The organism is Aeromonas sp. s6, from assembly GCF_040907815.1.
Taxonomy (GTDB): Bacteria; Pseudomonadota; Gammaproteobacteria; order Enterobacterales; family Aeromonadaceae; genus Aeromonas; species Aeromonas caviae.
Map to the genome: position 1 here is coordinate 1 of NZ_JBFOCN010000033.1, position 94,587 is coordinate 94,587.

Genomic DNA, 94,587 nt, shown 5'->3' on the forward strand with positions numbered 1-94,587 from the left:
TGGATTTGACCCCATAGGTCCAGACACTTTTTCCCGCTTAGGGTTGTGATACCCGACTGCGCAGAAATTCCCGTGGTGAACGGTATCCCAAGGCGCTGTGCGGGTGGTGCTCGTTATAATGCTCAAACGCGATAGCCAAATTGCCTACCGCTGTTCGGCTATCCGGTTTTGGCATCATCTCGATATAGTCTCGCTTCATCGTCTTCACGAAGCTTTCCGCTATACCGTTACTCTGTGGGCTTCTCACTGCTGTCGTTCTGGGCTCCAACCCGATTTCTCGTGCAAACGCGCGGGTCTCATGGGCTCGATACGCCGAGCCATTATCAGTCAGCCACTCCACCGGTGATGCCGGCAACGAATCCCCAAAGCGACGTTCGACAGACCTCAGCATGACATCTTGCACAGTGTCACTATCGTAACCCCCAGTACTGGCCGCCCAGTCCAACGCTTCCCTATCGCAGCAATCCATGGCGAACGTGACACGTAGTTTTTCACCGTTATCGCAGCGAAACTCGAAGCCATCTGAGCACCACCGTCGATTGCTCTCCTTGACGGCAACACGCCCCTTATGTGCCTGCTGGGCCAATGGTGCAGCTGGTTTTCTTTCCAGCAGCAAGCCATGCTCGCGCATGACGCGATATACCCGCTTAGCGTTTACCACAGGTTGTTCTGTTGCCTCAGACTGACGCCGTAACAGCGCCCAGACCCGGCGATAGCCATAGGAGGGAAGCTCTGCCATCGCCTCCATGATACGGCCAAGTAAGGCTGCATCATCACGCTGGCGATGATGACGACCATCTTGCCAACCCGGTTTTCGATGAACACGAACGGATAGCTGCGCACGCGATACATTAAGAGCCTGGCTCACAGCACTTAATCGTCGTCCCCCGGCAACAAGGGCGCATGCGCAATCCATTTTTTTGCTCGACCATACTCCACGGCTTCTTTGAGGATCTCGTTCTCCATGGTCTTCTTCCCGAGCAGACGCTGAAGCTCTCGGATCTGCTTGATGGCAGCAGCCAACTCGGAAGCAGGAACAACATCCTCACCGGCGGTGATCGCCGTGAGAGACCCTTCTTGGAATTGCTTACGCCATTTGAAAAGCTGGTTTGCGTTGACGTCGTGCAAGCGAGCAACATGAGAGACGGTCATCCCGGGCTCAAAGGTCTGCTGCACGATGGCGATCTTTTCTTGTGGAGTCCGGCGTCGACGGCGCTCGGCCCCTGTTAACACTTCGACCATCTTCTCGTTGTGACTAGTACTGAACATAGCTCCAAGACTACCTCTTAAGTTAAGAGGGGCGAAGTGTCTGGATCTTCAAGGGGCCAATCTAATCCCTGTTTTACTATGTCCCGCCAACTCAGCCACAATATGCTCAGCAACGTCCGCCTGCTGTAACTCATCGATGTAGCTATGCCGCAGCCCGTAAAGCGTGGGACGGCCCTGACCTACGATGCCAGCATCATTGAAGTGGCGTTGGAAGCGACAGGTGATGTTATGCGCCCAGTCGTCGTCTTTGCCTGATGGTTTGTCGTCGAACAAAAATACCTGCCCCTGACCGCGACGACTCTCCACATAGTCCAGGAATTGATGTCCGATCAACGCACTATGTAGCGGCACGGTACGGTACGCATTGGCACTCTTGAGCTGTTGATCCACCTCTCCCGCATCGACCATCAGACACCAAATCCCCTCAACCTGTTTGATGTTCTGAGTTTTGAGCTGGCAAGCCTCGGAGGGTCGCAGCCCGGCATACAGGCACAGCAGGGGCACCCACCAGTCTTGAACTCTCAATTTTTTGCCTTTCTGGGATTGTTTGCTGCGCAGGCTGGCAAACAGCTGAGCCAGTTGAGGGCGATGCCAGCGCACTCGCTCCTCATCCGCCCGTTTGTGCGGCTTCTTGCCTGCCGTCAACCCATCAAAAGGGTTACGGCTGCAATAGTCCAGCGCCACGCACCAACGGAAGAACTGTTTCAGGGCGGCGAGGTAATCTCCTTTGGTTTTGAAACTGAGGTTGGTCTTGCGCAGCAAGCTGTTGCGGTACTCCTGTGCCAGCGCGGGCGTCACCTCATCGACTTTAACCCCTTTGGCCCAGGTGACGAAGGCGTTGATCCGAAGTTGGAGCTGGCCCACCGACCTATGCTGGATCCCCTCACTGGTTTTAGTCTCGATGAATCTCGCCAATGCGTGGGTGAGCATGATCCCACTGCTGGGGCAAGCTGGGGCATCAACAGAAGGTTCACGAGGTGTGGAAGGTGTTTGAGGAGGGATGAACCCCGCTGCTTTGAACGCGTCTAGATCGGCGCGGATCCAGCGATAGAAACTGCGGGGGGCAGTATCGGCAGGAGTAGCCGCGATAAGTGCGCGAGTACGAGCTGCCACTGCCAGGTTGCGGTCTACGGCGAGCTGACGATCTTTGGTGCAAAGGGAAGTACGGATAGCGAAGGGCAAGCCACGGTCACGTAATGACTTAGGCAGCGGGAGACGAGTGTAGTAGGTGCCGGAGGCATTTTTACTCAGATACATGATTGTTCCACCCAGTTGATCCAGGAAAAAAATCACGTAAGTCTAGAAATGAAAAAACCCGTTGAAATTCAACTGGTTATATTTGGCGGTGAGGGAGGGATTCGAACCCTCGATACGTTGCCGTATACACACTTTCCAGGCGTGCTCCTTCAGCCACTCGGACACCTCACCAAATTTTCACTTCTTTGAAGTGGCTTTCGTAACACGCGATGCGTGCTTCTTGCCAACTTCATCGTGGGCAGCCCTCGGGCACCCCACCAAAGTTCTGTCTGTGATTTAACGTGTTCAGCCAACACGGGTTCGTTGCGCTGCTGCGCTGGAACGGGGCGTAATGTAAGGGATAGGAGCGGGCCGGTCAATCCAATTTTTTATCTTTTGCCACTGATTGCTCAATTAGCGAACCAAGTGACCAAAAAGTTGCCGTTTCCTATCCCTTTCCATCAATTTTCAACCGCTTCGTGCAAATGTTCTCCTCGAATGGCCTCTTCCAGCGAACCGTAGAACTCCAACTCCCCCGCCACCGGGCGCACCTTGCCCCGGGCCAGGGTCTTGAGGGGCTGGAACTGCAACTCGGCCACCTTGAGCCGGACACCCGACTTGGCCATCCGTCTGGCAAACTGCTGGAAGGCGGAGAGTCCCCCCGCATCCAGGATGGAGACCGCCTCCATCTGCAGGATCAGCACCTTGTGATCCCGTACCTGGGCCAGCAACTCGTCGAAGACCCGCTCCGCCGCCGCAAAGAACAGGGGCCCGTTGATCTTGTAGATCAGGGTCTGGGCCGGCACCTCGCTCGCATAGCGCTTGTGCTCCGCCAGGTTGTGCAGCCGGGTCATCTTCGCAATTTCCCGCATGAACAGCAGCGAAGCCAGGATCACCCCGAAGGTGATGGCGATGACCATGTCGAAGATAACCGTGAGAGACAGGCAGACCAGCAGCACCAGCACGTCGGACCTGGGGGCACGGCGCACCAGATCCACCACCTTGTGGGCCTCGCTCATGTTCCAGGCCACCAGCAGCAGCAGGGCCGCCATGGCGGAGAGCGGCAGCCAGGAGAGCCAGGGGGCCAGCACCAGGATGGCGGCCAGTACCACCAGGGCATGGACGATGCCGGAGATGGGCGAGGTGGCCCCGGCCCGCACGTTGGCGGCGGAACGGGCGATGGCGGCCGTCGCCGTGATGCCGCCGAAGAAGGGGGCCAGAATGTTGCCAAGCCCCTGCCCCACCAGCTCGCCGTTGGAGCTGTGCTTGCGACCCGTCATGCCATCCAGCACCACGGCGCAGAGCAAGGATTCGATGGCACCCAGCATGGCCATGGAGAAGGCGGCGGGCAGCAGCCGCTCGATGGCGGCCAGGTTCCACTCCACCGGCGCCCCGTCCGGTCCCGGCAGGGCCCAGGGCATCACCAGGGTCGGCGCTATGGGGGGGATCCCCATCCCCTGGGTGCCATCGGCCAGGGTGTAGCTGAACTTGCTGCCTATGGTGGCCACGTCCACCCCGAACTGATGCAGGCCAAAACCCAGGCCCACCCCCACCAGCACGGCGGGCAGGTGGCCCGGCACCGGCAGCCGCAATCTGGGCCAGAGCAGCAGCACCACCAGGGTGGCCACCCCGACGAGCGTGTCACCCCACTGCCAGCTGGGCAGGGCATGGGCCAGCGCCTGCACCTTGCCCAGGTAGGTCTCAGGCATCTCGGGCACCTGCAGGCCGAAGAAGTCCTTGATCTGCAGGGTGGCGATCACAATGGCGATACCGCCGGTGAAGCCCAGGGTGACCGAAGGCGGAATGTACTCGATGAGGCGCCCGAGCCGCGCCATCCCCATGGCCACCAGGAAGCAGCCCGAGATCAGGGTGGCCATCAAGAGTCCCCCCACCCCGAATTGCTGGGCCACCGGATAGAGGATCACCACGAAGGCGGCGGTAGGGCCCGAGATGGAGAAACGGGAGCCCCCGGTCACGGCGATCACGATGCCGGCGATGATGGCGGTGTAGAGGCCGTGCTGGGGCGGCACGCCGCTGGCGATGGCCAGCGCCATGGCCAGCGGGATGGCGATGATGCCGACCGTGATGCCGGCGATGAGGTCGCGGCCGAAGCGCGCCACGCCATAGGGTTCGTCGATGCAGGATTGGCGCAATGCGATAGCCAGCTTCACGCCTTGTAAGGAAGCTTGATTGTGCATGTCTAGGGTAATACCAGAAGAAGGAGACAAAGGCCGGGGTGAACCGGCACCCGATCATCATCAAGGGCCGGCAGAGCTGTCGACGCGGCGATGGTATCCTGAGCAACCATACCCGAGCCGGCCCGATAATTCGATGGGCGGGATCAAGAAATGGACATGAGCGCGCAATATTGTCGCCTATCCCCTGTATTTGCGCGCCGTTTCCCGCCAACTGCGGCCGCCCTCCGTGCTGTTTCTCCCAAGAAAAACCCTGACCTGCACCTCTGGATGAAGGAGAGGACGCACAGGCGTGCATGTTCCCGCAAGGGCATCTCAAGCTGCTGATTGTGCTGAAAATAGTCCACAGCGACCAAGTTTTGGACAAACAGGCCAAAAAGCCATTTTTTACGCAAGCCATCGGGTTGACACCCGTCCCTCAGGCCATTAATATCCGCCCCGTCTCGACGAGACAGGCAATTCCTCCTTAGTTCAGTCGGTAGAACGGCGGACTGTTAATCCGTATGTCACTGGTTCAAGTCCAGTAGGAGGAGCCAATTCCCTCGTAGTTCAGTCGGTAGAACGGCGGACTGTTAATCCGTATGTCACAGGTTCAAGTCCTGTCGAGGGAGCCATCTTCCAAAGCCCAGCCTTATGGCTGGGCTTTTTCATTTCCCCTGCCCCACCTCGGGGCAAGAGCGGTCGCCTCCCGATGCGCTCGTCCCTTGCCGTCGGGTCCTGCCGCCACAAGATGGCGCAGGCATACCCTCCATGGGGTACCACTCTGGTGCACCCTCGGCCATCCACTGATGACAGAAGAGTCATCCATATGATTTTTCTATAAAAAATTAATGATACAGGCCTCGGCAGCGACTCGATTGGCTGGCACACCCCTTGCAACTCCTGAGATCAGGGACGTCACAAGGAGTTGCCTATGCTGCCCATCAAGCCCCCCGGACCCGGTTGTTACGACGAGATGCTGCTCGCCAACAACCAGTTTCGCGATCATTACCACGCCTACCTGTCGTGGCTGCACCAGACCGACGAGAAGAGCATAGAGCGCAAGCGTGAGGAGGCCGATCTGCTGTTTCGCCGGGTCGGCATCACCTTCAACGTCTACGGGGATGGGGACGGCGCCGAGCGCCTCATCCCGTTCGACAGCATTCCCCGCATCATTCCCGCCCGGGAGTGGCAACATCTGGACAAGGGGATCCGCCAGCGCGTCACCGCCCTCAATGCCTTTCTGCACGACATCTATCACGATCAGCGCATCCTGAAGGCGGGGGTGATCCCGGCCGCCCAGATCCTCACCAATGCCCAGTACCAGCCCTGCATGCAGGGGGTCGACCTGCACCGGGACACCTATGTCCACATCACCGGGGTCGACATCATCCGCAACCACGACGGTGAGTACTATGTGCTGGAGGACAACCTGCGCACCCCCTCCGGGGTCTCCTACATGCTGGAGAACCGCAAGATGATGATGCGCCTCTTCCCGGAGCTGTTTCACAACCAGCCCATCGCCCCGGTGGAGCGCTACCCGGCCCTGTTGCTGCAGACCCTGCGCGAGAGCAGCCCGGTGGACAACCCCTGCGTGGTGGTGATGACCCCGGGGCGCTTCAACAGCGCCTACTTCGAGCACAGCTTCCTCGCCCAGCAGATGGGGGTGGAGCTGGTGGAGAGCGCGGATCTGGTGGTCAAGGATGGTCAGGTGCTGATGCGCACCACCACGGGGCTGAAAAGGGTGGATGTCATCTATCGCCGCATCGACGACGACTTCCTCGATCCCCTCGCCTTCAACCCGGACTCCCTCATCGGCGTGCCCGGGCTGCTCTCGGTCTACCGCGCCGGCGGCGTGGTGCTGGCCAATGCCATCGGCACCGGGGTGGCGGATGACAAGTCCATCTACCCCTATGTGCCGGAGATGATCCGCTTCTATCTGGGGGAAGATCCCATTCTCAACAACGTGCCCACCTGGCAGTGCCGCGAGCCGGCTGCCCTCTCCCACGTGCTGGCCAATCTGGAGGAGCTGGTGGTCAAGGAGGTCCATGGCGCCGGCGGCTACGGCATGCTTATAGGCCCCTGCGCCAGTCGCGAGGAGCTGGCCCGTTTTCGCGAGCTGCTCAAGGCGCGGCCGGACAACTACATCGCCCAGCCGACCCTCTCCCTCTCCACCTGCCCGACCTTCGTCGACGCCGGCATAGCCCCTCGCCACATCGACCTGCGCCCCTTCGTTCTCACGGGGCAGGAGCTGCGCCTAGTACCGGGCGGCCTGACCCGGGTCGCCCTCACCGAAGGCTCCCTGGTGGTCAACTCCTCCCAGGGTGGTGGCACCAAGGACACCTGGGTCATGGAGGGCAGCCCATGCTGAGCCGCACCGCAAGCGAACTTTACTGGATGTCCCGCCACCTAGAGCGGGCGGAGAACACGGCGCGCATGCTGGACGTCACCCAGACCATGTCGCTGATGCCCTCCATCGACGCCGATCACAGCGAGCTGGTGGCGCCCCTCACCATCAGCGGCACTCACGAGCCCTTCCTGGCCCGCTACGGCCAGGTGAACATGGAGAACCTGCTGCAATTTTTCTGCTTCGACGAGGAGAACCCGAGCAGCATCTTCAGCTGTCTGCGCATGGCCAGGGATAACGCCCACGCGGTGCGGGGCAAGATCCCCGGTGAGGTGTGGGAGAGCATCAACGCCGCCTGGATAGAGATCCGCCGACGCCGCCAGGCGGGGCTGTCCAGCGGCCAGGCCCAGGAGTTCTTCGACTGGATCAAGGAACGCTCCCACCAGTTTCGCGGCGCCACCTATGGCACCATCATGCGCGGTGACGTGCTCTGGTTCCTGCGCCTTGGTACCTTCATCGAGCGGGCCGACAACACGGCGCGCATCCTGACCGTGAAGTATCAGGTGATCCGGGAGGACGAGGACAGCGTGCGCGAGTTCTACCGCTGGAATGCCCTGTTGCGGTCAGTGGGCGCTTACGAGGCCCACCAGACCCTCTACAAGACACTCTCCCATGCCTCCATCGCCGAGCTGCTGATCCTGCGCAATGAAGTGCCGCGCTCCCTGCGGGCCTGCCTCGACGAGATGGAGCTGATCCTGGCCCAGATCGAGGGCAACGCCGGTCAGACGCCCCGGCGCCTGACCACCATACTCAACGCCCATCTGACCTATGGCGCCATCGACGATGTCTTTGCCCTCGGCATGCAGGAGTACCTGAGTGATTTCCTCAGCGACATCGGCGCCATCGGCCAGAGCATCCACGCCGCCTACCTGGAGGTATTATGAGACTCATCATCGATCACCAGACCCGCTACCACTATGCCGACGTGGTGCGCCGCAGTACCCAGTACCTGCGCCTGACCCCCCACAGCACGGCCCGCCAGCAGATCCTCTCCTGGGAGTTGGAGCTGCCGGGGGAGGCCACCTGCACCACGGACGGTTACGGCAATATACTGCACGTGCTGAGCCTGGAGTCCCCCCACGAGGGGATCCTGATCCGCGCCCACGGGGAGGTGGAGATCTGCGACGACGCCCCGGAAGATGAGGAGTCCTCCCTTATCTCTCCCCTGAGCTACCTGAGGCCCACCCCCCTCACCCGCCCGACCCCGGCCCTGCAGGATCTCGCGAAGGCCTGCCTGCCAGAGGAGCCGACCCTGGCCGACTTGCAGAGCCTGATGGCACGCATCCTGGTGCTGATGCCATATCAGCCCGGCAGCACGGATGCCACCTTCAGCGCCGACGAGGCACTTGCTTCGGGCAGCGGCGTCTGTCAGGACCACACCCATGTCTTCCTGACCTGCTGCCGCCACGCCGGCCTGCCGGCCCGGTACGTGAGCGGTTACCTCTACAGCCAGGACAACAGCCACGTGGCGATGCACGCCTGGGCCGAGGTGTGGATCGAGGAGCGCTGGCACACGTTCGACGTCACCAACCTCACCAGTTCCACCAGCGAGCACCTCAAGCTCGCGGTCGGCATGGATTATCTGGATGCCTGTCCGGTGCGCGGCGTGCGCTATGGCGGCGGGTGCGAACAGTTGCAGAGCCAGGCGCAGGTGACCCGCCTGGATGGACAGCAGCAATGAAGACCGGGAGAGTCCTGGCGGGAGTGCGGTCATGACCTATTGCGTCGCCATGTGCCTGCAAGACGGCATGGTGTTTGCGTCCGATTCGCGCACCAATGCGGGGGTGGATCACATCGCCACCTTCCGCAAATTGCACCTCTTCACCCGGGAGGACAGGGTGATAGTGCTGCAAAGCGCCGGCAATCTGGCCACCACCCAGAGCGTCATCAGCCTGCTGACGGAGGGGCAGGAACTGCTTGCCCTCCCCAGCCTCTACGAGGCTGCCGCCCTCATCGGCCAGACCATACGCACCGTCATCAACCGGGATGGGGGTCAGCAGCAGGGCCATATCAACTTCGGCTGCAACATCCTGCTGGGGGGGCAGATCCGGGGGGAGCGCCACCGCCTGTTCCACATCTATCCGGAGGGCAACTTCATCGAGGCGAGCGCCGACACCCCCTACTTCCAGATTGGTGAGAGCAAGTACGGCAAACCCATCATCGATCGCATCATTCACCATGAGACGCCGCTTCAGACCGCCCTGCAGTGCGCCCTCATCTCCATCGACTCGACCCTGCGCAGCAATCTGTCGGTGGGCTTGCCTCTGGATGCCCTGGTCTATCACGAGGGCAGCTTCTCGGCGACGCACCAGCACCGCATCACCGAACAGAACCCCCATTTCGTGGCGCTGCGAAAGGCCTGGGGCGAGGGGTTGCAGCAGTTGTTCCAGGGCCTTCCCACCTTCCCCCTCTAGGCCGGGCGGGAGGCGCCAAGGCGCTTTCCCGCTCCTTTCTTTCCGGATATTCTGGCTGCCTTCCTTTTCGATGGAGTTTCCCATGCGCCGCTTCAACGTCATGCTCAACGGCAGCCGGTTGATGATGTTCCCCTTCTATGTCTGCATCCTTATCTGTGTCGCCCTCCTGATGGTGAAGTTCGCCATGCAGCTCTATGTGCTGTGCCGCGACATCATCGACATCCACTATCTGGATCTCATCACGGGGGTACTCACCCTGGTGGACTTCGTGCTGGTGGCCCAGATGCTGATCCTGGTGGCCATCTGCGGCTACGTGCAGTTCATCAAGACCCCGGAGCAGCGAGCGGCCCTCGGCGACAACTGGCTCAGCAAGATCAACTTCGCGTCCCTCAAGCTCATCGTCATCAACTCCCTGGTGACCATCGCCGGCATCGAGGTGCTCAAAGCCTTCCTCGACGACGGCACCGGCAACGAGATCGAGATGAAGTGGTCGGTCATCGTATTCCTCGCCTTCTCCACCGCGGCACTTATCTATGCGGTGACCGAGCGGCTGGCGGAGCACAAATAGGGCCCCATTTCATTCAGGATCTATTCATCAAGGGTCGAATTGATAACTCTTTTCATTACCCTTCCCCCATTGTAAACTTGCCCGCCCCGGGTTGAAGCGCCCGGGTGCTGGAGCACCCATGACGAGTCTTTCCCTCTCACCGCGACAATGCTGGCAATGGCTGGCCTACCACCATCAGGCGGCCGAGGGCGCCCTCTACCTGATGTTCTTCTCCGGCCTGCTGCTGTGGGAACCCCTGACCCCGGTCTGGTCCCTGGCACGCTGGAACCTGTTCTTGCACGTCACCCTCTCGCTCACCCTGTTCCCCTTGCTGTTTGGCGCCTTCTGGCTCTCCCATCGCAACCTGCTGCGCAAGAGCCGCAAGCCTTTCCTGCGCACCACGGGGCGCATCATCGAAGCCTTGCTGCTGGTGTGCCTCGCCAGCGGGTTGCTGTTGGTGCTGCACGGCACCCCGGGCGATGGCATGGGCAACCTTGCCAGCTGGGCCCACTGGCTGAGCGCGCTCGCGTTGACTCCTCTGGTGCTGCGCCACGCCTGGCGCTGGACCATCTTGACATGGCGCACCTGATCTTATGTTGAAGTTGTTGTTATCCCTGATGTTCGCCGCCCTGTTGCTGGGGACCGCCTCGGCCCAGGAGATGGGCGCCGCCATGATTGCCTATGACGAGGGGAGCGCCCCGCGCCTCGTCACCGCCAACCAGAGTGCCGGCTCCGTCACCCTGCTTGAGCGTGATAGCGGCAAGCGGCTCAAGGAGGTGCAGCTGGGAGGCGATCTGCGCCAGCTGGCCCGCGCAGACGACGGCACCCTGCTGGTCACCGATTACAGCGGCGATCGCCTGCTGCTCTTGGAGGATGATCTCACCCTGGACAAGGCGATCCCCACCGGCCATAGACCCTATGGCGTTATCTTCGATCCCAAGCGTCAGTGGTTCTGGGTCACGCTGTTCGAGGGAGGGCGCCTTCAGGCTTATGACAGGGCGGGCAACCTCCAGCTGGATGCAAAAACCGCCGAGACTCCCCGCGGGCTGGCATTGACCAACGACGATCGCCTGCTGCTCACCCACGCCATGACAGGCCAGCTCGCCATCTATGATCTCGCCAAACTTGAGAAGGGCGCTACCCTCCCCAAGCCCAAGCTCATCACCCTGGCGGAAACCCACAGCGATACCCCGAGCGACTCCCAGGGCTTGCCGCGCCTGCTGGACGGCATCGCCCTCTCCCCCGATGGCAGCGAAGCCTGGCTGCCCCATGTGCTCTGGAGCTTCGACCACCCCTTCCAGTTTCAGAGCACCGTCTTCCCGGCGGTCTCCATCATCGATCTCGATGAAGAGAAGGAGCGGGTCGATGAAAGAAAACAGCTCTTCTTGCAGATCAACCTGCCCAGTGTCGGCAACCGCAGCCAGATCGTCTCCAACCCGTTCGCGGCGCGCTTCGCCGCCGATGGCAAGCGGGTCTACCTGACCCTGGCGGGTTCCGAAGACTTGCTGGTGTTCGACCTGTCGCGCAGCGGCAAGCAGAACAGCAACCGCCACCGCCGCAAGAAGTTTCAGGGGGGCGCCAAGGCGACCCAGCTCTTGCGTCACCTGCCGGGCCAGAATCCGCGCGATCTGCTGATCGATGGCGACCACATCCTGGTCCACAACGTCATGGGGCAGGATCTCACCCGTCTCAATAGCGGCGGCAGCGGCCCGTTTGCCCGGGTCACCGTCGATGTGCCCCACTTCGCCAAGCTGGTAGAGACCGATCCCCGCCCCAAAGCCCTCAAGCGCGGTGAACGATTGTTCAACCTGGGTAATACTGCCGCCAACAGTCGCTTCCCCATGGCGGGGGACAACTGGATGAGCTGCAACTCCTGCCATCTGGACGGGTTCAACTTCACCAACCGCTATCTGATGGCGGCCCATCGCCAGCAGAGCGGTGACAACGCCATCAACGGCCACGCCAACCTCGCCAACATGGTGGCGGGGGACTTTATCGGCGAATACCTGCGCATGACCCAGCAGACCCAGGGCGGCATGGGTCATGACACCCGCGATGGGGCCGAAGCGGTCGACCCCGCGAGGCCCCAGCCCGAGGTGCAGGCGATGATGGAGGATCTGCACGCCTTCGTGACCAGTGACGGCAACCTCCCCTATCTGGCCAACTGGCTGCGGCTCGATGCCCCGCGCAGGGATCCTGCCAAGGCGCCGACCACCCACCCGAAAGAGTGGCTCAACTCCGCCTCCTGCCAGAACTGCCACCAACAGGCGTTCAAGGACTGGAGCGAGAGCAACCACCGGCTGATGGGCAACTCCCACCCCTACTACAAGGTGGTGCAGGCACTGGCCCGCGAAACCGAGGGCGAAGCCTTCGGCCAGTGGTGCCAGGGCTGTCACATGCCCCAGCAGGTGATGAACGGCCAGACTGATCTGCCCAAGGGCTCCCACATGTTCGAGCAGGGCGGCGCTTCGCTCATTGCGGCCCACCAGAAAGGCGAGCCCGTGGTGGAAGAAGGCACAGGCTGCGTGCTCTGTCATCGCATCACCAAGCTCGAGGATGCCGGCGGCAACAGCGCCTTTACGGTCAATTTGAAAGACCGCGAGAGCTATGTGTTCGAGGATGCCCCGGGAGGCAGCCTCCAGCACTGGCTGGCGGAGCGGCAGATCAACGCCCGTCCCGCCATGCACAAGGCCTCCTACCAGAAGGATTTCTACCGGGACGCGGCCCTGTGCAAATCGTGCCACAACGAGTTCGCCCCGGGCACCGGCGCCAATATCGTCAACACCTGGGACGAGTGGGAAAAATCCAGCTTCGCCAAAGCCGAAGATCCCGCCAAACGGCGCACCTGCATCGACTGCCATATGAACCCCGAGCCGGGCAATGGCGGCGCGCCGGTGGCGGGCCAGTCCACCGAAAACGGCACCGTGAAAGAGCGGCTCTATCGCCACAACTTTACCGGTGCCCAGCACCAGCTGGTGGGGCTGAGGAGTGCAACCCTCGAGCAGGAGAGCCTGGCGCTGCTGCGTTCAAGCGCCACCCTCTCGGCCCGCATTGAAAACCAGAGTGGCCAACCCGCGCTGGTAGTGAGAGTCGCCAATACAGGCGCCGGCCACGCCCTGCCCACCGGGGTCGCCGATTTCCGTGAACTCTGGCTGGAGCTGACCGTTACCGACGCCAGCGGCAAGCGGGTGCTTGAAAGCGGCCAGCCGGTGGATGGCGCCGTCCCTGAAGATGCACGACTGTTCAGAAAAGTGTTCGGCGACGCCGAGGGCAAGCCGGTGGGGCTCAAGTTCTGGCGCTACGCCAAGCTCCTTGAAGACACCCGCATCCCGGCCGATGGCTGGCGCGATGAAGTCTGGCCGCTGCCCGCTGATGCCCAGGGGCCCTTCAAGGCCGATATCAGACTCAATTTCCGCACCTACCCCAAGTGGGTCAATGATGCGGTGCGCGCCGCCGAGCCGAGCTTGCCGGAGCCACCCATAGTGCAACTCAATCGGCTGCAACTCACCCTGCAGCCCCTCCCCCTCACGCCCGATACGGAGCCTCAATCCTGATGTTCGCAAGTTTTCTCATTACCCTGCGCGAGGGGCTGGAAGCCTTCCTGCTGGTCGGCATCAGCCTCTCCTACCTCGCCAAGCTGGGGGCAAGCCGCTACAACAAGTTCATCTATCTGGGGGTGGGGCTGGGTCTTGTCGCCTCCCTTGTCATCGCCTTCCTGTTCCAGGTGGTGGTGAGCCAGTTCGAGAGCGAGCGCTACAACCATTTGCTGATGGCGGGGATCCTGATTTTTGCCACCCTGGTGCTCACCTATATGGCTATCTGGATGCAAAAACAGGCCAAATCCCAGGTGGGGGCCATGACGGCGCGCATCGATGCCGCCATCGACGGTGGCAACCTGTTTGGTCTGGTGCTGCTCGCCTTTCTGGCGGTGATGCGCGAAGGCTTTGAAACCGTGCTGTTCTTCTCGGCCCTGGTTTACTCCGGGCAAGGGGTGGATCTGCACCAGGGGCTGATGGGGGCGCTGGCGGGGCTGCTGGTCTCTGTGGTGCTGGTGTGGGGGCTGCTGCGATCCACCCGCAAGGTGGCGCTGGCCCCCTTCTTCCGCTGGACCGGCCTGCTCATCATCATCATCGCAGCAGGCTTGCTCTCGTCCGCCGTCAACATGTTGCAGGCAGCGGACGTCATCACTTTCTGGACCACGCCTGTCTTCAACATCAGCCACATCCTCGACGATAAGGGGGTATTCGGCACCTTCCTGCGCGCCCTGTTTGGCTACAACGCCTCACCGGCGGGCCTGCAGTTGCTGACCTGGGCAAGCTACCTCATCATCTTTGTCACCCTCTGGCATCGCAGCTATCGCCCCCAAGGGAGCGCCGCCCCGACCAGGGGCTGAGCCCGGGGATCACACTCTGTTCGGGAGCCGCGCACAGGCGCGCTCCCCCAGCTATCACGCCGTTTCGGAACACTCATGAACGACAACAACAAGAAGCACATTGCTGTGCTGGGCGCCGGCCCTGCCGGTCTGATGGCCGCCTGGCGCCTGCGCCAGGCCGGTTTTGCGGTCACCCTGTTCGAGCAGGAGCCGGTCGTCGGCGGCATGTGCGCCACCCAGACCTTCAAGGGGCGCGACGGCGAGTATCGCTTCGACTACGGCGGCCACCGCTTCATCACCAAGAACCCCGAGCTGCTCGCCTTTATCGACGAGCTGATGGGGGACGATCTGCTCCACGCCGAGCGCAAGAGCGTGATCCGCTTTGGCGGGCGTACCTATGACTACCCCTTGAACCTGCCCAACCTGCTCAAGACGGCGCCGCTGGCACTCATGGCCGGTGCGGTGAAGGATCTGCTGCTGTTGCCCTTTGCCAGGAAGCCCACCGATTTTGCCAAGGCGAGCTTTGCCGAGTGGATCCAGAGCCACTTTGGTCGCACCCTCTACCGCCAGTTCTTCGAGGGCTACACCGGCAAGTTGTGGGGCATCAACCCGGACAAGCTCTCCGCCGACTGGGCTGGCCAGCGCATCAGCCTGATCGATCTCAAAGACGTGGCGCGCCGCCTGTTGCCAAGGCGCAACGGCAGCATGTCGGTGCGCACCTATGCCCGCAAATATCGTTATCCAAAGTATGGCTTTGGCCAGATCTTCACCACCCTGGGGGAGCGGCTGGTGACAGAGGGCGTCACACTCAAGACCGGCGCCACCATCACCCGCCTTGAGCAGACCGATGGCCGCATTGAACGGGTGTATTGGAAACAAGATGACGTGGAGCAGAGCGAGCGCTTTGATCAGGTGATCTCCACCCTACCGCTGCCGCTCACCTGCCAGCACCTGGGCTTGCCGTGCGATCTCCACTACCGGTCGCTTCGCTTCGTCAATATGCCCCTCAAACAGGAGAACCTGTCGGACAACACCTGGCAGTACCTCTCCGACCCCCATATTCTGGCCACCCGCTTGCAGGAGCCGCGCCGGCGCAGCCCCTTTATGGCGCCTCAGGGGCAAACATCCGTGATGCTGGAAATCCCCTGCAATCCAGGGGATGCCACCTGGCAGGCACCGCTCTCTGATCTGCGCGGTCGGGTCACCGCCGATCTCGACAGCCTCGGCGTCGATACCCAGACGCTCGGCGATGAGACTTTTGAAGCACGTAGCGAGTACGCCTATCCGCTGATGGATCTCGGCTATCAGGCCCGTCGCAACGAAGCCATCAAGGCGCTGATGCCCATCACCAACCTCATCATGACCGGCCGTCAGGGGACATTCCGCTACATCTTCACCGACACCGCCATGGAGATGGGGATGATGGCCGCCGACATGGTGATCGACGGGGTGGACAGACGCCACGCCATCTTCAATCATCGCAACGAAAACACCGTGATCGAAACCCAGAGCGTGGCCTGAGTGCCGCGCCATGGGCATAACCTCTTGGCATAAGTAAGGAGAACAGGATGACCATACGCCCGGGTTTACTCGCCCTCACCCTGCTGCTGACCCTCTGCGGGCAGGCGCAGGCTTACTCCTACGCCGCCGCCGGCAAGGAGCCGCTGATCGATGCCCGCGAGGCACTGCTGGGCGCAGCCACTGACGGCAAGGAAGCCAGCGCCACCTTGAGCGAGATTGCCGAGGAGCTGACCTATCTGGAACAGCACCACAAGGTCGAGCTGCAAGCACCGCTGGCAGCCGCCATCAAGGCCAAAGACGCCGCAGCCACCGCCGCCCTGCTCAACCGGGCCTACAAGGCGGAGATCGAGCGCCGCCTCGAGGGGGCCAGCCAGAACCTTGGCGACTACCAGACCGCCAAGGTTCTGGTGGTCAAGAGCAAGCGCTTCCTCGATTTGATCCTCCCCTCCCTCGATGAAGGGGATCGCAAAGCCGCCGAACAGGCGCTGGCCAAGGTGCTGGATGCCATCGGCAACCCTGGGGTGTTCGGGGTGGGAGCCAAGCCCGCCGACGCCGCCGCTTTCACCGAGGCCGAAAAAGCGCTGATGGCCGTGCTGGCACCGCTTTGATGGCCACCAGCCCATCATTGCGCCAATTCGTTGTGACAAACGGTGGGTTTCGCTGCACTCTCCCCACCCTACGCACGGCCTGCCGATAGATGCACCCGGACGCCGGTTTGCCCCCTTCTCCCCTTGCGGGAGAAGGGCTGGGGATGAGGGGGAAGGCAACGTATCGGCGTTGGGCTTCCACCAGCTCAATCACCATGTGGCTGCTTGCCCTGCTGCAACTGGCCTGGCTTGGCTGGCTGCTGACCTTCCCGGTAGCACTCGATTCCGACGATGCCCTCAACTTTGCCCACGGGGTGGTGCGCTTCAGCGTGCTGGAGTTCTCCCCCCACTTTCCGGGCTACCCCGCCTTTATCTGGCTGGCGCGACTGATCAATCTCGCGGTGGACGATCCGGCCCGGGCGGTGCAGTGGGCCAGCCTCTTGGGGAGCAGTTTGCTGGCGCCGCTCGCCGCCTCCCTCGCGGTCAGATTGTGGCAGCGGCCAAGCCTGCTGGCGCCGGTCTGGCTGCTGGTGCTGGCCCTGCCGCTCACCCCGACCCTGGCGCTCTCCGGCCTGTCCGACGGGCCTGCGCTCGCCGCCTGGCTGGCCGCGCTGCTGGCCTTGCTGCATCGCAAAGCGGCCCTGGCAGGTCTGCTGCTCGGCCTTATGCTGGCGCTACGCCCCTCCTACTTCGTGCTGGCTCTGCTGCCCCTTTGGCTGGGGATGGCGCAGCAGGGCAACCGCGTCAGGTTTGTGCTCCCCATCGCGCTGGTGGGGCTAGCCTGCCTGCTGTTTGTCTGGCAGGCCGACGGCTGGGCCTATTTTGCCGAGGGGCGGCGCTTTACCGACGGCCACTTCACCCTCTGGGGCAACACGGCGGCGGCCCACGGGGATCGGCTGCTGAGCTGGGCGAATACCTTCAACGATCAGCTCACCCCGCTCTGGCCCCTGTTGATGGGAGCCTTGCTGATACTGCCACTCTGGCAACGGTCAAAAGATCACAATGCGACCCCCTCCGTGCTCTGGACGCTCTACTGGCTCGTTCTGCTGCTCTGGACCCTGGTTGGCCAGAATCCGGACAATCCCCGCCATCTCGCGCCCATCACCCTGCTCGGCCTCGTGCTGCTGGCAGGCTGGCTGCCGCGCCGGGGCGAGCTGCCAGCCATGCTGGGAGCCCTGTTGCTGCTGCTCAGCACCCTCACCCCACCGGTGGCACCAGCCATGACCCGGGCCGCCAGACTGGCCGAACAAACGTGCCCGGGGCTGGTGACCCAGTGGGGAGTGAGGCTGCTTAGGGAAACCACAACCCTGCCCGTCACCGACGGCTGGTACCGGGGGGATGCCGCCCTTGCGCTCACCCAGGGGGCCTGCCGCCTCAGCCGCCGCCCCCTGGGGGCAGAGGCGCTACCAGGCCCTTATGACACCCTCTGGTTTTCCCCCCGCTTTCACGCCGAACCCGGCCTCTGGCTCGCCCTGCCCCGCTGAACCGGGCACTTGCGAGGGCATCGCACGACTCGTCTACACTCACTGCGCATGGGCCTGGCAGGGAGAGGATGAATGAAGGGAGGCAAGGAGTGGGCACTGGTGCCCCTGATCCTGGCGCTGGCCTGCGCCCTGCTGATGCTGCCGCTCTGGTGGCAGGGGGGCAGCCAGGGACACGATCTGTTCCACCACCTGCTATCCGGCCACTACTTTGCCCGCCAGCTCTGGCAGGGGGAGCTCTATCCCCGCTGGCTGATGGCCATGAACGGCGGCTTCGGCAGCCCCACCTTCTTCTTCTATCCCCCGCTCCCCTACTACGTCAGCGCCCTCTTTGCCGGGCCCGGTGCCCACCCCCAGCAGGCCATCTACCCTTTACTTGGCAGCGCCACCCTGGCCCTGCTGCTCTCTGGGGTGTTTGCCTATCTGTGGCTGCGTGCCACCACGCCCCCTGGCCGGGCCCTGGCCGCCAGCCTGCTCTATCTGGCGCTGCCCTATCATGTCGCCATGGATCTCTATGCCCGCTTCGCCCTGGCGGAGTTCTGGGCCTTCGCCTGGGCTCCCCTTATCCTGCTGGGGCAGGATCTCGCCCACCGCGGACGACCTCAGGGGTTGCCCCTGCTGATCCTGGGGCTGGCGCTGCTGGCCTTCTCCCACCTCCCCAGCCTCTTGCTCATGATGGGGCTGGTCACCTTGCGCGCCTTCTGGTTCGCCAGACGCACCCGCACTCTGACGCCCTGCTGGCAAGCCCTCGGCGCCCAGGGCGTGGGGCTTTGCATGGCAGCCGCCCTGCTGCTGCCCGCCCTGGCGGATCAGGGGGCCATCTCCATGGAGCTGATGCGCGGCGGCATGTTCGACTACAGGCGCAACTTTCTCGACCGCCTGCCCAGCGCCTGGGAGGACTGGCGTTTTCGCGGTCACCTGGCGTGGCAGAGCATGCTGACCCTGGTCCTGCTGCTCATCGCCTGGGCCGCCGCCCGGGAGCCGCGCCACCCCGAGCTGCTGTGCTGGGGGGCGATCGGCGTCGTCGCCTTCCTGATGATGCTGCCCCCGAGCCAGCCTCTCTGGAGCCTGCTTCCCCCCTTGCAGCGGGTGCAGTTTCCCTGGCGGCTCAACCTGGTGCTCGCCCTTGCCACGGTCGCTGTGGTGGCGCTCGGCACCCAGCCCCATCGTCTCTGGCAGGGGCTCTGGTGGGGAGTATTTCTGCTGACCCTCCTCTCCACCCTGGCCTATGTGCGTCACGCCCCCCTGACCCAGGCCCCCGAACGAGAGGCCATGGCATTCGAGTTCGACAGCAAGCGCAGTGCCCGGGAATACAGACCAAGGCAGGTACCGGGAGGCATGTTCGCCCCGACCCTGCTCGCCTGGAAGGAGGAGTTCCAGCCGCCTGTCAGCGCCGAACCGCCAGGCGCGAGCTGGAGCCTGACCCGCTGGCAACCCCGCGCCCTGGCGCTGGAGGTCAAGACCCGGGTACCGACCCGGCTGGTCCTGCACCAATACCATTACCCCGGCTGGGAGGCCCGCCTCGACGGACACCTGGCGCTGACGGTGAGCGCCAATCGCCAGGGGTTGATGCAACTCTGGGTTCCGGCGGGCCACCACAGCCTCACCCTGACCCTGGCGGCACGCTGGCCGGAGCGCACCGGCAATGCCCTCTCCCTGCTCGGATGGCTTGCCTGGCTCTGGCTGCTCTGGCGCCACACCAGACAAAAGGGCATCGGGCAGGATGCACCTGATCGCGCCCGCCAAAACTGATAGACTCAACACCTGCCTCTTAACCCGGCCCAGCCCACGACTCGGATACCCTATGCCCCAAGCCAGCTCCCTCTCCCCCCGTTTCCTCTTCATCCTGCTCGGTGCCCTGGCGGGCCTGACTCCCCTCGCGGTGGACATGTATCTGCCCGCCATTCCCGCCATCGCCCGGGATCTGGCTACCAGCATCGACGGCGCCCAGCTCACCATCAGCGCCTTCCTGGGGGGCTTTGCCATCGGCCAGCTCTTTTACGGGCCGCTCGCCGACAGCTTCGGCAGAAAGCCGGTGATCCTGGCGGGCCTGACGATGTTTGCCGTGGCCTCCGTGGGCTGCGCCATGGCGGACTCCCTGCCTGAGCTCCTCGCCTGGCGCATGTTGCAGGCCGCAGGGGGCGCCGCGGGTTCCGTGGTGGTCAACGCCCTGCTGCGCGACCTGTTCGAGAAGGATGCGTTTTCCCGCGCCATGTCCTTCGTCATCCTGGTGATGACCCTCGCCCCCCTGGTGGCCCCCGTGGTGGGGGGGTACATCAGTGCTCACAGTGACTGGCGGGTCATCTTCTGGCTGCTGGTGGCCATCAGCCTGCTCATCTGCCTGGTGATGCAGTGGAAAATTGAGGAAACCCTCAAACCCGAGCACAAGCAACCCCTGCGACTCGGGCAGGTGCTTCGCAACTACTGGGGGGTGCTCTCCCACCGTGGTGCCATGGGCTATGTGCTGTGCGGCGCCCTGTCGAGCTCCGGCATGTTCGCCTTCCTGAGCGCCTCCCCCTATGTCTACATCGAGTATTTCAAGGTGCCGACCGAGCACTACGGCTGGCTCTTTGGCCTCAATATCCTGCTGATGATGGTGGTCACCTTCGCCAACAGCCGGCTGGTGAAAGGGGTGGGTGCCGAGCGCATGCTGCGATACGGCCTGACCGTGCTGCCGCTCGCCGGGGCCCTGCTCATCTACAACGCCTGGAGCCAGACCGGGGGCCTGTGGGGCATCGTCATCCCCGTCGTGCTCTTCGTCGGCCACATCAGCCTGGTGGGGGCCAACGCCATGACCGGCCTGATGGGCCACTTCCCCCAGTCCGCAGGCACCGCCTCGGCGCTGGCGGGCACCCTGCGCTTTGGCCTTGGGGCCCTGGTGGGGGTACTGGTCAACCTCAATCCCCCTGAATCGCCGCTCCCCATGGCCATCGCCATCGCCGGTTGCGGCCTGGGGTCGGCCCTCAGTTACTGGCTGCTGAGCGGCAAGCGCGTCCCCTGATGCCTTGCAATGAAAAAGCCCTGTCCATGGACAGGGCTTTTTGCATCGGGGCGCAGGCCTCAGTCATCGGCCTGCAACCCGCTGCGCGCCAGGATCTCGCTCTCCAGCCCATCCAGGCTTAGCTGGTTCTTCTTGCGCCAGTAGGCCTCAATCCCCTCCCGGCCCTGACGGGCCGACCAGTTGGCAAGATCCTCCCTGTCCCCCTGGTACTCATACAGAGGCACCGACATGCCGCACGACGTCTGGACCCGTTCAATGTCCAGCAGGAAGATCTGGCGAGCCGCGACGCTTGGGGGGAACAGCGCCAGCAACGACGGCCACTGCGGATCAGTGCGGTGCAGCACCCGTGCCTGGCCATAGGCCCGCAGAATAAGCGGCGCCCCCTCGAAGGCGCAGAACATCACCGTCATGCGCGGCTGTTGCAGCACCTGGGCTGCGGACTCGTTGCCGCTGCCGGTCAGGTTGAGCCAGGCCAGGGTGTGGGCATCGAGGACGCGCAGCGAATCCCCGCCCTTGGGGGAGAGATTGACCGATCCCTTCGCGGCCGCCGTACCGACGAAGAAGATCTTCTGCCCCTCGATAAAGGTGACATGGCGCGGCAAAAGCGCCTCGAACAGTTGTCCCATCCTGCCTCTCCCTGGTGCCTGGCACCGGGTTGCCTAAAACAGGGCGCTGTTGAGCCACAGGTGCGCCCCTATGCCGACCATATAACCAAGCAAAATGGCAGGCAACCACTTGAGGTGCCCGACGAAGGTATACATGCCCCTGGCCTGGCCCATCAGGGCCACCCCGGCGGCGGAGCCGACCGAAAGCAGACTGCCCCCCACCCCGGTGGTCAATGTCACCAGCAGCCACTGCCCCGTGCTCATCTGCGGCTCCATGGAGAGCACGGCGAACATCACCGGAATGTTGTCGATCAGGGCGGAGAGCAGGCCGATGGTGACGTTGGCCAGGGTCGGATCGCCACCGTCATAGAGGAAATGGGATGCAAGCGCCAGATACCCCATAAACCCGAGGCCGCCGACGCACATCACCACCCCGTAGAAGAAGAGCAGGGTGTCCCACTCCGCCTTGGCAATCTTGTTGAACACATCGAACGGCACCACCGAGCCCTGACGCAGCAGCCTGGCCTCGTCCCCGGTGCGCTCATACAGCGCCCGTGCCCGGGCCAAGGTAACGGGCTGGGTCTTTCGCAGATAGAAACTGAAAAATTGCAGGTAGCCCAGCCCCATCATCATGCCGAGCACGGGGGGCAGCCCCAGGAAATGATGGCAGGCGACGGCGGTCACTATGGTGAGCACAAAGAGCAGCACGATGACAACGGCGCCGCGCCTTGGCACCACCATCTCGCCCGGCATGGCGGGCACCAGACGGGGCACCATCAGGCTCATCAGGGTGGCCGGCACCAGGAAGTTGAGCAGGGCGGGGATGAAGAGCAGCAAGAACTGCTGGAACGGCACCTTGCCCGCCTGCCACACCATCAGGGTGGTGATGTCGCCAAAGGGGCTGAAGGCGCCGCCCGCATTGGCCGCCACGACGATGTTGATGCAGGCCAGGTTGATGAAGCGGCGCTCCCCGTTGGCCACGTTGAGCACCACTGAACACATCAGCAGCGCCGTGGTGAGGTTGTCCACCACGGGGGAGATGAAAAAGGCGAGAAAACCGGTGAGCCAGAAGAGCGTACGCAGGCTGAAGCCCGCTTGCACCAGGCGTACCCGCAGCACGGCGAACAGCAGTCTGTCCTCCATGGCGTTCACATAGGTCATGGCCACCAGCAAGAAGAGCATCAGCTCGGCATACTCCAGCAGGTTGTGGCGAAAACCAGCCTGAACCAGCTCGCTGTGCCCCTGCCCCGTATAGACCAGGCCGATGGCTATCCAGATGATGCCGGCGGCCACCAGCACCGGCTTGGACTTGCGCAGCTTCAGGTACTCCTCGGCCATCACCAGGGCATAAGCCAGGGCGAAGATGGCGAGGGCGAAGAGCCCGACCCCGCTGTGGGTCAGATCGAGGGGGCCGTTGCCCGCAGCGGCGGGGGCACTGAGCAGGGCCGCCCCGGGCACGAGGCGAAGGAGTCCAGACATGGCGGCATCTCCTGGCAGGCGTCTGGCATTGAGGCTAGCAGCCCAAAGGGAAGCCGCCCTCCTTGTCATCCTGATGAGCGGCCCGCCGCGGGCACTCAGGCAAACATGAGCGAGGCCCGTTGCCAGGCCCCGTCATCAGGAGGTCTTCTTGCCAAAACCCGATTGCTTGAGGGTGTAGCCTGCGCTGTTTTGCCAGGCATCCAGCCCGCTTCGGTTGTTGCCCGCCACCAGGCTCGCGGCCAGGCTCGGGCTGTTGAACAGCTGATCAGCGGTAAAGATGAAGCCCCCTTCGGGGTGGGGAACGAGCACCCCCTTGCCCAGCAGCTCCTGGCGCAGCTCGATCACCGCCTCGCGCAGGGAGGCCGCATCCTCGCCGTTGGCGGTGGAGCCCGCCTGGACCATGAAACCGGGGTTCTGCCGCTTGCCCACCGGATAACCATGGGCCTCTGCCCCCTTGCCGTTGAAGTGGTAGAGCTCGCGCTCCCCCGGCTTGTTGTCGGAGAGGGCCTTTTGCAGGGTCATCAGCTCGTTGTAGATATCGATGGGGACCACGGCAGCCTGCTTGACGCCCTTGCTGTCGACGATAAAACTGACTTGCTTGTGTAACATCCTTGCTCATCCTGTGACCCATGGAAGGCCCTATTCTAACCACCTCAGGCGAGCGGGATCCAGCGAGGATCCCCATCCCTTTTGCAGGCGCGATCACTAACTGGCATAGTGACGGACATTGTGAAAGCCATTGACCATCAAACGGTTATACCATGCTTAGCCTGCGCAACCTCAGTAAACGCTTCGCCAACGGCGGCGAGACGCTCCCCCTGTTTGAGGGGCTGGATCTCGCCCTCACCCCGGGGGAAACCTGCCTGCTGCTGGGGCAAAGCGGCTGTGGCAAGTCCACCCTGCTCAACCTCATCGCCGGTCTCATCGCCCCGGACGAGGGGGAGATCTGGCTGGAAGAGACCCGCCTCGACACCCTGCCGACAGACGAGCGTGCCCGGCTTCGCGGGCGCCATTTCGGCATCGTCTATCAGGATTTCAACCTGCTGCCGACCCTGACCGTGGCCGAGAACCTCGCCCTGCCCCTTCAGATAAACAACCTGCCCCAGGACGATGGGCGCCTCGATGCCCTGCTCACGCGCCTTGGCATGAGCCACAAACGCCACGCCTGGCCGGAGCAGCTCTCCGGCGGCCAGCGCCAGCGGGTGGCGCTGGCCCGTGCCCTCATTCATCAGCCTCGTTGGCTGCTCGCCGACGAACCCACCGGGAGTCTCGACGAGCACAACGCCGAGCAGGTGATGGCCCTGATGATGAGCGCGGTGCGCGATACCGGCGCCGGTCTCTTGCTGGTGAGCCACAACCCGGGCTATGGCGACCTGGCGGATCGGGTGCTGCGCCTTGAAGGGGGACAGCTGGTCGAGCTCAAGGGGCGCCGCCATGGCTGACGTCTGCCGGGGGGCCTGCTGATGTTGCCGCTCAAGGCACTGCTGCGCCTCTATCGCGCTCACCCCTGGCTGCTCTTGATGAGCCTGGCCGGGCTCACCCTCGGGGTCACCCTGGTGGTGGCCATCGAGCTCTTGAACCACAGCGCCCGCACCAACTTCGTCGCCGCCCGCAGCCAGCTCGCCGGGGAGGCCAACTACCGCCTGGCCCCCCAGGGTGACCTGGATGAACAAGTCTACGTGAGGCTGGTGCGAAGCCAGCCGAACCTTGACGCCATGCCAGAGCTTCACGCCTGGCTCAAGGACGAGCAGGGGCGCAGCTTCCAGTTGCTGGGGATGGATCTCTTCAACCCCGGCCCCCTGCGCCGCCTCTTTGGCGATGCGCCAGACAGCCAACCCGATGTCTCGTTGAATCGCGCCGACAGCGTCTGGCTGGCCGCCCCCGAGGCGAGGCGCCTTGACTGGCAACCGGGCCAGTCGCGAACCTTTGTGCTGGGGGATGAGGGGCAACGCCCCCTGACCCTTACCCTGGCCGGCACCTTCGAGCCCGGCGCCGTCCCCATGGAGCGGCTGCTGGTGACCGACATCGGCCTCGCCCAGCCCCTGCTTGGCAAGGCTGGCAGACTGGATCGCATCGTCTTCAAACTCAGTGAGCAAGAGGCCAATACCTTGCAAAGAGCCTTGCAGGCGGCCCTGCAATCCTATGCCCCCCATCAGCCCCTCTGGCTTGAGCCCATCAGCCCAGCGCTCGATGCCAGCCAGCTCGGGGATGCGCTGGCCCTGAACCTTACCGCCCTCTCCCTGCTCGCCATGGCGGTGGGATTGTTCTTGGTGTTCAACGCCCAGCGCTTCGTGCAGAGCGTGCGCCGCCCCCTGCTCGCCCAGCTCATCATCCTCGGGATGCCGCCGCGCCGGGTGCTTGGCTGGCTCATGCTGGAGCTTGTGATCCTCGCCACCCTCGGCACTCTGCTCGGGCTGCTACTGGGGATCCTCTTGGCCCTCTCCCTGATGGGGCAGCTCACCCAGGCGCTGGCCGATCTCTATGGCCCCAACCCCATCGATCTGCTGCGCCTCTCCCCCGCGAGCCTTGGCAAGGCGCTGGTCATTGGCCTGCTGGGCACGCTCGCCGCCAACCTGCCCGGCTGGTGGCAACTGCTGCGCCAATCCCCCCTTGCGCTGCGAGAGGGCAACAGTCGCCCACCGGCTCACCCCTGGCAACGCCGGGGGCTTGCCATCGCCATTCTGCTGCTGTGCGCCCTGTGTCTGTGGCGGCCAGAAACCGGCCTTGGCGGCGCCCTCTTCGTGGCCGGAGGCTGGCTGCTCGCCATGGCCCTCCTGCTGCCCGATGCCCTTCGCTCCTTGCTGGGGCGGCTGCGTGCACGCGGCCCCCTCACCGCCCGGCTCGGGGTGGCCGAAACCCTCTATCACCTGGATCGCACCGCCATCGCGGTGATGGCGCTGCAACTGGCCATCGCCGCAGCCATCGGCATCGGGGTCATGGTGTCGAGCTTTCGCTCGAGCGTGGAGATCTGGCTCGGCCAGCGCCTGGCCGCCGATCTCTACGTCACCGCTCCCAAGGGGGTGGCGGGCAGCAGGGGCGCCCTCGGCGAGCAGACCCTCAACACCATCCTCGCCTCGCCGGACGTGCGCGCCGCCTCCCGCCGTTCGGTGCACCCCGCCCGCTGGCAGGGGCAGCCCATCGAGTGGGCGCAGATGGACTTTATCCCCGAGCTCAAAGCCGCCTATCCCTTGCTCGCCGGGCGCTGGCCCGCCGCTCCCGACGAGGTGCTGGCGAGCGAACCGCTGACGGTACGCCTCGGGGTCAGGGTGGGCCAGCGCCTCGAGGTAACCAGCGAGGGGGGGCCGAGGGCTTTCACCGTCACCGGCGTCTATCAGGATTACGGCAGCGACAAGGGGCAGATACTGCATGCCTTCGAAGGGGGCAAGGTGCAATCCCTTGCCCTCTTCAGCCCGGACCCCGAGCACCTTGGTGACAGGCTCAGGAGCCAGTTTGGCGAGCAGGTGAACCTGTTGCCCGCCCCCGCCATCCACGCCGCCGCCCTCAGGGTGTTCGATCAGACCTTCGTGGTGACCGAACTATTGAAGTTGCTGATCCTGGGGATCGCCTTCGTCGGCATCGGCTCGGCCTTTATGGTGCTGGGGCTGGCCCGGCGCGGCGAGTTGCAGACCCTGCAAAGCCTTGGCCTGAGCCCGCGCCACTGCCGCCGGCTGCTGGTGTGGCAAGGGGCAGGCCTCGGGCTGCTCACCGCATTGTTGGCCCTGCCGGTGGGCTATGGCCTTGCCTGGGTGCTGATTGAGGTGGTCAACCCCCGCGCCTTTGGCTGGCGGCTGGCCTTCGAGGCCGCCCCCCTGCACGCCGTCACGGCGCTCCTGCTCGCCCCCGTCTGTGGCGCGCTCGCCTCCTGGTATGCCGCAAGGAGAGTGGTATGAAAGATTGGTTGGCGCACTGGCTCAGCCATGGCTTGACGTTCCCATTGACCAGATCTCTATCACCGCCCCTGATTCAGCGCAGAGAAGCGCACAGAGCTGCCGCGAACCATCCCCTCTCCCTTCGGGAGAGGGCCAGGGTGAGGGGAATCTTGTCCTCTTGGCTTGCAGCCCTCTTGATCCCGCTTGTTGCCATAAGCGGCCACGCGCAGGCCAGCGATCTGGGGAGCATCCTGGGTGACGGCAACGATCACTTCAAAAAGGCCCTGCCGGGTCAGTCCATCAACCTGCCCGCCGATCACGGTGCCCACCCCGACTACCGCTCCGAATGGTGGTATCTCACCGGCAACCTGAAAGACGAGCAGGGACGCGGCTACGGCATGCAATGGACCCTGTTTCGCCAAGGCATTGAACAGGAGATCACCTCGGAGAACCCCTGGCTCACCCCTCAACTCTGGTTGGCCCAGTTTGCCATCACGGATGTGAGCAAAGGCAGCCACCAGCAGGACGAGCGCACCAGCCGCCAGGGGCCAGGGCTCGCCGGTGCCAGCGGCGGTGAGTATTGGCTGAAAGAGTGGGTGCTTACCTCTCAAGGGGAATCGCTCTTTCCCGCCACCCTCAAGGTGCGGAGCAAGGCGGGGGATCTTGATGTGAAGGTGAGCGCCGCCAAGCCCGCGGTACTGCAAGGTAAAGCGGGTTTCAGCGAGAAGAGCCCGGGCAACGCCTCCTTCTACTACTCCTACCCGCGCCTGACCATCAGCGGCACCCTGATCTTGGATGGGGAGACCCGTAACGTCAGCGGTGAGGGCTGGTTTGATCACGAGTGGAGCAGCTCGGTATTGGCCCAGTGGCAATCGGGCTGGGACTGGTTTTCGCTGCAGTTTGAAGATGGCCGCGAGTTGATGCTGTTTCGCCTGCGCACCAAATCGGGACGCTCTGAGCCGGAGAACCGCTACGGCATCCTGATTGAACGAGACGGCAGCAGCCGGGTGCTGAATCCTGCGCAGATCCGCCTCACCCCCGGCAAGACCTGGCGCGGCCCCAAGGGGCAAGCCTACCCCATCGAGTGGCAGCTGGCAGCCGGCGATATGAGGCTCACCATCCAGGCGCGCCTGCCCGATCAGGCCATGACGGGACGCTTTGACTACTGGGAGGGGGCGGTATCCGTCTCGGGGGATGCAAAAGGCGTCGGTTATCTGGAGATGACGGGCTACTGAGTCTTACCCCGTTCGCCATCGCGGATGAGCAGGTTCGACTCATGGATGTCAGCATCGGTGCGCGTTTGGCGATGCTGTTGGCCGCCTTCTCGCTGTCACAGGCGGACAGGGCGGCGGTGCAGGCGATGGCCAGCATGGCTTAGTGGTGCATTCAATCGCCGCTGAATTTACTGGAGGAAGGGTTCGCCGGTCGACGCAAGATCTGTAACCAGCTGTTACAAGGCATTGATGAGCAAGAGATAACACATGACTTGGTTGGCCGGGCGGTGTGGCAATGAAGAGAAGCCATCTCCCCTCCCCCCGTTTCTCTTGACCTTTCCCTGTAAAAATCTGACCACCATCAAGATTTCATTCAAATCCCACGGAACGGCTGTGTTTTTACTCAACAGGAGCGGTCGGCCTTTGATAGGCTACTACTCATCCGGCCCTTATAGCCCCAGAGGCATCCAGAGAGTGGCAATGTTCAATCCTATTTTATTCAGCTTGAAGGCAGCACAACGGAAGCTGAAATCCGTGCGGTAGGGAAGGTGCGAATAAGTCATATGGCACGAGAGCATTTACTGGTAACCCATTGATATTAAATGACTAAAATTTTCATTTTTTGTTCGTGGGATACTTGTTCGCACTTTCCCTAATAAGTTACCTTAGTAACCCTATTGAAAACGGCAGGATATTTATCCTGCCGTTTTTATTTTTCTATCTCGCCGCCTGATCCACCAGATAGAGGATGCTGTGATAGGGAATGCCAGCGTGCTGGCTGAGCCCCATTTCACAGGTGCGGCTATTGCTGAATCCCTGACGGCAATCCCTGGGCACTTGAGCTGCCAGGCTGGCAAGTGCCGCGGCGTTGAGCTCCGGGGTCATCAACCCCTTGTCACCGGCAAAGCCGCAGCACTGGATATGCTCTGGCACGATCACCTCGCGGGCACAGGCGCGGGCCACCGCCAGCATCTTATCGCCGAGCCCCATGCGCCGGCTGCTGCAGGTGATATGAAGCATCACGGTCTCATCGATGGGGGTCAGCTCAAGGTGGGGCAGCAGATGTTCCAGCACAAAGGCGGAGGGCTCGAACACCCGAAGACCCTTGCCGAACGCCCCCGAGAGCAGTCGCTGCACGCAGGGGCTGGTATCGAGCAGCACGGGCCAGCGCCCCTGTTCGCTTGCCTGCCACAATGCATCGGCCAGCTCACTGCGCTTGGCTTCCGCTACCTCGCTCATCCCCTTGCTGTCATAGGGCATGCCGCAGCAGAGCCCCTCGATACCTTGCGGCACTATGACCCGGCAGCCCGCTTTATTGAGCAAGGATTGCACCACGTCCGGCAGTGACGGGGCCTCCTCCTGCTGGCCGAATACCCGGCTGGCACACGACGGCAGATAGACCACAGCGCGCTCGCTGGATCCGTCATGGCTCCCCTCCCCTTGCAGCCATTGGTAGCGGCTCGGCCCCGGCAGGGTGGGCAACCAGGCGGGGGTGCGCTGGCCGCTGAGCTTGCGCACGCCCCCCACCAATCCTGCCAGCGCCTTGTCTCCCAGCAGCTTGCCGGCAATGGCTTTGAGGCCGAGAGACCCACGGGCCGCGCGGGTAACGCCGGCGAAGTGATCGGCGCTCCAGCGGGCGATGGGCACAAAGCGCTGGTACTTTTCGCTACGCAGCTTCTTGATCAGGCTGCCAGTGTTGATGCCCACCGGGCAGCGATCGGCGCACAGCCCGGTGGCGGCGCAGGTATCGATGCCCTGATAGTCAAATAGCTGGGCCAGCTGGTTGGAGGGCTCATCGGCACGATTGCGGCGGGCCAGTTCGCGGTAAAGCACGATGCGCTGGCGCGGCGACAGCGACAGGGTGCGCGAGGGGCAGACCGCCTCGCAAAAGCCGCACTCGATGCACGGATCCACGATGGCATCGCTCGCCGGCATGGGCTTGAGGTGGGCCAGGTGGGCCTTGGGGTCATCGTTGATGATGACGCCAGGATTGAGCAGGCCGTCCGGGTCCAGCAGCGCCTTGATGCGCCGCATCAGCGCCATCCCCTCCGACCCCCATTCCAGCTCCACATAGGGGGCCATGTTGCGGCCGGTGCCGTGCTCGGCCTTGAGCGACCCGCCAAAGCGCACGGCGACGAGCTCCGCCACCGCATCCATAAAGGCGCCGTAGCGGGCCACCTGGGCCGGATCGTCAAAGCCCTGGGTAAAGACGAAGTGCAGGTTCCCCTCCAGCGCGTGGCCGAAGATGATCGCTTCACCGTATTCGAAGCGATCGAACAGGGCTTGCAGCCCCGCCACCCCTTCGGCCAAGCGCTCGATGGGAAAGGCGACATCTTCAATGATGACGGTGGTGCCTGTGGTACGCACCGCCCCCACCGCCGGGAAGAGCCCCTTGCGAATGGCCCAGAGGTCGGCGCTGTCGATAGTAAAAGGCACAGAGGCGACCTGGACGAACTCGGCGGCCATGGCCGTCACCTGCTCGCAGCGAGCCACCAGCGCCTCTTTCGATTCCCCATGCACCTCCACAAGCAGGGCGCAGGCAGCCAGATCCAGCGTCTTGATAAAGTCCGGCAGACCGGGCTTGCCCGCCACCGAGCGCAGGGAGCGCCCATCCATCAGCTCCACCGCCGCCACCGGCGCACTTTTCAGGCGCGAGGTGGCCAGACAGGCCTGCTCGGCGTCCCGAAACACCAGCAGGGCCGAGGCCTTGTGGGGGTATTCGGGCACGGTGTCGAGCACCACCTCGGCGATAAAGCCGAGGGTCCCCTCCGAGCCAATCATCAGGTGGGTGAGGATATCGACAGGGTCCTCATGGTCGAGCAGGGCGTTGATGGCGTAGCCGGTGGTGTTCTTGAGCCGGTACTTGTGGCGGATCTTGGCGGCAAGTTCGGCATTCGCCAGCACTTCGGCACGCAGGGCGGCAAGCCCCGTGAGCAGCTCCGGGCGCCTGGCCGCCAAGGCGGCGCGGCTCTGGGGATCGCCGCTCTCCAGCACGGTGCCATCGGCCAGCAGCAACGTCATGGCGTGCAAGGTGTGATAGCTGTTGTGGGCGGTGCCACAGCACATGCCGCTCGCGTTGTTGGCGGCGATGCCACCCAGCTTGCAGGCGTTGATGGAGGCGGGATCCGGCCCAATCTTGCGCCCCAGGGGTGCCAGATAGCGGTTGGCATCGGCGCCGATCACCCCGGGTTGCAGGGCGATGCGCGCCCCCTCGTCCAGAATGCGGTGGCCGCGCCAGCTGTCGGTCAGGGTGATGAGCACCGAATCACTCAGGGCCTGGCCCGAGAGGCTGGTGCCGGCGGCGCGAAAGGTGCACGGCAGGCCCAATTCGCGGCACACTCCGAGCACGAAGCGCACCTCCTCGAGGGAGTCGAGGCGCACGATGCGCTCAGGCACCAGGCGGTAGAAGCTCGCGTCCGTGCCGTGGGCCAATCGCAAGTCCGGGTCGCTCACCAGCCGCTCCGGCGGGATGCGCGAGAGCACGGCGGCGTCAAATTCATTCCAGCGCATCAGCAATCCTCCACCAGCACCACCAAGAGGCGGCTCGGGCCGTGGGCGCCGTAGGCCAGGGTCTGCTGGATGTCGGCGGTCTTGGAGGGGCCGGAGACCAGCAACAGATTGGTGGGCATGGCCTGCTGCCAGCGCCCGGCCGCCACCAGCCCCGCCAGGTTGTCGGTTATGGTGGAAGCCGCCAGCAGGGCGATATGGCAGGGGGGCACCAGGGACAAGGTGCGCGGCTCGCCGCCATCGGGCAGCAATACGAGCGTCCCGGTATCGGCGATGGCGCCCGCGCAGTGGGTAATACCCGCCTGACAGACGTCGAACAGATCGTCCTTCCAGCTCGCGAACTTGCCTGCGGGGGTCAGCACAGATCGCCCGGCGCAGGCGGCCGCGACCGCCTCCTGCCAGCGGCCGCCCTGGCCACAGGCCAGACTCGTCACGCCCTCTTCATCCAGCCAGGCGGCCAGATCCCGGGCAAGGGTTGCTTCCTTGACGGTCAGGATCTCGGCGTGGCTGGCGCTGATCCCGGCAACAAAGCGCTCGCGCCGCGCCTGTTCATCCTCTCCGCGCCAGGGCTGCCAGCCATGGGGGGCATGTGCCATGGGGGTGGCGGCGCCGCGCAGGCGGCTTAATATGGCCTCTTTGCTCGACATCTCAGGACTCCTTCTTCTTCTGGCGCAGCAGGGCGTGCAGGCTCTGGGGGGCGGGTTTGGGGGCTTCGCGGCACTGGGTCCAGGGGCCCAGGTGTTTGGGCATCAGCCCCCGCAGGCGACCGGCCACCCCGGTTGCGGCGTGATAGAGGCGCGGGTGGGTGGCGGCAAAGGCAAAGCCCTGCATGGCGAGGGTCTCGAGCCGGCTCCTGGCCGCCCCCTGCCCCGCCAGCGGTTCGTGGCCGGGCTGTGCGTCGTGCTTGGCCTCCCGACGCAGGCGCTGCAACATATCGGGAATGGGGATGCGCACCGGGCACACCTCGCCGCAGGCACCGCACAGGCTCGATGCCGTCACCAGATCGCTCGTGCTCTCCAGCCCCAGCAGATGGGGGGAGATGATTTTGCCGATGGGCCCCGGGTAGATGGTGCCATAGGCGTGGCCGCCGATGCGGGTGTAGACCGGGCAGTGGTTCATGCAGGCGCCGCAGCGGATGCACTGCAAGGTCTTGCGCAGCTCCTCGTCCCGGTAAGCCTGGCTGCGGCCGTTGTCGAGCAGCACCAGGTGCACCTCGTCCGGGCCGTCCAGCTCCCCTGCCCGGCGCGGGCCGCTGATGACGTTGAAGTAGGTGGTGATGGCCTGACCGGTGGCCGAGCGGGTCAGGGCGCTGTAAAGGGGCGGCACGTCGGATAGGCACTCCACCACCTTCTCGATGCCGGTGATGGCCACGTGCACTTTCGGCACCGTGGTGCACATGCGCCCGTTGCCCTCGTTTTCCACCAGACAGAGGCTGCCGGTCTCCGCCACCGCGAAGTTGACGCCGGAGAGCCCCATGCCGGCGCGGCGAAACTCTTCGCGCAGGGCTCGCCGCCCGGTCTGGATCAGGGCGTCCACGTCCGTGGTGGGGGTGAAGCCTTCCAGGTTGCTTGCGAAGGTGTCGCTCACCTCCTGCTTGTTCTTGTGGATGGCGGGCATGATGATGTGGGACGGGGTGTCGCCGTCGAGCTGGACGATAAACTCCCCCATGTCGCTCTCAAGGCAGCGGATGCCGTGGCGCGCCATCTCGTGGTTGAACCCCACCTCCTCGCTCACCATGGACTTGCCTTTGACGATGGAGCTCACCCCGTGCTGCTGGGCGATGCGAAGGATGATGGCGTTGGCCTCGGCCGGCGTCTGGGCCCAGTGCACCCGGATGCCGTTGCGCTCGCAGTTGGCTTCGAGCTGCTCCAGCAGGTCCGGCAGACGCGAGAGACAGCGCTGGCGGATTTGCTCCGCCGCATCGCGCACCGCCGCTTCTTCGGCGGGGTCGGCGAAGGCATCGCGGCGCTTGGCGCGCAGGTAATCCATGGCGCCGCGAAAATTCTGGCGCAGCACCGGGTCGGCCAGGGCCGCCTCGGCCTGGGGATGGAAGCGGCGCGGCGAATACTTGGCGTGGTCAGACATGGGGCTGGGCCTCTTTGGTATGAGCCAAATCGCTAACAGCGGCGCCGTTATGAGCTATTTCGTCACTCTCGGGGCGGCTGTGGGCGAGCAGGAAGCTCGCCAGGTGGGTGGCAGGCAAGATCCTGCCCTGATAGGCCAGGGATCCCTTGATGTTCAAGAGGCACCCCCAGTCGGCGCTCACCAGGGTGTCGGCGCCGGTGGCCAGCAGGTGGCGGGTCTTGTCCTCCACCATGGCCTGGCTGATGTGGGGGTGGCGCACCGAGAAGGTGCCGCCAAAGCCGCAGCACTCGCTCTCGTAGGCCTGTTCATGCAAGGTGACGCCATCGAGCTGCCCCAGCAGGCTGCGGGCCGTGGTGTGTACCTGCATCTCGCGCCGGGCCGAGCAGGAGGTGTGCATGACGATGCTCGCCTCCCCTACCCCGTGCCAGCGCACCCGGCAGACCCGGGCCAGAAACTCGGTGAGCTCGAACACCCGATCGCAAAAATCGGCCACCTCGGGGCTCTCGGGGAAGAGGCGGCGGTAGTGGTGGTGCATCATGCCGCCGCAGGAGCCCGACAGCACCACCACCGGCCAGGGCTCGGGGAAGAGCGCCATCTGGCTTTGCGCCACCTTGCGCGCCTCCTCCTCGTGACCCGAGGTGTAGGCTGGCTGCCCGCAGCAGGTCTGTTTCTCGACAAAGTGCACCCTTATCCCTTCCCGCTCGATCAGGGCGATGGCATCGAGCCCCGCCACCGGGTCGAACAGGTCCACCAGACAGGTGGCGTAGAGATAGACATCGGCCGGCTTGGCCGGGTAGACCCGCATTACCTTCATCACTTGCTCTCCTTACTTGAGCTGCAGCAGTGCGTCCGAGATGTGGAAGCTGTACATGAGCGCCAGCCCGATAAGGCCGGTGACCAGCAGGTAGTAGAGGGTCGGCAGCGCCGTCTTGCGCAGCGTCGCCCCCTCACGGCCGAGCAGCCCCACGGTGGCCGAGGCCGCCACCACGTTGTGAATGGCAATCATGTTGCCCGCAGCGGCGCCGACGGCCTGCAGGGCCAGCATGGCGGCGGTGGAGACCCCCAGGGTCTGGGCCACCTCGAACTGGAACTGGCTGAACATCATGTTCGATACCGTGTTGGAGCCGGCGATAAAGGCCCCCAGCGCGCCGATGGTGGCGCTGAGGGCCGGGAAGAACTCCCCCACCAGCCCGGCGGCAAAGTTGGCGGTGGTCACCGGCATGCTGGCGAGATCCGCCCCGTTGACGCCGGAGTTGATGAAGATACGCACCATGGGCACGGTGAAAATCAGCACGAAGCCGGCGCCGATCAGGGTGCGGCTGGACTCCCCCAGTGCCCGCCCGAAGGGGGCGAGGGAGCGCGATTGCAGCCAGGTGGCGAGCAGGGCGCAGAGCACCAGCAGGCCCCCCGGCAGGTAGAGCGGCTCAATGGAGGCGCTGACCCCCTTCTCCCCCAAGAGGTCTGTGAAGGCGAGGCTCACCGACAGGAGGCTCGCCTTGAACTCCGGGCTCACCCGGCTCGCCACCAGCAGGAGCGCCAGCGCCACATAGGGAAACCAGGCCAGCATGAGCGACATGGGGCGGCCGGCGGTCTCTTTGAGATCGAGCTTGAGGGAGCCCAGCCACTCGGCGGGCCACTCGTTCTCGGGGGCGAAATCCCAGGAGTTCTTGGGCACCAGAAAACCGGCTCGCGCCGCCGTCACCACCAGGGCCAGCCCCACCAGGCCGCCGATGAGGGACGGGAACTCGGGGCCGAGCAGCATGCCGGTGAGGGCATAGGGGACGGTGAAGGCGAGCCCGGCGAAAATCGCAAACGGCAGGATGGAGAGCCCCTCGGTCCAGCTGCGGTTGCGGCCGAAGAAGCGGGTCAGCATCATCACCATCAGCACTGGCATCAGGGTGCCGACGATGGCGTGAATGAGGGCCACGTTGGTGGTCACCTGTTGCAGGTAGATGTCCCAGCTGCTGCCACCGGCGCTCAGGGTCTGGCCGATGGCCTGGTTATCCAGCCCCTTGTTGATACCCACCAGGATGGGGGTGCCCACCGCGCCGAACGACACCGGGGTGGACTGGATCATCATGCCGAGCAGCACGGCGGCGAGCGCCGGAAAGCCGATGGCTACCAGCAGCGGCGCGGCGATGGCGGCCGGGGTGCCAAAACCCGAGGCCCCTTCGATAAAGGCGCCGAAGCACCAGGCGATGATGATGGCCTGGATGCGCCTGTCCGGCGAGATGTTGGTAAAACCACCGCGAATGGCGGTGATGGCGCCGGTGTGTTTGAGGGTGTTGAGCATCAGGATGGCGCCGAACACGATCCAGAGCACGGTCACCGTGATCACCAGCCCCTGCAGGGTGGAGGCGAAGACCCGGGTCGGGCTCATCTGCCAGCCCCAGAGGGCGATGAACACGGTCAACAGGAAGGCGACGGGCATGGCGCGCTTGGCGGGCCAGTTGAGGCCGACCAGCAGCACGGCGGCCACCAGGATCGGCGAGAAGGCCACCAGGGCCAGCAGGGTGTCTGTCATCATTGCGTCCTTGTCCAGAGGGGTGCAGAGGCGCACCTTGTTGTTGTTTTGTTAAGCGGACGTGACCTTACCCTGTTCCTTTTTCGCGATATATGGAAATAATGAACAACATTCGTTCCAAAAGTTGATCAATATGGCCAGTACCGACGACCTCATCCTCTTCGCCCAGGTGGTGGAGGCCGGATCCTTCAGCAAGGTAGCTGAACAAAATTCCCTGACAAATTCAGTGGTTAGCAAGCGGATCGGGCGTCTTGAGGAGGAGCTCGGGGTCCAGCTCCTCTATCGCACCACCCGCCGGCTCACCCTGAGCGAGGCGGGCAAGGCGCTCTATCAAGGTGCCAAAAATGTGAAGGCCGCCGCACTGGACGCCTTCGACGCGGTGGCGGGATTTGGTGAAAAGGTGAGCGGTCATGTGCGGATGTCGGTGCCCACCATCTCCGGCGAGCTCTTGCTCGCCGATGCGGTGGCCGATTTTTGCCAGCAGCACCCGGGGCTCACGGTGGAGATGTCGCTGGACAACCGCTTCGTCAACCTGGTGGAAGAGGGGTTCGATCTGGTCATTCGCACCGGCTATCTGGATGACTCGAGCCTGATTGCCCGCCACATTCTCGACTCCCAGTGGGTCATCTGCGCCGCCCCCGCCTATGTGCGCCGCTTCGGGGCGCCGCGGGTGCCGTCAGACTTGCTCACCCACAACTGCCTGCGCTACGCCTACCAGAGCACAGGGGCCTCGGAGTGGGCCTTCAAGGGGGAAGAGGGCAACTATCTGGTGTCGGTGTCGGGGAGCTTTTCAACCGACAACGCTGGTGCCCTGCGCAAGGCGGCGCTGGGGGGGCGCGGCATTGTCTATGTGCCACGCTGTCTGGTCTATCACGATCTGATGAACGGCGAGCTGGTGGACTTGTTTCCCGACCGGGTGGGCAAGAAGCTCGGCATCTACGCCGTCTACCCCTTCACCCGCCAGCCGCCGCGCAAGATAAGGCTGCTCATCGAACACATCCGCCAGCGCTATCTGGAGATTGGCCACTACTTCATCTGAGGCCCTTGTCGGGCTTCAAAGGGCGGACGACGCCGCCTGACGGGAGAGAAACGCCAGGGACTGGCGGTTGAAGTGATCCGGCTGCTCCACGTTGCAGACGTGGCCGCACTTTTCGATGATTTCGAGGCGGCTGTAAGGGTCGCGGGCCACCTGCTCGCGCACCGGGGCGAGGAACATGTGATCCTCCTCCCCCATCACGTAGAGGGTGGGAATGGGCAGGGCCCGCTCGCGAAAGTAGCGCATCAGGGGGTTCACCTCGGTGGCGAGACGGAACCAGCGCTTGAACTCCTTCTGGCACAGCTTTCTGGCCTCGCGCACGAAGAGGTTGCGGGACTCCTGATGGTGCTGGCGCGGCATGATGATGAAGGCGAACAGGCGGTAGAGCCACATGTAGGGCAGGAAGTGCTGGCCGAGGCGACCAAGCTGCACCAGCACCCGGGAGCGGATGTCGAGACGCAGGATGGCGCCGCCGAGCACCATGCTCTTGACCCGCTCGGGGCGAAGCTCCGCCAGGTGGCGGATGAGGATGGTGCCAAGAGAGATGCCGACAAAATGGGCGTGGGGGATGCGCAGGTGATCCAGCAGGCGCAGGATATCCTCGGTCACGGCCCGAAAGCTGTAGTGCCCCTTTACCACCTGCTGCAGCTGGTTGGACTGGCCGTGACCGCGAAGGTCCAGCAGCAGCACGTTGAAGTGCTCCCGGTAGGCCCGCAACTGCTTGAACCAGATGGAGGAGCTGCCGCCCGCACCGTGCACGAACACCACCCAATCCCGATCGGGACCCAGTTCAAAGGTCTTGTGGTACAACATCTCATGGGCTCCCGGGGTGATGGGGGGTATACTCGGCGCGCATATTAACAGAAGGCTCACCCCGGTGAACATGCTTCCACCATGATCGGACCAGCCTGGAGTCCCCATGACCCTCGTTCAATTGCGTGAATTTTTGCTCAGCCAGCCCGGCGCCACCGAGGACACCCCCTTCGGCCCGGAGATCCTGGTCTACCGCATCGCCGGCAAGATGTTTGCCCTGGTGGACTGGCAGGCGGAGCCCCTCTCCATCAACCTGAAGTGCGAACCCGAGCTCGCCCTGCTGCTGCGGGAGATCCACCCCGAGGTGAAACCGGGCTGGCACATGAACAAGCAGCACTGGAACACGGTGACCCTGAGTGAAGGCCTGTCTGACGATCTCTGGCAGGGCTGGATAGTCCACTCCTATGAGCGGGTGGTGGCGGGTCTGCCCAGGGCGAAGCGGCCCCAGGCCCCCCGCGCGACCATCAGGGAGGGTTGATCCATGCCGTCTCTTTCTTCTCCTCGCATCGTCCCCCTCGAGGAGGCGCACATACCAAGGCTTTTGGATCTGTTCGAGCAGTCGGTACGCCGCCTGGGGCCTGCACACTATAGCCCGGAGCAGGTGGAGCAGTGGGCCAGGGGCGCCCATCACCCGGGGCTTGCCAGCCAGTTGCGCGAGCACCATGGCTGGGTCATCGAGCAAGACGATGTGCCCCTTGGCTTTGCCACCCTGAGCGATGACGGTCATCTCAGCCTGCTCTACGTGAGCGCGGATCATCCGCGCCAGGGGCTCGGCACCCTGCTGCTGGAGCGGGTGCTGGCAGCCGCCAGCCAGATGGGACTTGGCAGCCTCACCACGGAGGCGAGCGCCTTCAGCCTCGCTCTCTTCCTGCGTCACGGCTTCCTGCTGACCGGATTGGAGACGGTGGAGCGCGGCGGTGTCCAATTTATCCGCCATCGGCTCCACTGCCGCTTGCCATGACGGGTTCAGCCACTAAAATACGCACCATTTCCCCAAGACAATGAAGAAAGGGCAGCCATCATGGTGGTAGAGAGCGACGGTTACATTGCGCTGATCGAGTATCTGGTAGAGAGTCTGGGTCTGTTCGAGAGCCAGCAACAAGGCGGCGGCGCCCAGACCATCGAGGATCTGGTGAGCAGCCGGGTGGCCGACAACCTGATGGCCATCTGCGAGCAGAACCCCCAGCTCGACCCCAAGGTGCGCTTCCTGATCATGCAGGAGGCCGATGCCGTGGTCGCCGACCTGGAAGAGGTGCTCTCCGCCGTCTGGTTGTCCGCCCCCAGCGAAGCCCAGCAAGCCTTCCTCATCGAGTTCATCGACCTCATCAAGAACCTGTTCGACAGCACCATCAGCTGACCCCCCCCCTGCCGTGACGGCAAGGGGACGAGATGCAATGAGGCGAGGAGTGAGGCGGGACGCCCAATGAAAAGGGCCGCCTCATCGGGCAGCCCTGCTTGCTAGCATTGTCAATTCATCGCGCTTGTCAGAGTAATGAATTTCGGGGCAAAAAAATGTGTCTGGTCTTGGCAACCATCCGTGGTCGCTACCCTGTTGGTCAGCCAGGGTTCAGTTTAGTTCCCCACCTGACGCATTTTTTTCAATTATTTTTCATCACAATGACACGGGGGCCTGATGGCCCCCGTGGTATGCAATGACGCCTCAGCGATTCAGGCTGGGAGGCAGGCAGACGCCGATGCCCCCCAGGCCGCAATACCCCTCGGGATTCTTCTCCAGATATTGCTGGTGATAATCCTCGGCGTAATAGAAGGGGGCCAGCGGCAGGATGCGGGTGGTGATGGTGCGCCCGTCACCGCTCGCCGTCATGGCCTGCTGGTAGGCGGCCAGGCTCTGCTGGGCAATCGCCTCCTGGGTGTCGTCCCCGACGAAGATGACGGAGCGATACTGGGTGCCGATGTCGCCACCCTGGCGCATCCCCTGGGCCGGATCATGGTGTTCCCAGAACAGCTTCACGAGATCCCCATAGCTGATGACCTTGGGATCGAACACCACCTGCACCGTCTCGGCGTGGCCGGTCAGGCCGCTGCACACCTCCTTGTAGGTGGGATTGGGGGTCAGCCCCCCCTGATACCCGGCGGCGGTGGAATAGACCCCGGGCTGCTGCCAGAACAGACGCTCCACACCCCAGAAACAGCCCATGCCGAACCAGGCAAGCTCCATCCCCTCGGGCCAGGGCCCCTGGGTCGGGTGGCCGTTTACTGCGTGCACCTGGCCAATCTCCAGCGCTTCCCGCCGTCCCGGCAGCGCCTCTGCCGGTGAAATAATCTGCTCCATATGCCCTGTCCTTGTATAAAACCCCGCGCAATGCGGCTGACGAAAAGGAACACCGAAGATATCAGGTTATTAGCCCGGATCAACCAGGGAGCGGCCCCCGGGGCGACCCTCCCGCCCTCGCCTGCGTCTTCCCCTCCCCGCCCGCACTGGTCAAAATGGCGACAAAAAAACACCAAGTCGATATTTAGTCTTGATTTGTGAATTTATTTTCATATATTGGGCAAATTGCTGCTTTTTTATGGAATGAAACACGTGCGTGAACGCGAACCCAGCTTGGTCCATGCCTTTCGGCAATCCACCCCTTATGTCAATGTGCACCGGGGTGCCACCTTCGTCCTGATGATCGGCGGGGAAGCCATTTGTCACCCCAATTTCGCCAACATCGTCAGCGACATCGCCCTGCTGCAGACCTTGGGGATCCGCCTGGTACTGGTGTTTGGTTCGCGTCCGCAAAATGACGAGGCCCTGGCCCGCGCCGGCATCCAGGCCCAGTATCACAAGCGGATCCGGGTCACCGACGATGCCAGTTTCGCCATCATCAAGCAGGTGTGCGGCGGTCTGCAATACGACATCACCGCCCAGCTCTCCATGGGGCTCGCCAACACACCCATGCAGGGGGCCCGCATCAGCGTGGTGAGCGGCAACTTCGTCACCGCCCAGCCGCTGGGTGTGGATGACGGCATCGACTTCTGCCACAGCGGCCGGGTGCGTCGCATCGATGTGGAGGGGATCACCCGCCAGCTGGATCAGCACGGCCTGGTGCTCATCTCCCCCATTGGCTGCTCGGTCACCGGCGAGAGCTTCAACCTGAGCTCGGAAGAGGTAGCCCGCCGGGTGGCGGTGGATCTCAAAGCCGACAAGCTCATCTGCTTCAGCAGCACCCAGGGGGTAATGGACAGGCACGGGGAGGCCATCTCCGAGCTCTTCCCCGAGCAGGCCGAAGAGCTGCTGGTGGCGCTGGAGCAGGCGGGGGAAGAGATGTCAGGCACCGCCCGCTACCTGCGCGCGGCCATCGCCTCCTGCCGGGGTGGCGTACCCCGCTCCCACCTGGTGAGCTATCAGGACGACGGCGCCATGCTGCAGGAGCTGTTCAGCCGCGAGGGGCTGGGTACCCAGATCGTGCGCGAAAGCGCCGAGCGGGCCCGGGCCGCCACCATTGAGGACATCGGCGGCATCCTGGATCTCATCCGTCCGCTGGAAGAGGAAGGGATCCTGGTGCGCCGCTCCCGGGAGCAGCTGGAGATGGAGATAGACAAGTTCACCATCATCGAGCGGGACGGCCTCATCATCGGCTGCGCCGCGCTCTATTGCTTCATGGAAGAAGCCATGGCCGAGATGGCCTGCGTCGCCATCCACCCGGAGTATCGCAACTCCAACCGGGGAGACACCCTGATCGCCAAGGTGGCCGAACGGGCCAGGCGGCTCGGCATCCGTCGCCTGTTCGTGCTCACCACCCGCTCCATCCACTGGTTCCGGGAGCGGGGCTTCGATCCCCTGGAAGTCGAAGATCTGCCGGTGGAGCGCCAGCGCTTCTACAACTGGCAGCGTCGCTCCAAGGTTTTGTCCAAGACCATTTCGTAACTGATTGATCTTGTGCCTGGTTACCGTCAATTTTGTTCTTTTTTACGAACTCGATTGACAGTGCAATCCAGACCAAGGTATTTGTACATGCACGCCACCTGTCACAGGTGGCACCAGAAGAGGAGCGCTGCCCAGGCAGCCCAGGGGAGGACACCAGTGTCCGGTGAACTTGGGTCAGGGGGAGCAGCGCCGAGACGAGGCGAGTGACTGGACACCGCCACGTCGGCTGCGGGGGCTGAATCCCCCGGGTTGTCATCGGTAGTGGTCATCCCACACCGCGCCCCACTTAGGGCGGGTACGGGATGGGCTCTGCAGGTGGAGTGCTTCTGGCCGGGATCCTCGCGTTTTCCTGCCATTTTTTGCCTCCTCCTCTCTATTTGCCCGATGAAACCGGATTTTCACCTTGAGACAGGAGTATGCAATGAACCCGATCAATGTCGCCAAGTTTGGCGGAACCAGCGTCGCCAATGCCGCGGCCATGAACCACTGCGCCGACGTGGTGCTGGCCAATCCGGCGACCCGGGTGGTGGTGCTGAGCGCCAGCGCCGGCGTCACCAACCTGCTGGTGAGCCTGGCTCAGGGTGAACTGGACGAAGCCGGACAGGATGCCCAGCTTGCCAGGCTTGCCGACATCCAGCTGGCCATTCTGGCCGCCCTTGGCAACCCGGGCGACGTGAGCGCCCTCATCCATGCCCAGCTCGGCGACATTCGCACCATGGCCCGTCAGGCCAGTCAGCACACCGACGCCGAACTCGCCGATCGCCTCATCGCCTGCGGCGAGCTGATGTCCACCCGTCTCTTCACCGAACTCCTGCACCAGCGCGGGGTCAAGGCCCAGTGGCAGGATGCGCGCCAACTGCTGCGCACCGACAGCCGCTTTGGCAAGGCCACCGTGGATCTCGCGGCGACCCGCGCCCTCTGCCAGCAGGCGGTGGGCCCGTTGCTGGGTGACAGCCTGGTCATCACCCAGGGCTTCATCGGTGCCGACGGCGATGGTCGCACCACCACCCTCGGCCGTGGCGGCTCCGACTACAGCGCGGCCCTCCTGGCCGAGGCACTGGACGCAGGCAGTATCGAGATCTGGACCGACGTGCCCGGCATCTACACCACGGATCCCCGCCTGGTTACCCGCGCCCGCCCCATCCCCGAAATCAGCTTCGTGGAGGCGGCGGAGATGGCCACCTTCGGCGCCAAGGTGCTGCACCCGGCCACCCTGCAACCCGCGCTGCGCCAGGACATCCCGGTGTTCGTGGGCTCCGCCAAGGACCCCGCCGCCGGTGGCACCTGGATCCGCGCCACCACCCGCAGCAACCCGCTGTTCCGGGCCGTGGCCCTGCGCCGCCAGCAGGTGCTGGTGACCCTGCACAGCCTCAACATGTTCCACGCCTACGGCTTCCTGGCCGAGGTGTTCGGCATCCTGGCCCGTCACCGCATCTCGGTGGATCTCATCACCACCTCCGAGGTGAGCGTCTCCCTGACCCTGGATCACACCGGCAGCCAGAGCAACGGCGAACCCATCCTGAACGACAAGGTGCTGGCGGAGCTCGGCCAGCTGTGCAAGGTGGAAGTGGAGACCGGCTTCGCCCTGGTGGCGCTCATCGGCAACCGCATGAGCGAGGCGGCCGGGGTGGGCAGCCAGGTGTTCGACGCCATCCGCGAGCACAACATCCGGATGATCTGCTACGGCGCCAGCGCCCACAACCTCTGCTTCCTGGTCAAAGAGGACGAGGCGGGCCACATCGTCAACTGCCTGCACCGGGAACTGCTCGACTGAGTCGCCCCAGCGCTGGCACACAACGAGCCTCCTCCGCCCCATCACACCCGGGGCGGCCTTCCCCACTCAGCAAAGAGGGGCGCCGCGGCGCCCCTCTTGTCACTCTTCTTCCACCATCAGCTGGTGACCAGGGTAGCCCGGGTGGGCAGCAGATTGGCCCGGATCTGCTCGCGCAGCCCTCCCAGCCGTTGCAGCAACCCGGCCTGACCGAGCCCCGCTTCGTCAGGGGCCAGATTGTCCACCAGGGCCGGGAAGTGCTCCTGTACCGCCTGCTCCAGCCAGTCGAGGCGGCGCAGGGTGAGCGGGCCGCAGCTCTTGCCGCTGAGGTCGTCCAGGATGTCGAGCCGATGGCTGCGGTACATGTCGCGCCACCAGTTGGCCGCCAGCGCCTCGTCGCTTGCCAGCGCCGCACTCCACTCCCCCACCAGTCCCTGCATCCGCGCCAGCACGGGGGCGCTCGCCCCCTCCCGCGACAGGTATTGCAGCTCTCCCCTGGCCCAGGCGAGGCAGAGCTCGCGCCAGCGGCGAAACAGCGGCAAGGGATCCGCCTCGTCCAGCCAGAGCCCGGAGAGGGTGCGGGTTTCCAGCCGCTCAGGCACGTGGAAGTCGGGATCGGTGAGGCCGTTGGAATTGAACTCGTGCAGGGGATCGAAGGGCCACATGTAGCCAAAATCGAACACCGAGATATGCTGGCCGTCATCCAGCAGGTTGCCCGGGCTCGGATCCCAGTCAAACCAGCCCCAGCGGGCCAGCTCCGCCTCCACCGCCAGCATCTGCGCCAGGTTGCGCTCGCAGAGCGTGCGCACCGGCTCCCCCCGCAGCCAGGGGGAGACCAGCACCCCGGCCCGGGCGGAGCCGAAACTGGTGCAGACCACGTTGGAGAGGATGGTGGGGTGCAGCTCCCGCAGGCTCTCTATCTCCCGACGCCGCTCCAGCTCGGTGAGAAAGGCGGTCTTGCCGTCCACATTGGCCACCAGAGAGTCCTGGCGGCAGCGTTTCAGGCACCAGTGGTGCCCCTCCACCTTGAGATGGAACACCTCGGCGGTGAGCCCGTGACCGTAGACCTTGACGACGTCCGGGTGATCCTCGGTCAGCCGGACGAGCTGGGGCAGCGGCAGGGGGCAGTCCCGCTCCCGCCCGATCCGGATCTCTTCTTTGCTCTCCAGCATCTGGAGCAATCTGGCCTGACGCGCCGCAACTTTGGGATTCATACATGTACCTCCAACCGTTACTGAGAGACTAAACAGCGCCCCCCTCCCAGACCAGCAGCAAAGGCTCATGATGACGCTTTCATCACAGAATGAGTGCCCCTGGCGGATCGGGATCACAAATTGCTTCACTGTGCTCATCACGGAATATTCATCTTGTTGTCATTAAATTGACATCAAGGAACAAGCCACGCACCATCGGGTCAAAATAGAGGCAGTCGTCGCTGCCATGACCGCTCCAAGGATGAGCCCTTATGAATGCCCCCGTCACCGGCCACCGCCCCGCCTCCCAGCCCCTGGCCGGGCTGTTGCTGGGTCTGCTGACCGCCCTGCTGCTGCTGACCCTCGCCCTGCCGCTGCTCAACCCCGTCAGCTGGCTCGGGCGTGCCGCCCCCCTCATTCTGGGCCCGGCGGATCAGCCCATCGCGACCCTCAATCGCTACAGCCTGCTCTACAAAAGTGACAACCGGGGCTTCTATCTGGTGGTGCGCAGCCAGTGGCAACTGCTCAAACCCCTGCAGGAGGGGGACAAGGTACGGGTGGAGCTGCTCAACGACAAAGGGGTACGCATCGATCAGCTGAGCCAGGCGGTGGACAAGCGCCAGAAGTGCCGCAAGGAGCGCTGCACCCTGAGCCTCAACAGCGCCCTGCGCGCCCCCGACGACGCCCTGGACAGCCGCTACCAGCTGCGCATCGGGCTGCTGCTGGCAGACAGGCCGGAGAGCGTCGAATACAGCCAGATCCTCCAGACCCTGCCGGAGCGCGGTTTCAACCTCCTCTACCTGATGACCAGCCTGCTGCTGGTGCTGCTGGTGAGCGCCGCCGTGCTCAAGGCCCTGCTGCCGCGGCTGCGCCGAAGCTACCGCGCCCGGGTGGCAGGCAGCCTGCTGCTCGGCAACCTCACCTTCGTGCTGCTTCACGGCTTCGTGGTGTTCAAGCTGGGGGAATTCCTGTTCTGGTCGGGCTTTCGGCCAGAGCACTACTACCTCGCCTGGGGCAGCATGGTGCTGGGCTGGAGCCTCTGCGCCCTCGCGGGCTTCAGCCTCTATATGGGGCTGCTCTTCACCGCCCTCTCGGGCATCGGGCTACTCGCCAACTTCATGAAGATCGCCATCTACGGGGTGCCGCTGGGGGGGGACGATCTGGGCAACCTGCTGGCCCTGCTGCACATCCTGCTCGATCAGCACCCTGTGGTGCCGGTGCTCGTCGTGCTGGGGCTCCTCTTTCTGGTGTGGCGCTTCGCCCTCTCTCGCTGGATCCTGCGGGGCTTGCTGCGCACCGCCGCCGCCACCGCCGCCTTCTTCGCCCTCTGCGTGTTCGCCACCCAGACCGGCAACAAGCTGCTCGGGGCCAACATCCGCTACGTGGACAGGGCGGTGAACTACCACAGGGACATCATCCGCGCCGGCCCCGGCCTCTACCTGTTCAACCTGGTGGACGAGATGCTGCAAAGCGGCAACGTGTTTCGCTACCCCTTGCAGATCAACGAGCGCACCCCGGAGCTGAGCCTGCCCGCCCAGCCCAGGGCTCCCCGCTTCGATCTGGTGATCGTGCTGCAATACGAGTCACTCTGGCTTGACTGGCAGGGCCGTCTCTGCGCCCCCGCCCCCACCTTGAGCCTGCCCGCCAGCGTGGCCCAATGGCGCAAGACCATCCACTCCCCCACCACGGGGGGCATGACGGTACTGGCGGAGTTCGAGATGAACACCGGCCTGCCGGTGGGCCTGCTCAAACAGGGGGTGGTGCCCTACTACTACCTCTCGGACAAGGTGCCCGGCCTTGCGCGCAGCGCAGCCCAGAGCGGCTACCAGACCCTGTTCGCCCACCCCTATGTGGAGAAGTTCTGGGGCCGCGCCAAGGCGATCCCGGCCCTCGGCTACCAGGAGCGCTGGTTCGATACCCGCTTCACCGCCCTCGAGCACAAGGGGCTCTACATCTCCGACGATGCCCTCATCGATCACCTGCTCAAACGCAGCAACCAGGACGATCAGCCCCTGTTCGCCTACGCGGTCACCATGCAGGGGCACGGCCCCTTCGACGGGGATCGCTACCGGGCCCAGCAGCGCAGCGGCGCCTGCCCGGATCAGAGCCCGGCGGATACCCAGTTGCTCAACACCTACTACACCGGGGTGGTGGATGCCATGGCCTCCCTGGAGCGGCTGCTCAAGACCCTGGACAGCTCCGGCAAGCGCTACCTGGTGGTGGCCTTCGGGGACCACCAGCCCTTCCTGATGTCGGCCGGCAAGGGCATCCACGGCGCCAAACCGCCACGGGATGCCAGCTACCAGATCCCCATGATGGCCTTCACCCGGGCCGGGGACGGGCTGGATCTCGCCCGCCAGTTCGACCCGGTGCGCCAGCTCTACCAGATGGGGCAGGCCACAAGGCAGCTGCTGGCGGGGGACCTCACCCCCATCCGTGACCAACCCCTGCTCCACCCGGTGCTCGGGGAGGAGAAAGGCTTCGACCCCTCCCCCCTGGTGCCGCAGATCCGCGCCAGCTTCCGGCCCGATGCATTGCCCTGATCGATTGAGACACGAGGGACACAGATCCTTGCAACACCTTCCGGCCCGATGCCCTGCCCTGAGCCGCAGCGAAATAGCAGACGACAAAGAGGTCGCCCGGGCGACCTCTTTTTATGGGCGGGATGCGAGTACAGTGCCGCCTGCACCTCGCCATGTTCGTCCCGACCTGGGCTCTACGACCCCTGACAGGTCATTTTTTGTTTAGATATATCAAACGATAACTCATTATCGAATAGTAAAATTGAACAACTTTGCCGACCTTCAGGCCCTGTGCCCCCCCATGTTCCCGCACCTTCTCCGGGCCGGGCCGCTTTTTCTCTCATTCCCGACCAGCCCAGAACCATCGGGGCATTCGATACGTTCAGGCCTTGAGCCCCACTCACTTGCACCCACCTTTGCGCGCCACACCCGACAAAAAGCCGACCTCGAGGTCGGCTTGTGACGGGGCGTTTGGCCATGCAGGGCCGGGCACTGGCGGGCTAGATCACCACGGCGGTGCCGCTGATGCTGACCATCAGCATGCTGCCATTCTGGCCCACCACCTCGTAGTCGATGTCGATGCCCACCACGGCGTTGGCCCCCAGCGCCTGGGCACGCTCCTTGAGCTCCTCGAAGGCGATCTCCCGGGCCCGGGCCAGCTCTTTTTCGTAGGCGCCGGAGCGACCGCCGATGATGTCGCGGATGCCGGCGAACAGATCCTTGAAGATGTTGGCGCCGAGGATGGCTTCGCCCACGACGATGCCGCGGTACTCGCGAATGGTCTTGCCTTCCAGGGTGGGGGTGGTTGAGAGGATCATGAGGTCTCCTGTGAGTTGGGCTGGGTGCGCGAAGCACCGTTGCCGTCATGGTAGCAAGGCGCTGGCCAAAGCATAAGCCCGGCGTGGTCAGGGGCTTCAAGCACAGCGTCCGCCAGGTTCATCAAGGAGCCATCCATAGGGCCTGTGTCGTGCCACTTTCCCCCGCACAGCGACCTTGGGCTCCGGTGCTGGGGAGAGGGCTTCCGGGCCACGATGAAAGCGGGGCCTTGATGATGCAGACACGACGGCAGCTGCACCGGCCCTCTGCGTCTTCGCCCTGAACGGCGGCAGGCGCTGCCAGGAGCGCCCCGCGTCGGCCATAAAAAAAGGAGAGGCAAGCCTCTCCTTTCTGATGTTCGCAGCGGCAGCCGCCATGCACTCAGTGCAGCTTCATGCTCGGGCGCAGCACCCGGTTGATGCGGCCCACCAGCATGATGAGGCCGGTCTTGATGTAGCCGTGCAGGGCGACCTGGTGCATCCGGTAGAGGGAGATGTAGACGATGCGCGCGATGTAGCCTTCTACCATCATGGAGCCGCGCATCAGGTTACCCATCAGGCTGCCCACGGTGGAGAAGCGGCTCAAGGAGACCAGGGAGCCGTGATCGTGATAGCGGTAGGGCTTCATCTCGCCGCCGTTCATCTTGGCCAGGATGTTCTTGAACGCCTGGGTCGCCATCTGGTGGGCGGACTGGGCGCGGGGCGGCACGAACTTGCCGTCCGGCTGCGGGCAGGCGGCGCAGTCGCCGATGACGAAGATGTTCTCGTCCCGGGTGGTCTGCAGGGTCTCGTGGACCACCAGCTGGTTGATGCGGTTGGTTTCCAGGCCCGCGATCTCCTTCATGAAGTCCGGCGCCTTGATGCCCGCGGCCCACACCATGAGGTCTGCTTCAATCAGCTCCCCATCCTTGGTGTGCAGGCCCTCGGCGGTCGCCTCGGTGATCATGGTGGCGGTGCGCACGTCCACGCCCAGCTTCACCAGCTCCTGATGGGCGGAGCCGCTGATGCGCTCCGGCAGGGCCGGCAGGATGCGAGGGCCCGCTTCCACCAGGGTCACCTTCAGGCTGTCTGTGGTGAGGTTCTTGAAGCCGTAGGCGTAGAGCTGCTCCACCGCGTTGTAGAGCTCGGCGGAGAGCTCGACGCCGGTGGCGCCGCCGCCGACGATGGCGATCTTCACCTTGTCACCGGGCTGGTATTCGGTGGCGAACTGCAGGAAGCGGTTCATCATGCTGTTGTAGAAGCGGTGCGCCTGGGAGGGGCTGTCCAGGAAAATGCAGTGATCCTTGATGCCCTTGGTGTTGAAGTCGTTGGAGACCGAGCCGATGGCCATCACCAGGATGTCGTAAGCCACTTCCCGCTCGTTGACCACCAGGGCGCCGCTCTCGTCGTGGATGGGGGCCAGCACGATGCGTTTCTCGTCGCGCTTGATGTCGGTCAAGCTGCCGAGCTGGAATTCGAAGCCGTGGTTCTTGGCGTGGGACTGGTAGCTCAGGGCATCGATGCCCGCATCCATGGAGCCGGTGGCCACTTCGTGCAGCAGGGGTTTCCACAGGTGGGTGCGATTGCGATCCACCAGGGTGATCCTGGCCTTGTTCTTCTTGCCCAGCTTGCGGCCCAGGCTGGTCGCAAGCTCGAGACCACCGGCGCCACCGCCTACAACGACAATATTCATCATGATGATTTTCCTTGGTTCCTCAAAACGAAAGGGAGCCATTGGCTCCCTAAAACGAAATCGGTTGACGTGATGGCTCAGGCTTCTTTGAAGGCCTTCATCCGTTGCAGATGGTGCGAGATGTTCTTGAACTTATGGGTCTCGCGCTCATCCCATACGATGTCGTAATAGTTCTTCAATTCACGTTCAGTGTCCCGATTATCGCGGATTTCATCCTGAACGGAAAGGATGCACAGGCAGTTTCCTGAATTTTTATTACGAAATTCGGTTACACACTTGGTGCCGATGTCCTCGTACTCTTCCGGCCTGTCGATCTTGCCCTGCATGTTCTCTTCCGGGTGCAGGTTGGGGTTGAAGACCACCTGCTTGATGCCGCACAGAAACCCGATCCGCTCGCTCCAGTAGCCACCCAGGCCCACGCCGCAGATGAGGGGTTTGGGATCGGTGCTCATGTCGAGCTGCTTCTTCACTTCCTTGAGCAGGTGGCTCATGTCGTGGCGGGGGTGAACCGTGCTGTAGTGCACGAAACGCACATCATCATCGATAAACTGCAACTGCAGCACTTTTTCATGATTGCCGGGGCTGGTGGCATCAAAGCCATGCAGATAGATGATCATGGACAAGACCTCAAAAACTGTGTCGGTTCTATCGAAACTACCCCAGCGACAGGGCCTTGCGCCACCAAAACATCCCACTTTCTTGCTTTGGATCACGCCCCTTCGGGCCACCAAACCGCGCGTCGGGGCGGCTGTGGCAGCGCCATGCCCCGGCGGGACATGGCGCAAACCTGGTCTGGCGAGGTTAACTGCCGCACTGGGCGAAGCGCGCCACCGCCGCTTCCACCAGGGCCAAGCTCCCCTGCCAGAAGGCGGGCTCGCGAATGTCCTGCCCCAAATGCCGTTCGACCAGCTCTTCGGCACTCATGCGACCTGTGTCTCGCAGCAGAGCGCGGTAGGCCTTCGCCACCCCCTCCTCCCCTGCGGCCTGGCGGCTCATCAGCTGCTGATAGACCCCGAGGCTGAACAGATAGCCAAAGAGGTAGGGGTAGTTGTAAAAACCGAAGCCCGCGATGGAGAAGTGCGCCTTGGCGGCCCAGAACAGGGGGTGATAGCGGTCAAGGCTCTGCTCGTACCAGCGCCCCCAGGCCTCGTCGGTGAGCCCCTTGAGCCGGGCCGACGACACATAGCCCTGCTCGCGCTCGGCCACCAGGGCCCGCTCGAAGTCGAAGCGGGCCGGGATGTTGACCAGGAAGGTGGCGGCGCCATCGGCATCCGCCCAGGCAATGGCCAGACGCTCCTCGGCGCTTCGGGCCTGCTCGTAGAGGGCGCTGCGCACCAGGGTCTCGGCGAAGATGGAGGCGGTTTCCGCCAGGGTCATGGGGTAGCTGCGCTGGCTCATGGGCAAGTCGCGGATGAGCCAGTTGTGCCAGGCGTGACCGAGCTCGTGGGCCAGCGTGATGACGTTGTCCATGGTGCCCGCATAGGTGATGAAGACCCGCGGCTCCACCGGCTCGGCAAACTTGGTGCAATAGGCCCCGGTGCGCCGGTTGGGGGTGGGGGCGGCATCAATCCAGCCGCGCTCGGCCATCATGCGGGCAAAGTCCCCCATCTCGGGGTCAAAGCGCGCGAAAGCCAGGGCGATGATGTCGACCGCCTCCTCGAAGGGGATCTCCCGGCGGCTGGCGGCAGGGGGCGGCACAAAGAGATCCTCCGGCCCCAGCACCTCGAGGCCGAGGTGACCGGCCATCAGCCCCAGGGCCCGCTGGCCCAGATGACGGGCCTGCCAGGTCTCCGCCATCAGGGTATCCAGGGTCGCCCGCTCGATGTGGCTCTGGTGGCAGGAAACGTCCAGGGCATCGAGGCGCCGGTGTTTGCCGCGCTGGCGCGAGAGCTCCAGGCGCCAGCCGTTGAGGGCGTTGAGGATGGCCGCCACCGTCTCCTGCTCCCCTTCCCAGCCGGCGCTGATGGCATCGAAGGCCTCTTTGCGCAGGGCCCGATCCGGGCTGGAGAGCAGGTTGCTCGCCTCCGCCAGCCCCATCTCGCGACCCGCGATCACCAGCCTTATCTTGCCCACCAGATCGTTGTAGAGGTTGCCCCAGGCGTGCAGGCCGTCGGTGCCAAGGCCGATGACCAGCTGCTCCGCCTCCACCGGCAACCGCTGATCCTGCAGGCGACGCTCGTGGCGCAGCCGGTACCCCTCCTCCCCGAGCAGGGGGTCGGCCATCAGTTGCTCAAACTCGGGCGCAGGCAGCCCCAGCATCAGATCTTCGATGGGGGCAAGCGTCTTGAACAGATCCGCATTGAGGGCACGGGCCCGGGAGGCAACCTGCTTGGCGAGGGGATCCCGGGCGTCCTGGCTCCCCTTGCAGGCCGCCAGCACGGCGATGTTCCAGCCGATGTCGCGAATGCGGCGGGCCCGCAGGCGTACCTCCCTGAGGAAGTCCTGCAAGGCGCCTGGGGTGCGAGGCACCTGGGCCAGTCCCTCGATAAAACCGCTCAGCTCGGCCAGGCTGGCGCGGGCCAGGCTCATGTCCGCCTCGAGGACACAGCTGTCGAGGGAGGGGTAGATGTGATCATTTTGCCACTGCTGTGGATAGACTCGTTGTTGCATCGAACGCTCATCGTCAGGGACGGGCCTGGCCCGTCGTGAAATCCAGGTGGCCAGAGCCACCACCTTCGCGTGCAGGCATCACACCAGCCGCTCGAGGCGCACCACCGCCTCTTCCACATAGCGCAGGCTCTCCTGCCAGAACCCGGGTTCGCGGATGTCGACCCCCAGGTGCTTCTCCACCAGCGCCTCGGCGCTCATGCGGCCGGTATCTCGCAGCAGGGCGCGATAGGCGGGCACAAACTCGCCCCCGGCCCGCGCATGCTGGGCATAGAGCCCCAGGCTGAAGAGATAGCCAAACAGATAGGGGTAGTTGTAGAACCCGGACTCGGCGATGGAGAAGTGACCCTTGCTGGCCCAGAACAGCTCGTCATACTGGCTGAGGGCGTCACCATAGCACTGCTGCTGCGCCGATTTCATCATCTCCCGCATCTGGCTCGCCCCCACGTAACCCGCCTCCCGCGCCGTCACCAGGGCGCGCTCGAAGGCAAAGCGGGCGGGGATGTCGAGAAGCAGGCTCGCGGCCCGCTCCCCGTCCAGCCAGGCGATGGCCCGGCGCTGCTCCACCTTGTCGGTGGCGGCCAGCAGGGCATCGCGCACCAGGATCTCGGCAAAGAGGGAGGCGGTCTCCGCCAGCGTCTTGGGGTAGCCCCGCTGTTCGAAGGGAAGATCCCGCAGCAACCAGCTGTGCCAGGCGTGGCCGAGCTCATGGGCCAGGGTGATGACGTTGTCCATGGTCCCCTCGAAGGTGAGGAAGACCCTTGGCTCGGGCGGATCGGCATACTCGGTGCAATAGGCGCCACTTCGCCTGTGCTCGCTCGGGGCGGCATCAATCCACCCCTTGTCGGCCATCATGCGGACAAACGCCCCCATCTCGGGATCGAAGGCGGCAAAGGCCTCCATCACCAGATTCAGCGCCTGCTCGAAGCCGAACTTGCCGTGCACGGCCTGGGGCGCCGGGGCAAAGAGATCCCAGGGGGCGAAGTCGGTGATCTGCTGGGCACAGGCCATGGCCCTCAAGGCGCGGCGCCCGAGCTCCCTGTGCTCCCCGGCCGCCGCCATCAGGGTCTCCAGGGTCGCGCCCGTGATGTGCTCCTGATGGCAGGTGACCTCGAGGGCATCCAGCCTGCGCCCCTTGCCACGCTGGCGGCCGAGCTCGTTGCGCCAGCCGTTGATGGCGTTGAGAATGGCGGTCACCGTCTCCTGCTCCGCCTCCCAGGCACCCTGGATGGCGTGCCAGGCACTGGCGCGCCGCGCCCTGTCCGGGTGGGCGAGCAGGTTGTCCGCCTGGGCAAGCCCCATGGGCACCCCCTCCACCACCGGCAGCAGCCGCCCCACCAGGTTGTCATAGAGATCCCCCCACCCCTGCAGGCCGTCTACCGCCAACCCCTCGATGAGCTGCTCGCTCTCGAGCGAAAGCCACTGATCCTGCTGCGCTCTGTCGTGATGGATGTGGTAGGCCAGCTCGAAGAGTTCGGGATCTTGCAGCAGGGTGCGCACCAGTGACTTGGGGGCGCGAACCCAGAACAGGTCCACCGGCTTGCTGCGCTGGGCCAGGGTCGCCTCCAGCTGCTGGCCCCGGGAGAGCAGTACCCGGGCCTCCTCGTCGCGCCCGTTCTGGCTCAGCCGGTTGTAACCATAGACCTGACTGTTCCAGGCCAGGCTCTTCACCCCGTTGGCCTCGCGGCGGATGGCCCGCAGCAGGTGGCGCAGGGCATTGGCATCCGCAACGGGATGGGCGGGATCCGGCAGGTCCGCCAGGAGGGCGTCAAGCCGGGTGAGGGCGCGGGCAGCCTCCTGGAAGGCGGCCTCGATGGCAGGATCGTCGGGGGCGGCATAGATGTGATCATCTCGCCAAACGGGTGGTTTCATGGTTGTCCTTGTCTGTTTGCGTCCATATCGGGTCACCCCGCCTCTGCGGGCGGGTGAAACCGGATAGTACGAAGGGGGCCAGGCACTTGCCTAGCCCCCATTCGAGGCAACCGGCAGAAGAGCGCCCCCGGGTGCGACGGCCCCTGTCGGCCCTCCCCCGACAAGCGACCTATTTGGCGGGCTGAAGCTTGCTCACCAGGGTCATGGCCACCACCAGCACCAGCCCTGCCACCACGCCGGCCAAGGCGCTCAGCAGGGTGGGCGTCACCACGGCCAGTACCCCGCCGACCCCGGGCAGAGCGGCCACCGTGTCCGCCGTCCCTTCGATGAGATGATGGAGGAAGGGCCAGCCATGGACCAGAATGCCGCCGCCGACCATGAACATGGCGATGGTGCCCACCAGGGCAAGCAGGTGCATCAGACGGGGCGCCGTCACCAGCAGCCCCTGCCCCACCGCCCGGCGCACGGCGCCGCCATCGGGCTTTTGCAGCAGGTGCAGACCGATGTCGTCGAGCTTGACGATGAGCCCCACCAGGCCATAGACCCCGACGGTCATCAGCAGGGCGATGCCCGCCACCACGGCGATCTGCAGGCCCAGGCTCGACCCCTGCACGGTGCCGAGGGCGATGACGATGATCTCCGCCGAGAGGATGAAATCGGTGCGAATGGCCCCCTTTACCTTCTGGCGCTCATAGGCCGCCAGATCCTCGGGCACCGGCGCCGCCTGATGCGCCTCTTCCTCGTGGGGCAGGAACTTGTGGACCAGCTTCTCCGCCCCCTCGAAACAGAGGTAGGCCCCCCCCAGCATCAGGAGCGGGGTGATGAGCCAGGGGATAAGAGCACTGATGGCGATGGCGGCAGGCACCAGGATGAGCTTGTTGCGAAACGACCCCTTGGCCACCGCCCACACCACCGGCAGCTCACGCTCGGCCCGCACCCCGGAGACTTGCTCTGCATTGAGGGCGAGATCGTCCCCCAGCACCCCGGCCGTCTTCTTCGCCGCCACCTTGGTCATCAGGGCGACATCATCGAGCACGCTGGCAATATCATCGAGCAGGGTCAACAAACTGGCTCCGGCCATATCTGGCATTCCTTCTATTGAGTGGGACACATCCGGGCTGCCCCGGTCAGGGTGATGAGGGGGTCAGGGGACCACGGGCCCATCCGGGGATCACCCTTTGGGGCAAAAGATGGCACAGTGTAACGGGAAGCCGCCACGGCGGCAGCCCCCCATGGCAGATCCCCTGCTCCGTTTTCACCTCACGGCCACCGGCCCAAGGAGTTCCCATGCAACCCTGGCAACCTCTGCTCGATTTCTGGTTTGGCGATGACGCAGACGACGCTCCCCGTGCCGCCCGTCAGGCCCCCCTCTGGTGGGGCAAGAGCAGCGAGACCGATGCCCTGCTGGCCTCACGCTTCGGCGAACTGGCGGCCCGTGCCGCAGCGGGCGAGCTCGCCCGTTGGGAGGACGATCCCGCAGGGCGCCTGGCCCTCATCCTGCTGCTGGACCAGCTGCCGCGAAACCTTCACCGCCACACCCCCGCCGCCTTCGCCCAGGACGACAAGGCCAGGGCGCTGTGCCTCAAGGGGCTCACCCTCGGGGTCGACAAGGGGCTCTCGCCGCTGGCCCGGGTCTTCTTCTATCTGCCCCTCGAGCACGCGGAGTCCAAAGAGCAGCAGGCCAGAAGCGTCGCCCTGTTCGAGGCCCTGGCCGACGAGCAGGCCACAGACCCGGCCCGGACCACCTTCGAAGGCTTTGCCGACTTTGCCCGCCGCCACCAGGTGATCGTCGATCGCTTTGGCCGCTTCCCCCACCGCAACGCCATCCTGGGCAGGGCGAGCACGGAGGAAGAGGCCGCCTTCCTGCAACAGCCCGGTTCGGGGTTCTGACATAAAAAAATCCCCGCCATGGGCATGGCGGGGAGAGAACAACCGATCCGCACCTCACTGGATGCGATAGCGGGAGATCTGCTGGTGGATATTCTCCGTGGTCACGTTCAGCTCCTCTGCGGCGGCGGAGGTCTCCTCCGCCGTGCTGCTGGTCTGCTGCACCACCTGGGCTATCTGCTCGACCTGGAGGGCGATGGATTCCGCCGCCGAGGTCTGCTCGCGGATGGCCAGGGTGATCTCGCCGACCTGATCCATGACGCGATGGGAGGCCTGGCGGATCTGGGTGATGATGGCCCCGCTTTCCGTCGCCATGGCCACCCCTTGCGCCACCTTCTCCTCCACCAGGACCATTCTGGCCACCGTGGCCTCGGACCCTTGCTGGATAGCCTCCACCGTCCTTGAGATCTCCTGGGTCGACTGGGCCGTCCGCTCCGCCAGCTTGCGCACCTCGTCGGCGACCACCGCAAAGCCGCGTCCCTGCTCACCGGCCCGCGCCGCCTCGATGGCGGCGTTGAGCGCCAGCAGGTTGGTCTGCCCCGCCACATCGTTGATGACGTTCACCACCCCACCGATGCGGGAGATCCCCTCCCCCAACGCCGTCACATCGCGGGAGGCCTGACGAATGGCGTCGGCGATGTCGTTGATGGCGAGCACAGTGCGCTCTATGGTGGCCCCGCCGTCACTGGCGAGCTTGCCGGATTCATTGGTGATGCGGCTGGTCTCCTGGGTGCGCTGGGAGATGTCCGTGATGCTCACGCTCATCTCCTCCACCCCGGCGGCGATAAGGCTGGTGGCGTCATTGGCCTGACTCGCCGACTCCGCCATGTGCTGGGCCGCCTGGGAGAGGGACTCTGCCGTGCTCTTGATCTGCAGGCTGCCCACTGAGAACTCGGTGAAGGTCTGCTGCAAGGTGTCCAGCAGGCGGTTGACCGCCGTCAGCGTCTGGCCGATCTCGTCCTGCTGGCTCACATTGGCCCGCAGGGTGAAGTTCAGGTCGCGCTGGATCTCGGACAGGGTCGCCATGGCCAGACGGAGGGGATTGGCGACCTGCCTGAACAGCCAGAGAAAGAGCACCAGCGTGAGGGCACCCGCGCCCACCGAGATGAACAACAGGGCCTGCATGCTGCTATCGGCATTCTGCTCGCCTCGCAGCTTGACGGCGTCACCTTGCTGGATGTTGAAGTGGACGTGCTTGTCGATGGCCTGGGAAAGCTGCTCAAACAAGGGGGCAAGCTCCTTGTCGATCGCCTCTCTGGCCTCCACATTCTTGTTCTCGCGGGACAGGCGCAGGACGTCTTCAGAGGCCTTGCCGTACTGGGCAACCAGGCGCCGATCATCGGCGACGAGCTGCCTGTCCTCCTCATTGGAGATCATCCCGCTTTCATACTGGCTCAGCAGGGCGTCCATCTTGGTGTGAAGGGATGCAATGCTCTGCTCTATCTGACTCATCTTGCTGTCGTCGGTGTTGAGCACGTGCGCCTGGATCAATGAATGCAGGGCGTAGAAGTCTGTTTGTATCTCCTTGATCGTGGAAATGCTGGGGACTGTGTTGTCTGTTACATAGCTGAGATCCGCATTGGCGGAGGAGAGTCTGCTGATACTGAACCAGCTGAGACACCCCAGGGCCAGCATGACCAGCAGGGCAATGAGTTGAAGCCGACGAGCGATATTCATGAGTGCTTACTCCATCCATAGACTCCCTGCCAGGGTAGCCGATGCGGGCCCCGAAAATAGCGCCTAAAACATGCATTTCATTACACTTTTCAACTTCTGCTCGGCCGCGTCACACCCGCCGCCCCAACCCGGCCTTCGGGACCGCCGCCCCCCTCTGGCAGAATGGAAAAAGGAAGGCATTCGCCTTCCTTTTTTGCCCGGGGCGGCCGCACTGGCCGCCCATGAGCCCCGTGGCAGGGCGCTCGCCGGTCACGCCGCCTCGGCCAGCTCCTCCTCTTTTTTCTGGTAGGCCTGGGGGGAGAGCCCCAGCAGCTCCTGCACGGTGGAGGCCACCGTGATGGAGGAGAGCGTCCCCACCAGGATGCCGGCGAACAGGGTGAAGGAGAAGCCGTAGAGGGCGTCGCCGCCGAACAGGAGCAGGGCCCCCACGGTGAAGAGGGTGGTGCCCGAGGTGATCATGGTGCGGCTGAAGGTGGCCTTGATGGCCACGTCCGAGCACTCGTGGATCCCCATGCGGGTACGAGACCCCAGCAAGTCCCGCAACCGGTCCGAGATGACGATGCTGTCGTTGAGGGAGTAGCCTATCACCGCCATCAGGCCCGCGATGACGTTGAGGTCGAACTCGATGTCAAAGAGCGCGAGCAGCCCGATGGCCACCAGACCATCGTGCAACACCGACACCAGGATGCCGATGGCCTGGCGCCACTCGAAGCGCACCGCCAGGTAGGCGGAGATGGCGAGCGAGGCCACCAGCACCGCCAGCATCCCCTGCTGGAACAGCTCCGCGCCCACCTGGGGCCCGACGATGGTGGTGCGCAAGAGCTCCACCGGCAGGGCGAGTTGCTGCCCCAGCATGGTCGCCAGATCCTCCGCCGCCCAGGGCAGCGCGTGGGGGGGCAGCTTGATGAGCCACTCGCCGGGCACACCGGCGCCGTGCAGCTCCACCACCCCCGCCAGGGGCGCCGTCAGCAGGGCGTTGAGCTCATGGGCCTCCTTCAGGGTCTGGATGCGAAACTCCAGCAGGATCCCGCCGGTGAAATCGAGCCCGAGGGCGAGCCCTTTTGTCGCAAGGACGGCCACGCAGGCCAGGGTCAGCAGCACGGAGGCCCACAGCCCGATATAGCGCCAGCGGGTCAGCCCCATGGCCAGGATCATTCTCAGCATTGTTCTTCCCTCGACGTCAGGTGGTTCAGACTTCCCGGCAGGAAGCGGTCGGTGCGCAGGTCATACAGACTCACGGGTGCGGCGTCATGGTGATGAAGTCGGTTCATGGTCATACCCTCAGCAGCTTGGCGCGGCTGTTGCCCCACAGGGGGTTGATGATGGCGCGGGTGCCCCAGATGCCGGTCACCATGCTGGAGATGAGCCCCAGGATCAGGGTGATGGAGAAGCCCTGCAGCGGCCCGGAGCCGATGGCATAGAGCACCACGGCGCAGATGAGGGTGGTGATGTTGGCATCGAAGATGGTGCGAAACGCCGAGCGATAACCAAAGTCGATGGCGTTGGCCAAAGACCCCCCTTCCCGCAGCCGGTCCTTGATCCGCTCAAAAATCAGCACATGGGTATCCACCGCCATGCCGACGGTGAGCACCAGACCGGCGATCCCCGGCAGGGTCAGCACGGCCCCCGGCAATACCGCCAGCATGCCCACCTGCATCAGCAGGTTGGCAACCAGCGCCGTGATGGCGACCCAGCCGAACTTGCGATACCAGGCCATCATGAACAGCATCATGCCCGCCATGCCGAACGCCAGGGCGGTGAAGCCCGCCTCGATGTTCTGCAGACCCAGGGTCGGGCCTATGCTGCGCTCCTCCAGGATCTTCAGCGGCGCGGTGAGGGCCCCGGCCCGCAGCAGCATGGCAAGCTCCTGGGCCTCGGGCAGGCTGCCAATCCCGGTGATGCGGAACTGGTTGCCAAGGGCGGTCTGGATGGTGGCGACGTTGATCACCTCGCTTCGGGCGCGCAGCTTGCCTTCGGCGTTGGTCTTGTACTCGGTGAAGACGGTGGCCATGGGCTTGCCCACGTGCTGGCGGCTGAACTGGTTCATCTTGCTCCCCCCCAGGGTGTCGAGCACGATGTTGACCTGGGGCTGCCCCATCTCCCCCATGTTGGCGCGGGCATCGACGATGTGCTCGCCGCTCAGCACCGGCTGGCGGGCCAGCCCCACTGCCTGGCCGCTGCGATCCGCCATGAAGAAGCGGCTGTCGGCCTTGGCTTCATAGAAGGCCAGGGACGCGGTGGCGCCGATCACCTCTTTCGCCTGCTTGGGGTTGTGCACCCCCGGCAGCTCGATGCGGATGCCGTCCTGCCCCTGACGCACCACCGAGGCCTCGACGATGCCGAGCTCGTTGATCCGCTTTTTCAGGATCGACAGGTTCTGGGTCACGGCGTTGTTCACCAGCAGGGTGCGCTCGGCGTCGCTCAGCACCAGGGTCAGTGCATTGCCGGAACGGCTCAGTGTCCACTGATCCTGGCGGGTACCGGCACTCTCCTTGATGATGGAGAGCCAGGCCTCCTGCCCCGTCACGTCGGGCAGGGTGACGGCCACGCTCCCCTGGGCGGTGCGCATCACGCTGGCGCCGCGCAGGTTGGCCTCGCGAAAACGGGTGCGCAGGGTATCCACCAGGTTCTTGGTCTGGTTGTCGATGACAAAATCCACGTCCACCCCGATCAGCAGCTGGGAGCCACCGCGCAGGTCCAGCCCGAGCTTGATGGGATCGGCGCCGAGCCGGCTGATCCAGGCCGGGGCGTTGGAGTAGAACTCCAGGGTCAGGGCGGCGCTGTCCAGCCCCTGCTGCTCCAGCAACTGCTTGGCCAGTTGCTGCTCCCCCTGGCTGGCGAACACCAGCGCTATCCGGCCACCCTGGGCGATCTGCTTGAGGGGGTCGATGTGGTTCTCGGCCAGCAGGGTGCGCTGCGCGTCGCTCAGGCGCGACTGGCCGTGCAGACCGAGGGAGGGCTGCTCACCGAAGAAGGTGGGCAGGGAATAGAACGCGAACGTGACCAGCATCAGCAGCAACAGGGCGTACTGCCACAGGCTCATGCGGTTCAACACGGTATGACTCTTTTTTCTCATGAAATCGGCCTCTGTCAGGCGATGGCAAGGGGCGACACCGGGGTCGCGCCGTGCAAAAAAATGAAACAAGACAGCCTAGCCGTTCACTAAAAGTGAACAGCAACAGAGAGAAGATGAGGCAACAGGTGGCAAGCTGACCCCATCGGGGTCAGGCGAGGAAGCTCTGGGCGAAGCGGTACTGCAGATGCCGGCGCTGCAGGCGGCGCCTGTGAATGCCGGCGAAGTGATCGCGAAAGCTCGTCCCCGGGTAGAAGAGGGCGGCATAGAACAGCAGGCCGCACAGCAGCAGCAGGATCGCCTGCTGGGACCAGCTCATCACCAGCTCGTAGACCACGCTGCCGGGCTGATGATCGCGGCTCAGGGAGTGCTCGAGGCGCAGCAGGTGATTCTGGTGGGAGCCGACGAACTTGACGATGCCATCGTCACTGCCGCTGACGCCGTGGGCCGCCGGGCTTGCGTCGGCAGGCGCCGCCCCCTCCGCCAGCGAGTGGGCCTGCTGGGCCGAGGGCTGGAACGCGGGTACCTTGACCCCCTCCACCGAGAGGGTAGAGAACAACAGTGCGAGGGTGATGAGCAGGGTCATCGCCGCCAGTTTCACGTTGTCGGTCAGGTTCAAAAGTTAATTCCCACACAATAGAAAGGGCAAGCTACCACAGCCTGCCCCACAAGAACAAGGGCGGCAGGCCCGGGGCCCGCCGCCCTTGTGTTGTCTCATCGCGTCCTCAGCGGCTGCGGGTCATGCCCTCGAAGTCCTCGGCATAGTCCTTGAGCAGGGTGTAGAGGTGGGCCCGCTGGGAGAGATCCATGGAGTGGCTGAGATCACTCAGCCACTGGATGGTGCGCTGGCGGGACTGGTCCGTGTAGCCGGTGAAGCGGCCATCCATCAGGCCGTCCCCCTGCTGGAGCAAGCGGGTCAGCTCCTGGCCGAAATCCGGGCTCTGGCGCTGTTTCATCAGCCGATCCAGCTCCTTGGTCCAGGCCTCCTGAAAGTCGAGCCAGGGGGCCATCATCTCGTATTGCCACTCGGCCCACTGCGTGATGAGGGGCTCCTGGGCCGGCTTCACCTTGCCAATCCAGAACACCAGGCGCTCGTTCATCTTCTCCCGAAAGCCCTTGATCATCTCGGCCTTCGACTGGGTGGCAAAATCGTGCTGACGCTCCTGCTGGCGCGTCACCCGATCGGCCATGAAGCGAGCCACCTGCTCGTCGGTCAGGGTCTTGGCGAGGCGCACCGTGCGGGGAATGGCGTTCTCCAGGGTACGGGTCAGGCTCGCCTGGGTTCTGTCCAGATGCAGGGTCACCTGGGCAGGGCTCATGGGGCTGGCCACCGCCTTGGCCAGGGCGTCGAGATCCCGGGCATAGATGGGCAGCTCATGCTGCCGGTGCCAGGCCATCAGCCCCTTCACCTCCTGGTCCAGCAGCTTCTTCTGGCTGCGGTCCAGGGAGAAGTAGTCGTCCAGTTGCCAGACGATGGCCGAGTCGAGCCAGTAGTAGATCACCCGGGTGGCGCAACCCGTCAGCAGCAGGCAGAGCAGCAGCAGGCTCCAGCTACGCGGTTGACGCCATGAGAATGTGGTCACCATGCATGCCTCCCATTCATTGAATACACGCGTCGCGCGGGCCGTTGCCGGGCATCACTCCAGGCGCTGGCGGTTGATGTCGATCAGGGCCTGATACTCGGGCCCGGGTTGCTGTTCGGCCATCAGCAGCGCCCACAGCAGGCCGATGTAATCGACCCAGGGCAGGAAGGCATCGGCCTGGAATCCCCGGGGCCCCAGCCCCGTCGCTGCCCCGTCCATGGCTTCAAGATAGCAGCTCTCCAACTGGCACCGCTGCTCTTCGCTCCAGCCGTGGGTGCGCTGAATGCTGGCGACCTCGAACCCAGGATGACCGGCGGCGCCGTACTCCCAGTCGATGACCCAGGGCCGCGCCCCCAACAAGTTAGCCGGATTGAGATCGTGATGGCAAGGGAGCCAGCAGTCGTCCGGCTCCCGGCTCGCGAGCAGGGCCCGCTCCAGGGCGGGCAGCCAGGGAGGGATATGGGCCAGACGCTGCCGATACCCGCCGCTGTGGGCCCGCACCGCCATCACCACGGTCGGCACCGGCAGGCGGTGCAGCCGCACCAGCACATCCGCCATCAGGCGGGGCTGCGCGGCGAGAGGCGGCGCCTGCTCGGCCCAGTTGGGTTCGTCGCACCACGCCAGCAGCATCAGGCCGGTGGCGGGATCGCCGTGATGACAGGGCAACGCCAGCCCCTGCCCCACCGCCCCCTGGTAGAGCTGCCACTCGGTGGCCCGGTCGATGCCAAGGCGCACCGGATCCGGATGACCGCGGCGCAGGAAGGCCTGCTCGCCAGTGGGGAGACAGAGCCGGTAGTTGCCGTTGGTCAGGCCCTGGCCCAGCGGCTCAAGGCGCCCCTGATCCCAGGGCGCCGGCAGGCTGGCGAGGAGCGCCAGCTCCGCCAGATCCCCCTGCCCCCGCGGGTCCTCACCAGCCAAAGGTGGACTTCTTGGCCTGTTTGCGGATCTCTTTCTGATCGGCCCACAGCAGTTCGCCGTTCTCCACATCCATCAGGTTCATGGTCATCTGGTAGTAGACGTCCTTCACCTTGCCGTTGTCCTTGACGATGCTGGCGAGGTTGCCATAGACCATGTAGCGGGCACCGGTCTGCTTGCCGAGCCGCACCATGGTGGCGGGATCCACCATGCCGCTGCCCTGCTGGTATTCGAGCTGCTGCTTGACCGCCGCCACCTTGCTCATGTCCACGAAGCGGAACTTGCCCGAGCGCAGCAGCTTGGTGCGGATAGTGTCGGTGATGGCCTCGGTGTCGATGTGCTCCGAGGTCTTGTTGCGGATGGAGTCCATGAACATCACCGGGCGGCCCCCGGCGGTGATCTCGCTGGTGGCCGGGGACGCCAGCATGGAATCCGCCATCTTGTCGGCGATGGCCTGCAAGTCGGAGGAGCCGTAATCGACGGTCACCGTCTCGGTCTCGGTGGGATCGCCATAGCTGACGGTGGTGCTGGAGCAGCCGCCCAGCAGCAGGGCGCCGGTCAGGATCAGCAGGGCATGATTCATTTTCATCAGTAGGATTCCTCCATCACTTCGCGAACGTAAATCCGGTAACCCCGGGCGGCCGGGCTCGGCGCCAGGGCGGACAGGGTGCGGGTCTGGTAGCCATGCAACTTGAGGGGGGTCCAGCCGCGGCCATCGCTGGCCACCTCCTGCCCCGCGTCGTCATACCAGTAGAAGAGATATTGCAGCCTGTTGTCACCACGCTGGGTGCTGGCCGCCGCCACGTTGACCTGCAACAGGCCGTTCTGCTGGCGCCGGCTGAGTTCGGTCAGGGTGACGTTGACGTTTTGATGCTGCTCGGCCACCGCCGCCGCACCGGCCGCGCCATAGAGCGCCACGCCGGAAGTATTGGTGGCACAGCCCGCCAGCAGCAGAACCAGGCCCAGGGCCAACCCTTGTGCTTTCATCTTGCTCTCCTTGCCGGTGGCCGTCGGCCCGACCGGTCATTCATCTGAGTTGCCATATCCGGTTCCCCCTAGAGGGGCATCACCCGGGTCGTGAGCCCGCTCCCCAGGCGCTGTACCCACACCAGGGTGGTGCGCCCGGCGTGGACGCTGAGTGGCAGGGTACGCATGGCGCTGCCCGCCCCCAGGGTCAGGGTGACGTTCCCGGCCGGGACCATCCCCTGCCAGCTCGAGGCCTTGGCGGGCAGCGTCAGCCAGCTGCGGGTATCCGCCCGCTCCGAGAGGGTGTTGAAGATCCCCACCAGGATGTTGCCCACATCCCCCCCCTCCTTGGCGGCGGTGCGCCGCACCTGCTCCTTGGCCACCAGCCGCAGGGCCTGCCGGGTCAGCATGCCAGGCAGCCGCTCCTGCAGATCCTTGGCCGCCAACGCCTCCAGCCTCACCAGCTCGCTGGTCTGCGCCACCCCCTTGCCCACCGACAGGGTGAGCGGGGCGCCGTCGCTGGCCCGATTGTCGTAATAGGGCACCGCCACGGTAAAGGTACGAAAATCGCCGCTGGAGGTGGAGATGGGCAGCGGTAGGAAGAGCTCACGGCGCGCCGGGATGAGGCCATCTTCAAACAGCACCACCAGCTGGCCCTGATCCTTGGCCAAGGGCGGCGCCTTGCGGCCCATCCGTTGCTCGGTCTCCTTGAGCTCCTCGGGAGAGCCGCGAAGCCGGGCCAGGCGCAGCAAGGCATCCTGCAGGCTCTGGTTGTCCGGCGCTATCTGGTAGCCGCGCTGGTAATCGACCCAGGCATCGTTGAGATCCCCGGCCGCCTCGTAGAGCACGCCGGAGAAATAGAAGGTGTAGGCGTTCTGGAAACCGTTTTTCACCTGGCCTATCAGGCGATCGAGCTCGGGGGCGCCGCGCGACATCAGCTGGCGCATCTCCCCGGCTTCGTCCTCCTGCTCCCCCTCCTGCGCGGCCTTGCGCACCTCGTCGGCCCGCCGTTTAAGGGCCTGCTCCTGCACCTGGTTGGCACGGCGCACCTCTACCAGGGCGCCGTCGGCATCCCCGCGCTGCAAGTAGTTGAGCGCCAGATAGTGGTGCAGCATGGTGCGCTCGTAATCGGGCGCCTGGTAAGCCAGGGTCTGATCGTTGGTGAGCAGGCTGCCCGCCTGGGCCAGTCCCTGGCTCAGGCGGTACTCGGCCTGATTGTCTTCCCACGCAAGCCGGCTGTCGGCGGTGGCAAAGGCCTGCTTGCTGGGGCCGTCCTGACCCGCCAGCCAGGCGATGCGCCCCTTCTCCAGCTGGTCGAGCACGAAGGTGTCGTCCCCCGGGGTCGATTCGCGCACCTCGGGCAGGGCTTCGGCGGCATGGCCCAGCAGCAGCTGGTTGCGCAGAGGCACCATCTGATCCGAGTAGGAGACGAACATGTCTTTCCACTGGGAGGCACAGCCTCCCAGCAGCAGACCGGCCAACAGCAGGCCGGTCGACGGGACGAGGCGCATCACAGGCTCAGCAGGGGTCCCAGGGGCTCGCCACCGACCAGGTGCAGGTGGATGTGATAGACCTCCTGCCCGCCGTGGCGGTTGCAGTTCATGATGAGGCGGTAGCCGTCCTCGGCGATGCCCGCGTCGCTGGCGAGCTTGCGGGCCACGGTGAACATCCGGCCCAGCGCCAGCTCGTGATCCGGCTCCACATCGTTGACGGTGGGGATGAGCACGTTGGGAATGATCAGGATATGGGTCTTAGCCTTGGGCTGGATGTCGCGAAACGCGGTCACCAGATCGTCTTGATAAAGGATGTCGGCGGGGATCTCCTTGCGGATGATTTTGCTGAAAATGGTTTCTTGCGCCATGGGTAACTCCTTTATAGGAAAAAGAAAATTCAATACAAAGCTCAAGCGGCTCCCAAACAGGCCGCCGCAACGCGCCAAGTGTGACACAAGCCGACATTTGGCACAGCCGTTGTCCCAATCGCTTCAGTTATTGTGAAGAATACCGATAGCGAGGAGACGTCCCGCGAACCACAACGGCATCCCCTTCGGGGCATGCAGGGTATCAAAGGGACGGGGTACTCAGGCAAGGGACTTTTGCACAGACAGCGGGACAATAATGAAACAAACAATGTCAGACCTCTCGATCCTACAGAGAGTCTATCTGGGCTTTGCCATCCTGGTCGCCGTCATGGTCGCCAGTGCGGTACTGACCTTTCGCGGCCAGAGCGAACTCAGCGGCGCCCTGGATCAGGTGACCCAGGAGTCCATGCCGCTGGTACTCGCCAGCAGCCAGACCCAGATAAGCCTGCTCAGCGCCAACAAATGGCTCACCGACGTGCTGACCGAGCAGGATCTCAAGCAACTGCCGGCGGAAGTGGCCGAGTTGCAACAGGCCAAGGGCCAGGTCGACAAGATGGTCGCCAGCCTCAAGCAGCAGGTGGCGGTGCATCCCCAATTGCAGGCGGACATGACAGTCCTCGTCAAGCTGGTGGATGACTACCTGCAACTGACCCAGACCCTGCCCGGCGAACACGAGGCCCTGCTCACCCGGCTGCACAAGGTCAATCAGGCCAAGGGCCAGTTCCAGGTCAGCCTGCCCCAGTTCAAGAAGAACCTGGGGGACATGATGGTCACCATCGACGACAGCTTCATCAAGATGCTCTCCGAGACCCTGACCACCAAGCTATCCGCCATCGAGCTCTCCACCATGGATGCCCTCAACCAGAGCATCCCCGCCCCCATCGAGGCGGCGCTCAAGCGCAACAAGATGCAGATCGAGGGCTTCAACAGCACCATCAAGGATCTCCAGGGGGAGCTCAAGGACTTCGACAACAACATGGGCCACTACGTCCATGGCTTCGTGCGCGACACCACGGGCAATGACGGCGTGCTCTCCCAATACCTGGCCCTGATGAAGCAGCAGCAGGCCATGCGCGAGCAGAGCAAGCAGGCTAGCCAGCTCATCCTCAGCATCCAGAACAAGCTGGAGGGGATCACCGCCCAGAGCCAGCAGCTGATGAACGCCAGCATCCAGGCCTCCGATCGGGTGCAGACCCAGAGTACCCTGACCCAGGGGATCAGCATCGCCATCGCCATCTTCGTCGCCATCCTGGTGGCCTTCACCCTGGGCAAGGCCATCCGCCGCCCCCTGAAAGAGCTGCTGCGGGTGCTGACCGAGGTGACCCAGGGTGACATGACCCAGCGCGTCGGCTTCAAGAGCCAGAACGAATTCGGCCAGCTCGCCAGCCAGATCAACCTGCTGATCCACCAGATGGGGGATGTGCTCAAGCAGCTCTCCCAGGCGTCGACCCAGCTCAACAGCGCCGCCCACGACAACCGCCACACCACCGAATCGGTGCGGGCGGATCTGGAGAAACAGCGTCAGGAGACCGCCTCGGTCGCCGCCGCCATGACCCAGATGGAGGCCTCGGTGCGGGAGGTGGCCCAGGCCGCCAACCAGACCCTGGAGCGGGTGCAGGATGTGGAGAAAGCCTCCGAGATGGGGCGCAAAGTGATGGCAGGCAACATCACCACCACCCACCAGCTCGCGGGCAAGCTGCAGCAGACCGGCAAGGTGATTGGCGACGTGAGCGCCATGAGCGGCCAGATTGGCAACATCCTCGACGTCATCCGCGGCATCGCCGAGCAGACCAACCTGCTGGCCCTCAACGCCGCCATCGAGGCGGCCCGCGCCGGCGAGCAGGGACGCGGGTTTGCGGTGGTGGCCGACGAGGTGCGCAACCTGGCTGGCCGCACCGCCCAGTCCACCAGCGAAATCCAGACCATGATCGAGAACCTGCAGCAAGGCGTCGCCCGGGCAGTCAACGTGATGCAGGAGTGCTCCCGCGAGATGGACAGTTGCGTGGATCAGAGCTCCCAGGCCAACAACGCCATGGAAGAGGTACAGGGCATCGTGGTGCTCATCAGCGACATGTCCAGCCAGATAGCCTCCGCCGCCGAGCAGCAGCAGGCCACCAGCGCCGACATCGCCACCAACCTCAACCGCATCTCCGACATCTCGGATCTCAACTATCAGGGCATAGAGCGGGTCGCCGAGACCAGCAAGCAGCTCGACTCCCTTGCCGAGCAGCAGGAGGGGCTGGTCCAGCGCTTCCGCCTCAGTGCCTGATGGCCACGACCCGATACGACAAGGCCCCGCATTGGCGGGGCCTTTTCATGGCAGCGAAGAACCTGGCTCAGGCGTAGGCGATGGCGCCCTTGCCGACCCCTTCATAGGCGACAATCTTGACGAACTTGTCCCCTACCTGCTTCTTCACCTCGCGGGCGATGTAGTGGGCCAGCAGCTCGATGGTAGTGTCGGTGTCGATCATCTCCACCTCCACCGCCGGCATGGCGAGCTGGAACAGCCCCTGGGGCGCCACGTACTTGAAGCCGATGTAGTGAGCGTCCCCTTCTTTCAGTGACGCCTCGGCCCGCTTGCTCAGGGCGAGTTCGCCAAGGGCCACTCTGTCCTCTTCGGTGCCCAGGTAGATGTCGGCCCAGCGCTCGGCCCAGTTGAACTCCAGCTCCTCGTCACGCTCTCCATCCACCAGGATCTCGACGGGAGAGCGGTGGCCGTGGGCGATGCGCTGGCAGTTGCCGTCGTGCTTCTTGAGGCCGTGGCTGTAGTGGTAGAAGGCGCCCTCGATGCGCTCCGAACGCAACGTCAGGGAGAGATCCTTGATGTTGCCGGGCAGACGCTTGGCCAGTACCCCCAGCAGATAGCGGGTCACCGACTCTTTATCCACCTGGGGGGCGGGAATGAAGGCAAACCCTTGGGTCGGGCAGCGCAGGTGGATGGCGCGACCCGGACGCAGCAGATCCACGGTACTCTCGTCGTTGTCCAGCGCGTGGACATGGACCAGGGGACATTCCGTCGGCACCAGCAGCTTGTGATCCACCTCTTCATCGATGATCGACTTGATGAGCTTCTTCACCCGACCGAAGTCCAGCAACATGCTCATCTCGTTGAGCTCGCCGCTCATCTCGATGTCCACCAGCCAGCTCTCGCCCACCATGCCGCGGCGCTCGCATAAATAGCTGGAATCGATCACAGTCAAATCTCTAACAAATAACTTCATTACTCAGGCCTTGCTACAGAGAAAGGGCGGTTTGCGCTATTATGACCCGCGATCACTGACAAAGGAACCGGACTCCCCCATGAACAAATTGCTTATCAAGAATGCCACCCTGGTCAACGAAGGCCGCATCTATGCCTCCGACGTCCTGATCGAGGGTGAGCGGATCGCCCGCGTCGCCCCGGACATCAGTGCCCCCGATGCCGTGGTGATCGATGCAACGGGCCGTCATCTCATCCCCGGGATGATCGATGATCAGGTCCACTTCCGGGAACCCGGCCTGACCCACAAGGGAACCATCGCCAGTGAATCCCGGGCCGCCGTGGCCGGTGGCACCACCAGCTTCATGGAAATGCCCAACGTCAATCCCCAGACCACCACCATCGAAGCCCTCGAAGCCAAATACCAGATCGCCGCCAACTCCGCCGCCGCCAACTACAGCTTCTACCTGGGTGCCACCAACGACAACCTGGAAGAGATCAAGAAGCTCGATCCCAAGCAGTCCTGCGGCATCAAGATCTTCATGGGGGCCTCCACCGGCAACATGCTGGTGGACAACCAGGAGACCCTGGCAGCCATCTTCCGCGAGAGCCCGGTGATGATCGTCACCCACTGCGAGGACACCCCGTCCATCAAGGTGCTGGAAGACGAAGCTCGCGCCAAGTGGGGCGAAGACGTGCCCATGCGCGAGCACGGCCGCATCCGCAGCGCGGACGCCTGCTACAAATCCTCCAGCATGGCGGTCTCCCTGGCCAAGCAGTACGGCGCCAAGCTGCACGTGCTGCACCTGACCACGGCGAAAGAGCTCTCACTCTTTACCGCCACCCCGGATCTGAAGGATCTCAAGGACAAGAACATCACCGCCGAAGTGTGCGTCCACCACCTCTTCTTCAACGAGGCGGACTACGACACCCTGGGCAGCCAGATCAAGTGCAACCCGGCGGTGAAGAGCGCTGCCGACCAGCACGCCCTGCTGGATGCGGTACGCAACGACGTGCTCGACATCATCGCCACCGACCACGCTCCCCACACCTGGGAAGAGAAGCAGAACAGCTACTTCAAGGCGCCCTCCGGCGTGCCCCTGGTGCAGCACTCCCTGCAGGCGCTGCTGGAGCTCTACCACAACGGCGTCTTCTCGCTGGAAACCATCGTCAAGAAGACCTCCCACGCGGTGGCCGAGCGCTTCCAGGTGCAGGATCGCGGCTACATCCGGGAAGGTTACTTCGCCGACCTGGTGCTGCTGGATCTCGGCAAGCCCTACGTGGTCACCGACAGCAACCTGCTCTACCTGTGCGGCTGGTCCCCGTTCAACGGCTACCGCTTCCAGAGCACCATCGAGATGACCCTGGTGAACGGACAAATAGCCTGGCAGAACGGCCAAGTCACCGACAAGGTATTGGGCAAGCGACTCACCTTCAACCGCTGATCTGGATGATGACCGCTTCCAGCGCGCCCTGCTTGAGATGACCCTGGTCAACGGGCAAATAGCCTGGCAGAACGGCCAAGTCACCGACAAGGTATTGGGCAAGCGTCTCACCTTCAACCGCTGATCTCGGCTTGAGAGCATCACGCCAAACGGCCACCTCCGGGTGGCCGTTTTTCCTGCAAGACAGCGGTGAGGTGCCGACAAAATGCACCACTGGTCGCACTTTGATCCGAAGTTGCTCGCAAAGCAGGCAAACGATCTCGAACCTGAATTTCCCCTGTTGACAGGGTCGGGGCATCTCCATAAACTCCCTCCCCGTCAGCCGAGCTGACTCCGTCGGTGTGTAGCGCAGCCAGGTAGCGCATCTGCATGGGGTGTAGAGGGTCGGAGGTTCGAATCCTCTCACACCGACCAAATTCCCCGAGAAAGGCCTTGTCAGACGACAAGGCCTTTTCTTTTATGGTCTTCCACCGCGATTGTCTCTCCGATCCCTTTGTGCTGTAGTAAAACCCCCTTTGCCAAGCGGCCCGCATCATGTTGCCTTCCCTTCGTACTTTCTGCACCCTTGCCCTCAGCGCCCTGCTGGTCGGCCAGCTCGCGGGCTGCGCCACCGCCTATGACAGTGAAAAATCGTTCTGGAATGGCCAGACCGGTTTTTCACAGACCCAGCTTGGCCCGGCCCGCTGGCAACTGGAGTTTGTGGGAAACGATCTGGTGGACAGGGAAACGGCGCGCAAATACGTGCTCAAGCGGGCCGGTGAGGTGGCACTGGCAAAGGGATACCCCTGGATTCGGGTCGAGACGCTGACCCTGTCGCGGGATGCCGTCAGGGTCACCCCGACCCGCCCCCAATTCGGGTTCGACGAGTACGAGCCAGACACCTTCATGGACGACATGCAGGTGGAACATCGCACCTCGGCCCTGCTCGTCTTCACCCTGGAGGCCAGCCCCCGGGACGCACAGAGCATGGAAGCCGTTTATCTCGCAAAAATTAAAATAAACAGCGATTAATACAAATAAATCACAAGATGCATATCAAATGCAGCTAACAATAGCGCAAAACTCCGAAACAAGTCACTGGATTTCCCCTTCGCGATTAGGCATGCTCCAGCACACCGGCTGTCTGGATTCCACCGCCCGGATCACAAAAAAGGACTGAGGCGGCCCCTCGCCGCCTGCACAGGCATTGCACCTATCGAAACCGGAACTCCCCCATGAAAATGAACAAGTTGACCGTTGCCATCCTCATTGCGATGTTGCTTGGCATCGTGACCGGGCAGGGTTATCGCCTGCTCGCGCCCGCACAGGCCGCAGGCTTTGCCGATGACATCACCCTGCTGACCGACATCTTCCTGCGCCTCATCAAGATGATCATCGCCCCCCTGGTGTTCACCACGCTCGTGGTCGGCATCGCCAAGATGGGTGACACCCGCACCGTGGGCCGCATCGGCGTCAAGACCCTGGGCTGGTTCATGCTCGCCTCCCTGATGTCTCTGACCCTGGGGCTGGTCATGGTCCACCTGATGCAACCTGGGGTGGGGCTCTCCCTCTCCCTGCCCGATGACGGCGCCAGCTCCGGCGTGCTTGCCACCGCCATCTCCCTCAAGGATTTCGTGACCCACGCCATCCCGAAAAGCGTGGTCGAGGCGATGGCCACCAACGAGATCCTGCAGATCGTGGTCTTCTCCCTCTTCTTCGGGCTGGCCGCCGCCGCCCTGGGGGACGACGCCAAGCCCGTGGTCAAGCTGATGGCCAGCGGCGCCGAGATCATGCTCAAGGTGACCGGCTACGTGATGAACTTCGCCCCGTTCGCGGTGTTTGGCGCCATCGCCGCCATGGTCGCCAAGGAGGGGCTCGGCATCCTCGCTACCTATGGCACCTTCATGGCCCAGTTCTATCTGGCGCTCGGCTGCCTATGGCTGCTGCTCATCGCCATGGGCAGCCTCTTCATCCGCCGCCGCATCCTGACACTGCTCGCCCTCATCCGCGAGCCCATCCTGCTGGCCTTCTCCACCGCCAGCTCCGAGGCCGCCTACCCCAAGACCCTGGACAGGCTGGAGAAATTTGGCTGTGACAAGCGCATCGCCAGCTTCGTGCTCCCCATGGGCTACTCCTTCAACCTGGACGGTTCCATGATGTACTGCACCTTCGCGGTGATGTTCATCGCCCAGGCCTATGGCATCGAGCTCTCCACGGCCCAGCAGATCACCATGCTGCTGCTGCTGATGGTCACCTCCAAGGGAATGGCCGGGGTGCCCCGCGCCTCCCTGGTGGTGATTGCCGCCACCCTCAACCAGTTCCACATCCCGGAAGCGGGCATCCTGCTGCTGCTCGGTATCGACCACTTCCTCGACATGGGGCGCTCCGCCACCAACGTGCTGGGCAACGCCATCGCCGCGAGCGTGGTGGCCAAGAGCGAAGACAGCCTGGGGGAGACCGCCCCCCTCGGCGAGGTGGACACCGCCAAGGCGTGATCCCCCCTGACCCCCATGACAACGGCCCGCTTCTGCGGGCCGTTGTCATATGCCTGATGGGGCACGCCGCGCCTCAGCACCAGCGCCTGACCTGTCGGCAATAGTCGTCATAGGCATCGCCGAATTGTCGCCGCAGCGCCTGCTCCTCCGCCAGGATCTGGAAGCGGGTAAGCCAGCCCCAGAGCAGCAGCGGCCCGAGCCACACTGCCATGCCTCCCAGATAGCACGCCAGCGCCAGGGTCCAGCAGAGCAGCCCCAGGTACATGGGATTGCGGCTGATGCGATAGACGCCCCGGGTCACCAGCACCCGGCTGCTCTCCAGCCGCTGGGGGTGCACAGTGGTGCGCTGCTGCCAGAAATGCAGAAGCGCACCGCCCCCCAGCAGGGCTCCCGCCAGCCACAGCGTGGCGACCAGCACCAGCCACAGGGGCGCCGCCCTCCCCTCACCCCGCCCCAGCCACATGGCGAGCACGATGACGACGAACAGCAGCAACGGTGGAATCCGCAACGTCAGCTTCATATTTTCTTCCTGCAACACGTGCCACGATTGACGCCGTTGAGATACACTCCCAGAGTCGGCATCTGGATAAAAAGTGAAATATATCATTAGCATAGCAACATGCTATGACCAGCCCTGCCGCAGCTCGCCTCAGCGATGAGCCCAGCCTCAACTCAAGACAATAAGAAAGGACTTGCCCCATGCACAAGAAAACACTGCTCGCGACCCTGATTTTTGGCCTGCTGGCCGGCCAGGCGGTCGCCGCCCCCTATCTGCCGCTCGCCGACGACCACCGCAACGGTCAGGAACAGACCGCCGCCAACGCCTGGCTGGAAGTGGATCTCGGTGCCTTCGAGCACAACATCCAGACCCTGAAGAATCGCCTCGGTGACAAGGGCCCGCAGATCTGCGCCATCATGAAGGCGGACGCCTACGGTCACGGCATCGACCTGCTGGTCCCTTCCGTGGTCAAGGCAGGCATCCCTTGCATCGGCATCGCCAGCAACGAAGAAGCACGTGTTGCTCGCGAGAAGGGCTTCGAAGGTCGCCTGATGCGGGTGCGGGCCGCCACCCCGGATGAAGTGGAGCAGGCCCTGCCCTACAAGCTGGAGGAGCTCATCGGCAGCCTGGAGAGCGCCAAGGGGATCGCCGGCATCGCCCAGCGCCATCACACCAACATCCCGGTGCACATCGGCCTGAACTCCGCCGGCATGAGCCGCAACGGCATCGATCTGCGCCAGGACGATGCCAAGGCCGATGCCCTGGCCATGCTCAAGCTCAAGGGGATCACCCCGGTCGGCATCATGACCCACTTCCCGGTGGAGGAGAAAGAGGACGTCAAGCTGGGGCTGGCCCAGTTCAAGCTGGACTACCAGTGGCTCATCGACGCCGGCAAGCTGGATCGCAGCAAGCTCACCATCCACGCCGCCAACTCCTTCGCCACCCTGGAAGTGCCGGAAGCCTACTTTGACATGGTGCGCCCTGGCGGTATCATCTATGGCGACACCATTCCCTCCTACACCGAGTACAAGAAGGTGATGGCGTTCAAGACCCAGGTCGCCTCCGTCAACCACTACCCGGCGGGCAACACCGTCGGCTATGACCGCACCTTCACCCTCAAGCGCGACTCCCTGCTGGCCAACCTGCCGATGGGCTACTCCGACGGCTACCGCCGCGCCATGAGCAACAAGGCCTATGTGCTGATCCATGGCCAGAAGGCCCCCGTCGTGGGCAAGACTTCCATGAACACCACCATGGTGGACGTCACCGACATCAAGGGGATCAAACCCGGTGACGAGGTGGTCCTGTTCGGACGCCAGGGTGATGCCGAGGTGAAACAATCTGATCTGGAGGAGTACAACGGTGCCCTCTTGGCGGACATGTACACCGTCTGGGGCTACACCAACCCCAAGAAGATCAAGCGCTAAGCAAATTGCCGACATGAAAAAGGGCCCCCTATGGAGCCCTTTTTTTTACTGCGCCGTTCACGCCGTCTTTTTGCGGGTCATCAGCAGACTCAGTCCCATGGAGGCCAGCAGGATCAGCGCCACCACGCCAAGGGCGATGCCGGTCGGTATCTTGAAGATATCGAGCAGCAACATCTTGACCCCGATGAACATCAGGATCAGCGCCAGGCCGTATTTGAGCAGGGCGAAGCGATCGGCCACCCCGGCCAGCAGGAAGTACATGGCGCGCAGCCCCATGATGGCGAAGATGTTGGAGGTGAGCACGATGAAGGGATCCGTGGTCACCGCGAAGATGGCCGGGATACTGTCCACCGCGAAGATGAGGTCGCTCACCTCCACCAGCACCAGGATGAGCAGCAGCGGGGTCGCGTAGCGCACACCGTCACGCCAGACGAAGAACTTCTCCCCCTCCAGCGTCTCGGTCACCTTGAAGCGACGACGCATCCAGCCGAGCAGGGCATTGTTCTCGAGATCCGGCTCCTTGTCGGCCGCCCACAGCATCTTGGCACCGGTCAGCAGCAAGAAGGCCCCGAACAGGTAGAGGATCCAGTGGAACTGCTCGATGAGCCAGCTGCCCGCGAACACCATGCCCGCGCGCATCACGATGGCCCCCAGCACCCCGTAGAGCAGGACCCGGCGCTGCAGCTCCGCCGGGATGGCGAAGTAGCCGAACAGCATCAGCCAGACGAAGACGTTGTCCACCGCCAGTGCCTTTTCGATGAGGTAGCCGGTGAGAAACTCCAGCCCCTTCTGGTTCGCGATTTCGCGCCCGGCACTGTGATCCAGCCAGAGCCAGATGGCCAGGTTGAACAGGAGCGCCACGCTGACCCAGATGAGAGACCAGATGCCCGCCTCTTTCAGGGACACCTTGTGCGCCTTGCCGCCACCGACAAAGCGGATATCAATCCACAACAGGACCAGCACTATGCTGAAGAAACCGGTCCACATCCACCATTCACCCATTTTCACTTCTCCCAAAACGACAAAACCCACGGCCGGGAGGCAGTGGGTTCGCGTTTGGAGCAGATACACCTTGCCTCTCGGCAAGGTCTCACTTACAGCCGACTTGCGTCAACTGCCCGGCTGCCGGGTGCACTGCAGGATATGGGTGCACCGTAATGACGACAAACCGGCGAGAAGTTACTCCCCTTGTAAGGCGGATAGTAGCAGCGACAACCGCTGGCGCCAAGAGAGGATTTGATGGGCAGGCAAAAAAGAGGGGCGCCACCCGGGCGCCCCTGTCACGCTCCCATCCTCAGAGCGGGTCCACCTTGAGACAGGAAACCGCGTGGTCGAAGTTGCCCTCGAGCTGGGGCCGGGTCTTGGCGCACTCCGGACCTGCCACCGGGCAGCGGGTGCGAAACACGCAGCCGGAGGGCGGATTCATGGGGGATGGCAGGTCCCCTTCCAGGATCTGGATGACCTTGCTGCGCTCCAGATCCGGATCCGGGATGGGGACCGCCGACATCAGCGCCTTGGTATAGGGGTGCAGGGGATTGGCGAAGATCTCCTTGCCGGTCCCCAGCTCCACCGCGTTGCCCAGGTACATCACCAGCACCCGATCGGAGATGTGTTTGACCACTGAGAGGTCGTGGGCGATGAAGATGAGGGAGAGACCCATCTCCTTTTGCAGGGATTTGAGCAGGTTCACCACCTGAGCCTGGATGGAGACATCCAGCGCCGAGACCGGCTCGTCACAGATGATCATCTTGGGCTCGAGGATGAGCGCCCGGGCAATGCCGATGCGCTGGCACTGGCCGCCGGAGAACTCATGGGGGTAACGGTTCACCAGGTTCGGCAACAGACCCACCTTGGTCATCATGGCGCGCACCTTCTCCTTCACCTCTTCCCTTGGCAGGGTCGGGTAGAAGGTGATGAGGGGCTCGGCGATGATGTCCCCTATGGTCATGCGGGGGTTCAGGGAGGCCAGCGGATCCTGGAAGATCATCTGGATCTCCTTGCGCTTCTCCCGCAGGGCGTTCTGCTCGAGCTTGGTCAAGTCCTGCCCAAGCCACACCACCTTGCCGTCGGTGGCCGGTACCAGGCCGATGAGGGCACGGGCGAAGGTGGATTTGCCGCAACCGGACTCCCCCACTACGCCCAGGGTCTCCCCTTCGTAGAGGCGCAGGGTCACCCCGTCCACCGCCTTCAGGGCGGAGGGCTTGGCCCAGGGCCAGGCCTTGTCACTCTTGATATGGAAGTGAACCTTGAGGTCGGACACTTCCAGCAGCAGTTTCTTGTCAGTACCCATTTAGTTCACTCCCTTGATCATGGCATCCGATACCCAGTGGCACGCCCGCTCCCGACCGTCGTTGAACGGTGTCAGGATCGGCGATTGCTGGCCACAAATCTCGCTCACCCGGTGGCAACGCTCCTGGAAGGGACAGCCGGTGGGCAAACGCAGCAGGTTGGGCGGATTGCCCGGAATGGTGGGCAGCTCTTCCCCTTCGGTGTCGAGGCGGGGAATGGCGCGCAGCAAGCCTTCGGTATAGGGGTGGCTCGGGCGATAGAAGATATCGTTGACCCGGCCGTACTCCATGGTCCGGCCTGCGTACATCACCAGCACCTTGTCGCAGATGCCGGCCACGACGCCAAGATCGTGGGTGATCATGATGATGGCGGTGTTGAACTCGCGCTTGAGCTCGTTCATCAGGGTCATGATCTGGGCCTGTACCGTCACGTCCAGCGCCGTGGTCGGCTCGTCGGCGATGAGCAGCTGCGGCCGGCACAGGAGCGCCATGGCGATCATCACCCGCTGACGCATGCCGCCGGAGAACTCGTGGGGGTACATGTTCATCCGCTTGCGCGACTCGGGGATCTTCACCGCGTCCAGCATGCGCACCGACTCCTCGAAGGCGGCAGCCTTGGTCATCCCCTTGTGCAGCATCAGCACTTCCATCAGCTGATCCTTGACCTTCATGTAGGGGTTGAGCGACGTCATGGGGTCCTGGAAGATCATGGCGATCTTCTCGGAGCGGATCTTGTTGAGCTTGTGCTCCGGCAGATTCAGGATCTCGTCCCCCTGAAATTTGGCCGAGCCGGTGATGACACCGTTCTTGGCGAGTAGCCCCATGATGGCAAAGGCAGTCTGGGACTTGCCTGAGCCCGACTCCCCGACGATCCCCAGGGTTTCGCCGGCAGAAAGAGAAAAGTTGAGGTCGTTGACGGCCACCACATTGCCGTCCGGGGTCTTGAACTCGACCCGCAGATCTTTCACATCCAGTAATTTCATCTCAGTACTCCTTATCGCGCTGTCGTGATGGGGGCCTGCCCGTGGTGAACGCGGTGCGTTCCCTGAACGGGTCTGATGGCCCCTTGGCGTCTTGCCGGTCCCTGGGTATCAGCGATCCTTGGGATCCAGGGCATCACGCAGACCATCCCCGAGGAAGTTGAAGCAGAACAGGGTCACCACCATGAAACCGGCGGGGAACAGGAGTTGCCAGATGGCCACTTCCATCGACTTGGAGCCTTCATCCAGCAGGGCGCCCCAGCTGGTCATGGGCTCTTGCACGCCCAGACCCAGGAAGCTCAGGAAGGATTCGAACATGATCATCCCCGGCACCAGCAGGGTGGCGTAAACCGCCACTATGCCGAGCACGTTGGGCACGATATGACGGGTGATGATCTTCCACTTGGAGACGCCGCAGACGTGGGCCGCCTCGATGAACTCCTTGCTCTTGAGACTCAGGGTCTGGCCGCGCACGATCCGCGCCATGTCGAGCCAGCTCACCGCGCCGATGGCGAGGAAGATGAGGGCCAGATTGCGACCGAAGAAGGTCACCAGCATGATCACGAAGAACATGAAGGGGAAGGCGTTGAGGATCTCAAGCACGCGCATCATCAGGCTGTCGACGCGACCGCCGATGAAGCCGGACGCGGCGCCGTAGAGGGTGCCGATGATGACAGCCACCAGGGCCCCCATGATGCCGACCATCAGGGAGATGCGTCCGCCGAGCAAGGTACGCACGAACAGGTCGCGCCCCAGGCTGTCGGTGCCGAACCAGTGGCCGGTCTCCATGTCCGGGGCACTCTGCATGGCCCCCCAGTCCGGGTCATCGAACGTGTACTGGGACAGGTGGGGCCCCACGATCACCGCCAGACCGATGATGGTCAGGATGATGAGGCTGGTCAGGGCCGCCTTGTTGCGCAGGAAACGGCGACGGGCATCCTTCCACAGGGAGCGTCCTTCCACCACTTCCACTTTCTGGGCGAACGCCTCGACGGCTTCGCGCTTTTCAGTTGTGACTACCATGATGAACTCCCGGCTTAGTAACGGATCTTGGGATCGATGACGGCATAGAGAATATCGACCACGGCGTTAAAGGTGATGGTGAGGGCGCCGACCAGAATGGTCAGACCGAGCACCATGGAGTAATCACGGTTGAGGGCACCGTTGACGAACAGCTGGCCGATCCCCGGCAGGCCGAAGATGGTCTCGATGACCACGGAGCCGGTGATGATGCCCACGAAGGCCGGTCCCAGGTAGGAGACCACCGGCAGCATGGCCGGGCGCAGCGCGTGCTTGAGGATGATGTGACGCAGGGGCAGCCCCTTGGCGCGGGCGGTACGGATGAAGTTGGAGTTCATGGTCTCGATCATGCTGCCGCGCATGATGCGGGAGATGGCGGAGATGTAGTACATCATCATGCCGAACACCGGCAGTACCATGAACTGGGCGCCGCCCCCCTGCCAGCCTCCCGCCGGGAACCAGCCCAGATAGATACTGAAGAAGAGCACCAGCAGCGGTGCCAGCACGAAGCCGGGTATCACCACCCCGGCCATGGCCGACGACATCAACAGGTAGTCGATGAGGGTGTTCTGTTTCAGGGCCGCAATGGTGCCGAAGGTGACCCCCAGGGTCACTGCCAGCAGGAAGGCGACCGAGCCTATCTTGGCGGAGACAGGCAGGGCCTGGCTCACCAGATCATTGACGGTGAAGTCCTTGTATTTGAAGGAGGGCCCCAGATCCCCCTGGACCAGGTTGCCGAGGTAAGTGAGGTATTGCATGCCGATGGGCTTGTCCAGGCCATATTTGGCTTCGATGTTGGCCAGGACTTCCGGCGGCAGGGCGCGTTCGCTGGTGAAGGGGTTACCCGGGGCGAAGCGCATCATGAAGAAGGAGACGGTGATCAAGACCAGCAGAGTCGGGATCGCTTCCAGTAGACGTTTAAGGATGAATTTCAACATAGACATTTCCTGTCCTGTACTGCTTCCAAAGGGTCGCGGTTGTAATAAAGGCCCGCCGTCTGGCGGGCCCTGCTTGTTATGCGACTTGTTTCTTTACTCAGTGAGCAACGATGTACATGTCTTTGCTGTAGATGTTGTCCAGCGGGTTGGCCGGGTAGCCGCCCACGTAGGGCTTGACCATGCGGGAGGTCACGTACTGATAGATGGGGGCGATCGGCATGTCCTTGGCCAGGATCTCTTCGGCCTGGACATAGAGCTTGTTGCGCGCCTCGGCATCCACCTGGTTGCGGGACTCGCTCATCAGCTTGTCGAACGTCGGGTTGGAGTATTTGCCGTCGTTGTTGCCGTGAGTGGTCTGCATCAGATCCAGCATGGAGGAGGCTTCGTTGTAGTCCGCAATCCAGCCGGCGCGGCCCACGTCGAAGTTACCCTGCTTCTTGGTCTCCAGGTAGGTCTTCCACTCCTGGTTCACCAGGCTCACCTGCACGCCGAGCTTCTTCCACATGGAGGCGACGGCCACGGCCACCTTTTTGTGGTTGTCGTCGGTGTTGTAGAGCAGCTCGAACTTGAGCGGCTTGCCCGGGCCGTAACCGGCTTCGGTCAGCAGCTCTTTCGCCTTGGCATCGCGCTCTGCCTGGGTCAGCTTGGACCAGGCCGGCGCCACCGGCTTGAAGCCATCTACAAAGTCAGGCACGAGCGTGTAGCCCGGGGTTTCGCCCTTGCCCATCACCTTGTCGGCGATCACGTTGCGATCGATGGCATAGGAGAGGGCGGTACGCACCCGCACGTCGTCAAACGGCTTGTGCTTGAAGTTGTACTGGTAGTAGTAGGTGCCCACATAGCCGCTGACCTTTACTTCGTCCGGCAGCTCTTTCTTCATCTGCTTGAAGCGTTCGATGGGCATGTTGTAGGTCAGATCCACTTCGCCAGCCAGATAGCGGTTCAGCTCGGCGTTGGTGGACTGGATGGGCAGGTAGGTCACCTTGTTGATGACGGTCTTGCCGTTGTTCCAGTAGTTGGGGTTGCGCTCGACGTCGACGCGCTCGTTGACCACCCAGTCCTTCAGCACGTAGGCGCCGTTGGATACCATGTTGCCGGGCTGGGTCCACTTGTCACCGAACTTCTCGATCACCTTCTTCGGGACCGGATAGGTGGTGGTGTGGGAGAGCATGCTGACGAAGTAAGGCACCGCCTTCTCCAGCTGCACCTCGAAGGTATGATCGTCCACCGCCTTCACACCCAGAGTGTCGGCCGGCTTCTTGCCCGCGATGATGTCGGAGGCATTGATGATGGTCGGGATCTCCATGTACCAGGAGTAGGGAGAGGCCGTCTTGGGATCCACCGCGCGCTGGAAGGCAAAGACGAAGTCATGAGCGGTGACGGGATCCCCGTTGGACCACTTGGCATCCTTGCGCAGGTGGAACACGTAATGTTTGTTGTCCTTGGTTTCCCAGGACTCGGCGACGCCGGGCAGGGTCTCACCCTTGGGGCCGGAGGAGACGAGACCTTCGAACAGGTCACGCAATACGTTGGATTCGGGGGTACCTTCCACTTTCTGGGGATCCAGGGTGGCGGGTTCGGAACCATTGCCTTTCACCAGGGTTTGCTCGGGAGCAAGCTTGGTACCGGCGGGGACATCGGCGGCGTGAGCCAGGGTGGCGCCACCGAAAAGTGCAGTCAATAAAAGGGTATTAATAATTGTTTTTCTATGAGTCATTTCCATACTCCAACAAGAACATTCCATGCATTTGTTATCCACGAGACAAACACCTCGCTGCCCGCATAATTCCCTGACAATTCTGATAATGCAATAGATATCATCAGGAACAGGCCGCTTTCATGGTCAAAAAAACAACTTAAAACCATTTATTCAGCATTTAAATATCCCGCAGCGGTCATTTTTCGTACAAGGCAGCTCGATTCTAGGAAATGACCAACAAAAAAGAAACAATAAAAAGCCGGTCACAAGGACCGGCTCCGACAAAAACGGACCTGGCTCACACCAGACCGGGGAAGACTCCCTTGATGCCCGCCACGATGATCTCGATGCCAAGGGACATCATGATGAGACCCATGATACGGGTCACCACGTTGATGCCGGTGTTGCCCATCAGCTTGAACAGCAGGGGAGCGGCGCGGAAGATGAGCCAGGAGCAGCAGGCAAACGCCACCACCACCACGAACATGCCGGCCATCTGGGGCAGGGTCTTCTGGCTGGCATAGACGATGGAAGAGGAGATGGCACCGGGTCCGGCCATCAGCGGCAGAGCCAGGGGCACCACGGCAATGGATTCACGCGCAGCCAGTTCACCCTTCTCCTGCTTGTTGTGCTTCACCTCCCCCAGCTTGCCCTGCAGCATGGACCAGGCGATCAGGGTGATCAGCGAGCCACCGGCAATGCGAAACGATGCCAGGGAGATGCCGAAACTGTCGAGGATGAGCTGTCCCATGCACATGGAGACCATCAGGATGATCATCACGGCAATGTGGGCGGTGGTGTTGGTCTTGCGTCGCTCCTCCGGCGACATGTGGCCCGTCAGGCTCACAAAAACCGGCAACAGACCCAGCGGGTTGATGATCGCAAACAGGCCGACGAAAAATTTCAGGTATAAAGAGAAGTCTATTGCTGCCATAGGCGCCATCCAGAACCAATACGAGCCACAAGGGGCCAACCCCCAAACTACGCGTAAATTTACACCATGGCTTTTCCCTTCTCCAATCAAATAATCTCACCCTTACCGGGGCTTTTTAGTTAGTTCCGCTAATGTATCGACAAAATTCAACATATCGGGTTGTTAAGGGAGAGAGGTCGCCATTAACATCGCCGGGTGCCATGGCAGCGCGTTATATCAACCCTCAGCCAAGAAACGATATTTTCGGTAAATGGCACCCTTGCTTCTCACCACGCCTGCTTGCCGCCCCCACCCGCTCCTGTGACCCCGATTTTGGCCTTTCTCACCCTGGTGCGGCGCCAGTGGGGCCGGCTGTGAAGAGGTGACATGCTCCCTGCCACCGCCAGATGTGCTGTTTCGCCAGGGCGACTGGATGAAAACAACAACCCCTTTCTCAACATAAATGAAACGTCAGGGGAGTGGACGTTCTGCCACCATCACGGCAATGCCACCTCCCCCCATCCCGGTCAAGGCGAGAATTCATCGGATCCCCTTCCCTGAGCAGATATTCCAAGGGCGCATGACAGCAGCTCGTGATGCCAAGAAAGGATGACACACTCCCGTAACATAGTGGTGCGACAAGGGGTGAAACAAAATTTCTTTTGTTCTTTTGTTACATATGATCCAGATCAATCTTTTCTGACACATCCCGACCCTATAATCGAGCCAGAAAACAGTTTACTAAGGCATGTAAATACCCCGTTATGGTGATTCTCGCCTTGACAAGGTGGCTATAATTGCCGGGCATTGCCAAGGTCTTACTAAACAGTTTTCAAATCATCAGGAGATAAACATGGCAGTAACCAATTTGGCTGAACTGGATGCACTGGTTGCCCGCGTCAAAGAAGCACAGCGTCAATTCGCCAGCTTCTCGCAAGAGCAGGTAGACAAGGTCTTCCGTGCCGCCGCCCTGGCCGCCAGCAACGCCCGTATCCCCCTGGCCCAGATGGCCGTGGCTGAATCCGGTATGGGTATCATCGAAGACAAGGTCATCAAGAACCACTTCGCCTCCGAATACATCTACAACGCCTATAAAGATGAAAAGACCTGCGGCATCCTGAGCCAGGACGACGAGATGGGCACCATCACCATCGCCGAGCCGGTAGGCATCATCTGCGGTATCGTACCGACCACCAACCCGACTTCCACTGCGATCTTCAAGGCCCTCATCTCCCTGAAGACCCGCAATGCCATCATCTTCTCCCCGCACCCCCGCGCCAAGAACTCCACCAATACCGCTGCCAAGCTGGTACTGGATGCAGCCGTGGCTGCCGGTGCGCCGAAAGACATCATCGGCTGGATTGATCAACCCTCCGTCGAACTCTCCAATGCCCTGATGCGTCACGACGACATCAACCTGATCCTGGCCACCGGTGGCCCGGGCATGGTGAAGGCCGCCTACTCCTCCGGCAAACCCGCCATCGGCGTGGGTGCGGGCAACGTGCCCATCGTCATCGACGAAACCGCCGACGTGAAGCGTGCCGTCGCCTCCATCCTGATGTCCAAGACCTTCGACAACGGCGTGGTCTGTGCCTCCGAGCAGGCTGTCATCGTGGTCGACTCCATCTACAACCAGGTCAAGGAGCGTTTCGCGACCCACGCCGGCTACATCCTCTCCAAGGACGAAGCGGACAAGGTGCGTAAAGTGCTGCTGATCAACGGCGCCCTGAACGCCGACATTGTGGGCCAGCCGGCCACCAAGATCGCCGCCATGGCCGGTGTGACCGTGCCTGCCACCACCAAGATCCTCATCGGTGAAGGTCTGGAACTCTGCGCGGAAGACGAGTTCGCTCACGAGAAACTCTCTCCAACGCTGGGTATGTTCCGTGCCAAGAACTTCGAAGAAGCCGTCGAAATGGCCTGCGACATGGTCAACATCGGTGGTATCGGCCACACCTCCGGTCTCTATACCGACCAGGATCGCAATGCCGACCGCATCAAGTACTTCGGCGACAAGATGAAGACCGCCCGTATCCTCATCAACACCCCCTCCACCCAGGGTGGTATCGGTGACCTGTACAACTTCGCGCTGGCCCCGTCCCTGACCCTGGGTTGCGGCTCCTGGAGTGGTAACTCCATCTCCGAGAACGTCGGTCCCAAGCACTTGATCAACAAGAAGACAGTCGCAAAACGGGCAGAAAATATGCTGTGGCACAAACTTCCGAAATCCATCTACTTCCGTCGTGGTTCCCTGCCGATCGCCCTGGGCGACCTGGAAGGCAAGAAGCGCGCCATGGTGGTGACCGACCGATTCCTGTTCAACAACGGCTATGCCGATGAAGTGGTTCGCCTGCTCAAGAAGCTGAACATGGAAGTGGAGATCTTCTACGAAGTGGAAGCCGACCCCACCCTGTCCGTGGTCCGCAAGGGCGCCGAGATGGCCAACTCCTTCAAGCCGGACGTGATCGTCGCCCTGGGTGGTGGTTCACCCATGGATGCCGCCAAGATCATGTGGGTCATGTACGAGCACCCGGATACCGCGTTCGAAGACCTGGCCATGCGCTTCATGGACATCCGCAAGCGTATCTACAAGTTCCCGAAAATGGGCGTGAAGGCCGAACTGGTCTGTATCACCACCACGTCCGGTACCGGTTCTGAAGTGACCCCGTTTGCGGTCGTGACCGACGACGCCACCGGCATGAAGTACCCGCTGGCCGACTACGAGCTGACCCCGAACATGGCCATCGTGGATGCCAACCTGGTGATGGGCATGCCCAAATCCCTGTGTGCCTTCGGTGGTATCGACGCCGTGACCCACGCCATGGAAGCCTATGTCTCCGTGCTGGCCAACGAATACTCCGACGGTCAGGCGCTGCAAGCCCTGAAACTGCTCAAAGAGTACCTGCCGTCCAGCTACATCAACGGCGCCAACGACCCGGTTGCTCGCGAGAAAGTACACAACGCTGCTACCATCGCCGGTATCGCGTTCGCCAACGCCTTCCTGGGTGTGTGCCACTCCATGGCCCACAAACTGGGTGCCGAGTTCCACATTCCGCACGGCCTGGCCAACGCCCTGCTGATCAGCAACGTCATCCGCTACAACGCGAACGACAACCCGACCAAGCAGACCGCGTTCTCCCAGTACGACCGTCCGCAGGCTCGCCGTCGCTACGCCGAAGTGGCTGACCACCTGGGCCTGACCGCTGCAGGTGACCGTACCGCCGCCAAGATCGAGAAGCTGCTGACCTGGCTGGACGAGCTGAAGGCCACCCTGGGGATCCCGGCCTCCATCCGCGAAGCCGGCGTGAACGAAGCGGACTTCCTGGCCAAGGTAGACCAGCTGGCGCTGGAAGCCTTCGATGACCAGTGCACCGGCGCCAACCCGCGCTACCCGCTGATCACCGAGCTGAAAGCCATCCTGATGGACACCTACTACGGCCGTCCCTTCATCGAGGAAGCCCCTGTTGCCGCCCCGGTTGCAGCCAAGGTCGACACCAAGGTGGACAACAAGAAAAAATCCAAGGCCTGATAAACGCCACGGATGACAAGAGCCCGCGCACATGCGCGGGCTTTTTTGTTTGTCTATCTGTTTAATTTTGCTAGCTTGTTGATAGGCAAATTCGACAGAAGAGCTAGTCCATGGCGCTGATACAGGCCTCCATCGAGCAGTTGAGAGTCGGCCACTACATCCATCTTCCCACGGGATGGACGAGCCACCCTTTCATGTTCAACGCCTTCAAAATCAAGGACCAGCAGCAGCTCGACATCATCCGCCACCTCGACCTGACCCTGCTGATGGTGGATCCCGACAAGAGCGATCTGCCGGTAGAGCCCCTGCTGCGGGCCGAACCCGTTCCCTCTCTTGAGATGAGCGACACCGGGGATACCGCCCCCTCTTCTGAGGGCCCCACCTTCGACGAAAAGGCGTTCAGGCGCTCCCTTCGCATCGCGGACAAGGCGTTCGGTCAATCCCTGTCAGATCTTCGCGACGCCCTTGGCGCCCTCAACCTCAAACCGGACGAAGGCCTGGCCAATACTGCGCAGATAGTGCGCAGCACCGCCGCCCGTCTGGCAGAACACCAGGGGCCGCTCGGTCTGCACCTCATCCGCAACCAGAACACGGATACCCTGCTGCAACACAGCCTGAGCGTGGCCTTCATCGCCATGCTGGTGGCACGGGAGCTTGGCATGAATCCCGTCGAGATCGAGGAGACCGGTCTGGCGGGCCTGATCCACGACATCGGCGAGCTCAGGATCCCGAGCCAGATCATCCAGAAGCGGGGGGAGCTCAGCAAGGCGGAGCAGAATTTCCTCAACATGCACCCCCAGTACGGACTGGTGATGCTCAACCAGTTGCAGGCTTTCGAACCCAGGATCCGTGAGGTCGCCTACCTGCATCACGAACGCCTCGATGGCAGCGGTTTTCCCCTCGGGATCAAGGGCGACAAGATCCCCCCCCTCGCCCGCCTCATCGGGCTGGTGGATCACTATGACGAGCTGCTTCACCCGCGCAGCGGCCTCAACCCGCCGGGGCCCAGCCAGGTGATCGGCCAGCTCTACAAGCTCTCCCAGAAGAAGTTCGAGCAAACCCAGGTCAGGTTGCTGATAAAGGTGCTGGGGGTCTATCCACCGGGTTCCCTGGTGCGCCTGGATGACGATGCCCTGGCCCTGGTGCTCTCCACCGAGCCCAGCATGCCCCTCAGACCCAAGGTGCTGCCCTACCTCAAGGGGCAGCGGCCGGAAGGAGTGGCCATGATCGATCTGCGGGAAGATGCGCGAAGCATCGTCGCCACCCTCAGACAGGAAGAGCTGGACGACGCACAACGCGCTTTTTTCGGTCTGGGTCGGCGGGTCTGTTACTATTTCGCCTTCTGAGTTATCCCCAGAAGCTGGGGATAACTCATTGGACAAACCTGAATAATTGCTCAGGTCCCCTCGAAATCGTCCACCATTGGAGCTGGATAAAAAACGCCCAGCCGATGGCCGGGCGGAGCATGCCACCTCCGTGTGGCGTATCCGGTGGATACCTTCATGCTCGCATCAGCAATATCAAGCGGGCATCGATTACACAAATATCAATTTAACGTGCTGATTTTATATGGTTTTATTTTTCCATTCTGGCAAACTGCCGCAGCGTTCAGCCCGCAGCCCGCATCAAGACGGGCTCAGGCTCACCCTGCGTCATGACAACGCCCGGCTCCGGCGTGGTGTTTGAGGAAGCTTTTTTATGCAACTAGTCCTCTCTCTGCTCCAGCAGATGAGCGTCAGCCTGGTCATCGCCTACCTTTTTTCCAAAAGCCCCCTGTTGCGTCCCCTGGCCAACTACTCCGTCAGGCTGCCCCACAAGGTGCTCATCTATGTCATCTTCTCCTGCTTTTGCATCCTGGGAACCTATGTGGGCCTCGACATCGATGACGCCATCGCCAACACCCGGGCGGTCGGTGCCGTACTGGGGGGACTGCTGGGCGGCCCCCTGGTGGGATTCCTGGTGGGGCTGACCGGCGGCCTGCACCGCTATACTCTGGGGGGGTTCACCGATCTCGCCTGCGCCATCTCCACCACCTGCGAGGGGCTGTTGGGGGGGCTGGTGCACTGGCGGCTGATGCGGGCAGGCAGGGTCAATGACCTCTTTGCACCCAGGGTCGCCTTCTTTACCACCTTCGTGGCCGAGATCATGCAGATGGTGATCATCCTGCTGGTCGCCACCCCCTTCGACAAGTCCCTGCTGCTGGTGCGCACCATCGCCACCCCCATGATCCTCGCCAACTCCTGCGGGGCGGCGCTCTTCATCAGCATGATCCGCGACCAGCAGCGGATGTACGAAAAGTTCTCCCGGGTCTTCTCCGCCAAGGCGCTCACCATCGCCAACCGTACCGTCGGCATCATGAGCCAGGGGTTCACTCCGGAGGCCAGCGGCAAGATAGCCCATATCGTTCAGGAAGAGACCGGCGTCGGCGCCGTCGCCATCACGGACACCGACAAAATCCTCGCCTTCATCGGCACCGGGGAAGATCACCACAAGCCGGGCACCCCCATCACCTCGGCGATCACCCTGCAAGCCATCGCCCAGAACAAGGTGCTGTTCGCAGATGGCAACAGCCAGCCCTATCGTTGCAGCATCTCCCCCCAGTGCCAGCTCGGCTCCGTGCTGGTGATCCCCCTGCAGGGTGACGAGGGGGTGATCGGCACCATCAAACTCTATGAGCCCAAGAAGCGGCTCTTCCTCAAGATCAATCACACCCTGGGAGAAGGGATCGCCAACCTGTTGTCCCAGCAGCTGCTGGCAGGCCGCCTGGAGCAGCAGCAGCGCCTGCTGGTGCAATCCGAGCTCAAGCTGGTACAGGCACAGATAAACCCCCACTTCCTGTTCAACACCCTCAACACCATCAGCGCCATTACCCGCCGCGATCCGGGACGGGCACGGGAGCTGCTGCTGCACCTCTCCCGCTTCTTTCGCAACAACCTCAAGCGCCAGAGCGGCCTGACCACGCTGCGTGAGGAGCAGGAGCACTGCCTCTCCTACCTGGAGATAGAGCAGGCCCGCTTTGGCGAGCGGCTCACCGTCATCAACGAGATCCCGCCCCACCTTGCCGAGGTGCAACTGCCGAGCTTCACCCTGCAGCCCCTCATCGAGAATGCCATCAAGCACGGCATCTGCTCCCTGCTGGGAGAGGGGCGACTTCGCCTCTTCGCGAGGGAAACCCCCGAGGCGATCACCCTTTGCGTCGAAGACAACGCCGGGGCCTGGCAGCCATCCGGCCAGGGGGATGGTCTGGGGATGAGCCTGGTGGACAAGCGCCTCAAGAGCGCCTTTGGCGAGCGCTATGGCATTGACGTCCAGTGGGAGCCGGAGCAATGGACCCGGGTCTCCCTGACACTCCCACGACAACCCCGCACCACCGCCAAGGAGATGACATGATCCGCACCCTGATCGTCGATGACGAGCCCTATGCCCGCGAAGAGCTGGCAGAGCTGCTGGCCAGCGATCCCGACATCGAGATCCTGGGCATGGCGGGCAACGCCATCGAGGCGCTCGGCCTCATCCAGCAACTCAAGCCGGATGTGGTGTTTCTCGATATCCAGATGCCCAAGCTCAGCGGCATGGAGCTGGTGGCCATGCTCGATCCCCTGCCCCGCATCGTCTTTGTCACCGCGTTCGACGACTACGCCATCCAGGCCTTCGAGGAGAACGCCTTCGACTACCTGCTCAAGCCGGTGGAGCCGGCGCGCCTCGCCAAGACCCTGGCGCGGCTCAGGCAGGACATCACCCCGCAACCGGTCGGGACCCTGGCCCCGACCATCCACCATATCCCCGGATACCTGCACAACCGGGTGCGGCTGCTCCCAACCTCCCAGGTGGAGTACGCCTTCTCCGATCTCGGCGGCGTCCATGTCGCCTGCCAGGGCGAGCTGTTTCACACCCAGCTCACCCTCAAGTCCCTCGAGGAGAAGACCCCGCTGCTGCGCTGTCACCGCCAGTATCTGGTGGCCCCGGCCGCCATCTTCGAAATCCGTTTGCTGGAGAATCAACTGGCGGAGATCGTGACCCCGAGCGGGGCCCGGGTACCGGTCAGCCGCCGCTACCTCAAGGAGCTAAAAGACGAGCTGGGACTGGAATAAAGCGGGGCGCGATGTGCGCCGGATCACAGCGGGCAACCACTCGGGTCGCCATGTCGCCGCTCACCCCCTTTCACCTGCCGTTAACAGAAGTCCCCACCTACACTGGCTGCGCACACCAAAAAATAACAAAGCAGGAGCGTAGCAATGATCTGGTTCTTCCTCTGTGTCGGCTTGTTGATAGCCGGCTACTTCATATACGGCAAATTCATCGAACGGATATTCGGGCCCAAACCCGAGTTGAAGACCCCCGCCATCACCATGGCGGACGGGGTGGACTATGTCCCCATGTCGGACAAGAAGGTCTACCTGGTTCAACTGCTCAACATCGCCGGCGTCGGCCCCATCTTCGGCCCCATCCTGGGTGCCCTCTATGGTCCGGTCGCCATGCTCTGGATCGTCTTTGGCTGCATCTTCGCCGGTGCGGTCCACGACTATTTCTCCGGCATGCTGTCGGTACGCGCCAGGGGCGCCTCGGTGCCGACCGTGGTCGGTGAGCACCTGGGCACCGCCGCCAAGCACTTCATGAACCTCTTTGCCGTGGTGCTCCTGATGCTGGTGGGCGTGGTCTTCGTCCTGAGCCCGGCGGGCCTGCTCGCCAACCTCACCTCCACCGATCTGGTCTACTGGATTGCGGCCATCTTCGCCTACTACATCCTCGCGACCATCGTCCCCATCGACAAGATCATCGGCCGCTTCTACCCCATCTTCGGTGCGCTGCTGGTCTTCATGTCGGTCGGCCTCATCATCGGCCTCATCGTCTCCGGCAAGGGCTTCTACAACACCGGGATGGACTTCTCCAACCTGCACCCGACGGATCTGCCGCTCTGGCCGCTGCTGTTCATCACCATCGCCTGTGGTGCGGTCTCCGGTTTCCACGCCACCCAGTCCCCGCTGATGGCGCGCTGCATGCAGAACGAGAGCTCCGGTCGCTTCATCTTCTACGGGGCCATGATTGGGGAAGGCATCATCGCCCTCATCTGGTGCACCCTGGGTCTCTCCTTCTACGACAGCACCGAGGCACTCAACGCCACCCTGGCCAGCGGCGGCCCCTCTGCCGTGGTGCACGAAGTCTCCACCAGCCTGCTCGGTACCGTGGGCGGCATCCTGGCGATCCTCGGCGTGGTGATCCTGCCCATCACCTCCGGTGACACCGCGTTTCGCAGCGCCCGCCTCATCGTGGCGGACTTCCTGAACCTGACCCAGAAGCCCATGGCCAAGCGTCTGCTCATCGCCATCCCCATGTTCATCCTTGGCTTCATCATCTCCAAGGCAGAGTTCGGGGTGATCTGGCGCTACTTCGGCTGGGCCAACCAGACCACCGCCGTCATCATGCTGTGGGCTGCGGCCGCCTACCTCATCAAGGAAGGCAAGCTGCACTGGGTATGCACCATTCCCGCCATCTTCATGACCGCAGTGGTCATCACCTACCTGGCCAACGCCCCCATCGGTTTCGGCCTCGAGATGAATGTTTCCACCATCATCGGTCTGGTGAGCACCGCCCTCATCACCCTCGCCTTCCTGGTAAAATTCAGGCCCTCCCAACTGAGAGAGGCCAAGGAGAGCTGAGGCATCAGCTTCTCTTCATGACAAGAGGCCCGGCATTGCTGCCGGGCCTCTGCTTTTTGTGGTCACTCTCTGGCGGGGGGCTCGGCGGAATCGGGCGCCCGGGCCGGCGCCTGATACCACTGCTCCCTGGCCACCAGCACAGCCTGTTCCGGCTGGGCAATGAAGTTGGGGGACATGATCTGCACCCCGAACTCGTTGAAGACATCCTGAATATGGCCATGGAGCTCCGTCTTGACCACCGCAGGGAGTTCGCTTGCCTTCATCCTCACCTGCAACTCGTACTCCACATACCAATCCTGCAGATGCAACTGCCGCACCAGGGGAGCTTCATCCTGATTGAGCCGGGTGCAGCGCCGCGCGGCCAGCTCCAGCATGGCATGTACCTGACGCCAGGGGGTGTCATAACCGATGGTCACCTTGGTCAACAGGGCCACTCCCTTCTCGCCCGCCAGCCGTGTCAGGTTCACCACCTTGCCCCCCACCACCACTGCATTGGGCAGCGTGACCTCGTGATCCTGGCGCGTCACCAGCTTGGTCGAGAGGGCATTGAGCTCGCTCACCATCCCCTCCACCTCGCCGATCTGCACCAGATCCCCTGGCCGCAGTGCGCGGGAGTAAATGAGCACCAGGCCGCTCATGGCATGGTTCATGATACCGGCCGATCCCAGTGTCACCATCAGACCGAAGAAGACGCTGATCCCCTTGAAGGCATCGGAATCCGCACCCGGCAGATAGGGGTAGGCCACGGTCAGGGCAAACAGCCAGATCACCACTGACAGCAGTCGCCGGGTGGCGCCTATGGTCTCGGCGTGCAAACCCTGCACCCGAAACTGGCCACGCTCGATGCGGTCGAAGAGGATGGCCAGCATCTTGATGAAGAAACGGGTGATGACCACGATAAGCAGCACGGTTACCAGACCGGGCATGGCGGCAATCATGCCCTCCAGCATGTCGCCACACAGGGCAAACAGGGATTCCCCAAGCTGATAGCTCCAGGCCCGGGTCTGGGGGAACAGGCCGAGCACATAGGTCAGCCAGCCATAGGTGAGCATGAAGATGAGCAGCAGCGTGATGAGGCCGAGCAAGCGGACCTCGACATTCCCGGTGACCTGGCGCCAGGAGTGGGGGACCAGCCCCTTCTGCAGCAACAGGCGGTTGGCCAGCCACTTTCTGACTCGCCGATGCCCCCGCTGCAACAGCCAGATGAGGCCGAAGAAGATCAGGCTGACCACCACCGCCAAGCCGACGGCTCTGAGCAAATAGGGGGTCGAGTGCAGCTCGAGATACTTGATGCGCACGCCGTCGAGCCGATGCAGGACACGTTCGGCCGCCTGATCCAGGGTCAGCTCGTCGAATTCATCAAGGTCCCCTTCCAGCAGCACCAGAATGCGCTTGCCATTGACCAGAAACTCCCGGCTCTCCTGGCCGTGTCGACTGCCTTTCGTCACGGCCACAGGCGTCATGAGGTCGCTTGGCTCCATCCGCTGAACTCGCTCATGGGCCAGCCGTACCCTGGCCGCCCCATCCAGGTTGCCATATTTAGCCGTCAGCATGACGATGGGTTCATGAAGCAGGACCAGGGTCTGTGCCAACTCCTGCTCATTGGGCTCCATTCTGGGTTCGGCGGTCCAGCCGAGGCGGGACCACAACAGGCAGATCAGCAACAGGCCAAGCCGCCATCCTTTGCCACTGCACCATTCGTTCATCAGGTTCACCTCTCACCTTGCCCGGGCATCCATTGCTGCTTGATTTTATCTAACCAAATCAATTTTGTGTGTTAAATGAGCAACCGATGAACCATGCCTGTACCGCCACACCAACTCTCCGATTGCAGACTTGCACCGACGGCATATGCTGTCATTATTGCCGAAGCCTCGACTCGACAATCGAAGCATTGTTAGCGACTCAGACGGGAGAAATCGATGGTACTTGACTACATTGCCCTGGGGATCCTGGTGTTTGTCGTCTTGGTCATGTTCTTTGACATCCTCCCCAACCTTAGCGCTTCGCGTCACAGGAGGGGGATTCCCATTACTGGGTGATAGCTGCTCGCGCAGTACCGGGTTCCTGCTTCATCGGGCGGCCTGATT

Annotated in this window: 75 protein-coding genes, 4 tRNA genes and 1 riboswitch; of the genes, 37 read left to right on the top strand and 42 right to left on the bottom strand. The window is 63.2% G+C overall.

The window, feature by feature from the left end:
• Window positions 1-37 precede the first annotated feature (37 nt).
• The 4 genes from AB5Y50_RS04800 to dauA form a co-directional block, all read right to left on the bottom strand.
• Window positions 38-1,242, bottom strand: a protein-coding gene (locus AB5Y50_RS04800) for an IS3 family transposase (protein WP_100654772.1) whose coding sequence is annotated in 2 segments (ribosomal slippage) — window positions 38-924 and window positions 924-1,242 — 1,206 coding nt in all. Because the reading frame shifts where the segments join, the coding sequence is not laid out codon by codon here.
• 75 nt (window positions 1,243-1,317) lie between these two features.
• Window positions 1,318-2,526 (bottom strand): site-specific integrase, encoded by a 1,209-nt coding sequence (locus AB5Y50_RS04805; RefSeq protein ID WP_223954969.1) that lies wholly within the window; start codon window positions 2,524-2,526, stop codon window positions 1,318-1,320.
• Between the two features lie 83 nt (window positions 2,527-2,609).
• Window positions 2,610-2,697, bottom strand: a tRNA-Ser gene (locus AB5Y50_RS04810).
• Between the two features lie 269 nt (window positions 2,698-2,966).
• Window positions 2,967-4,703, bottom strand: a complete 1,737-nt coding sequence (gene dauA, locus AB5Y50_RS04815) for a C4-dicarboxylic acid transporter DauA (RefSeq protein ID WP_043155632.1) — start codon at window positions 4,701-4,703, stop codon at window positions 2,967-2,969.
• A 457-nt stretch (window positions 4,704-5,160) separates the two neighbouring features.
• Here dauA and AB5Y50_RS04820 point away from each other — a divergent pair.
• From AB5Y50_RS04820 to AB5Y50_RS04890, 15 genes are all read left to right on the top strand, one after another.
• Window positions 5,161-5,236, top strand: a tRNA-Asn gene (locus AB5Y50_RS04820).
• A gap of 2 nt (window positions 5,237-5,238) precedes the next feature.
• Window positions 5,239-5,314: transfer RNA gene (locus tag AB5Y50_RS04825), tRNA-Asn, on the top strand.
• A gap of 299 nt (window positions 5,315-5,613) precedes the next feature.
• Window positions 5,614-7,050 (top strand): circularly permuted type 2 ATP-grasp protein, encoded by a 1,437-nt coding sequence (locus AB5Y50_RS04830; RefSeq protein WP_042075286.1) that lies wholly within the window; start codon window positions 5,614-5,616, stop codon window positions 7,048-7,050.
• The gene (locus tag AB5Y50_RS04835; RefSeq protein ID WP_010674396.1) at window positions 7,044-7,970 is read left to right on the top strand and encodes an alpha-E domain-containing protein; all 927 of its coding nucleotides are present in this window, start codon (window positions 7,044-7,046) and stop codon (window positions 7,968-7,970) included. The genes AB5Y50_RS04830 and AB5Y50_RS04835 overlap by 7 nt, the downstream gene beginning before the upstream one ends.
• Window positions 7,967-8,767, top strand: coding sequence for a transglutaminase family protein (locus AB5Y50_RS04840; protein ID WP_010674395.1), 801 nt, complete (start codon window positions 7,967-7,969; stop codon window positions 8,765-8,767). The genes AB5Y50_RS04835 and AB5Y50_RS04840 overlap by 4 nt, the downstream gene beginning before the upstream one ends.
• Complete coding sequence (locus AB5Y50_RS04845; RefSeq protein WP_368162423.1) at window positions 8,751-9,500, top strand: peptidase; 750 nt, start codon at window positions 8,751-8,753, stop codon at window positions 9,498-9,500. Before AB5Y50_RS04840 ends, AB5Y50_RS04845 begins: the two co-directional genes overlap by 17 nt.
• A gap of 82 nt (window positions 9,501-9,582) precedes the next feature.
• Window positions 9,583-10,068 carry a YqhA family protein gene (locus AB5Y50_RS04850; protein WP_010674393.1) on the top strand — a complete coding sequence of 162 codons (486 nt, stop codon included), beginning with the start codon at window positions 9,583-9,585 and terminating at the stop codon, window positions 10,066-10,068.
• 118 nt (window positions 10,069-10,186) lie between these two features.
• A complete protein-coding gene (locus AB5Y50_RS04855; protein ID WP_043155621.1) occupies window positions 10,187-10,636 on the top strand; it encodes a hypothetical protein in 450 nt (149 codons plus the stop codon).
• Window positions 10,637-10,640: 4 nt separating this feature from the next.
• Window positions 10,641-13,601, top strand: coding sequence for a YncE family protein (locus AB5Y50_RS04860; protein ID WP_043155620.1), 2,961 nt, complete (start codon window positions 10,641-10,643; stop codon window positions 13,599-13,601).
• Complete coding sequence (locus AB5Y50_RS04865) at window positions 13,601-14,440, top strand: FTR1 family protein (protein WP_043155619.1); 840 nt, start codon at window positions 13,601-13,603, stop codon at window positions 14,438-14,440. The genes AB5Y50_RS04860 and AB5Y50_RS04865 overlap by 1 nt, the downstream gene beginning before the upstream one ends.
• Before the next feature lie 75 nt (window positions 14,441-14,515).
• A complete protein-coding gene (locus AB5Y50_RS04870; RefSeq protein WP_043155615.1) occupies window positions 14,516-15,940 on the top strand; it encodes an FAD-dependent oxidoreductase in 1,425 nt (474 codons plus the stop codon).
• A 47-nt stretch (window positions 15,941-15,987) separates the two neighbouring features.
• The gene (locus tag AB5Y50_RS04875) at window positions 15,988-16,548 is read left to right on the top strand and encodes a hypothetical protein (protein ID WP_043155612.1); all 561 of its coding nucleotides are present in this window, start codon (window positions 15,988-15,990) and stop codon (window positions 16,546-16,548) included.
• A 200-nt stretch (window positions 16,549-16,748) separates the two neighbouring features.
• Window positions 16,749-18,011, top strand: a complete 1,263-nt coding sequence (locus tag AB5Y50_RS04880) for a hypothetical protein (protein ID WP_202040353.1) — start codon at window positions 16,749-16,751, stop codon at window positions 18,009-18,011.
• Between the two features lie 72 nt (window positions 18,012-18,083).
• On the top strand, window positions 18,084-19,760 hold the full coding sequence (locus AB5Y50_RS04885; protein WP_202040350.1) for a 6-pyruvoyl-tetrahydropterin synthase-related protein: 1,677 nt from the start codon (window positions 18,084-18,086) through the stop codon (window positions 19,758-19,760).
• A 52-nt stretch (window positions 19,761-19,812) separates the two neighbouring features.
• The gene (locus tag AB5Y50_RS04890; RefSeq protein ID WP_010674385.1) at window positions 19,813-21,009 is read left to right on the top strand and encodes a Bcr/CflA family multidrug efflux MFS transporter; all 1,197 of its coding nucleotides are present in this window, start codon (window positions 19,813-19,815) and stop codon (window positions 21,007-21,009) included.
• 59 nt (window positions 21,010-21,068) lie between these two features.
• On the opposite strand, the gene AB5Y50_RS04895 is transcribed toward AB5Y50_RS04890, so the two are convergent.
• From AB5Y50_RS04895 to AB5Y50_RS04905, 3 genes are all read right to left on the bottom strand, one after another.
• Window positions 21,069-21,635, bottom strand: coding sequence for a pyridoxamine 5'-phosphate oxidase family protein (locus AB5Y50_RS04895; protein ID WP_043155609.1), 567 nt, complete (start codon window positions 21,633-21,635; stop codon window positions 21,069-21,071).
• Window positions 21,636-21,668: 33 nt separating this feature from the next.
• The gene (gene nhaD / locus AB5Y50_RS04900; RefSeq protein ID WP_043155607.1) at window positions 21,669-23,093 is read right to left on the bottom strand and encodes a sodium:proton antiporter NhaD; all 1,425 of its coding nucleotides are present in this window, start codon (window positions 23,091-23,093) and stop codon (window positions 21,669-21,671) included.
• Between the two features lie 135 nt (window positions 23,094-23,228).
• Complete coding sequence (locus AB5Y50_RS04905; protein ID WP_010674381.1) at window positions 23,229-23,702, bottom strand: DUF4357 domain-containing protein; 474 nt, start codon at window positions 23,700-23,702, stop codon at window positions 23,229-23,231.
• A 152-nt stretch (window positions 23,703-23,854) separates the two neighbouring features.
• On the opposite strand from AB5Y50_RS04905, the gene AB5Y50_RS04910 reads away from it, so the two are divergent.
• From AB5Y50_RS04910 to AB5Y50_RS04920, 3 genes are all read left to right on the top strand, one after another.
• A complete protein-coding gene (locus AB5Y50_RS04910; RefSeq protein ID WP_043155604.1) occupies window positions 23,855-24,535 on the top strand; it encodes an ABC transporter ATP-binding protein in 681 nt (226 codons plus the stop codon).
• A 21-nt stretch (window positions 24,536-24,556) separates the two neighbouring features.
• Window positions 24,557-26,983: an FtsX-like permease family protein gene (locus tag AB5Y50_RS04915; protein ID WP_053288507.1), complete on the top strand. Its 2,427-nt coding sequence runs from the start codon at window positions 24,557-24,559 to the stop codon at window positions 26,981-26,983.
• A gap of 173 nt (window positions 26,984-27,156) precedes the next feature.
• Window positions 27,157-28,197 (top strand): lipocalin-like domain-containing protein, encoded by a 1,041-nt coding sequence (locus AB5Y50_RS04920; RefSeq protein WP_053288508.1) that lies wholly within the window; start codon window positions 27,157-27,159, stop codon window positions 28,195-28,197.
• A gap of 696 nt (window positions 28,198-28,893) precedes the next feature.
• Here the strand turns inward: AB5Y50_RS04920 and AB5Y50_RS04925 are convergent.
• The 5 genes from AB5Y50_RS04925 to AB5Y50_RS04945 are packed head-to-tail and all read right to left on the bottom strand — an operon-like array spanning window position 28,894 to window position 36,292.
• Window positions 28,894-31,686, bottom strand: a complete 2,793-nt coding sequence (locus AB5Y50_RS04925; protein ID WP_043155597.1) for an FAD-binding and (Fe-S)-binding domain-containing protein — start codon at window positions 31,684-31,686, stop codon at window positions 28,894-28,896.
• Window positions 31,686-32,330: a lactate utilization protein C gene (locus AB5Y50_RS04930; RefSeq protein ID WP_043155596.1), complete on the bottom strand. Its 645-nt coding sequence runs from the start codon at window positions 32,328-32,330 to the stop codon at window positions 31,686-31,688. The genes AB5Y50_RS04925 and AB5Y50_RS04930 overlap by 1 nt, the downstream gene beginning before the upstream one ends.
• Before the next feature lies 1 nt (window position 32,331).
• Window positions 32,332-33,768: a LutB/LldF family L-lactate oxidation iron-sulfur protein gene (locus AB5Y50_RS04935; protein WP_043155594.1), complete on the bottom strand. Its 1,437-nt coding sequence runs from the start codon at window positions 33,766-33,768 to the stop codon at window positions 32,332-32,334.
• Window positions 33,761-34,582 (bottom strand): (Fe-S)-binding protein, encoded by an 822-nt coding sequence (locus tag AB5Y50_RS04940; protein WP_043155591.1) that lies wholly within the window; start codon window positions 34,580-34,582, stop codon window positions 33,761-33,763. Before AB5Y50_RS04940 ends, AB5Y50_RS04935 begins: the two co-directional genes overlap by 8 nt.
• Before the next feature lie 12 nt (window positions 34,583-34,594).
• Window positions 34,595-36,292 carry an L-lactate permease gene (locus AB5Y50_RS04945; RefSeq protein WP_043155589.1) on the bottom strand — a complete coding sequence of 566 codons (1,698 nt, stop codon included), beginning with the start codon at window positions 36,290-36,292 and terminating at the stop codon, window positions 34,595-34,597.
• A gap of 61 nt (window positions 36,293-36,353) precedes the next feature.
• Here AB5Y50_RS04945 and AB5Y50_RS04950 point away from each other — a divergent pair, with 61 nt between their 5' ends.
• Window positions 36,354-37,331, top strand: a complete 978-nt coding sequence (locus AB5Y50_RS04950) for a LysR family transcriptional regulator (RefSeq protein WP_081000955.1) — start codon at window positions 36,354-36,356, stop codon at window positions 37,329-37,331.
• 15 nt (window positions 37,332-37,346) lie between these two features.
• On the opposite strand, the gene AB5Y50_RS04955 is transcribed toward AB5Y50_RS04950, so the two are convergent.
• The gene (locus AB5Y50_RS04955; RefSeq protein WP_010674369.1) at window positions 37,347-38,141 is read right to left on the bottom strand and encodes an alpha/beta fold hydrolase; all 795 of its coding nucleotides are present in this window, start codon (window positions 38,139-38,141) and stop codon (window positions 37,347-37,349) included.
• A gap of 106 nt (window positions 38,142-38,247) precedes the next feature.
• On the opposite strand from AB5Y50_RS04955, the gene AB5Y50_RS04960 reads away from it, so the two are divergent.
• From AB5Y50_RS04960 to AB5Y50_RS04970, 3 genes are read left to right on the top strand one after another with little or no spacing between them, the layout of a single operon-like run.
• A complete protein-coding gene (locus AB5Y50_RS04960; RefSeq protein ID WP_039038958.1) occupies window positions 38,248-38,619 on the top strand; it encodes an MmcQ/YjbR family DNA-binding protein in 372 nt (123 codons plus the stop codon).
• A 3-nt stretch (window positions 38,620-38,622) separates the two neighbouring features.
• The gene (locus tag AB5Y50_RS04965) at window positions 38,623-39,102 is read left to right on the top strand and encodes a GNAT family N-acetyltransferase (protein ID WP_029314371.1); all 480 of its coding nucleotides are present in this window, start codon (window positions 38,623-38,625) and stop codon (window positions 39,100-39,102) included.
• Between the two features lie 60 nt (window positions 39,103-39,162).
• Window positions 39,163-39,498 (top strand): DUF3802 family protein, encoded by a 336-nt coding sequence (locus AB5Y50_RS04970; RefSeq protein ID WP_010674366.1) that lies wholly within the window; start codon window positions 39,163-39,165, stop codon window positions 39,496-39,498.
• Window positions 39,499-39,801: 303 nt separating this feature from the next.
• On the opposite strand, the gene msrA is transcribed toward AB5Y50_RS04970, so the two are convergent.
• Window positions 39,802-40,434, bottom strand: coding sequence for a peptide-methionine (S)-S-oxide reductase MsrA (gene msrA / locus AB5Y50_RS04975; protein ID WP_010674365.1), 633 nt, complete (start codon window positions 40,432-40,434; stop codon window positions 39,802-39,804).
• 252 nt (window positions 40,435-40,686) lie between these two features.
• Here msrA and argA point away from each other — a divergent pair, with 252 nt between their 5' ends.
• Window positions 40,687-42,015 (top strand): amino-acid N-acetyltransferase, encoded by a 1,329-nt coding sequence (gene argA, locus AB5Y50_RS04980; RefSeq protein WP_010674364.1) that lies wholly within the window; start codon window positions 40,687-40,689, stop codon window positions 42,013-42,015.
• Between the two features lie 109 nt (window positions 42,016-42,124).
• A riboswitch (Lysine riboswitch) is annotated at window positions 42,125-42,349 on the top strand.
• A gap of 87 nt (window positions 42,350-42,436) precedes the next feature.
• On the top strand, window positions 42,437-43,789 hold the full coding sequence (gene lysC / locus AB5Y50_RS04985) for a lysine-sensitive aspartokinase 3 (protein WP_043156400.1): 1,353 nt from the start codon (window positions 42,437-42,439) through the stop codon (window positions 43,787-43,789).
• A gap of 116 nt (window positions 43,790-43,905) precedes the next feature.
• Here the strand turns inward: lysC and AB5Y50_RS04990 are convergent, their stop codons facing one another.
• Window positions 43,906-45,000: a hypothetical protein gene (locus tag AB5Y50_RS04990; RefSeq protein ID WP_041212861.1), complete on the bottom strand. Its 1,095-nt coding sequence runs from the start codon at window positions 44,998-45,000 to the stop codon at window positions 43,906-43,908.
• Window positions 45,001-45,251: 251 nt separating this feature from the next.
• Between AB5Y50_RS04990 and AB5Y50_RS04995 the strand changes: the two genes are divergently transcribed.
• Window positions 45,252-47,522: an LTA synthase family protein gene (locus AB5Y50_RS04995; RefSeq protein ID WP_104452772.1), complete on the top strand. Its 2,271-nt coding sequence runs from the start codon at window positions 45,252-45,254 to the stop codon at window positions 47,520-47,522.
• 479 nt (window positions 47,523-48,001) lie between these two features.
• Here AB5Y50_RS04995 and AB5Y50_RS05000 read toward each other — a convergent pair whose 3' ends face one another.
• The 6 genes from AB5Y50_RS05000 to AB5Y50_RS05025 all read right to left on the bottom strand — a co-directional run bounded on the left by AB5Y50_RS05000 (window position 48,002) and on the right by AB5Y50_RS05025 (window position 55,548).
• Window positions 48,002-48,319 (bottom strand): heavy metal-binding domain-containing protein, encoded by a 318-nt coding sequence (locus tag AB5Y50_RS05000; RefSeq protein WP_010674360.1) that lies wholly within the window; start codon window positions 48,317-48,319, stop codon window positions 48,002-48,004.
• A 379-nt stretch (window positions 48,320-48,698) separates the two neighbouring features.
• Window positions 48,699-49,991 (bottom strand): NAD(P)/FAD-dependent oxidoreductase, encoded by a 1,293-nt coding sequence (locus AB5Y50_RS05005; protein WP_041212859.1) that lies wholly within the window; start codon window positions 49,989-49,991, stop codon window positions 48,699-48,701.
• A 74-nt stretch (window positions 49,992-50,065) separates the two neighbouring features.
• Window positions 50,066-50,605: an alpha/beta hydrolase YcfP gene (gene ycfP / locus AB5Y50_RS05010; protein ID WP_005331594.1), complete on the bottom strand. Its 540-nt coding sequence runs from the start codon at window positions 50,603-50,605 to the stop codon at window positions 50,066-50,068.
• Between the two features lie 184 nt (window positions 50,606-50,789).
• The gene (locus AB5Y50_RS05015; RefSeq protein WP_104452771.1) at window positions 50,790-52,598 is read right to left on the bottom strand and encodes a M3 family oligoendopeptidase; all 1,809 of its coding nucleotides are present in this window, start codon (window positions 52,596-52,598) and stop codon (window positions 50,790-50,792) included.
• 78 nt (window positions 52,599-52,676) lie between these two features.
• The gene (locus AB5Y50_RS05020) at window positions 52,677-54,467 is read right to left on the bottom strand and encodes a M3 family oligoendopeptidase (protein ID WP_041212857.1); all 1,791 of its coding nucleotides are present in this window, start codon (window positions 54,465-54,467) and stop codon (window positions 52,677-52,679) included.
• A 169-nt stretch (window positions 54,468-54,636) separates the two neighbouring features.
• Window positions 54,637-55,548, bottom strand: coding sequence for a DUF808 domain-containing protein (locus AB5Y50_RS05025; RefSeq protein ID WP_041212856.1), 912 nt, complete (start codon window positions 55,546-55,548; stop codon window positions 54,637-54,639).
• Between the two features lie 206 nt (window positions 55,549-55,754).
• On the opposite strand from AB5Y50_RS05025, the gene AB5Y50_RS05030 reads away from it, so the two are divergent.
• Window positions 55,755-56,357 carry a DUF924 family protein gene (locus tag AB5Y50_RS05030; RefSeq protein ID WP_053288514.1) on the top strand — a complete coding sequence of 201 codons (603 nt, stop codon included), beginning with the start codon at window positions 55,755-55,757 and terminating at the stop codon, window positions 56,355-56,357.
• A 54-nt stretch (window positions 56,358-56,411) separates the two neighbouring features.
• Here the strand turns inward: AB5Y50_RS05030 and AB5Y50_RS05035 are convergent, their stop codons facing one another.
• From AB5Y50_RS05035 to hinT, 10 genes are all read right to left on the bottom strand, one after another.
• Window positions 56,412-58,031 (bottom strand): methyl-accepting chemotaxis protein, encoded by a 1,620-nt coding sequence (locus AB5Y50_RS05035; RefSeq protein ID WP_109422398.1) that lies wholly within the window; start codon window positions 58,029-58,031, stop codon window positions 56,412-56,414.
• 249 nt (window positions 58,032-58,280) lie between these two features.
• Window positions 58,281-59,195 carry a protein translocase subunit SecF gene (gene secF / locus AB5Y50_RS05040; RefSeq protein WP_029314368.1) on the bottom strand — a complete coding sequence of 305 codons (915 nt, stop codon included), beginning with the start codon at window positions 59,193-59,195 and terminating at the stop codon, window positions 58,281-58,283.
• A 109-nt stretch (window positions 59,196-59,304) separates the two neighbouring features.
• Complete coding sequence (secD, locus tag AB5Y50_RS05045) at window positions 59,305-61,107, bottom strand: protein translocase subunit SecD (protein WP_041212853.1); 1,803 nt, start codon at window positions 61,105-61,107, stop codon at window positions 59,305-59,307.
• 148 nt (window positions 61,108-61,255) lie between these two features.
• Window positions 61,256-61,723 (bottom strand): hypothetical protein, encoded by a 468-nt coding sequence (locus AB5Y50_RS05050; RefSeq protein WP_041212852.1) that lies wholly within the window; start codon window positions 61,721-61,723, stop codon window positions 61,256-61,258.
• A gap of 106 nt (window positions 61,724-61,829) precedes the next feature.
• The gene (locus AB5Y50_RS05055; protein ID WP_039038970.1) at window positions 61,830-62,690 is read right to left on the bottom strand and encodes a DUF6279 family lipoprotein; all 861 of its coding nucleotides are present in this window, start codon (window positions 62,688-62,690) and stop codon (window positions 61,830-61,832) included.
• Window positions 62,691-62,741: 51 nt separating this feature from the next.
• A complete protein-coding gene (locus tag AB5Y50_RS05060) occupies window positions 62,742-63,605 on the bottom strand; it encodes a phosphotransferase (protein ID WP_041212851.1) in 864 nt (287 codons plus the stop codon).
• The gene (lpoB, locus tag AB5Y50_RS05065) at window positions 63,595-64,191 is read right to left on the bottom strand and encodes a penicillin-binding protein activator LpoB (protein ID WP_010674346.1); all 597 of its coding nucleotides are present in this window, start codon (window positions 64,189-64,191) and stop codon (window positions 63,595-63,597) included. Before lpoB ends, AB5Y50_RS05060 begins: the two co-directional genes overlap by 11 nt.
• Window positions 64,191-64,589, bottom strand: coding sequence for a YcfL family protein (locus AB5Y50_RS05070; protein ID WP_041212850.1), 399 nt, complete (start codon window positions 64,587-64,589; stop codon window positions 64,191-64,193). The genes lpoB and AB5Y50_RS05070 overlap by 1 nt, the downstream gene beginning before the upstream one ends.
• Before the next feature lie 68 nt (window positions 64,590-64,657).
• Window positions 64,658-66,079 carry a COG3014 family protein gene (locus AB5Y50_RS05075; RefSeq protein ID WP_041212849.1) on the bottom strand — a complete coding sequence of 474 codons (1,422 nt, stop codon included), beginning with the start codon at window positions 66,077-66,079 and terminating at the stop codon, window positions 64,658-64,660.
• Window positions 66,079-66,429 (bottom strand): purine nucleoside phosphoramidase, encoded by a 351-nt coding sequence (hinT, locus tag AB5Y50_RS05080; RefSeq protein WP_010674343.1) that lies wholly within the window; start codon window positions 66,427-66,429, stop codon window positions 66,079-66,081. Before hinT ends, AB5Y50_RS05075 begins: the two co-directional genes overlap by 1 nt.
• Before the next feature lie 256 nt (window positions 66,430-66,685).
• On the opposite strand from hinT, the gene AB5Y50_RS05085 reads away from it, so the two are divergent.
• On the top strand, window positions 66,686-68,698 hold the full coding sequence (locus tag AB5Y50_RS05085) for a methyl-accepting chemotaxis protein (RefSeq protein ID WP_041212848.1): 2,013 nt from the start codon (window positions 66,686-66,688) through the stop codon (window positions 68,696-68,698).
• 67 nt (window positions 68,699-68,765) lie between these two features.
• Here the strand turns inward: AB5Y50_RS05085 and AB5Y50_RS05090 are convergent, their stop codons facing one another.
• Window positions 68,766-69,650 (bottom strand): 6-carboxytetrahydropterin synthase, encoded by an 885-nt coding sequence (locus tag AB5Y50_RS05090; RefSeq protein WP_161648123.1) that lies wholly within the window; start codon window positions 69,648-69,650, stop codon window positions 68,766-68,768.
• Window positions 69,651-69,729: 79 nt separating this feature from the next.
• On the opposite strand from AB5Y50_RS05090, the gene AB5Y50_RS05095 reads away from it, so the two are divergent.
• Window positions 69,730-71,073, top strand: coding sequence for a dihydroorotase (locus tag AB5Y50_RS05095; RefSeq protein ID WP_041212846.1), 1,344 nt, complete (start codon window positions 69,730-69,732; stop codon window positions 71,071-71,073).
• On the opposite strand, the gene AB5Y50_RS05100 is transcribed toward AB5Y50_RS05095, so the two are convergent.
• The gene (locus AB5Y50_RS05100; protein ID WP_041212845.1) at window positions 71,063-71,377 is read right to left on the bottom strand and encodes a hypothetical protein; all 315 of its coding nucleotides are present in this window, start codon (window positions 71,375-71,377) and stop codon (window positions 71,063-71,065) included. The genes AB5Y50_RS05095 and AB5Y50_RS05100 overlap by 11 nt on opposite strands.
• 33 nt (window positions 71,378-71,410) lie before the next feature.
• Between AB5Y50_RS05100 and AB5Y50_RS05105 the strand changes: the two genes are divergently transcribed.
• The 3 genes from AB5Y50_RS05105 to AB5Y50_RS05115 all read left to right on the top strand — a co-directional run bounded on the left by AB5Y50_RS05105 (window position 71,411) and on the right by AB5Y50_RS05115 (window position 73,547).
• Window positions 71,411-71,487, top strand: a tRNA-Pro gene (locus AB5Y50_RS05105).
• A gap of 120 nt (window positions 71,488-71,607) precedes the next feature.
• The gene (locus tag AB5Y50_RS05110) at window positions 71,608-72,084 is read left to right on the top strand and encodes a hypothetical protein (protein ID WP_041212844.1); all 477 of its coding nucleotides are present in this window, start codon (window positions 71,608-71,610) and stop codon (window positions 72,082-72,084) included.
• Between the two features lie 203 nt (window positions 72,085-72,287).
• Entirely contained in the window at window positions 72,288-73,547 is a 1,260-nt protein-coding gene (locus AB5Y50_RS05115) for a dicarboxylate/amino acid:cation symporter (protein WP_041212843.1), read from the top strand.
• Between the two features lie 73 nt (window positions 73,548-73,620).
• Here AB5Y50_RS05115 and AB5Y50_RS05120 read toward each other — a convergent pair whose 3' ends face one another.
• Complete coding sequence (locus AB5Y50_RS05120) at window positions 73,621-74,067, bottom strand: isoprenylcysteine carboxylmethyltransferase family protein (protein ID WP_010674336.1); 447 nt, start codon at window positions 74,065-74,067, stop codon at window positions 73,621-73,623.
• 179 nt (window positions 74,068-74,246) lie between these two features.
• Here AB5Y50_RS05120 and alr point away from each other — a divergent pair, with 179 nt between their 5' ends.
• Window positions 74,247-75,473, top strand: a complete 1,227-nt coding sequence (gene alr, locus AB5Y50_RS05125) for an alanine racemase (RefSeq protein ID WP_041212842.1) — start codon at window positions 74,247-74,249, stop codon at window positions 75,471-75,473.
• Between the two features lie 57 nt (window positions 75,474-75,530).
• On the opposite strand, the gene AB5Y50_RS05130 is transcribed toward alr, so the two are convergent.
• From AB5Y50_RS05130 to AB5Y50_RS05160, 7 genes are all read right to left on the bottom strand, one after another.
• Window positions 75,531-76,475, bottom strand: a complete 945-nt coding sequence (locus AB5Y50_RS05130; protein ID WP_041212841.1) for a TerC family protein — start codon at window positions 76,473-76,475, stop codon at window positions 75,531-75,533.
• Between the two features lie 292 nt (window positions 76,476-76,767).
• Window positions 76,768-77,763, bottom strand: coding sequence for a murein tripeptide/oligopeptide ABC transporter ATP binding protein OppF (oppF, locus tag AB5Y50_RS05135; protein ID WP_010674333.1), 996 nt, complete (start codon window positions 77,761-77,763; stop codon window positions 76,768-76,770).
• The gene (locus AB5Y50_RS05140) at window positions 77,764-78,744 is read right to left on the bottom strand and encodes an ABC transporter ATP-binding protein (protein ID WP_039038983.1); all 981 of its coding nucleotides are present in this window, start codon (window positions 78,742-78,744) and stop codon (window positions 77,764-77,766) included.
• A gap of 108 nt (window positions 78,745-78,852) precedes the next feature.
• Entirely contained in the window at window positions 78,853-79,764 is a 912-nt protein-coding gene (oppC, locus tag AB5Y50_RS05145) for an oligopeptide ABC transporter permease OppC (protein WP_010674331.1), read from the bottom strand.
• Between the two features lie 14 nt (window positions 79,765-79,778).
• Window positions 79,779-80,699 carry an oligopeptide ABC transporter permease OppB gene (oppB, locus tag AB5Y50_RS05150; RefSeq protein WP_010674330.1) on the bottom strand — a complete coding sequence of 307 codons (921 nt, stop codon included), beginning with the start codon at window positions 80,697-80,699 and terminating at the stop codon, window positions 79,779-79,781.
• A gap of 97 nt (window positions 80,700-80,796) precedes the next feature.
• On the bottom strand, window positions 80,797-82,416 hold the full coding sequence (locus AB5Y50_RS05155; protein WP_041212840.1) for an ABC transporter substrate-binding protein: 1,620 nt from the start codon (window positions 82,414-82,416) through the stop codon (window positions 80,797-80,799).
• Window positions 82,417-82,696: 280 nt separating this feature from the next.
• On the bottom strand, window positions 82,697-83,332 hold the full coding sequence (locus tag AB5Y50_RS05160) for a YchE family NAAT transporter (protein ID WP_010674328.1): 636 nt from the start codon (window positions 83,330-83,332) through the stop codon (window positions 82,697-82,699).
• An 832-nt stretch (window positions 83,333-84,164) separates the two neighbouring features.
• Here AB5Y50_RS05160 and adhE point away from each other — a divergent pair.
• The 5 genes from adhE to AB5Y50_RS05185 all read left to right on the top strand — a co-directional run bounded on the left by adhE (window position 84,165) and on the right by AB5Y50_RS05185 (window position 92,497).
• Complete coding sequence (adhE, locus tag AB5Y50_RS05165; protein ID WP_010674327.1) at window positions 84,165-86,840, top strand: bifunctional acetaldehyde-CoA/alcohol dehydrogenase; 2,676 nt, start codon at window positions 84,165-84,167, stop codon at window positions 86,838-86,840.
• A 110-nt stretch (window positions 86,841-86,950) separates the two neighbouring features.
• Window positions 86,951-88,186 (top strand): HD-GYP domain-containing protein, encoded by a 1,236-nt coding sequence (locus AB5Y50_RS05170; RefSeq protein WP_043155725.1) that lies wholly within the window; start codon window positions 86,951-86,953, stop codon window positions 88,184-88,186.
• Window positions 88,187-88,538: 352 nt separating this feature from the next.
• Entirely contained in the window at window positions 88,539-90,230 is a 1,692-nt protein-coding gene (locus AB5Y50_RS05175; RefSeq protein ID WP_041212838.1) for a sensor histidine kinase, read from the top strand.
• Entirely contained in the window at window positions 90,227-90,931 is a 705-nt protein-coding gene (gene btsR / locus AB5Y50_RS05180; RefSeq protein ID WP_010674324.1) for a two-component system response regulator BtsR, read from the top strand. Before AB5Y50_RS05175 ends, btsR begins: the two co-directional genes overlap by 4 nt.
• A 144-nt stretch (window positions 90,932-91,075) precedes the next feature.
• The gene (locus AB5Y50_RS05185; protein ID WP_010674323.1) at window positions 91,076-92,497 is read left to right on the top strand and encodes a carbon starvation protein A; all 1,422 of its coding nucleotides are present in this window, start codon (window positions 91,076-91,078) and stop codon (window positions 92,495-92,497) included.
• A 62-nt stretch (window positions 92,498-92,559) separates the two neighbouring features.
• Here the strand turns inward: AB5Y50_RS05185 and AB5Y50_RS05190 are convergent, their stop codons facing one another.
• Window positions 92,560-94,203 carry a mechanosensitive ion channel family protein gene (locus AB5Y50_RS05190; RefSeq protein ID WP_029314351.1) on the bottom strand — a complete coding sequence of 548 codons (1,644 nt, stop codon included), beginning with the start codon at window positions 94,201-94,203 and terminating at the stop codon, window positions 92,560-92,562.
• Between the last annotated feature and the right edge of the window lie 384 nt (window positions 94,204-94,587).

Bases quoted from the DNA above. Each gene is read 5' to 3' on its own strand.
- AB5Y50_RS04805 (WP_223954969.1), bottom strand. From the start codon at position 2,526: ATGTATCTGAGTAAAAATGCCTCCGGCACCTACTACACTCGTCTCCCG.
- dauA (WP_043155632.1), bottom strand. From the start codon at position 4,703: ATGCACAATCAAGCTTCCTTACAAGGCGTGAAGCTGGCTATCGCATTG.
- AB5Y50_RS04830 (WP_042075286.1), top strand. From the start codon at position 5,614: ATGCTGCCCATCAAGCCCCCCGGACCCGGTTGTTACGACGAGATGCTG.
- AB5Y50_RS04835 (WP_010674396.1), top strand. From the start codon at position 7,044: ATGCTGAGCCGCACCGCAAGCGAACTTTACTGGATGTCCCGCCACCTA.
- AB5Y50_RS04840 (WP_010674395.1), top strand. From the start codon at position 7,967: ATGAGACTCATCATCGATCACCAGACCCGCTACCACTATGCCGACGTG.
- AB5Y50_RS04845 (WP_368162423.1), top strand. From the start codon at position 8,751: ATGGACAGCAGCAATGAAGACCGGGAGAGTCCTGGCGGGAGTGCGGTC.
- AB5Y50_RS04850 (WP_010674393.1), top strand. From the start codon at position 9,583: ATGCGCCGCTTCAACGTCATGCTCAACGGCAGCCGGTTGATGATGTTC.
- AB5Y50_RS04855 (WP_043155621.1), top strand. From the start codon at position 10,187: ATGACGAGTCTTTCCCTCTCACCGCGACAATGCTGGCAATGGCTGGCC.
- AB5Y50_RS04860 (WP_043155620.1), top strand. From the start codon at position 10,641: ATGTTGAAGTTGTTGTTATCCCTGATGTTCGCCGCCCTGTTGCTGGGG.
- AB5Y50_RS04865 (WP_043155619.1), top strand. From the start codon at position 13,601: ATGTTCGCAAGTTTTCTCATTACCCTGCGCGAGGGGCTGGAAGCCTTC.
- AB5Y50_RS04870 (WP_043155615.1), top strand. From the start codon at position 14,516: ATGAACGACAACAACAAGAAGCACATTGCTGTGCTGGGCGCCGGCCCT.
- AB5Y50_RS04875 (WP_043155612.1), top strand. From the start codon at position 15,988: ATGACCATACGCCCGGGTTTACTCGCCCTCACCCTGCTGCTGACCCTC.
- AB5Y50_RS04885 (WP_202040350.1), top strand. From the start codon at position 18,084: ATGAAGGGAGGCAAGGAGTGGGCACTGGTGCCCCTGATCCTGGCGCTG.
- AB5Y50_RS04890 (WP_010674385.1), top strand. From the start codon at position 19,813: ATGCCCCAAGCCAGCTCCCTCTCCCCCCGTTTCCTCTTCATCCTGCTC.
- AB5Y50_RS04895 (WP_043155609.1), bottom strand. From the start codon at position 21,635: ATGGGACAACTGTTCGAGGCGCTTTTGCCGCGCCATGTCACCTTTATC.
- nhaD (WP_043155607.1), bottom strand. From the start codon at position 23,093: ATGTCTGGACTCCTTCGCCTCGTGCCCGGGGCGGCCCTGCTCAGTGCC.
- AB5Y50_RS04905 (WP_010674381.1), bottom strand. From the start codon at position 23,702: ATGTTACACAAGCAAGTCAGTTTTATCGTCGACAGCAAGGGCGTCAAG.
- AB5Y50_RS04910 (WP_043155604.1), top strand. From the start codon at position 23,855: ATGCTTAGCCTGCGCAACCTCAGTAAACGCTTCGCCAACGGCGGCGAG.
- AB5Y50_RS04915 (WP_053288507.1), top strand. From the start codon at position 24,557: ATGTTGCCGCTCAAGGCACTGCTGCGCCTCTATCGCGCTCACCCCTGG.
- AB5Y50_RS04925 (WP_043155597.1), bottom strand. From the start codon at position 31,686: ATGCGCTGGAATGAATTTGACGCCGCCGTGCTCTCGCGCATCCCGCCG.
- AB5Y50_RS04930 (WP_043155596.1), bottom strand. From the start codon at position 32,330: ATGTCGAGCAAAGAGGCCATATTAAGCCGCCTGCGCGGCGCCGCCACC.
- AB5Y50_RS04935 (WP_043155594.1), bottom strand. From the start codon at position 33,768: ATGTCTGACCACGCCAAGTATTCGCCGCGCCGCTTCCATCCCCAGGCC.
- AB5Y50_RS04940 (WP_043155591.1), bottom strand. From the start codon at position 34,582: ATGAAGGTAATGCGGGTCTACCCGGCCAAGCCGGCCGATGTCTATCTC.
- AB5Y50_RS04945 (WP_043155589.1), bottom strand. From the start codon at position 36,292: ATGACAGACACCCTGCTGGCCCTGGTGGCCTTCTCGCCGATCCTGGTG.
- AB5Y50_RS04955 (WP_010674369.1), bottom strand. From the start codon at position 38,141: ATGTTGTACCACAAGACCTTTGAACTGGGTCCCGATCGGGATTGGGTG.
- AB5Y50_RS04960 (WP_039038958.1), top strand. From the start codon at position 38,248: ATGACCCTCGTTCAATTGCGTGAATTTTTGCTCAGCCAGCCCGGCGCC.
- AB5Y50_RS04965 (WP_029314371.1), top strand. From the start codon at position 38,623: ATGCCGTCTCTTTCTTCTCCTCGCATCGTCCCCCTCGAGGAGGCGCAC.
- AB5Y50_RS04970 (WP_010674366.1), top strand. From the start codon at position 39,163: ATGGTGGTAGAGAGCGACGGTTACATTGCGCTGATCGAGTATCTGGTA.
- msrA (WP_010674365.1), bottom strand. From the start codon at position 40,434: ATGGAGCAGATTATTTCACCGGCAGAGGCGCTGCCGGGACGGCGGGAA.
- lysC (WP_043156400.1), top strand. From the start codon at position 42,437: ATGAACCCGATCAATGTCGCCAAGTTTGGCGGAACCAGCGTCGCCAAT.
- AB5Y50_RS04990 (WP_041212861.1), bottom strand. From the start codon at position 45,000: ATGAATCCCAAAGTTGCGGCGCGTCAGGCCAGATTGCTCCAGATGCTG.
- AB5Y50_RS04995 (WP_104452772.1), top strand. From the start codon at position 45,252: ATGAATGCCCCCGTCACCGGCCACCGCCCCGCCTCCCAGCCCCTGGCC.
- AB5Y50_RS05000 (WP_010674360.1), bottom strand. From the start codon at position 48,319: ATGATCCTCTCAACCACCCCCACCCTGGAAGGCAAGACCATTCGCGAG.
- AB5Y50_RS05005 (WP_041212859.1), bottom strand. From the start codon at position 49,991: ATGATGAATATTGTCGTTGTAGGCGGTGGCGCCGGTGGTCTCGAGCTT.
- ycfP (WP_005331594.1), bottom strand. From the start codon at position 50,605: ATGATCATCTATCTGCATGGCTTTGATGCCACCAGCCCCGGCAATCAT.
- AB5Y50_RS05015 (WP_104452771.1), bottom strand. From the start codon at position 52,598: ATGCAACAACGAGTCTATCCACAGCAGTGGCAAAATGATCACATCTAC.
- AB5Y50_RS05020 (WP_041212857.1), bottom strand. From the start codon at position 54,467: ATGAAACCACCCGTTTGGCGAGATGATCACATCTATGCCGCCCCCGAC.
- AB5Y50_RS05025 (WP_041212856.1), bottom strand. From the start codon at position 55,548: ATGGCCGGAGCCAGTTTGTTGACCCTGCTCGATGATATTGCCAGCGTG.
- AB5Y50_RS05030 (WP_053288514.1), top strand. From the start codon at position 55,755: ATGCAACCCTGGCAACCTCTGCTCGATTTCTGGTTTGGCGATGACGCA.
- AB5Y50_RS05035 (WP_109422398.1), bottom strand. From the start codon at position 58,031: ATGAATATCGCTCGTCGGCTTCAACTCATTGCCCTGCTGGTCATGCTG.
- secF (WP_029314368.1), bottom strand. From the start codon at position 59,195: ATGCTGAGAATGATCCTGGCCATGGGGCTGACCCGCTGGCGCTATATC.
- secD (WP_041212853.1), bottom strand. From the start codon at position 61,107: ATGAGAAAAAAGAGTCATACCGTGTTGAACCGCATGAGCCTGTGGCAG.
- AB5Y50_RS05055 (WP_039038970.1), bottom strand. From the start codon at position 62,690: ATGGTGACCACATTCTCATGGCGTCAACCGCGTAGCTGGAGCCTGCTG.
- lpoB (WP_010674346.1), bottom strand. From the start codon at position 64,191: ATGAAAATGAATCATGCCCTGCTGATCCTGACCGGCGCCCTGCTGCTG.
- AB5Y50_RS05070 (WP_041212850.1), bottom strand. From the start codon at position 64,589: ATGAAAGCACAAGGGTTGGCCCTGGGCCTGGTTCTGCTGCTGGCGGGC.
- AB5Y50_RS05075 (WP_041212849.1), bottom strand. From the start codon at position 66,079: ATGCGCCTCGTCCCGTCGACCGGCCTGCTGTTGGCCGGTCTGCTGCTG.
- hinT (WP_010674343.1), bottom strand. From the start codon at position 66,429: ATGGCGCAAGAAACCATTTTCAGCAAAATCATCCGCAAGGAGATCCCC.
- AB5Y50_RS05085 (WP_041212848.1), top strand. From the start codon at position 66,686: ATGAAACAAACAATGTCAGACCTCTCGATCCTACAGAGAGTCTATCTG.
- AB5Y50_RS05090 (WP_161648123.1), bottom strand. From the start codon at position 69,650: ATGAAGTTATTTGTTAGAGATTTGACTGTGATCGATTCCAGCTATTTA.
- AB5Y50_RS05095 (WP_041212846.1), top strand. From the start codon at position 69,730: ATGAACAAATTGCTTATCAAGAATGCCACCCTGGTCAACGAAGGCCGC.
- AB5Y50_RS05100 (WP_041212845.1), bottom strand. From the start codon at position 71,377: ATGGAGATGCCCCGACCCTGTCAACAGGGGAAATTCAGGTTCGAGATC.
- AB5Y50_RS05110 (WP_041212844.1), top strand. From the start codon at position 71,608: ATGTTGCCTTCCCTTCGTACTTTCTGCACCCTTGCCCTCAGCGCCCTG.
- AB5Y50_RS05115 (WP_041212843.1), top strand. From the start codon at position 72,288: ATGAAAATGAACAAGTTGACCGTTGCCATCCTCATTGCGATGTTGCTT.
- AB5Y50_RS05120 (WP_010674336.1), bottom strand. From the start codon at position 74,067: ATGAAGCTGACGTTGCGGATTCCACCGTTGCTGCTGTTCGTCGTCATC.
- alr (WP_041212842.1), top strand. From the start codon at position 74,247: ATGCACAAGAAAACACTGCTCGCGACCCTGATTTTTGGCCTGCTGGCC.
- AB5Y50_RS05130 (WP_041212841.1), bottom strand. From the start codon at position 76,475: ATGGGTGAATGGTGGATGTGGACCGGTTTCTTCAGCATAGTGCTGGTC.
- oppF (WP_010674333.1), bottom strand. From the start codon at position 77,763: ATGGGTACTGACAAGAAACTGCTGCTGGAAGTGTCCGACCTCAAGGTT.
- AB5Y50_RS05140 (WP_039038983.1), bottom strand. From the start codon at position 78,744: ATGAAATTACTGGATGTGAAAGATCTGCGGGTCGAGTTCAAGACCCCG.
- oppC (WP_010674331.1), bottom strand. From the start codon at position 79,764: ATGGTAGTCACAACTGAAAAGCGCGAAGCCGTCGAGGCGTTCGCCCAG.
- oppB (WP_010674330.1), bottom strand. From the start codon at position 80,699: ATGTTGAAATTCATCCTTAAACGTCTACTGGAAGCGATCCCGACTCTG.
- AB5Y50_RS05155 (WP_041212840.1), bottom strand. From the start codon at position 82,416: ATGACTCATAGAAAAACAATTATTAATACCCTTTTATTGACTGCACTT.
- AB5Y50_RS05160 (WP_010674328.1), bottom strand. From the start codon at position 83,332: ATGGCAGCAATAGACTTCTCTTTATACCTGAAATTTTTCGTCGGCCTG.
- adhE (WP_010674327.1), top strand. From the start codon at position 84,165: ATGGCAGTAACCAATTTGGCTGAACTGGATGCACTGGTTGCCCGCGTC.
- AB5Y50_RS05170 (WP_043155725.1), top strand. From the start codon at position 86,951: ATGGCGCTGATACAGGCCTCCATCGAGCAGTTGAGAGTCGGCCACTAC.
- AB5Y50_RS05175 (WP_041212838.1), top strand. From the start codon at position 88,539: ATGCAACTAGTCCTCTCTCTGCTCCAGCAGATGAGCGTCAGCCTGGTC.
- btsR (WP_010674324.1), top strand. From the start codon at position 90,227: ATGATCCGCACCCTGATCGTCGATGACGAGCCCTATGCCCGCGAAGAG.
- AB5Y50_RS05185 (WP_010674323.1), top strand. From the start codon at position 91,076: ATGATCTGGTTCTTCCTCTGTGTCGGCTTGTTGATAGCCGGCTACTTC.
- AB5Y50_RS05190 (WP_029314351.1), bottom strand. From the start codon at position 94,203: ATGAACGAATGGTGCAGTGGCAAAGGATGGCGGCTTGGCCTGTTGCTG.